This window comes from Streptomyces sp. NPDC005820 (assembly GCF_040630255.1).
Classification (GTDB): domain Bacteria; phylum Actinomycetota; class Actinomycetes; order Streptomycetales; family Streptomycetaceae; genus Streptomyces.
The window spans coordinates 169,607-266,459 of record NZ_JBEXXE010000009.1 but is presented as its reverse complement, the minus strand read 5'-3'; the positions used below and the strand labels follow the sequence as shown (position 1 = coordinate 266,459).

The 96,853-nt window shown below is 71.7% G+C and carries 79 protein-coding genes and 6 pseudogenes (1 of these 85 only partly in view); 33 read left to right on the top strand and 52 right to left on the bottom strand.

What is annotated here, in order from left to right:
• The 7 genes and pseudogenes from ABZ464_RS13960 to ABZ464_RS13930 form a co-directional block, all read right to left on the bottom strand.
• Positions 1-275 (bottom strand): annotated as a pseudogene (locus ABZ464_RS13960) (hypothetical protein); the annotation flags it as partial.
• A gap of 70 nt (positions 276-345) precedes the next feature.
• Positions 346-1,209 (bottom strand): hypothetical protein, encoded by an 864-nt coding sequence (locus ABZ464_RS13955; RefSeq protein ID WP_359275595.1) that lies wholly within the window; start codon positions 1,207-1,209, stop codon positions 346-348.
• Complete coding sequence (locus tag ABZ464_RS13950; RefSeq protein WP_359275593.1) at positions 1,206-1,772, bottom strand: sigma-70 family RNA polymerase sigma factor; 567 nt, start codon at positions 1,770-1,772, stop codon at positions 1,206-1,208. The genes ABZ464_RS13955 and ABZ464_RS13950 overlap by 4 nt, the downstream gene beginning before the upstream one ends.
• Complete coding sequence (locus ABZ464_RS13945) at positions 1,769-1,933, bottom strand: hypothetical protein (protein ID WP_359275590.1); 165 nt, start codon at positions 1,931-1,933, stop codon at positions 1,769-1,771. The genes ABZ464_RS13950 and ABZ464_RS13945 overlap by 4 nt, the downstream gene beginning before the upstream one ends.
• Positions 1,934-2,159: 226 nt before the next feature.
• Complete coding sequence (locus ABZ464_RS13940) at positions 2,160-3,515, bottom strand: aldehyde dehydrogenase family protein (RefSeq protein ID WP_359275588.1); 1,356 nt, start codon at positions 3,513-3,515, stop codon at positions 2,160-2,162.
• 111 nt (positions 3,516-3,626) lie between these two features.
• Positions 3,627-4,823, bottom strand: coding sequence for a sigma-70 family RNA polymerase sigma factor (locus ABZ464_RS13935; protein ID WP_359275585.1), 1,197 nt, complete (start codon positions 4,821-4,823; stop codon positions 3,627-3,629).
• Between the two features lie 9 nt (positions 4,824-4,832).
• On the bottom strand, positions 4,833-5,183 hold the full coding sequence (locus tag ABZ464_RS13930) for a YciI family protein (RefSeq protein ID WP_359275582.1): 351 nt from the start codon (positions 5,181-5,183) through the stop codon (positions 4,833-4,835).
• 121 nt (positions 5,184-5,304) lie between these two features.
• Here ABZ464_RS13930 and ABZ464_RS13925 point away from each other — a divergent pair, with 121 nt between their 5' ends.
• Positions 5,305-6,333, top strand: a complete 1,029-nt coding sequence (locus tag ABZ464_RS13925; RefSeq protein WP_359275579.1) for an acyl-CoA dehydrogenase family protein — start codon at positions 5,305-5,307, stop codon at positions 6,331-6,333.
• Positions 6,334-6,338: 5 nt separating this feature from the next.
• On the opposite strand, the gene ABZ464_RS13920 is transcribed toward ABZ464_RS13925, so the two are convergent.
• Complete coding sequence (locus ABZ464_RS13920) at positions 6,339-6,506, bottom strand: hypothetical protein (RefSeq protein WP_358996724.1); 168 nt, start codon at positions 6,504-6,506, stop codon at positions 6,339-6,341.
• Positions 6,507-6,728: 222 nt separating this feature from the next.
• Between ABZ464_RS13920 and ABZ464_RS13915 the strand changes: the two genes are divergently transcribed.
• The 3 genes from ABZ464_RS13915 to ABZ464_RS13905 all read left to right on the top strand — a co-directional run bounded on the left by ABZ464_RS13915 (position 6,729) and on the right by ABZ464_RS13905 (position 10,440).
• Positions 6,729-8,258: an SDR family oxidoreductase gene (locus tag ABZ464_RS13915; RefSeq protein ID WP_359275576.1), complete on the top strand. Its 1,530-nt coding sequence runs from the start codon at positions 6,729-6,731 to the stop codon at positions 8,256-8,258.
• A gap of 83 nt (positions 8,259-8,341) precedes the next feature.
• Positions 8,342-9,715: a deoxyribodipyrimidine photo-lyase gene (locus ABZ464_RS13910; protein WP_359275574.1), complete on the top strand. Its 1,374-nt coding sequence runs from the start codon at positions 8,342-8,344 to the stop codon at positions 9,713-9,715.
• A gap of 29 nt (positions 9,716-9,744) precedes the next feature.
• Positions 9,745-10,440 (top strand): type 1 glutamine amidotransferase domain-containing protein, encoded by a 696-nt coding sequence (locus tag ABZ464_RS13905; protein WP_359275571.1) that lies wholly within the window; start codon positions 9,745-9,747, stop codon positions 10,438-10,440.
• 27 nt (positions 10,441-10,467) lie between these two features.
• Here ABZ464_RS13905 and ABZ464_RS13900 read toward each other — a convergent pair whose 3' ends face one another.
• A complete protein-coding gene (locus ABZ464_RS13900; protein ID WP_359275568.1) occupies positions 10,468-11,436 on the bottom strand; it encodes a MerR family transcriptional regulator in 969 nt (322 codons plus the stop codon).
• A gap of 146 nt (positions 11,437-11,582) precedes the next feature.
• Between ABZ464_RS13900 and ABZ464_RS13895 the strand changes: the two genes are divergently transcribed.
• Together ABZ464_RS13895 and ABZ464_RS13890 are read left to right on the top strand one after the other, a co-directional pair.
• A complete protein-coding gene (locus tag ABZ464_RS13895; RefSeq protein WP_359275565.1) occupies positions 11,583-12,182 on the top strand; it encodes a sigma-70 family RNA polymerase sigma factor in 600 nt (199 codons plus the stop codon).
• A gap of 267 nt (positions 12,183-12,449) precedes the next feature.
• Entirely contained in the window at positions 12,450-12,893 is a 444-nt protein-coding gene (locus ABZ464_RS13890) for an SPW repeat protein (RefSeq protein WP_359275562.1), read from the top strand.
• A gap of 75 nt (positions 12,894-12,968) precedes the next feature.
• Here ABZ464_RS13890 and ABZ464_RS13885 read toward each other — a convergent pair whose 3' ends face one another.
• A complete protein-coding gene (locus tag ABZ464_RS13885; protein WP_359275619.1) occupies positions 12,969-13,736 on the bottom strand; it encodes a metalloregulator ArsR/SmtB family transcription factor in 768 nt (255 codons plus the stop codon).
• Positions 13,737-13,867: 131 nt separating this feature from the next.
• Positions 13,868-15,319 (bottom strand): hydrolase, encoded by a 1,452-nt coding sequence (locus ABZ464_RS13880; protein ID WP_359275559.1) that lies wholly within the window; start codon positions 15,317-15,319, stop codon positions 13,868-13,870.
• A 244-nt stretch (positions 15,320-15,563) separates the two neighbouring features.
• On the opposite strand from ABZ464_RS13880, the gene ABZ464_RS13875 reads away from it, so the two are divergent.
• Complete coding sequence (locus ABZ464_RS13875) at positions 15,564-15,827, top strand: GlsB/YeaQ/YmgE family stress response membrane protein (protein WP_359275557.1); 264 nt, start codon at positions 15,564-15,566, stop codon at positions 15,825-15,827.
• 79 nt (positions 15,828-15,906) lie between these two features.
• Here the strand turns inward: ABZ464_RS13875 and ABZ464_RS13870 are convergent, their stop codons facing one another.
• On the bottom strand, positions 15,907-16,866 hold the full coding sequence (locus ABZ464_RS13870) for an NAD-dependent epimerase/dehydratase family protein (RefSeq protein ID WP_359275554.1): 960 nt from the start codon (positions 16,864-16,866) through the stop codon (positions 15,907-15,909).
• A gap of 185 nt (positions 16,867-17,051) precedes the next feature.
• Here ABZ464_RS13870 and ABZ464_RS13865 point away from each other — a divergent pair, with 185 nt between their 5' ends.
• Complete coding sequence (locus ABZ464_RS13865) at positions 17,052-17,759, top strand: TetR/AcrR family transcriptional regulator (RefSeq protein WP_359275551.1); 708 nt, start codon at positions 17,052-17,054, stop codon at positions 17,757-17,759.
• A 401-nt stretch (positions 17,760-18,160) separates the two neighbouring features.
• On the opposite strand, the gene ABZ464_RS13860 is transcribed toward ABZ464_RS13865, so the two are convergent.
• Complete coding sequence (locus tag ABZ464_RS13860) at positions 18,161-18,952, bottom strand: GNAT family N-acetyltransferase (protein ID WP_359275548.1); 792 nt, start codon at positions 18,950-18,952, stop codon at positions 18,161-18,163.
• Between the two features lie 114 nt (positions 18,953-19,066).
• On the opposite strand from ABZ464_RS13860, the pseudogene ABZ464_RS13855 reads away from it, so the two are divergent.
• Positions 19,067-19,478: pseudogene (locus tag ABZ464_RS13855) on the top strand (nucleoside deaminase); the annotation flags it as partial.
• A gap of 242 nt (positions 19,479-19,720) precedes the next feature.
• Here ABZ464_RS13855 and ABZ464_RS13850 read toward each other — a convergent pair.
• Positions 19,721-20,431 carry a chaplin family protein gene (locus ABZ464_RS13850; protein WP_359275544.1) on the bottom strand — a complete coding sequence of 237 codons (711 nt, stop codon included), beginning with the start codon at positions 20,429-20,431 and terminating at the stop codon, positions 19,721-19,723.
• Between the two features lie 264 nt (positions 20,432-20,695).
• On the opposite strand from ABZ464_RS13850, the gene ABZ464_RS13845 reads away from it, so the two are divergent.
• The gene (locus ABZ464_RS13845; RefSeq protein WP_359275541.1) at positions 20,696-22,318 is read left to right on the top strand and encodes an alpha/beta hydrolase; all 1,623 of its coding nucleotides are present in this window, start codon (positions 20,696-20,698) and stop codon (positions 22,316-22,318) included.
• On the top strand, positions 22,319-23,788 hold the full coding sequence (locus ABZ464_RS13840; protein WP_359275538.1) for an FMN-binding glutamate synthase family protein: 1,470 nt from the start codon (positions 22,319-22,321) through the stop codon (positions 23,786-23,788). It abuts the gene before it with no gap.
• A gap of 43 nt (positions 23,789-23,831) precedes the next feature.
• On the opposite strand, the gene ABZ464_RS13835 is transcribed toward ABZ464_RS13840, so the two are convergent.
• A complete protein-coding gene (locus tag ABZ464_RS13835; RefSeq protein WP_359275535.1) occupies positions 23,832-24,602 on the bottom strand; it encodes an alpha/beta fold hydrolase in 771 nt (256 codons plus the stop codon).
• A gap of 198 nt (positions 24,603-24,800) precedes the next feature.
• Between ABZ464_RS13835 and ABZ464_RS13830 the strand changes: the two genes are divergently transcribed.
• A complete protein-coding gene (locus ABZ464_RS13830) occupies positions 24,801-25,895 on the top strand; it encodes a chemotaxis protein (RefSeq protein ID WP_359275533.1) in 1,095 nt (364 codons plus the stop codon).
• Between the two features lie 103 nt (positions 25,896-25,998).
• Complete coding sequence (locus tag ABZ464_RS13825) at positions 25,999-27,024, top strand: Gfo/Idh/MocA family oxidoreductase (protein WP_359275530.1); 1,026 nt, start codon at positions 25,999-26,001, stop codon at positions 27,022-27,024.
• 12 nt (positions 27,025-27,036) lie between these two features.
• On the opposite strand, the gene ABZ464_RS13820 is transcribed toward ABZ464_RS13825, so the two are convergent.
• The gene (locus ABZ464_RS13820; RefSeq protein ID WP_359275528.1) at positions 27,037-27,450 is read right to left on the bottom strand and encodes an SsgA family sporulation/cell division regulator; all 414 of its coding nucleotides are present in this window, start codon (positions 27,448-27,450) and stop codon (positions 27,037-27,039) included.
• 349 nt (positions 27,451-27,799) lie between these two features.
• Here ABZ464_RS13820 and ABZ464_RS13815 point away from each other — a divergent pair, with 349 nt between their 5' ends.
• A complete protein-coding gene (locus ABZ464_RS13815) occupies positions 27,800-29,179 on the top strand; it encodes a SpoIIE family protein phosphatase (RefSeq protein WP_359275526.1) in 1,380 nt (459 codons plus the stop codon).
• A gap of 70 nt (positions 29,180-29,249) precedes the next feature.
• Here ABZ464_RS13815 and ABZ464_RS13810 read toward each other — a convergent pair whose 3' ends face one another.
• A complete protein-coding gene (locus ABZ464_RS13810; RefSeq protein WP_359275524.1) occupies positions 29,250-30,758 on the bottom strand; it encodes a hypothetical protein in 1,509 nt (502 codons plus the stop codon).
• A gap of 231 nt (positions 30,759-30,989) precedes the next feature.
• Between ABZ464_RS13810 and ABZ464_RS13805 the strand changes: the two genes are divergently transcribed.
• Both ABZ464_RS13805 and ABZ464_RS13800 read left to right on the top strand, forming a co-directional pair.
• The gene (locus ABZ464_RS13805) at positions 30,990-32,123 is read left to right on the top strand and encodes an aminoglycoside phosphotransferase family protein (RefSeq protein WP_359275521.1); all 1,134 of its coding nucleotides are present in this window, start codon (positions 30,990-30,992) and stop codon (positions 32,121-32,123) included.
• 138 nt (positions 32,124-32,261) lie between these two features.
• Positions 32,262-34,211, top strand: a complete 1,950-nt coding sequence (locus ABZ464_RS13800; RefSeq protein ID WP_359275519.1) for a peptidoglycan recognition family protein — start codon at positions 32,262-32,264, stop codon at positions 34,209-34,211.
• A gap of 4 nt (positions 34,212-34,215) precedes the next feature.
• On the opposite strand, the gene ABZ464_RS13795 is transcribed toward ABZ464_RS13800, so the two are convergent.
• The 7 genes from ABZ464_RS13795 to ABZ464_RS13765 all read right to left on the bottom strand — a co-directional run bounded on the left by ABZ464_RS13795 (position 34,216) and on the right by ABZ464_RS13765 (position 40,190).
• Positions 34,216-34,713 (bottom strand): hypothetical protein, encoded by a 498-nt coding sequence (locus ABZ464_RS13795; RefSeq protein ID WP_351606116.1) that lies wholly within the window; start codon positions 34,711-34,713, stop codon positions 34,216-34,218.
• Between the two features lie 148 nt (positions 34,714-34,861).
• Positions 34,862-35,770: a universal stress protein gene (locus ABZ464_RS13790; protein WP_359275515.1), complete on the bottom strand. Its 909-nt coding sequence runs from the start codon at positions 35,768-35,770 to the stop codon at positions 34,862-34,864.
• 138 nt (positions 35,771-35,908) lie between these two features.
• A complete protein-coding gene (locus tag ABZ464_RS13785) occupies positions 35,909-36,151 on the bottom strand; it encodes a DUF397 domain-containing protein (protein ID WP_055637141.1) in 243 nt (80 codons plus the stop codon).
• A gap of 83 nt (positions 36,152-36,234) precedes the next feature.
• Positions 36,235-37,401: a thiolase domain-containing protein gene (locus tag ABZ464_RS13780; RefSeq protein ID WP_359275513.1), complete on the bottom strand. Its 1,167-nt coding sequence runs from the start codon at positions 37,399-37,401 to the stop codon at positions 36,235-36,237.
• A complete protein-coding gene (locus ABZ464_RS13775; RefSeq protein ID WP_359275510.1) occupies positions 37,398-38,441 on the bottom strand; it encodes a thiolase domain-containing protein in 1,044 nt (347 codons plus the stop codon). Before ABZ464_RS13775 ends, ABZ464_RS13780 begins: the two co-directional genes overlap by 4 nt.
• Positions 38,438-39,379: an OB-fold domain-containing protein gene (locus ABZ464_RS13770; RefSeq protein ID WP_359275508.1), complete on the bottom strand. Its 942-nt coding sequence runs from the start codon at positions 39,377-39,379 to the stop codon at positions 38,438-38,440. The genes ABZ464_RS13775 and ABZ464_RS13770 overlap by 4 nt, the downstream gene beginning before the upstream one ends.
• A gap of 10 nt (positions 39,380-39,389) precedes the next feature.
• Positions 39,390-40,190, bottom strand: a complete 801-nt coding sequence (locus ABZ464_RS13765) for a crotonase/enoyl-CoA hydratase family protein (protein ID WP_359275505.1) — start codon at positions 40,188-40,190, stop codon at positions 39,390-39,392.
• A gap of 177 nt (positions 40,191-40,367) precedes the next feature.
• Between ABZ464_RS13765 and ABZ464_RS13760 the strand changes: the two genes are divergently transcribed.
• The gene (locus tag ABZ464_RS13760; protein WP_359275502.1) at positions 40,368-41,972 is read left to right on the top strand and encodes an acyl-CoA synthetase; all 1,605 of its coding nucleotides are present in this window, start codon (positions 40,368-40,370) and stop codon (positions 41,970-41,972) included.
• Between the two features lie 14 nt (positions 41,973-41,986).
• Here the strand turns inward: ABZ464_RS13760 and ABZ464_RS13755 are convergent, their stop codons facing one another.
• On the bottom strand, positions 41,987-43,483 hold the full coding sequence (locus ABZ464_RS13755) for an acyl-CoA synthetase (RefSeq protein ID WP_359275499.1): 1,497 nt from the start codon (positions 43,481-43,483) through the stop codon (positions 41,987-41,989).
• A gap of 59 nt (positions 43,484-43,542) precedes the next feature.
• Positions 43,543-43,926, bottom strand: a complete 384-nt coding sequence (locus ABZ464_RS13750) for a hypothetical protein (RefSeq protein ID WP_359275496.1) — start codon at positions 43,924-43,926, stop codon at positions 43,543-43,545.
• Positions 43,927-44,029: 103 nt separating this feature from the next.
• Between ABZ464_RS13750 and ABZ464_RS13745 the strand changes: the two genes are divergently transcribed.
• Positions 44,030-44,485 (top strand): MarR family winged helix-turn-helix transcriptional regulator, encoded by a 456-nt coding sequence (locus ABZ464_RS13745; RefSeq protein ID WP_359275494.1) that lies wholly within the window; start codon positions 44,030-44,032, stop codon positions 44,483-44,485.
• On the opposite strand, the gene ABZ464_RS13740 is transcribed toward ABZ464_RS13745, so the two are convergent.
• The 6 genes from ABZ464_RS13740 to ABZ464_RS13715 all read right to left on the bottom strand — a co-directional run bounded on the left by ABZ464_RS13740 (position 44,452) and on the right by ABZ464_RS13715 (position 51,548).
• Positions 44,452-45,381 (bottom strand): hypothetical protein, encoded by a 930-nt coding sequence (locus tag ABZ464_RS13740; RefSeq protein ID WP_359275491.1) that lies wholly within the window; start codon positions 45,379-45,381, stop codon positions 44,452-44,454. The two genes, ABZ464_RS13745 and ABZ464_RS13740, sit on opposite strands and share 34 nt — an antisense overlap.
• 95 nt (positions 45,382-45,476) lie before the next feature.
• Entirely contained in the window at positions 45,477-46,124 is a 648-nt protein-coding gene (locus tag ABZ464_RS13735) for a response regulator transcription factor (protein WP_359275489.1), read from the bottom strand.
• On the bottom strand, positions 46,121-47,200 hold the full coding sequence (locus ABZ464_RS13730; RefSeq protein ID WP_359275486.1) for a histidine kinase: 1,080 nt from the start codon (positions 47,198-47,200) through the stop codon (positions 46,121-46,123). The genes ABZ464_RS13735 and ABZ464_RS13730 overlap by 4 nt, the downstream gene beginning before the upstream one ends.
• 37 nt (positions 47,201-47,237) lie before the next feature.
• The gene (locus ABZ464_RS13725) at positions 47,238-48,797 is read right to left on the bottom strand and encodes an acyl-CoA synthetase (RefSeq protein WP_359275484.1); all 1,560 of its coding nucleotides are present in this window, start codon (positions 48,795-48,797) and stop codon (positions 47,238-47,240) included.
• Positions 48,794-49,903 (bottom strand): nitronate monooxygenase family protein, encoded by a 1,110-nt coding sequence (locus ABZ464_RS13720; RefSeq protein ID WP_359275481.1) that lies wholly within the window; start codon positions 49,901-49,903, stop codon positions 48,794-48,796. The genes ABZ464_RS13725 and ABZ464_RS13720 overlap by 4 nt, the downstream gene beginning before the upstream one ends.
• A gap of 79 nt (positions 49,904-49,982) precedes the next feature.
• Positions 49,983-51,548, bottom strand: a complete 1,566-nt coding sequence (locus ABZ464_RS13715; RefSeq protein ID WP_359275478.1) for an NAD(P)/FAD-dependent oxidoreductase — start codon at positions 51,546-51,548, stop codon at positions 49,983-49,985.
• A 49-nt stretch (positions 51,549-51,597) separates the two neighbouring features.
• On the opposite strand from ABZ464_RS13715, the gene ABZ464_RS13710 reads away from it, so the two are divergent.
• Positions 51,598-52,431 carry an NUDIX domain-containing protein gene (locus tag ABZ464_RS13710; protein ID WP_359275476.1) on the top strand — a complete coding sequence of 278 codons (834 nt, stop codon included), beginning with the start codon at positions 51,598-51,600 and terminating at the stop codon, positions 52,429-52,431.
• Positions 52,432-52,704: 273 nt separating this feature from the next.
• On the opposite strand, the gene ABZ464_RS13705 is transcribed toward ABZ464_RS13710, so the two are convergent.
• From ABZ464_RS13705 to ABZ464_RS13660, 10 genes and pseudogenes are all read right to left on the bottom strand, one after another.
• Positions 52,705-55,011 carry a tetratricopeptide repeat protein gene (locus ABZ464_RS13705; RefSeq protein ID WP_359275473.1) on the bottom strand — a complete coding sequence of 769 codons (2,307 nt, stop codon included), beginning with the start codon at positions 55,009-55,011 and terminating at the stop codon, positions 52,705-52,707.
• A 56-nt stretch (positions 55,012-55,067) separates the two neighbouring features.
• A pseudogene (locus ABZ464_RS13700) lies at positions 55,068-55,625 on the bottom strand (oxygenase MpaB family protein); the annotation flags it as partial.
• 230 nt (positions 55,626-55,855) lie between these two features.
• Positions 55,856-56,536 (bottom strand): DsbA family oxidoreductase, encoded by a 681-nt coding sequence (locus ABZ464_RS13695; protein ID WP_359275471.1) that lies wholly within the window; start codon positions 56,534-56,536, stop codon positions 55,856-55,858.
• A complete protein-coding gene (locus ABZ464_RS13690) occupies positions 56,536-56,703 on the bottom strand; it encodes a hypothetical protein (RefSeq protein WP_359275468.1) in 168 nt (55 codons plus the stop codon). Before ABZ464_RS13690 ends, ABZ464_RS13695 begins: the two co-directional genes overlap by 1 nt.
• Positions 56,704-56,730: 27 nt before the next feature.
• Entirely contained in the window at positions 56,731-57,471 is a 741-nt protein-coding gene (locus ABZ464_RS13685) for an SDR family NAD(P)-dependent oxidoreductase (RefSeq protein WP_359275465.1), read from the bottom strand.
• 114 nt (positions 57,472-57,585) lie between these two features.
• Positions 57,586-59,901, bottom strand: a complete 2,316-nt coding sequence (locus ABZ464_RS13680) for a glycoside hydrolase family 3 N-terminal domain-containing protein (RefSeq protein ID WP_359275462.1) — start codon at positions 59,899-59,901, stop codon at positions 57,586-57,588.
• A 234-nt stretch (positions 59,902-60,135) separates the two neighbouring features.
• Positions 60,136-60,954 carry a carbohydrate ABC transporter permease gene (locus ABZ464_RS13675; RefSeq protein ID WP_359275459.1) on the bottom strand — a complete coding sequence of 273 codons (819 nt, stop codon included), beginning with the start codon at positions 60,952-60,954 and terminating at the stop codon, positions 60,136-60,138.
• Complete coding sequence (locus tag ABZ464_RS13670; protein ID WP_359275616.1) at positions 60,951-61,820, bottom strand: sugar ABC transporter permease; 870 nt, start codon at positions 61,818-61,820, stop codon at positions 60,951-60,953. The genes ABZ464_RS13675 and ABZ464_RS13670 overlap by 4 nt, the downstream gene beginning before the upstream one ends.
• An 84-nt stretch (positions 61,821-61,904) precedes the next feature.
• Positions 61,905-63,188 (bottom strand): extracellular solute-binding protein, encoded by a 1,284-nt coding sequence (locus ABZ464_RS13665; RefSeq protein WP_359275456.1) that lies wholly within the window; start codon positions 63,186-63,188, stop codon positions 61,905-61,907.
• Between the two features lie 273 nt (positions 63,189-63,461).
• Positions 63,462-64,520, bottom strand: coding sequence for a substrate-binding domain-containing protein (locus ABZ464_RS13660; protein ID WP_359275452.1), 1,059 nt, complete (start codon positions 64,518-64,520; stop codon positions 63,462-63,464).
• A gap of 226 nt (positions 64,521-64,746) precedes the next feature.
• Here ABZ464_RS13660 and ABZ464_RS13655 point away from each other — a divergent pair, with 226 nt between their 5' ends.
• Positions 64,747-67,014, top strand: coding sequence for a glycoside hydrolase N-terminal domain-containing protein (locus ABZ464_RS13655; protein ID WP_359275449.1), 2,268 nt, complete (start codon positions 64,747-64,749; stop codon positions 67,012-67,014).
• A 103-nt stretch (positions 67,015-67,117) separates the two neighbouring features.
• Here ABZ464_RS13655 and ABZ464_RS13650 read toward each other — a convergent pair.
• A pseudogene (locus ABZ464_RS13650) lies at positions 67,118-69,153 on the bottom strand (RICIN domain-containing protein); the annotation flags it as partial.
• A gap of 405 nt (positions 69,154-69,558) precedes the next feature.
• Positions 69,559-69,915 (bottom strand): annotated as a pseudogene (locus ABZ464_RS13645) (PaaI family thioesterase); the annotation flags it as partial.
• Positions 69,916-69,941: 26 nt separating this feature from the next.
• Here ABZ464_RS13645 and ABZ464_RS13640 point away from each other — a divergent pair.
• The 3 genes and pseudogenes from ABZ464_RS13640 to ABZ464_RS13630 all read left to right on the top strand — a co-directional run.
• Positions 69,942-70,253 (top strand): annotated as a pseudogene (locus ABZ464_RS13640) (helix-turn-helix domain-containing protein); the annotation flags it as partial.
• 118 nt (positions 70,254-70,371) lie between these two features.
• Entirely contained in the window at positions 70,372-71,514 is a 1,143-nt protein-coding gene (locus tag ABZ464_RS13635) for an NADP-dependent oxidoreductase (RefSeq protein ID WP_359275446.1), read from the top strand.
• 85 nt (positions 71,515-71,599) lie between these two features.
• Positions 71,600-72,280 carry a helix-turn-helix domain-containing protein gene (locus tag ABZ464_RS13630; RefSeq protein WP_359275443.1) on the top strand — a complete coding sequence of 227 codons (681 nt, stop codon included), beginning with the start codon at positions 71,600-71,602 and terminating at the stop codon, positions 72,278-72,280.
• A gap of 454 nt (positions 72,281-72,734) precedes the next feature.
• Here ABZ464_RS13630 and ABZ464_RS13625 read toward each other — a convergent pair whose 3' ends face one another.
• Positions 72,735-73,175, bottom strand: coding sequence for an Lrp/AsnC family transcriptional regulator (locus ABZ464_RS13625; RefSeq protein ID WP_359275441.1), 441 nt, complete (start codon positions 73,173-73,175; stop codon positions 72,735-72,737).
• An 80-nt stretch (positions 73,176-73,255) separates the two neighbouring features.
• Here ABZ464_RS13625 and ABZ464_RS13620 point away from each other — a divergent pair, with 80 nt between their 5' ends.
• From ABZ464_RS13620 to ABZ464_RS13590, 7 genes are all read left to right on the top strand, one after another.
• A complete protein-coding gene (locus tag ABZ464_RS13620; RefSeq protein ID WP_359275438.1) occupies positions 73,256-74,014 on the top strand; it encodes an AzlC family ABC transporter permease in 759 nt (252 codons plus the stop codon).
• The gene (locus ABZ464_RS13615) at positions 74,007-74,330 is read left to right on the top strand and encodes an AzlD domain-containing protein (protein ID WP_359275435.1); all 324 of its coding nucleotides are present in this window, start codon (positions 74,007-74,009) and stop codon (positions 74,328-74,330) included. Before ABZ464_RS13620 ends, ABZ464_RS13615 begins: the two co-directional genes overlap by 8 nt.
• Before the next feature lie 370 nt (positions 74,331-74,700).
• Positions 74,701-75,645 carry an SGNH/GDSL hydrolase family protein gene (locus ABZ464_RS13610; RefSeq protein WP_359275433.1) on the top strand — a complete coding sequence of 315 codons (945 nt, stop codon included), beginning with the start codon at positions 74,701-74,703 and terminating at the stop codon, positions 75,643-75,645.
• Positions 75,646-75,697: 52 nt separating this feature from the next.
• The gene (locus ABZ464_RS13605; RefSeq protein WP_359275430.1) at positions 75,698-76,240 is read left to right on the top strand and encodes a hypothetical protein; all 543 of its coding nucleotides are present in this window, start codon (positions 75,698-75,700) and stop codon (positions 76,238-76,240) included.
• Between the two features lie 25 nt (positions 76,241-76,265).
• Positions 76,266-78,734: an MMPL family transporter gene (locus tag ABZ464_RS13600; protein ID WP_359275427.1), complete on the top strand. Its 2,469-nt coding sequence runs from the start codon at positions 76,266-76,268 to the stop codon at positions 78,732-78,734.
• A 117-nt stretch (positions 78,735-78,851) separates the two neighbouring features.
• Complete coding sequence (locus ABZ464_RS13595) at positions 78,852-80,162, top strand: histidine kinase (RefSeq protein WP_359275424.1); 1,311 nt, start codon at positions 78,852-78,854, stop codon at positions 80,160-80,162.
• Positions 80,159-80,815 carry a response regulator transcription factor gene (locus tag ABZ464_RS13590; protein ID WP_359275422.1) on the top strand — a complete coding sequence of 219 codons (657 nt, stop codon included), beginning with the start codon at positions 80,159-80,161 and terminating at the stop codon, positions 80,813-80,815. Before ABZ464_RS13595 ends, ABZ464_RS13590 begins: the two co-directional genes overlap by 4 nt.
• A 327-nt stretch (positions 80,816-81,142) precedes the next feature.
• Here the strand turns inward: ABZ464_RS13590 and ABZ464_RS13585 are convergent, their stop codons facing one another.
• Both ABZ464_RS13585 and hisD read right to left on the bottom strand, forming a co-directional pair.
• Positions 81,143-82,555, bottom strand: a complete 1,413-nt coding sequence (locus ABZ464_RS13585; protein WP_359275420.1) for an aspartate ammonia-lyase — start codon at positions 82,553-82,555, stop codon at positions 81,143-81,145.
• A complete protein-coding gene (hisD, locus tag ABZ464_RS13580) occupies positions 82,552-83,865 on the bottom strand; it encodes a histidinol dehydrogenase (RefSeq protein WP_359275418.1) in 1,314 nt (437 codons plus the stop codon). Before hisD ends, ABZ464_RS13585 begins: the two co-directional genes overlap by 4 nt.
• A gap of 121 nt (positions 83,866-83,986) precedes the next feature.
• Between hisD and ABZ464_RS13575 the strand changes: the two genes are divergently transcribed.
• Positions 83,987-84,946 (top strand): LysR family transcriptional regulator, encoded by a 960-nt coding sequence (locus ABZ464_RS13575; RefSeq protein WP_359275415.1) that lies wholly within the window; start codon positions 83,987-83,989, stop codon positions 84,944-84,946.
• A 275-nt stretch (positions 84,947-85,221) separates the two neighbouring features.
• Positions 85,222-86,637, top strand: coding sequence for an amino acid permease (locus ABZ464_RS13570; protein WP_359275412.1), 1,416 nt, complete (start codon positions 85,222-85,224; stop codon positions 86,635-86,637).
• A 99-nt stretch (positions 86,638-86,736) separates the two neighbouring features.
• On the opposite strand, the gene ABZ464_RS13565 is transcribed toward ABZ464_RS13570, so the two are convergent.
• Positions 86,737-88,596, bottom strand: coding sequence for a ricin-type beta-trefoil lectin domain protein (locus ABZ464_RS13565; protein WP_359275409.1), 1,860 nt, complete (start codon positions 88,594-88,596; stop codon positions 86,737-86,739).
• A gap of 186 nt (positions 88,597-88,782) precedes the next feature.
• Complete coding sequence (locus ABZ464_RS13560; RefSeq protein ID WP_359275406.1) at positions 88,783-91,014, bottom strand: alpha-L-fucosidase; 2,232 nt, start codon at positions 91,012-91,014, stop codon at positions 88,783-88,785.
• A gap of 812 nt (positions 91,015-91,826) precedes the next feature.
• Here ABZ464_RS13560 and ABZ464_RS13555 point away from each other — a divergent pair.
• Positions 91,827-92,708 carry an amidohydrolase family protein gene (locus tag ABZ464_RS13555; protein ID WP_359275613.1) on the top strand — a complete coding sequence of 294 codons (882 nt, stop codon included), beginning with the start codon at positions 91,827-91,829 and terminating at the stop codon, positions 92,706-92,708.
• 273 nt (positions 92,709-92,981) lie between these two features.
• Here ABZ464_RS13555 and ABZ464_RS13550 read toward each other — a convergent pair whose 3' ends face one another.
• The 3 genes from ABZ464_RS13550 to ABZ464_RS13540 form a co-directional block, all read right to left on the bottom strand.
• The gene (locus ABZ464_RS13550) at positions 92,982-94,349 is read right to left on the bottom strand and encodes an L-serine ammonia-lyase (protein ID WP_359275404.1); all 1,368 of its coding nucleotides are present in this window, start codon (positions 94,347-94,349) and stop codon (positions 92,982-92,984) included.
• Positions 94,350-94,436: 87 nt separating this feature from the next.
• Entirely contained in the window at positions 94,437-95,651 is a 1,215-nt protein-coding gene (locus tag ABZ464_RS13545; protein ID WP_359275401.1) for a helix-turn-helix domain-containing protein, read from the bottom strand.
• 84 nt (positions 95,652-95,735) lie between these two features.
• Positions 95,736-96,853, bottom strand: partial view of a DegT/DnrJ/EryC1/StrS family aminotransferase gene (locus tag ABZ464_RS13540; protein ID WP_359275398.1) — the 3' portion only. 250 nt of this gene lie beyond the right edge of the window; the window shows 1,118 of its 1,368 coding nt (coding positions 251-1,368); its start codon lies beyond the right edge, outside the window; it ends in the stop codon at positions 95,736-95,738.

The following is a 96,853-nucleotide window of genomic DNA, read 5'->3' as shown; positions in this document are numbered from 1 at the left end:
CGGCCGGAAGCCCTCGTACTGGATGTACTTGGGCTTTCGGCCGGTGCGGCGAGAGGGCGTGCCGGGCGTCGCGACGGGGCAAACGTTGCCTGCCGCGGCACTAGCTCGACGGCCCGGCGCAGTACGGCGATCGAGCGGTCGCGGTCGCTCGGGGTGCCGTGGTGGAAGGCGGCGCTGCCGGTCAGCCGCATCGCGCCGAAGCCGACGCGGTGGACCGTGAGGTCGCCGATGGTCCAGGTGCCCGCGGCGTCCGCGGTGATCGCTGCGCTGCTCATCGGCGCAGTCTCGCACGCGCCGCGGGCGACGCCGGCACCTCGCACCTCCCCCCCTTCTCGTGACGTGCGGTCAGCAGGCCACGGTCTCCTCGCACTTGCGCAGCGCCTCCTGGACGTCCCGGCTCCAGTGCCGGGCGGTCCGGGGGGTGGCCGAGGAGACGGTGTGCACGGCCGACTCCCGGCGTTCGAGCAGCGGGCGGGACCGGGCGCACCGCCGTTCCCCGGCGGGCGGGGTGCCGTGGGCGACGGCCTCCTCCACGATGTCGGCGAGATCGCCGTCCGGGAGGGGCAGTTCCAGGTCCTCGTCGACGAAGCCGACCACGGCCGGCACGTACTCCACGAGGGCGCGCAGCGCCTTGGTCAGTCCCCGGCGGCCGCGCCGCAGCCCTCTGAGCACGTGCAGGGCCGTGGCGATCTCCACTTCGGTGGCCTCCCGGCTCAGGGTGGCGGGGGTGATCTCCGTGTGGCTGAGCCACCAGTCCGCCTCCTCGTCCTCGCCGTGCGAGCGGTGGTGGAGGTAGAGGCAGTAGGAGGAGATCGTGTCGCCGGCGCCGGCGCCGTACTGCCACCAGAAGCGGCCGCTGTCCTCGCAGCCGGCCAGATGGAGGAGGGCGCCGAGGACGCGCGCGCCGGAGGGCTCGGGCAGCGCGCTGCCGTGGAAGGCGCCGAGGCCGTTCAGGGCGCCGGTGCGGGTCAGCAGCGCCTCGCACAGGGCCCGCAGGTCCCGGGCCGCGGGATGGACCCTCGGGGGACGGCGGCCGGCCGCCTGCTGGGGGCGGGTCCGCGCCCCCGTCCCGTCGGCGGCCGGGGCCGCGACCCGGGCGGCGATCCGGGCCTCCGCGGCCTCGATGTCACAGCGGCGGTAGGGGGCCGTGGGCACGAGCCGCGCCCCGGCCAGCAGGGTGTCGATGTCGCTCACGGTGTCGAAGGTCATGAACGCTCCGCCTCCTCCTCGGCGCACGATGTGTAGATCTCCCGCAGTCGGTGCCGGGCGTAGCGCTCGATGGAGCGCACCCCGGCCTCGGTGATGCCTAGCTCGTGCGCCACCTCGGCGGTGTCGTAGCCCTCGCAGTAGCGCAGCCGGATGACGTCCTGCTGGCGCTCGGGCAGGGCGGAGATCGCGTGGAACAGCCGCAGGTTCTGCTCGATGACCTCGAAGGCGTCCTCGGCGCCCTGCAGGGTCACCGTCTCGAAGACCGCGGTGTCCATGAGGGTGGCGCGCCGGCCCCGGGCCCGGGCGTGGTCGACGACGCGGTTCTTCATGACCCGCCAGGCGTATGCGGCGGGGTTCTCGGCGCGCAGTATCTGCGGCCACTCCCGGGCGAGTTGGACGAACGCCTCGTCGACGGCCTCCTCGGCGTCCGCCCGGCAGCGCAGACAGCGCTCGGCCTCGCGGACGTAGCGCGGGCGGTGCATCTGGTGGAAGGCGCTGAAGTCCAGCGGCAGTTTCTCCGGCGCCCGGGGGTTTCCGGCGGGGCGCAGCTCCTCCTGGGTCACCGATCGCCTCCCGGGAGTCGGTGGTCCATCTCCCGGACGCCGACCCGTACGAGGGCGGCGACGACCCGGCGCGCGAGCGTGACGGCTCCGGGTCCGAAGACCCGGAGGGCGAGCAGGGACAACGCCACGTCCCGGGCGAGCTGTGCGAACTGGTCGTTCACGGACCGTTCGGTCCTTCCGCTGGGTGTGCGGGGCTCAGGAGCCCCGGAAGGCGACGGTTACACCTTCTGCCCCCACGGCGTTCGGGAGGAGCGTTTCGTGCATGCCGGATTCGAAAGTCCGGTGGAATTGGCCGCTTCGGACTACGGACCGTGTCATTCCGGGCTATCCCGGTACCGTTGCTGTCTCGCTGACGCCTGCTTCTGTCCTGTTTCCTTCCGGCGGGGTTCAGCCCAGCGGCTTGTCCAGGACCGCCTTGCGATGGCTGAAGGTCTCGATGGAGTAGCGGCCGTGGTAGCTGCCCATGCCGCTCTCCCCCACACCGCCGAACGGCAGGTCGGAGACGGTGAGATGGGCGAGGGGCAGACCGAACCCGAGGCCGCCGGAGGAGGTTTCGGCGGCGATGCGGGACCGTGTGGTGTCCGACTCGGAGAAGACGTACAGGGCGAGGGGCTTGTCGCGGTCGTTGATGAACCCGATCGCCTCGTCGAGCCCGGCGACGGTCACGATCGGCAGGACGGGCCCGAAGATCTCCTCGGCCATGACGGGCGACGCGGGGTCGACGTCGGCGAGAACGGTCGGCGCGATGTACTTGTCCGTACGGTCGTGACGGCCGCCGGTCACGGTCCGCCCGGAGTCAAGCAGGGCGGTGAGCCGGTCGAAGTGGCGTTCGTTGACGATCCGGCCGTACTCGGGCGAGGTCTGCGGGTCGGCGCCGTAGAGCGTCTCGACGGCGCGGGCCAGCAGGGGTTCGAGGGCGGCGGCGGTCCGCGGGTCGGTGAGGACGTAGTCGGGGGCGACACAGGTCTGGCCTGCGTTGAGGAACTTGCCGCGGGCCAGCCGGTCGGCGACGACGGCGAGATCGGCGTCGCGGTCGACGAACGCCGGTGACTTGCCGCCGAGTTCGAGGGTGACCGGGGTGAGGTGCTCGGCGGCGGCGCGCAGCACGATCCGGCCGACGGTGCCGTTGCCGGTGTAGAAGACGTGGTCGAAGCGCTCGGCGAGCAGCGCCGTGGTCTCGGGGACCCCGCCCTCGACGACGGCGACCGCCTCGGTGTCGAGGTGGGCGGGCAGCAGCCGGGCCAGGACGGCGGAGGTGGCGGGGGCGAGCTCGCTGGGCTTGACGACGACCGCGTTGCCGGCGGCGAGGGCGCCGACCAGCGGGGCCAGCAGCAGCTGGGCGGGGTAGTTCCAGGGCGCGATGACGAGGACGACGCCGAGCGGGTCGTACTGCGTCCAGGCGCGCGCGTCGGCGCCGAGGTGGGCCGGGACCGGGGCGGACTCGGGGGTGAGCCAGGCCTCCAGGTGGTCGAGGGTGTGGTCGATCTCGCGGATCGTGAAGTCGATCTCGGTGCGGTGGGCCTCGGTGGCGCTCTTGCCCAGGTCGGCGTGGAGGGCGGCGGCGAGGTCGGCGCCCTTCTCGGTGAGCAGCTCGCGCAGCCGGCGCAGCTGGTCCGTGCGCCAGTCGAGGGGCTTGGTGCGGCCGGTGCGGAAGGCGGCGCGCAGCCGGGCCACGACGTCGGCGGGCCGCTCGGGGGCGGCGAGGGGGCCGGTGGGCTGCTCGGGGGTGACGGCGGTGATCACGGTGCCTCGCTGGAGTGCGCGGGCCTTGCGGCCCTGGGTTCGGAGGGCGAGCGGTCAGCTCGATGTATATGCCAACCTTTCATGGACCAAAATACATTCCCCGGGCAACCACTATGTTCCGCGCAGGGTGTGCAGGCGCTTCTCCAGGTAGGCGCGCTCGGCCGGGTTCTCGGCGAGCGCGAGGGCGGACGCGTAGGCCTGTGCCGCCTCGGCGCGGCGGTCGAGGCGCCGCAGCAGGTCGGCCCGGACGGCGTGGAACACGTGGTAGTCGTCGAGGTCGAGCGCGTCCAGCAGGTCGAGGGCGGGCCTCGGGCCGTCGGTCTCGGCGACCGCCACCGCCCGGTTGAGAGCCACCACCGGACTCGGAGCGACGGCCGTCAGCTGGTCGTAGAGCCGCAGGATCTGCCCCCAGTCGGTGGCCCCGGCGCTCGGGGCGTCGCTGTGGACGGCCTGGACGGCGGCCTGGATCTGGTACGGCCCCGGCCGGTCGCGGCGCAGACAGCGGCGGACGAGGTCCTGCCCCTCGGCGATCAGCGCCCGGTCCCAGCGCGCGCGGTCCTGCTCCGGCAGCGGTACGAGCGTGCCGTCCGCGTCCTGCCGGGCGTCCCGGCGGGACTCGACGAGCAGCATCAGCGCGAGCAGCCCGGTGACCTCGGGCTCGTCCGGCATCAGCTCGCCGAGGAGGCGGCCGAGGCGCAGAGCCTCCGCGCACAGGCCGGGATCACCCTCGTACCCCTGGTTGAAGATCAGGTAGACGACGGCGAGCACACCGTGCAGCCGGTCGGGGAGGTCGGCGTCGCGGGGCACCCGGTACGGAATGCGGGCGTCGCGGATCTTCGCCTTGGCGCGGACCAGACGCTGGGCCATCGTGGGTTCGGGGACGAGGAACGCGCGGGCGATCTGGGCGGTGGTGAGACCGCCGAGGAGCCGCAGGGTGAGGGCGACACGCGCCTGCGGGGCGAGCGCGGGGTGACAGCAGGTGAAGATCAGGCGGAGCCGGTCGTCGCGCACGGGGCCCTCCTCCACGGGCGGGTCGGAGGCGTGCAGCCGGGCCGCCTCGGCGTGCCGGGCGTCCCTCGTCGCCTCGCGGCGCAGCCGGTCGACGGCCCGGTTGCGGGCGGTGGTGATGATCCATCCGGCCGGGCTGGGCGGCGGGCCGGTCTCCGGCCAGCTCCGCAGGGCCGTGGTGAAGGCATCCTGGACCGCCTCCTCGGCGAGGTCGATGTCACCGAGCCGGCGGACCAGGACGGCGACGGCCCGGCCGTACTCCGCGCGGAACACGGCCTCGACGTCGACGGGGTCACCCATGGTGCGGCCTCAGTGCTGGTCCGCGAACGGCCGCACCTCGATGGGGAGGGTGATGGCCAGGGCGGCCTTCCGGCCCCACTCCAGGGCCTCGTCCAGGTCGGCGGCGCGGATCAGGCACAGACCGCCGAGGTACTCCTTGCCCTCGGCGTACGGCCCGTCGGTGATGAGCACGTCACCGTCCTTCGGCCGCAGCACGGTGGCCGTCTCGGGACCGTGCAGACCACCGGCGAAGACCCAGGCCCCGGCGGCGCGCAGCTCGTCGTTGTACGCCTCCACCCGGCGCATGATCTCGGCCAGTTCCTCGGGCGGCGGCGGTGTCCCGCCGGCCGGCTGGACCACGCTGAGCAGGTAGTGCTTCATGACGTCCTCCTTGGCGTCGTGCCGTTCTCTCTCGGCTTTCGTGCCGTTCTCTCACCTCCTACACGAACGGCAGTCCCCCGGATCGACACCTCTGACCCCGACACGGGAAAGAATCTTGTCCATGACCGCACCGCACCCCCTCGTCACCCGTGCCCGCCGCCTCGCCGACGACCTCCTCGCGCCGCACGCCGAAGAGGTCGACCAGGGCGAGGTGCCGGTGGGCCATCTGACGGAGATCGGACGCTCGGGCCTGCTGGGGCTCAACGCGCCGAGGGAGTACGGCGGTGCCGAGGCGCCCGGCGCGGTGGTGCGGGAGACGGCGGAGATCCTGGCCGGGGCCTGCTGCTCGACCTGGTTCGTGCAGACGCAGCACCACACCCCGGTGCTGACCCTGGCGAAGAGCGAGCGCCCGGTCCGCGAGCGCCTGCTCGGCCGGCTGGCGACCGGCGAACTGCTCTCCGGGGTGGCCTACGCCCATCTGCGGGCCCACCCCCGCATCCCCGTCCGGGCCACGCGCGTGCGGGGCGGCTGGCGCTTCGACGGGAAGGTCCCCTGGTACACGGGCTGGGGCCTGAACGACGTGATGCTCCTCGCCGGAGTCACGGACGCCGACGAGGCCCTCTTCGCGTTCACGGAGGCCCGCGACCAGCCGGGACTGCGCGCCTCTCCCCCGCTCCGCCTGGCCGCCCTCACCGCGGCCCGCACGGTGTCCCTGGACCTGGACGGCCTTTGGCTCCCGGACGAGGCGGTCGCCCTGCGCACCCCGCACAAGACCTGGTCGGCGACCGACCGCCTCAAGACGGTCAACGCCAACCCGGCGGTCTTCGGCATCACGGAGGCGGCGCTGCACCTGTCGGACGACGGGACGGCCGCCCATCTGCGCCCCCGCCTCGCCGAGGTGCGCGCCCGGGCCTACGCGCTCATCGACGGGGCACGGCCCCACGAGCACCTCGAGGACCGCCTCGCCCTGCGGGCCCAGGCCTACGCCCTGATGCAGACGGCGACGACGGCGGCCGTGGTGACGGGAGGAGGCCGCGCGATGCTGCTGACGAACAGGGCCCAACGCCTGGCGAGGGAGGCCCTGTTCCTCCTGGTCCAAGGCCAGACGACGGAATCACGCCGCTCACATCTCGACGCCCTGGCCTGCTAGGGCGGTCATTCCTCGTCGTGCGCCGGGACGACGACGAGGAAGGCGTCGGACCGCAGATCCATCACGACGGTCGCGGGGCGGCCCTCGGCGCGGAGCCGCGCCGCGCACTCCTCGGCCGGCCAGGAGCCGCGGGGCGCTCCCGCGGGAAAGCGTTCCAGCACCGTCGCACGCATAGCGGCAGACACCTCCGACTCCGGGCCCGTTACCGGCCGACCACGCTGCGTCTGCCCCGGATCCCGGCAGGCATGTTCACGCCGATGACACACGGCTCCGGCAGTGCACCACGAGCGTGTGCGCATCCGGGACGGTGTTCCGCGGGGAAGCGGTGGGCAGGGGGAAGCGGTAGGCAGGAGGAGCGATCACCAGGGGGGCATGACGCGAAGGACCGAGGACTCATGACGGCAGACGACCTCGGCGCCGGGCCCCTGTGTCTGGTGACCGGAGCCACGGGGTACATCGGCGGGCGGCTCGTCCCGGAGCTGCTGGCGGCGGGCCTGCGGGTGCGCTGCCTCGCCCGCTCACCGGAACGGCTGCGCGACCATCCGTGGGCGCGCCGGGTGGAGGTGGTCCGCGGGGACGTCACGGACGCGGAGTCGGTAGCGGCGGCGATGCGGGGGGTCGACGTCGCGTACTACCTGGTGCACGCCCTGGGCACCGGACACGACTTCGAGGAGACGGACCGGCGGGCCGCGCGGATCTTCGCCGGGTCCGCGCACGCCACGGGCGTCCGCCGGCTCGTCTATCTGGGCGGACTCACCCCGTACGGCGTCCCGGAGGAGCGGCTGTCGCCGCATCTGCGCTCGCGAGCCGAGGTCGGCCGCATCCTGCTCGGCTCCGGCGTGCCCACGGCCGTGCTGCGGGCGGCGGTGGTCATCGGCTCGGGGTCGGCCTCCTTCGAGATGCTGCGCTATCTGACCGAGCGGCTGCCGGTGATGGTCACCCCCAGCTGGGTCCGCACCCGCATCCAGCCGGTCGCCGTACGGGACGTGCTGCGCGCGCTGGTCGGCGCCGCGCGGATGCCGTCCGAGGTCAGTCGGGCGTTCGACATCGGCGGCCCCGACATCCTGACGTACCGCGACATGATGGTCCGTTACGCCGCCGTCGCGGGGCTGCCGCACCGGCTGATCCTGCCCGTGCCGATGCTCTCCCCCGGGCTGTCCAGCCACTGGGTCGGGCTGGTCACACCGGTGCCGGCCTCGATCGCCCGGCCGCTCACCGAGTCGCTGCGGCACGAGGTGGTGTGCCGCGAGCACGACATCGCCCGGTACGTGCCCGATCCGCCCGGTCATCCGGTCGGCTTCGACGAGGCGCTGCGGCTCGCCCTGAGACGGGTGCGCGAGGCCCGGGTGACCACCCGCTGGTCGTCGGCCTCGCTGCCGGGGGCGCCCAGCGACCCGCTGCCCACCGACCCCGACTGGGCCGGCGGAAGCCTCTACTGCGACCACCGCGAGCTGGACGTGGACGCCCCGCGGGCCTCGCTGTGGCGGGTGATCGAGGGCATCGGCGGCGACAACGGCTGGTACTCCTTCCCGCTCGCCTGGGCGGTCCGGGGGTGGCTGGACCGGCTCGCGGGCGGGGTGGGGCTGCGCCGGGGACGCCGGGACGCCGCCCGGCTCCGGGTGGGCGACTCGCTGGACTTCTGGCGGGTCGAGGAGATCGAACCGGGCCGTCTGCTGCGGCTGCGGGCGGAGATGCGGCTGCCGGGTCTGGCGTGGCTGGAGATGTACGCGGAGACGGACGGCTCCGGGCGCACCCGGTTCCGCCAGCGCGCCCTGTTCCATCCGCGCGGGCTGCTCGGCCACGCCTACTGGTGGAGCGTGTCGCCCTTCCACGCGGTGGTGTTCGGCGGCATGGCCCGCAACATCGCGCGGGCGGCCCTGGCGGACGCGGCGGCGCGGTCGGCCGAGCGGACGCCCACCGGCTGACGGCGTGCGCATCCGCCGGGCCCCGCCGGGCGGAAGCACCTGACAGTGCGGTCCCCTCGTCACCTCGCCCCGGAGTCTGTCCCATGAATGTCTCGGTCGTCCTGTTCACCTCCGACCTGCGGCTGCACGACCACCCTCCGCTGCGCGCGGCCCTCGACGGATCGCGCGAGGTGGTCCCGCTGTTCGTGCGCGACCGGGCGGTGGACGCCGCGGGGTTCGCCGCGCCCAACCGGCTGGCGTTCCTCGCCGACTGCCTGCGCGATCTGGACGCGGGGCTGCGGCAGCGGGGCGGCCGGCTGGTGCTGCGGTCCGGGGACCTGGTGGAGGAGGTGTGCCGGGTGGCCGCCGAGGCGGAGGCCGACGAGGTCCATCTGGCGGCGGACGGGAGCGCGTACGCCCGGCGCCGTGAGGGGCGGCTGCGGCGCGCCCTGGAGGCGGAGGGCGTGCGGCTGCATGTGCACGGCACGGTGACGACCGTGGTGGACCCCGGTGTACTGGCACCGGGCTCCTCGGACCACTTCGCGGTCTTCACGCCGTACTTCGGACACTGGTCGCGGCAGCGGCTGCGGGACGTGCTCGGCGCGCCGCGGGTGGTACGGGTGCCGGCGGGCGTGGGCTCGGCGGAACTGCCGGACCGCAAGGGCCTGTCCGGTCTGTCGCCGGCTCTGGCCGAGGGCGGCGAGACGGAGGGCCGCGCACGGCTGACCGCCTGGCTGCGCTCGGGCGTCGCGGCGTACGAGGACCGGCACGACGACCTGGCCGGCGACGCGACCTCCCGGCTCTCGCCGCATCTGCACTTCGGCACCCTCTCCCCCGTCGAGCTCGTGCACCGGGCGCGCGCCGCGGGCGGTCCTGGCGCCGAGGCGTTCGTACGGCAGGTCGCCTGGCGCGACTTCCACCGCCAGGTGCTGGCCGCGCGGCCGGGGGCGGCGGTCGCGGACTACCGCACCAAGCACGACCGCTGGCGTACGGAGCGCACGGCCGGCGAGGACGTCGAGGCGTGGCGGGATGGCCGTACCGGCTATCCGGTGGTGGACGCGGCGATGCGGCAGCTGCGGCACGAGGGCTGGATGCACAACCGGGGGCGTCTGCTGACGGCGAGTTTCCTCACGAAGACGCTGTACGTCGACTGGCGGATCGGCGCCCGGCACTTCCTGGACCTCCTGGTCGACGGGGACGTGGCGAACAACCAGCTCAACTGGCAGTGGATGGCCGGAACCGGCACCGACTCCCGGCCCAACCGGGTCCTCAACCCGGTCACCCAGGCGAAGCGCTACGACCCCGACGGAGCGTACGTGCGGCGCTGGGTGCCCGAGCTGGCGGATCTGGAGGGTGCGGCGGTGCACGAACCGTGGCGGCTGCGGGGTCTTGACCGGGCGGCGTTCGACTACCCCGAGCCGATCGTGGGCCTGACCGACGGGCTGGCCCGCTTCAGGCGAGCGCGCGGCCGCGACTGATCCGACCACCGGACGGGCGGCGCGTGCCCATGGCCACGATCCTGTTCGTGATGACCGGCAGCGACCGCTGGACGCTCGCCGACGGCACCCCCCACCCGACCGGTTTCTGGGCGGAGGAGGCCGTCGCCCCGTACGAGGTCTTCCGTGCGGCGGGCCACGAGGTGGTGGTCGCCACGCCGGGCGGTGTGGTGCCGCCGGTGGACAAGGGCAGCCTGGCCGCGGAGGCCAACGGCGGGCAGGAGGCGGCCGACCGGATCGCCGCGGCGCTCGCCGGGATGGCCGAGCTGGGGAGGCCCGTGCGGCTGGAGGACGTGGACCTCGCCGAGTACGCGGCGGTGTTCTACCCGGGCGGGCACGGCCCGATGGAGGACCTGGCCGTCGATCCCGTCTCGGGCCGGGTGCTGATCGCGGCGCTGGACTCCGGCAGGCCGCTCGGTGTCGTCTGCCACGGTCCGGCCGCGCTGCCGGCGGCGGTGCGGGAGGACGGCTCCAACGCCTTCACGGGCTACGAGGTGGCCGCCTTCACCAACGCCGAGGAGCGGCAGGCCGGCTTCGCCGAGCGGGCGAAGTGGCTGCTGCAGGACCGGCTCACCGAGGCGGGCGTGGAGGTGCGGGTGGGCGAGCCGTGGGCGCCGCATGTGGTCGTCGACCGCAACCTGGTGACGGGCCGGAACCCGGCCTCGTCCGCCCCGCTCGCGCAGGAACTGCTGAAGCGGCTCGGCTGAGAGCCCCTCTGAGGGCCGCGGGTCGTCTCAGCCGGCGTCGTGGACGGCCGCCAGTGTCTCCAGTGCGTCGCCCAGGGCCGTCGGCCGGGGCAGGCCGGGGGCGGGGCGGCCGGCCCAGCCGGGGCCGCCGAGCACCACGGACGGTGTGCGGCGGGCCCCGCGTACGCCCCAGCGGGTGGCCGCGACATGCCGGGCGAGGGCCAGGCTGGCGGTGGAGCGGGCCTGGGCCCACAGGACGACGGCCACCGGACCGAGCCGCTGGACGGCCGCGGACAGCGCCTCGGCGGGCACGGCTGCGCCGAACATCCGGGTGGGCACGTCGAGCCGGCTGAGTCCGGCGTTGAGCGCCTCCAGCGGCAGGGTGTGCTGTTCCCCCGGTACGCACGCGAGGAGCACCGGGCCCGGCCCGCCCGTGACGTCCCCCGGCGCGGCGGGGCGGGTGGCGCGGCGCAGGGCCGTGGAGACATGCCAGGACAGCAGATGCTCGACCTCGACGTACCGGTCCCCGGACGAGGCCCACTTGCGTCCCACGGCGTGCAGGGTCGGCACCATCACCTCCTGCCAGGCGGCGGTCAGTCCGTGCCGTTCGACGGCCTGGGTCAGCTGTTCGGCGACGGCCGGCGCGTCGAGTCGTACGGCGGCGCGGGCCAGGCCCCGGCACTCCTGGCGGACGTCACCGCCCAGCGGGAGCCCGCCGGTCTCCCGGGGCCGTTCCCGCACCCCGCCGGCCGGCCGCACCGGGGGCGCACCGGCGCCCTCCTTCGCGGCGCGGGCGGCCTCGGCGGGCGGCACCCCGGCCGAGGTGAGCCGGCACATCGCCTCCAGCACGGCCACGTCGTCCGGGCGCCAGCGGCGGTGCCGGCCGTCTCCCCGCACGGCGGGACCGATGCCGTAGCGACGGTCCCAGGAGCGCAGGGTGGTGGGCGCCACGCCCAGGCGGCGGGCCAGGGCGCCGGTGGTCAGGCCGGTGTCGTCGGAGGCGGTGGACTCGCTCATGTGCCGACTTTACGGCCGATACGACGCAGAAACGACGCGTGTTGAGAGGGACCGCGTACCGCTCGGACGATGACCTCACGGGGCCAGGCCCCGCAGACGCCCGCACCGGCCCGGGGACGGGTCGCCCGATGTGAGGAGCCGTCGTCATGTGTCCGCAACCGACCCTCGCCGTTCCGTCCGCGCGCGCGGACGGCCCGGAGCCGCTCGCCGACGAGGAGATCGCCCGTGGTCTGATGGCGGGCGACGAGGCCTGTCTGGCCGCGGCCTACCGTCGCTGGTCCGCGCTGGTGCACGCACTGGCCTGGCGGTCGCTCGGGGACGCGCGGGAGGCCGAGGACGTCAGCCAGCAGGTGTTCCTGGGTGTGTGGCGCGGCCGTGCGGGCTACCGGCCCGAGCGCGGCACCCTCGGGGGCTGGATCGTGGGCATCACCCGCCGCAGGATCGCCGACAGCCTGGCGGCCCGGACCCGTCGGCTCCGACTCGTCGCCGCGGCCGGCGCCCAGCTCGCCCTCGGCGACCCGGACCGGGACCGGCCCGAGGGCGCGCTCGACCGGGTGCTGGTGCGCGGTGAACTCGCCCGGCTCCCGGCACCGCAGCAGCGGGTGCTCAGGCTGACGTTCTACGAGGACCTCACCCAGACCCAGATCGCGGAGCGCACCGGCTGGCCGCTCGGCACGGTCAAGAGTCATGCGCGGCGCGGCATGCAGCGGCTGAGGGTCCGTCTGGAGCCCCTGGGCGAGGGCTGACACCCCAACCCGCGCCGGGAACCGAACCTCTTTTCGACGCATAAACGCTGCACTCGGTGTTGCCGTCGCTCTCCGCTTCCAGGGCGCCGCCGTGCATCCGGATCCCGCGCGCCCTCGGGAGGTGTCGGTGCTCCCGGGGGACGGCCCCGCGATCCCCGGCTCCGACCTCTACACATAAAGACGGAATAAGCGCAGAATGTCTGTGCGCGGCGCTTACCGCACACCGCACCAGACGCGGTCAGGCCTGCCAGTCGAAGGAGACGAGTGATGGCCAACGTCTCGCCAGACAGAAGTGACATATCAACCCACCCCGACGTATCCGAGATGCGGGCACGCTACGACGCCGTGCTCGGCGACGGCCGTGACGTCGCGTTCGTGGACGGACCGGTGTTCCTGCTCGGTCTGTACTGCGCGGTGTCGCCGTGGGTGCTCCACTACACCACCAGCCAGCCCGACCTCATGACCCACAACCTGGTCGTGGGCATCGCGATCGGTCTGCTGGGCCTCGGATTCACCGCCGCTCCGGCCCGGATGTACGGCCTGAGCTGGGCCATGTGCGCGCTCGGCATATGGATGATCATCGCGCCGTGGGTCGTCGGGAGCAGCCCGGACGCCGGCGTCGTGGTCAACAACATCATCATCGGCGCCCTGGCCGTACTCCTGGGGATGATGTGCGCCTTCACGGCGGCGAGGAGCGCCCCGCGGGCGTAGCCCTGCCCCCCGAACGAGAAAGGCGGCCCGGCCCGGCCCGCGCAGGCGGACCGGGCCGGGCCGGGTCGTGTCCGCTCAGGCCCCCGGGACCGACCAGGGCTCCTGGGGCAGCGGACTGCCCGTCTCCAGCAGCGACTTGAGGTTGGACAGCACCGCGGGCCAGCCGCCCGAGACGTCGGAGAGCTCGCCCTCGTCGTTGAGGTCCTCATGGGTCACGGTCAGGCGGACGATGTCGGCGTGCGGCCGGATGTCGAAGGTGACCCGGGAGTGCCGGTCCGGGCGGTCCGCCTCGTCCGGCGCGGCCCAGGTGGTGACCAGCCGGGTCGGGCGCTCGCTCTCGACGACGGCGCCGACGACGTCGGCGATGCCGGAGCCGTCGATGCGCACGTGTTCCCAACGGGAGCCCGGCCGCCAGTCGGAGACGTTGCGGTGTCCCCAGTACACGGCGGTGAGGTCGGCGTCGGTGAGGGCGTCCCAGACCTTCTCGGGCGTACTGGCGATGTAGGTGACGTAGACGAAGGTCGGCTTGTCGGTCATGGCTTCCTCGGCTCGTCGCTTGAGGTCGGAGAGCACGCGCAACCGCGGGCGCTCGAACTTGTCGATCCACCGCTCCTGGATCTCGTGGAGCGGGACCGGGTTGAGGTAGTGCAGCTTCTCCCGCCCCCTGCGCACCGTCGCGACCAGGTTGGCGGCCTCCAGCACGCCGAGGTGCTGGGTCACCGACTGCCGGGTCATCTCGACCCCCGCGCACAGCTCGCCCAGCGTCTGACCGTTGTGCGCGTGCAGCCGGTCCAGCAGCCGTCTGCGCGTGTCGTCGGCCAGCGCCTTGAAGACCATGTCCATGGCCGGGTCGCCGCCCGGCTCGTCTCCCGATCGCACACCCCACGTTATGCAGTCAATTACCTGCATGTCAACCGGCGGGCATGCCGAAGGCCGGGGCCGACTGTGCGGGCCCCGGCCTTCGTCCGTGCGGGTCAGCTCACGTTGAGCGCCGTGTCGTCGATGACGAACGACGTCTGGAGCGTGGAGCCCTCGGTGCCGGTGAACTTGAGGGTGACGGTCTGCCCGGCATAGCTCGCCAGGCTGAAGCTGCGCTGGGTGTAACCGCTGGCGGCGTTGAGGTTGGAGTAGGTCGCCAGCGTGCTCAGGACCGTACCGGAGCTGTTGAGCACCTGGACCTTCAGCGTGTCGTACGCCGTGCTGGTGGTGGTCTCCGCAGTGTCGATGTGGAGATAGAAGCTGAGGGCGGCCGTGGTGCAGCCGGACGGGATGGTCACCGACTGGGAGAGCGTGTCGGTGGTGGCGGAGCCGTAGCCGTCGAGCCAGGCGTAGTACGAGCCCGTACGCGCCGACTGACTGGAGGAGTTGGTGATGACCCCGCTGGTCGCGCTCCAGGTACTGGCACCGGACTCGAAGCCGTTGTTGCCGAGGAGCTGGGCGGCGGTGCAGGTGCCGGAGCCGCCGCCGTCGTCACCGCCGCCGCTGCTGCTCCCGCCGGCGAGCCACTCGGTGGCGTTCAGGGCGAGGGCCGCGTTGGTGGCGCCGGAGTCGTTCCAGCCGTCGTAGAGGGTGTTGCCGGACTGGCCGGTGCCGTCGTCGATGGGCGAGCTGTCGCCCCAGAAGGCGACCCGGCCGCTGCCGAAGGTACTGGTGGCGAAGAAGGCGCCCGTGTTCCCGGAGTAACCGCTGCGGTAGAGCAGGCCCTTGACGCTGGAGTTGTCGGCGGGCTTGAGGGTGGCGGTGGTGCCGGAGGCGATCAGGCTCGTGGTGACGGTGCCGAAGGAGCCGTGCAGCACCGGGTCGGTGGAGTCGCTGATGGCGGCCGGGTAGCCGGAGCTGATGCTGAGCGAGTCGACCGAGAAGCCGAACGGGTCGGTCGAGTCGACGCTGTTGTTCGTCATCAGGTCGTTGAGGATCTCGACCGCGTCCTCGCCGTCGTTGTTGCGGTCGGCGCCGGTATGGTCGGAGATCATGAACAGACCGCCGCCGTTCTTCACGAAGTTCATGATCGCCGTCTTCTCGGCGGTGGTGAACAGCGTGTTGGGCTCCGGCAGGACCAGCGTGTCGAAGTTCGACAGGTCGGTGGTGGACGAGCCGCCGTAGGTGAGGGCGCCGGTGGCGGTCTTGAGGCTGTAGTCGCCGGTCTTCTGGAGCGCGACGCCCCAGGACGACAGCGCTCCGGTCCAGTCCGTCTCCGAGGACGGGGAGGAGTCCTGGGAGAGCGGGTCGGGCTTGCTGGTGGAGATGATCCAGTCCGCGTTGCCTGCCTCCTCGGCGTGGCCGTCGTCGAAGAGGATCCGGTGCGGCGTGGCCGCGTGGGCGGGGGTGGCGGTGGCGGTGACCTGGAGCGCGGCTCCGGTGACGAGCAGGCCGAGGCCGGCCAGGAGCGTGGTGACCTTGCGGGGGTGTCTCTGTGATCCGGGCATCCGGCGAACCTCCGTGAGGGGGTGGGGAGAGGGCGGGTGCGGCGGCCGATCTGCGCGCGTAGACCTCGCAAGGAAGGGTTCTACACGCGTGGACTCATTGAAAGGTACATGGCATGACACCCCTGTGAACATCAAGCGCGGGCAATAACGTGCGCAAAAACGTCAGCAGCGGGACCGGAACCGACTGCCCCACCTCTGAGCGGGCACAAGCTAAGCGACGGGCTCTCACCAAGGAGGGGCGGAGATGGAGATCGACGGCATCATCAGTGCCATCTTCATCGGCATCATCATCGGCGTGCTCGGACGCCTCGTCGTTCCGGGCCGCCAGCGCATCGGGATGCTGTGGACGATCGCGGTCGGCATCGTGGCCGCGCTGATCGGGTCGGCCCTCGCCTCGGCACTGGGCGTGGCCGACACCAAGGGGGTCGACTGGATCGAGTGGCTCATCCAGATCGGCCTCGCGGCGTTCGGGGTGACGGCGCTGGACCGGGCCAAGACACGCCGGTGAGCGCACGGGCCGGGGTGAGCGGGGACCCGCACCCCCCGTGCGGGTCCCCGCTCACCCCGGCCCCGGCCCCGGCCATCCCTCACCGCCCGCCGAGCAGCCCCTCGTACCACTTCAGCGTCGCGGCCACCGTCTCCTCCAGCGGCGTCGGCGTGACCCCGAAGGCCTGCTCGAAGGCCGAGGAGTCCATGATCTGGGGCTCGGTGTGCTGGTACCACATCTCGGCGTACTCGGCCATGAACTGCTCGTCGAACGGGCCGTAGGGGCGGGGCTCCTCGACGACCAGGACGTTCAGCGGGCCGCCGAGGCGTCGCTCGATCATCGCGTGGACGGCGCGCGTGCTGACGGCCGGCGCGGTCGGCAGATGCCAGACCCGTCCGTCGCCCTCCGGGTGTTCGCCGAGGGTGGCCAGGCCCGTCGCCACGTCCAGGATGCTCGTGTAGCTGTGCGGCAGGTCGATGTCGCCGATGCCGAGCACCTCGCCGCCGGTCAGCGCGGCCGGGAAGACCGCTCCGCCGAGGGTGGAGTTGAGCACGCCGGGGCCGATGAAGTCGGCGGAGCGGCCGAGCACCACCCGGGCCCGCCCCTCGCGGTGCGCGTCGAGGTACTTCTCGTCCAGCCGGGCCCGCATCCGGCCCTTGCGGGTCGTCGCCCGCCACGGGGACTCCTCGGTCATCACCGCTCCCCCGGTCTCGCCGTACGGGTAGAGCGTGTCGAGGACGACGAGCCGTGCGCCGGACGCCTCGACGGCGCCGAGGACGGCGTCCTGGATACGGGGCATCGCCTCGACCTGGAGGTGATAGCCGACGTTGACGCAGTGGTACACGACCCCGGCACCGGTCACGGCCGCCCGCGCGCCCTCCGGGGTGCTGACGTCGGCGGCGCACCGCTCGACCCCCTCGATCGCGGGACCCTCGCCCTTGCGGTCCACGAGGCGGACGGCGTGCCCCCGGCGGACGAGTTCCCGGGCGATCGCGGTACCGGCCGGGCCGGAGCCGAGGACGGTGTGCAGGGTGGGGTTCTCGCTGGTGACGGCAGACATGGCGGTCCTCCCGCTGGTTTCCCGGCCATCCGTTCTGATGGCCAGTCGCAACAGTTAGAGACTGTAACTCTTGCGATGATGACTAGCAATCGTGGGAGGTCCGGGTCTTCGTTAGGGTGTGTCACCAGGAACCCGGACGGGACACGGATGCCGTGGTGACAGCCGTGGAGGAGAGAGGAGCGCCGGTGGCCGGCAGTGCGCAGAGCCCGAGGGCGCGGTACCGCGAGCAGACGCGGGCCGAGATCAAGGACATCGCGCTCAGGCAGCTCGCCGAGGGCGGGACGGGGGCCGTGGCGCTGACCCGGATCGCGAAGGAGGTCGGCCTGTCGGGCCCGGCGCTCTACCGGTACTTCGACAGCCGGGACGCGCTGCTGACGGATCTGATCCGGGACGCGTACGCCGACCTCGCGGGGGCCGTCGCGGCGGCGGCCGGGGGGCTGCCCGAGGGGACCGCGCCCCGGGCCCGGCTCCATGCGCTCGCGACGGCCTCCCGGAGCTGGGCCGTGGCCGAGCCCCATCGCTATCTGTTGATCCAGGGCACTCCGGTGCCCGGCTACACGGCTCCCGCGGACACGCTGGACAGCGCCCGGGCGGTGCTGGGGCCGTTCCTGCGGGCGTTCGCGGAGGGGGAGCCGTCGGCCTCGGTGCGGCCGGTGGTGGCCCAGATGACGGAGTGGGCGGCGAAGGACCCGGCGGTCGCCACGTGGGCCCGCGCACAGGTGCCCGTCGGCGCGGAGGGCGTCGCCCTGGCCGGCGCCGTGCTCGCCTGGACCCACATGCACGGCGCTACGGGGCTCGAGGTGTCCGGCCAGTTCGAGGGCATGGGGCACGACGGGGCCACCCTGCTCACGTCCCAGCTCGATCTGCTGGCGGACGGCTTCGGGCTGAGCTGAGCCGGCTGGGGCTGCCTCGTGAGCAGGGTTTACGGCGTGACCGGGGGCTAGGCCCTGCCTGTGGGCTTCGGCGCGGCTTGGGCTTCGGCGTGGCTTGGCTTCAGCTGGCTGGGCTTCAGCTGGCTGGAGGCTACGGCTGGCTGGAGGCTACGGCGTGCGCCCGGGGGCTACGGCGTGCGCCCGGGGGCTGCCGCGTGCCCGGGGACTACGGCACTCCCGGGGGCTCGGGGCGCCCGGGGGCTCGGGGCGCCCGGGGGCTCGGGGTGCCCGGGGGCTCGGGGCGCCCGGGGGCTCGGGGCGCCCAGGGGCTCGGGGCGCCCAGGGGCTCGGGGCGCCCGGGGGCTCGGGGGCTCGAGGTGCCCGGGGCGCCCGGGGGCTCGGGGGCTCGAGGTGCCCGGGGACTACGACACTCCCGCGGACGGGGTGTAGAGGTACGGCGTGGTGGTGGTCAGTGCGGCGAAGCCGAGGCGTTCGAGGATGGGCCGGCTCTGGTCGGAGGCGTCGACCTGGAGATAACGGTAGCCGCGGTCGGCGGCGATGCGCGCGCGGTGGGCGATCAGGGCGCGGTAGATGCCGCGGCCGCGCCACTCCGGGGTGGTGCCGCCGCCCCACAGGCCGGCGAACCGGGTGCCGGGGATGAGTTCCATGCGCGCCGAGCTCACGGGTTCGTCACCGGCGAGGGCGACCAGGGCGACGATCGTGTCCGGGGCGGCGGTCAGCCGGGCGAGCACGAGGTCCCGCAGGAAGGAGCCGTCGTGGCCGAATGCCTTCTCGTTGGCCGCGACCATCAGCTCGACGCCCGCCGCGTCGGTCACCGGCACGATCCGCACGCCCTGCGGCGGTGCCGCGTCGACGAGCTGGTCGCCCGTCTCGCCGATCATCAGCGTCTCCTCGGGTTCGGCGGTGAACCCGGCGGCCGAGAGCCGTCGCCCCAGATCGGCGGGGCGGTCGTGGCCGTAGTGCTTCCACTCGAACTCCGCCCCGAGTCCCGCGAAGTAGGCGACCTGCGCGGCGATCGCGGCATCCGCGTCCAGGGCGCCCAGGTCCGACCAGAGGACGCCGTGCCAGCCGCCCTCGCCGCCGACGTGGCGGACCACGCCCCCGGTCCGTTCGACCCGGGCGTCGGAGCTCTCCGGTCGGGCGCCTTCGCGCATGTCCCGGTCGTACAGGGCGAGTACCGCGGCATGATCCATACGTCCCACTCCAGCATCCCGATGCCGCGCCCCACAACGGAATTACCGGTGGCGGCTCGTGGCGTACCGCCTAGTCTGTGCGGCGCCGAAGATTGTTTCCGCTCGAGGGGGAGGGGGGACGAGCCGTTCGGGTCGGTGCTGGTCGGTGCTGGTCGGCGGGGACGGCACGGTGCTCGCCGAGGACCACAACCGGGTGGCGGGCGGCGACCGCACCCGGCACCCCGAGTTCGAGCCGGCCCGCTGGTCGGCCGCCCGGCTGACACCCGAGGAGCGGGCGGCGGCCACGGTCCACACCTCCGGCGAGCACTGCCCGATGTGCGCGGCCGCCCACGCCTGGGTCGGCCTCGGCCGGATCGTGTACGTCGCCTCGTCCGCGCAGCTCGTCGCCCGGCTGGAGGAGTGGGGAGCGGCGGCGCCCCCGGTACGGCCCCTGCCGGTGCACGAGGTGGCCCCCGACGTGAGGGGGGAGGGCCCGGTCCCGGAACCGGCCGACGAGGTACGCGCACTGCACCGACGCTTCCACGCCGACCGAGCCGGACTGCCGACACCTGACCGGCACTGGGCCCGACGACGCCTTCCGTACGGCGGCTGGGCCCGGCGACACGATCCCGTCCCGTGGCTCAGCCCGGCAAACCCCCCGGGGCCCCCTCCGGCAGCGCCTTCGCGGGCGGTGGGTGCGGGCGCCGCAGGTCCCCGTGTGGCGGGGGCCTGCGGATCGGGTCGGCGGAGGTTCAGAAGGCTCGGCCCCTTGCGGTCAGGCCGCTTCGGTCAGCCCTGCGTGCCCGGGCGGAAGCGGCGGTAGAGGACCGCGCCGGCCAGGACCAGGGCCGCGCTGCCGGCCAGGGCGGGTACCGTCGCGTCGGCGCCCGTGTGGGCGAGCGAGGACACGGTCCGCTCGGATGCCGGGGTCTGGGGCGCCCGGGCGTGCGGGACGGTCTTCGTGCCCGGGGCGGGGCGCTGCGGCTCGGGCTCGGGGGCCGACGGCTGGCGCGTGGGCGGCACGGGCGTGCTCGGACGGCCGGGCTGCGCCGGGTGGTGGGGCTTGTCGACCGGGCCGTTCACCGACTGGTTGCCGAACACCGGATTCAGGAGCCCGACGACGTCCACGCTGTTCCCGCTGGCGTTCAGAGGCAGGTCGACCGGCGCCTGCAGACCGTTGCCGGAGACGGCTCCGGGCGAACCGGCCGTCGTGCTCGTCGCCCCCGCCCCGGACGCCGGCGCGTGCTGCGGCGCGGCGCCCTTGTTCGCGCAGCTGTTGCCGAACGCGGGGTTCAGCAAGCCCACCACGTCCACGGTGTTGCCGCAGAGGTTGACCGGGAGGTGCACCGGCAACTGCACCCCGTTGCCGGAGGCCACGCCGGGCGAGCCGGCCGCGGTACCGGCGGCGGAGGAGTCGGCGAACGCCGGCATCGTCACGGCGGCCATCGCGCCGGAGGCTGCTGCTACGGCGAGCACACCGTTTCGGGTAGCCCGTCTCATGGGTCCCTGCCTTCCATACATGCCATACAGGTCGCGGGCACTCGCCCGCACCAGGTAAAACGCGGGCGAACCGAACGAGTTATGCCCAATCCGTCATTCACCCCATCGGGCGCCCCCGGTCGAACGGCCTCACGCCCCGCGAAACGGTCGCCGCGCGGCCCCGCGGCGGCCCGCAGCCCGTCCGGAGGCGAGGCCTGCGGAGGCCGCCTATCGTGATCCGGGACGCCGTTCCCGGTCCGCTGCGCGGCGTCCCTGGAGGCATTGATGCTGGCCAAGCTGTCGACGCGGCGCCGCCGCGCCCTCGCCACGGGCGCCGCGCTCACCCTGCTGGGGACGGGACTGCCGACGGCCGCCACCGCGGCGGCCGCGGACGACCGTTCCGGCCTCGACCGGTTCTACGACCAGAAGATCTCCTGGTCGGCCTGCGACCTCGATGGCGTGCCCGAGGACCTCCAGTGCGGCAAGGTGACCGTGCCGCTCGACTACGCGCACCCCGGGGCGGGCGCCCTCGACCTGGCGCTCGCCCGCTACCGGGCCACCGGCGACAAGCGGGGCTCGGTGCTGCTGAACTTCGGCGGCCCCGGGGGCGCGGGCGTTCCCGGACTCGCGTACGGCGGCAAGGACTTCATGGAGCTCACCGACGGCTACGACGTGGTGACCTTCGACCCCCGTGGTGTCGGCCGCTCCTCCCCGGTCAGCTGCGGGGACACCGAGGAGGACGAGGGGCTGGGCGCCCTGGGGGACGACACCGCGCTCGACGATCCCCGGGCGCTGCTGACGACGCTGAAGCGGACCGCCGCCGCCTGCGAAGAGCACTCCGGTCCCGTGCTGACCCACATCGGCACGGTCGACTCGGCGCGGGACATGGACGTCATACGCCAGGCGCTGGGCGACCGGAAGCTCAACTATCTGGGCTTCTCCTACGGCACCCGGCTGGGCGCCGTCTACGCGGCCCGGTTCCCGGGCAAGGTCGGCCGGGTGGTCCTCGACGGCGTCGACACCCTCACCGAGCCGCTCACCGAGCAGGGGCTCGCGGGCGCCCGGGGCCAGCAGGTGGCGCTGGAGGACTTCGTCGACTGGTGTGTGAGGGACATCGCCTGCCCGTTCGGCACGGACGCGCGGACGGCCCGCGAGGAGGTGGTCCGCACGGTCCGCTCCCTCGACGAGGATCCGGTGCCGACGGACTACGGCGACGACTTCACCGGACAGGACCTGGTGGCCGCCCTCGGCCAGGGCCTGTACAGCAAGGAGCTGTGGCCCTCGCTGGAACGCGCGCTCGCCCGGCTCGTCGAGGACGGCGACACCTCCGGCGTGATGGCCTTCGCCACCGGCGGCCTCAACTTCCTGCCCCGCGCCACCGACGACCTCGCCCGCCCCACCCGCGCCCCGACCGCCGCCCCCTCCCCCAGCCCGCTCGTCGACGCCGAGGACGTCCCGCTCGACAACCTCCCGGCCGCGCTGATGGCGATCAACTGCGCCGACGACCCCGACCGCCCCACCGCCGAGCGGATCACCGCGGACCTCCGGCGGCTGCGGGCCGACTACGACAAGGCGTCACCGGTGTTCGGCCGGTACCGCCTGTCCGAGGTCCTGCTCTGCTACGGCCGGCCCCGGGGCACCGACTTCGTCCGCGAGAAGGTGAAGGACCTCGACACGCCGAAGATGCTCCTGGTCGGCACCCGCGGGGACCCGGCGACGCCGTACCGCTGGACCGTGGAGACGGCGGAGCGGCTCGGCGACTCGGCCGTGGTGCTCGACAACAGGGGCGAGGGCCACACGGGCTACGGCTCGTCCAAGTGTGTGCACCGCAAGATCGACGACTTCCTGCTGTACGGCTCCCTGCCCCGCACCGGCAGCTCCTGCCTGCCGGACGAGGACGGCGGCTGAGTGCGCCGGTTCGCGCCGTGGCTGCTCGTCGTCCTCTGCGCGGCCGGGGCCCTGACCGAGTCGGTCGCGGTGTCCGCCCGGTGGTGGTGGGCGGCCGGCCCGCTGCTCGCCCTGGCCCTCCTCGGTGCCCGGGACATATCGCAGCGCCGGCGCGCGCTGCTGCGCAACCATCCCCTGGTGGGCAGGCTGGGATACCCGGTGCGCGAACCCGCGCCCCCGGCCCCCGTCCCGCACGGTGAGCACGAGTTCTTCGCGCCCTCGGCGGGCCCGGTCCCACCGCCCGAGGAGGAGCCGAGGGTGCGCGTGGGCGGGCCCGACTGCAGGCTGCCGTACGACATGGCCCTGCTGAACGTGTCGGCGCTGAGCTTCGGGGCGCTGTCCTCCCGCGCGGTCCTCGCGCTCGGCCGGGGTGCTGCGCTGGGCCGTTTCGCGCAGGACACCGGGGAGGGCGGGCTGTCGGACCACCATCTGCGCGGCGGCGGGGACCTGGTCTGGGAGATCGGCTCGGGCTACTTCGGGTGCCGTACCCCCGACGGGGGGTTCGAGGAGCGGGAGTTCGCGGACCGGGCGGCGCTGCCCGAGGTGAAGTGCGTGTCGCTGAAGCTGTCGCAGGGCGCGGCTCCGGGCGGCGGCGGGGTGCTGCCGGGGGCCAAGGTGAGCGCGGAGATCGCGCGGGAGCGGGGCGTGGCGGAGGGCCGGGCGGTCGTCTCGCCGCCGTGTCACCGCGTGTTCTCGACGCCGCGAGAACTGGTGCTGTTCCTGGCCCGGATGCGGGAGCTGGCGGGCGGCAAGCCGACCGGGTTCAAGCTGTGCGTGCGGTCGCGGCGGCAGGTCCTCGCGGTGTGCAAGGCCATGCTCGCGGAAGGCGTCGCGCCGGACTTCGTCGTGGTGGACGGGTCCGAGGGCGGGACGGGCGCCGGGCCCGGGCCGCCGGGGTTCGCGGACCGGCCGGGGATGCCGCTCACGGAGGGGCTGATCACCGTGCACAACGCGCTCGTCGGCACCGGTCTCAGGGACCGGGTCCGGATCGGGGCGAGCGGCGGGATCGCCACCGGCGCGGACATCGTCCGACGGCTCGCCCAGGGCGCCGACTACACCAACGCGGCGCGCGCGATGATGACCGCCGTCGGCTGTGTCGGCGCGGGCCGCTGCCCCACCGGCGCCTGCCCGGTCGGCGTCGCCACCCAGGACCCGTGGCGGGTGTGGGCCCTGCACGTCGGCGACAAGGCGCGGCGGGTCCGGCACTACCAGCGGGCGACGGTCCGCAGCGCCGTCCGGATCATGGCGGCGCTGGGGGTGCCCGAGCCGGACGGGCTCAACCCGGGGCATCTGCTGCGCCGTACGGACGCGACGACGGTCCGTTCCTACGCCGAGCTGTACGAGTGGCTGGAGCCGGGCGCCCTCGCCGCCGGAGCGCCCGCCGGCTGGGCGGCGGACTGGGCGGCGGCGGACCCGGACATCTTCGACTGACGCCCGCCGGCCCGCACGCCCGGCCGGGACATGGCACAGGGGCTCAGCTCACGAACGCGTCGATCGCCGCCGTCAGCTCGGCCGGCTTCTCCACGGGGAGTTCATGGCCGGCGTCCAGGATGCGGACCGTGGCGTCCGGGTACGCCTTCGCCATCCTGAGCATCTGCTGCACGGGCAGCTGGATGTCGTAATACCCGTGGATCATGAGGGTGGGGGCCTGGATCTCCCCGACCCGGTCCAGGACGTCGAAGGCCCGCATGGCGCCGTACAGCGTCATGACGACCTCGCGCGGGGTGCCGGCCGAGGATCTGACGTACTCGCGGATCTCCTCCCGGGGGTGGCCGGGCGCGAACGCGCGCTGGATGTTGGCGGCCACGAACAGCTTGAACGGGACCAGGGTGGAGGCGCCCATCAGCAGGCCCCGGCCCCGGCTGTACGTCATCCTGGCGATGGAGTTCACCAGGACCATGCGCTCCACCCGGCCGGGGTGGGAGAGCGCGACGGTCTGCGAGATCATCCCGCCCATCGAGTGGCCGACCAGGACGCACCGCTCGATCCCGAGGTGGTCGAGGAGGGCGATGAGGTCGTTCGCCAGCTCGGCCACTGTCTTCACCCCGGCCCCGCCGCTCTCGCCGTGCCCGCGCAGGTCGAACCGGACGACGCGCCGCTTCTGCGCGAAGTGGGCGACCTGGTGGTCCCAGCGGTGCCGGTTCGCCGTCCAGCCGTGCACGAAGACCAGGGGCGTGTCGCCGCCGTCTCGCGGTCCCTCGTCGTCGTACGTCAGCGGTGCGCCGTCGACTTCGAGCTGCGGCATGGGTGCCTCCTGCGGTACGTGCCGGTTACTGACGCGTACGGTAACCGTCGGCCGGGCCCGTCGTCACCGTCGTACGCCGAGGAAATCAGGGACTTTCCCGCGCACCCGCCGCGGCCCCGCCCAACGGGACGGCCCGCCGACCGCTTTACGCGTGTTACCCCGAATGCCCCATAGGTGAATCGGTCCTATGGTGCTCATATGGAGCACGCACTCAGCCCCGCGACCCTCTCCGAACTGCGCCGCCCGCGCCCCTATCCCGCGGTCTCCGTGCTGACCCCGACGCACCGCCGGGAACCGGACAACGCCCAGGACCGGGTCCGGCTGCGCAATGTCGTGGCCGACGCGAAGAAACAGCTGGAATCCGACCCGGGGGTCACCCGTGAGCGGCGCGCGGACGTCGCCGACCAGCTCGACCGCGCCCTGGCCGAGGTCGACCTGACGTACACCGAGGACGGGCTGGTGATCTTCGCCGCGCCCGGTGAGCACCAGGTGTGGTCGCTGGGCCGCCCGGTGCCGGAGCGGGTCGTGCTCTCGGACACCTTCCTCACCCGCAACCTGGTCTCCGCGCAGGCCGCCGAGCGGCCGTACTGGGTGCTGTCGGTCTCCGCCGACCGGGTCACCCTGTGGACCGGCGGGCCGGACCGGGTCGCGGAGGAGCACCTCGGCGGCTTCCCGATGGCCCGTCGGCAGGAGAACTTCGACGCCGAGCGCCGGGAGCAGATCGGCGACACCCCGAGCACCTTCCGCGACGAGGACACCCGCCACTTCCTGCGCGACGCCGACACCGCGATGAACCGGCTGCTGCGGCTGGCCCCGCGGCCGTTGTACGTCACCGGTGAGCAGGCGGCCCTCTCGGCCCTCGACGAGCTCGGCACGGTCACCCGCGCCGCGGTGCACGTCCCGTACGGCGGGCTGTCGCACGGCACCCCGGAATCGGTGTGGCAGGCGGTGCGGCCGATGGTCGCCGCCGAGGCCCGCCGCAGCGTGGACACGGTCAGCCGCGCGCTCGAATCGGCCCTCGGCCGCAAGGAGTTCGCGGCCGGTGTCGACGAGGTCTGGCAGAACGCCCGGGAGGCCCGGATCCGGCTGCTGGCCGTCGAGGAGAACTACCGGGTGACCGTGCGCGACGACGGCGACCATCTGATCCCGGCCCTGAGCGGCGACCTCGACGCCCGCGAGGACATCGTGGACGAGATCGTCGAGCAGTGCCTGGAGACCGGCGCCGACGTGCGCTTCGTACCGGACGGCACACTGGGCGACGCGTCGGGAATCGCAGGCGTCCTGCGCTACTGAGAGCACCACCGTCGCGACGTCCCCGACATCCCCCTCCCCTCCCGCCACGCCTCCCACCCCCCGTACGCTACGAGATGATCGTCGGCGGAGAGGGAGAGCGTGCGTGGGTGATCTGCTGGGTGTGGCGGTGTTGGGGGCCGGGCACATGGGGGCGGACCACGTACGGCGCCTCGACCGCGTGGTGAGCGGGGCCAGGGTCGTCGCCGTGGCCGATCTCGACCTGGCGCGGGCCAAGGACGCCGTCGCCGGGATCGACGGGGTCGTCGTCCACACCGAGACGGAGGCCGCGCTGGACGCCCCCGGGGTGGCGGCGGTGCTGATCGCCTCGCCCGGTCCCGCGCACGAGGAGGCCCTGCGCGCGGCGCTCGCCCGGGGGCTTCCGGTGCTGTGCGAGAAGCCGATGGTGCCGGACTCGGCGGGGGCCCTGCGGATCGTCGAGGCGGAGGCCCGGCTCGGCCGGCGGCTCACCCAGGTCGGGTTCATGCGCCGCCACGACGCCGGGTACCGGCGGCTCAAGGCGCTCCTGGACGGCGGGCGGCTGGGGCGGCCCCTGATGCTGCACTGCGTGCACCGCAACGTCTCCTCGCCGCCGGACTTCACCAGCGCGATGCTGATCGACAGTTCGGTGTCGCACGAGATCGACGCGGCCCGCTGGCTGCTCGGCCAGGAGCTGACGGCGGTCTCCGTACTGCGGCCCCGCCCCTCCTCCGGCGCTCCGCAGGGGCTGCTCGACCCGCAGTTCGTGGTGTTCGAGACAGACGGGGGCGTCCTGGTGGACGTGGAGGTCTTCGTCAACTGCGGCTTCGGGTACCAGGTGCGCTGCGAGGCCGTGTGCGAGGCGGGCAGCGCGCGCATCGGCGACGACCACGGGATGCTGGTGACCGCGCGCGGCGACGCGGCGACCGAGGTGCCGCAGGACTATCTGGTCCGCTTCGAGGCGGCCTACGACCGCGAGGTGCAGGCCTGGGTCGACGCCGCCCGGCGGGGGCGGGTCACCGGTCCGACCGCCTGGGACGGCTACGCGGCCTCCGCCGTCGCGGAGGCCGGGGTCCGGGCACTGGAGAGCGGCGAGCGCGTCACGATCCCCCTCGCCGCACGCCCGGAGCTGTACGCCGGGCAGGACGGCTGAGACCGTCCGGCCTCAGACATTGCCGAGCAGGGCCTGCAGCCCCTCGTCGACGGCGGCCCCGACGTCCTCCCCTCCGGCCGGGACCACGGCGTAGCTGCGCAGCAGGAAGCGGCGCAGGGCGAAGGTGTCGAACTGGAGCAGGGCCATGCCGAACGGCGAGTGCAGCTCCACCACCGTCCGGCTCGGGCCGCAGGGCCAGATGTGCACGTCGCCGGTGCCGGCGGGGCCGCACAGGCCCTCCTCCAGCAGGGTGCGCCCGAAGGTCCAGGACGCGGCCTCCTCGGCGAGGGAGATCTCCGCCGGGAAGTCGAGGTGCACGGCGAACGGGTCGTGGGCGGCGTAGCGGAGCGTCGCGGCGACGGGCAGTTCCTTGTCCTCGGCGGTGATCAGGCGCGCGCGGACGGGCTGTTCGAGGGTGATGTCCATGCTTGTAGGACCCCGCAGGCGCCCCTCGCATTACGCGAAAGCGGGTGCTACTTGATGTGATCTGCGTCACTGCGCCGTTTGCCTGAACACAAGACCGCCGAACAGGCGACCGACGGTCTTCCCGTACCCCCCTTCGGTCCCACAAGTCACGTACGCCACCTACGACTTGGCCCCCTTCCCGGCGTACGATCAGCACCCCCGTGAGCCCGCCTCGGGGACGGAGGCATATGCCAGAGACACCACCGAATCGTGTGTTGCCAAATCCCTTACACGGCGTCGCGGGCTGTGCAACAGTCGTAACGGCCCTTCCGTCCCCGTTCGTCGTACCGTCCCCGCATCGGAGTGCGTCATGCCGTCCCATCTGTCTGCGGACCATCCCGCCGCCCAGCCGCCGGGACGCGGCTCGGTCGACGCGCTGATCTCGCAGACGCGACGGCTCAAGGTCGACGTCGACGCCGTACGACGGGACGCCCGGGACATCGACACCGGGGACCCGCAGGGCCGCTGGCAGCGCGCCCTGTACGACCTGGCGCTGCACCAGCTCGAGGACCTCGACGCCCACCTGGCCCAGCTCCGGGACGGCCCGCCGCCCGCACCCGCCGCCCCCCGGGACTCCCTGCTCAGCCGGGTCGGCAGCGCGGAGTGGAACCTGCTGGCGGACGACGCCCTCTGGTCCGCGGAGCTCTACGGCATCCTCGGCCGCGACCCGGCCACCCCCGCGCTCACCCTCGACGAACTGCCCTCCCTCGTCCTCGACGAGGACCGGCCGAAGCTCACCACCATGGTCACGGACTGTCTGGTGGACGCCCGGCCCATCGACGGCGAGTTCCGCGTCGTACGGCCGGACGGCGGGGTGCGGACCGTGCACATGATGGGTGAGCCCGTGCTCGACGCCGACGGCGGCACCACCTCGATGTGGGCCGTGCTGCGGGACGTCAGCGCGCTGCGCCGCAGCCAGGGCGAGGTGCGCGAGACCCATGACTCGCTGCAACGCCACCGGCAGCGCGCACAGAGCGAGCGCCGGCTCGCGGTCGAGCTGCAGGAGGCCGTGCTCCCGCCCGGACCCGGCGCCCTGCGGCTCCCGCACGGGGGCACCGCCACCCTCGACCTCGCCGTCGGCCGGCTGCCCGCCGCGACCGGCTCGCTCCTCGGCGGGCACTGGTACGACGCCCTCGAACTCCCCGACGGCCAGACGCTGCTGAGCATCGGTGACCTCACCGGCCACGGCCCGACCGTCGCCGCGGACACGGCGATGCTGCTGGGCGCTCTGCGCGGCATGGGCATGGCCGGCACCGGACCCGCCCAACTGATGACCTGGCTCAACCAGTTACTCGACGCCACCGTCCAGCCGGTCCTGGCCGGCGCCGTGTGCTGCCGCTACCGGCCCGACACCCGCACCCTCACCTGGGCGCAGGCCGGACACCCCACCCCGCTGCTGTTCCGCGACGGGACGGGATGCCGGCTCGACACACCCGAGGGTGTCCTTCTGGGCGCCACCACGGGCGCCACCTATGGGCAGGCCGAAGCGACCCTCGAGACGGGCGACCTGCTCCTGCTGCACACCGCCGGACTGGTACCCGGCGACGGAACGCCCCGACTGCTCGACCTCGCCCCCCGCTTCCACGAGGCCGGCACCGCACAGGACTGCCTGCGGACGGTCATGGAGGAGTTCGGCGAGACCGGGCGCGACGACGACGCCTGTGTGCTCGTCGCCCGGGTCACCCGGTGATCAACCGGTCATCAACATGGACGGTTAACTGTCCGCCCGGTCGGCTGTCTTCGCCCGACCGGCAACGCACTCATGCCTGGGCGGTGTTGCCGCCCCGCCCTCCCCTCGGCCTCGGCAGCGCCTGCCTGATCTGCTCACGCAGCTCGCTGATGCTCGGGTAGCCGGCGTACTCCGCGGTGAGCCGGTACATCTCGCGCAGCCGGTCCCAGGTGCGGCGGGAGGAGTTCGAGCCCATCGACATCAGGGCCAGCCGGGCGTAGCGGTCCGCCTGTTCCGGGTCGTCCGCGATGAAGCAGGCCGAGGCCATGGACAGATGGTCGAAGATCTTCGACCGCTCCCGTCCGTCGACCCGGAGCGCCAGGGCCTTCTCCGCGTAGTACTGGGCGTGGACGGCCGCCTGCGGCTCGAACTCGGCCAGGGTGCGGTAGGCCAGGGCCTGCATGCCGTACAGATCCTCGTCCTTGAAGGTCTGCATCCAGGACGGCGGTTCCGCATCGGCCCGGTCGGAGACGAAGAGGTCCTCCGCCTGGCCCAGGGTGCGGCGCATGGCCTGGCCCTTGCCCATCGACGCCTGCGCCCAGGCCTCGATGGTGTGGAACATCGCCCGGGTACGGGGCAGCACCTGGCTGCCGGAGCCGGACTGCGCCAGTTTCATCAGGTCCAGGGCCTCGTCGGGCCGGCCGAGATGGACCATCTGACGGGCCGCGCGGGAGAGCGCCTCCCCCGCCCGGGGCCGGTCGCCGCCCTCCCGTGCGGCATGGGCGGCGATGACGAAGTACTTCTGGGCGGTGGGTTCGAGGCCGACGTCGTGCGACATCCAGCCGGCGAGGACGGCGAGGTTGGCGGCGACGCCCCACAGGCGCCGCTGGAGATGGACAGGATGGTGGTAGGCGAGCATGCCGCCCACTTCGTTGAGCTGTCCCACGACGGCCTTGCGTTGCAGCCCGCCCCCGCGGGCCGCGTCCCAGGCTCGGAACACCTCGACCGAGCGCTCCAGTTCCTCGATCTCCTCCGTCCCGATGGGGGCGGCCTCATAACGGTCGAACCCAGCGGGGTCGGCATGCGGGAGGAGGGGGTTGTCGAGGACGGGAGCGTCGGCGGAGAGGGTGGGGTCGGTGTGCAGCCAGTCGTACATGGCGTTGCTGAGTGCTGTCGCTGATCCCGCGGCGAGCGCGGCACCCGCGCCCACCAAGCCGCGTCGGTTGAGCATGAGGTCCATTCCCGTGAATTCGGTGAGGACCGCGGCAGTCCGTTCGGGCGCCCACGGCAAGCCGTCGGGATGCTCTGCGCTCCCGCCGCCCGGCCGTTTCCCCGTACGCCCGTGCCGGACCAGACCGAGGTCCTCGATGGTCACGACACGGCCGAGACGCTCGGTGAACAGGGCCGCCAGCACCCGCGGCACCGGATCGCGCGGGATCTCTCCCGTGTCGATCCACCGCCGCACCCGGGAGGTGTCGGTCGACAGCTGGGGGTGGCCCATGGCCGCCGCCTGCCGGTTGACCAGCCTCGCGAGTTCACCCTTGGACCAGCCGGCCAGGCCGAACAGGTCCGCAAGGCGGGTGTTGGGTTGTCCGCTCACGTAAGCCCCCAGGTTCTCGGCTGAGTTGACAGTAGCCCGGTGAAAGTTGCCGGGCGACTATTCGCCAGGGTTCGCCAGGGTCCGCCAGATGGTGTGCCACTGGGCGACGGGTGTCAGGTAGGAACGCGCCACCCCGACCCGGTCACCGAGGGACATTCCCCAGGGTGCACCCGGGTGGTCGGTCGGGGCAGCGCTTTGACTCGCAGGCACACGAAGGGATCTGTTCCGCCCATGTACGCAGCATCGTCCTCCGTGTCCGCACCGCCCCGGTCGCTGCACCCCCGCCCGGGCGGTGGCGGCCCCTATCTCGCCCCCCAGCGCACGGCGGCCCCCGTGCTCGGCGGTGTCCGCCGTCCCGCGGGGCTCGGCGCCCAGCCGGTCAGCGGCAGGCTCGACCTGTCCGGCCCGCAGGGTGCGCAGCTGCGCACCGCGATCGCCTCGGTGCACCGGATCTGTCCGGAGTTCGCCCCGGTGCAGGTGCTGCGCCGCAGTGGACGCTCGGTGCTGCTGGTCGGCACGACCGGACGCAGCACGGCCGTGGCGAAGTGTTTACTGGACCACTCGCCGGTCTGGGCCGAGCGGATCCGGCACGAAATAGCGGCGTACCGCACGTTCGTCCGGCAGCGCCCCCCGGTGCGGGTGCCGAGACTGATCGCGGCGGACCCGGACAACTGCACCCTGGTGATCGAGCGGATGCCGGGGCGGGTGGCGGCCCTCCAGCGGCATCCGGCCGAGACCCCGCCTCGGGCGGACATCAGGGCGGCGCTCGGCGCGATCTGCCGGCTGAACGCCTGGCGGCCGCCGGCGGGCACCTTCGACGCGCCGCTGGACTACGCGGCCAGGATCTCCCGCTACCACGAGCTCGGTCTGCTCACCGACCGGGACCTGGGCGACCTGCAGAAACTGCTGCACGGCATCGCGGCCTCCGCGGGCCGGCAGGGCATGGGCCAGTTCTGCCACGGCGACGCCCTCCTGTCGAACATCCTCGTCTCACCGGCCGGTCCAGTGCTGGTGGACTGGGAGCACGCGGGGTGGTACCTGCCGGGCTACGACCTGGCGACGCTGTGGTCGGTCCTCGGTGACGCGCCGGTGGCGCGCCGTCAGATCAGCCAGATCGCCCAGTCGGCGGGACCGGCCTCCCGGGACGCCTTCCTGGTGAACCTGATGCTGGTGCTGACCCGGGAGATCCGCACCTACGAGACGGCCGTGCAGCGTTCGATGCACGACTCGGCCCCGACGGCCCCCGGGGTGGCCCACCCGGGTGCCGCGCCGTCCGGCGAGGAACAGCGGCTGCTGCTGCGCCGGCTGCACGACGACTGCCAGCTGGCCCGCCGGGCCGTGCGCGCGGCGGTCGGCACTCGCTGAGGGGACGAAGGGCCGTGCTGCGCCGGAACGGCGGCGCAGCACGGCCCTTCGTGCGTCTCCATCAGTGCGTCGCTACCACGGCAAATGCCCTTTATATGGTCATTATTGACGGGTTATCGGCAGACCGAGGAGGCCACTTTGCCAGGACCCGTCACCCACCCCCGACCACCCGTCCCGGTCCGAAGAGCCGCCGGGGCCATCGCCTCGGCGGCTCTGCTGCTGCCGCTGCTCGGCGCGGCGCCGTCGGCCGCCGAGGCCGAGGCGCCCGGTCTGCAGCGGGCCTTCGCCACGGCCGCCGCCCGATATCACGTCCCGCAGAGCGTGCTGCTGGGCGTCTCCTACCTCCAGTCCCGCTGGGACACCCACGCCGGGGCGCCGAGTGTGACCGGCGGCTACGGCCCGATGCACCTCACGGACGCCCGTGCCGCCCTGGCCGGCACCCCGCACCACAGCGAGGCCACGGAGGACGCCCGGGGCGACTCCGCCCGCCGGGCCCGGCATCCGCAGGTGCGGGTGCCGTCCGGCGACGAGATCCCGGCCCGGCTGCGGACGCTCCCCCGGGCCGCGGAGCTGACCGGGCTGAGCGCGGCGAAGCTGCGCAAGGACCCGGCTGCCAACGTGGCGGGCGGCGCCGCGCTGCTCGCCGCCGCCCAGGAGTATCTGGGCGAGCCGCTGAGCGAGGACCCGTCGGACTGGTACGGCGCGGTGGCCCGGTTCTCGGGCGCGGACGACAGCGAGACCGCCGCCGCGTACGCGAACGACGTGTACGAGGTGATGCGCACCGGCGAGCGGCGGGTCACCGACTCCGGCGAACTGGTCGCGCTGACCGCGCAGCCGAACCTGGATCCACGGATCACCCAGCTGAACCGGGCCGGTCTGCGCCAGGGGTCGGCGGAGGGCACCGAGTGTCCGGCGTCGGTGTCCTGCGAGCGGATCCCGGCGCCGTACGAGGCGTTCGGCGCCGACGACTACGGCAACCACGACGAGGCCGACCGGCCCGCGTCCTCGCCCATCCGGTACATCGTCATCCATGACACCGAGGGCGGCTGGGAGGGGGTCATCAACCTGGTCCAGGACCCCACCTATGTGTCCTGGCACTACTCGCTGCGCTCCACCGACGGTCACATCGCCCAGCACGTACGGGTGAAGGACGTGGCCTGGCACGCGGGCAACTGGTACGTCAACGCGAACTCGATCGGCCTGGAGCACGAGGGCTTCCTCGCCCAGCCGGACTCCTGGTACACGGAGGCGATGTACAAGTCGTCGGCGCGGCTGGTGGCGTTCCTGGCGGCGCGGTACGGGGTCCCGCTGGACCGGCAGCACATCCTCGGCCATGACACCGTGCCCGGCCCGACCGCGGCGAACGTCGGCGGTATGCACACCGACCCGGGCCCGTACTGGGACTGGCGGCACTACTTCGAACTGCTGGGCAAGCCTCTGGAGGCCACGGCGCCCGCGGGCAGCCCGGTGGTGACGATCCGGCCGGACTACGCCACCAACCGGCCCGCGTACCTGGACTGCGGCGGCAAGGGCAAGGCGTGCGCGGCGCACGGCTCCAGCGCGGTGCGGCTGTACGCCGACCACGACGAGAAGGCGGCGCTGGTCACCGACCCCGGCCTGGGCACGCCGACCACCGGGGTGAACGACCTGTCCTCACGGGTCTCCACCGGTCAGCAGTTCGCGGTCGCGGGCACCTGGGGCGACTGGACGGCGATCTGGTACCTGGGCCGCAAGGCCTGGTTCAGGAACCCGCAGTCCAGGCCGGCGGCGGTGCCCTCGCACGGGGTGCTGATCACGCCCAGGGCGGGCCTGGACAGCGTCCCGGTGTACGGGCGCGCCTACCCCGAGGCCTCGGCCTACCCGGCGGGGGTCCCGGTGCAGCCGGTCTCCGCACTGCCGTACACCCTGCCGAAGGGCCAGCGGTACGTGGCCGGGGACAGGGTGCCGGGCGAGTATCTCTACGCGGGCGCCTTCGACCCCAGCACGCATCGGGTGGTCGAGGGCAAGGAGCAGTACTACGAGATCCAGTACGGCCACCGGGTGGCGTTCGTCCGCGCGGCGGACGTGACGGTCGTCCCGGCGTCCTGAGGCCTCAGCCCTGCTGGAACAGCTCCGCCGGGAGAGGCTTCAGCAGGGCGTACAGGTCGTCGGTGATGGGGCGGTCCCAGGCGGCGATGGTCACCAGGACGTTGTCGCTGCGGTCGAACTGGACGCAGGAGATCCGGCCCTCGGAGAGCTTCAGCCGGCGCACGATGAGGAGGTTGTCGCCCTGCATCACCGGCATGTCCTCGGTACCGACGACGGTCACCTCCTCGTCGTTCTCCAGGGCGAGCAGCAGCTGGGCCACCTCGAAGGGGATCTCGCCCTCGGCGACCTCACGGGCCGGGGAGCCCTCGGGGAGGTTCCCGATGATCATCGCGGGGCCGCGGCCGCCGAACAGGTCGTAGCGCAGGAAGACGCCCTGGCAGCTGCCGTCGGGGGCGGGCAGCAGGCCGGCGCCGAGGTTGCCGGGCCAGTCGCCCGGGTCCATGGCCAGCACGTCGAAATCGGGGCCGGCGGGGGTGGCGCTGCGGCGGCGGAGGAACGACATGCCGCCATCGTACGGCCCCGGGAGGATCGGTCGTGTGTCGAGTGCGGGTGGTTCGTGGTCGATCGCGCAGTTCCCCGCGCCCCTGAGGTCGGACAGCGTCCCGTTGGTTATCGATTCGCGATCTTCTTGTGGCGTTCCGCGCGGGTGGTCAGTCCTCGGCCGGGGCCGGTGGCACCACGGCGATCGGGCTCGCCGCGTGCATCAGGACGGCGTGGGTGACGGAGCCGAGCATGCGGGTGGGGGCGAGCAGGCGACGGCGGTGGCGGCCGACGACGACCAGCGTGGCGTCCACGGAGGCGGCGACGAGGAGTCCGGCCGCGTCGCCGGGGGTGGGGACGGCGTCCACGCGGACGCCCGGGTGCCGCTCGCGGTGCGGGGCGAGGAAGCCGGCGATGAGGGTGCGGGTCTCGTGCTCGATGGCGTCCTGGTCGTAGACCGTGAGGGGCAGGTCGCCGGGGGCGAGCCAGCTCTGGATCGGCCACGGGTAGGCGGCGAGCACATGCAGCCGTGCGTCGCGCAGGGCCGCCTCGCCGAAGGCGAAGTCGAGCGCGGCGTCGTCGGGGCTGTCCGTCTTGAGGCCGACGACCACCCGGGGGCCGGGCTCGACGGGCAGGGTGATGTCGACCGTGCGGTCCGGCCGGGGCACGATCACGACGGGGCATTCGGCGTCCCGGGCCGCGGTCAGCCCGTTGGAGCCGAGCAGCAGACTGGCGAAGCCGCCGCGGCCGCGGGAGCCGAGCACCAGCAGCCCGGCCTCGGCGCCGAGTGCGGGCAGCAGGGCGCCGGGGGCGCCGTCGAGGCCGGCGTACTCCGCCTCCGGCACCCCGGACGCGCCGCTCCCCGCCAGGCGGACCCGGGCGTCGGCGAGGACCGGGTCGCCCTCCGGGGGCGGCGGCACCGGGACCGGGGCGCCGTGCGGCGCCCAGGCGGAGTGGTGCCGTACATGCGCCACGCGCAGGGGCGCCGCTCGGCGGCGGGCGGCGTCGGCGGCCCAGTCGAGGGCGCGCAGGCTGTCGTCGGAACCGTCGACCGCCGCGACGACCGGCAGGGTGCTCATGGTCCTCACCTCCGGGACACGACCTTCGTCCTGCTGGGGCCAGCCTGGCTCAGCCGGGGCCCCGGGAGGACGTACGGGGTCGCGTGTCCGGAAATACGAGGGGAACACCCCCCGAATCGCCGCGCGGCGGGACCTGCCCTACGTCAGGTCGAACTCCCCCTCCCGGGCGCCCGAGACGAACGCGCCCCACTCCGCCGGCGTGAAGATCAGGGAGGGACTCTCGGGGCGTTCGCTGTTGCGCATCGCGATGAATCCCTCGACGAAGGCGATCTGGACATCCCCCCGCCCCCGGCTGCTGGACTGCCACTCGGCGTTGCTGAGGTCCAGCTCAGGCTTGTCCCAGCCCATGAGCGGCTGCTGCTGGATGGTGCTCTCGGCCACGTCCGTGCTCCTCCCGGTTCGTCGTCCGCGGGCCAGCCTAGCGATCGGTTCCGGGTGCCGACAGAGCACGTGAACGGTGCCTTTCAGGACTCGGGGGGCCGGGCTCCCACGAGCCACATGGAGAAGAACTGCGAACCGCCGCCGTAGGCGTGTCCGAGCACCTTGCGGGCCCGCTCCAACTGGTGTTCCCCGGCCTGTCCGCGCACCTGGAGGGCGGCCTCCGCGAAGCGGATCATGCCGGAGGCGCCGATCGGGTTGGTGGACAGGACCCCGCCCGACATGTTGACGGGCAGGTCCCCGTCGAGCTCGGTGACCCCCGACTCGGTGAGTTTCCAGCCCTCGCCCTCGGCGGCGAAGCCGAGGTTCTCCAGCCACATGGGCTCGTACCAGGAGAACGGCACGTACATCTCGACGGCGTCGATGTCCCGGCGCGGGTCGCCGATGCCGGCCTGGCGGTAGACGTCGGCCGCGCAGTCCTTGCCGGCCTGCGGGGAGACGGCGTCCTTGCCCGCGAAGAGGGTCGGTTCGCTGCGCATCGCGCCGCCCAGCATCCAGGCGGGCGGCCGGGGCGAACGGGCCGCGCCCGCGCGGTCGGTGAGGACCATCGCGCACGCGCCGTCGGAGGAGGGGCAGGTCTCGGAGTAGCGGATCGGGTCCCACAGCATCGGCGAGGCCTGGACCTTCTCCAGGGTGATGTCGTGCTCGTGCAGATGCGCGTACGGGTTCTTCAGCGCGTTGCGCCGGTCCTTGTACGCCACCAGCGAGCCGACGGTGTCGGGCGCGCCGCTGCGCCGCATGTACGCGCGGACGTGCGGGGCGAAGAAGCCGCCGGCCCCGGCCAGCAGGGGCTGCTGGAAGGGGATCGGCAGGGACAGCCCCCACATGGCGTTGGACTCGGACTGCTTTTCGAAGGCGAGGGTGAGGACGGTCCCGTGGACGCGGGCGGCCACGAGGTTGGCCGCGACCAGCGCCGTCGAGCCGCCGACGCTGCCCGCGGTGTGCACCCGCAGCATGGGTTTGCCCACCGCGCCGAGCGCGTCGGCGAGGTACAGCTCGGGCATCATCACGCCCTCGAAGAAGTCGGGCGCCTTGCCGATGACCACGGCGTCGACGTCCGCCCAGGTCAGCTCGGCGTCCTCGAGGGCGCGCCGGGCGGCCTCGCGGACCAGTCCGGCGATCGAGACGTCCCGGCGGGCCGCCACGTGCTTGGTCTGGCCGATGCCGACGACGGCCACGGGTTCCTTGCTCATCGCGGATCCCCTTCGAGTACGGCGACCAGGTTCTGTTGCAGACACGGGCCGGAGGTGGCGTGGGCGAGGGCCCGGTCGGACTCGCCCCGGTGGATGCGGGCGGCGGCCTCGCCGATGCGGAGGAGGCCGGCGGCCATGATCGGGTTGGCGGCGAGGGCGCCCCCGGACGGGTTGACGCGGACGTCGTCGCCGAGCCGGAGCGCCTTGCGCAGGACGACCTCCTGGGAGGTGAAGGGCGCGTGCAGTTCGGCGGTGTCGACGGGCCGTTCGAAGGCGCCCGCCTTCTCGGCGGCCAGCCGGGTGGAGGGCGAGTCGGTCAGGTCGCGCACGCCGAGCGCGTGGGCCTCGATGCGGTGGTCGATGCCGCGGATCCAGGCGGGGCGTTCGCACAGCTCACGGGCGCGTTCGCCGGCGGCGAGGACCACGGCGGCGGCGCCGTCGCCGATCGGCGGGCAGTCGCCGGTGCGCAGGGGCCGTACCAGGTAGTCGCCGTGCGGGACGGGACCGCGCAGCTGGGCGTGCGGGTTGTCGGTGGCGCGGCTGCGGGCGGCGATGCCCGCGAGGGCGGGCTCGTCGGTGTCGCCCGCGTCGATCAGCGCCTGGGCCTGGAGGGCGGCGAGGGCGACGGAGTCGGGCCACAGGGGGGCGAGGTAGTAGGGGTCGAGCTGCCGGGTGAGGACGTCGCGCACCGACCCGGGCGAGGACTTGCCGTAGGAGTACACCAGTGCGGTGTCGGCGTCCCCGGTCAGCAGCTTCGTCCACGCCTCGTACAGCGCCCAGGCGCCGTCCATCTCCACATGGGACTCGGAGATCGGCGGCCAGGCGCCGACGCCGTCGAGGGCGAGGGTGAAGGAGAAGGCGCGGCCTGCGAGGTAGTCGCTGGAGCCGGAGCAGGTGAAGCCGATGTCGGCGGTCTTCAGTCCGGTCCGCTCCAGCACCTCGTGCAGGACCGGCATGAGCATCTCCACCTCGGAGTGCTCGGCGGTGCTGCGCAGGGTGTCGCTCTGTCCGAAGGCTACGACGGCGATGTCCCGGGTCACAGCAGCTCCTTGTACGTCTCGTAGTCCGCGTCGGGTTCGCCGGTCGGCCGGTAGTGGTCCGGGTAGCGGCCGCCGTCCGTCCACACCGGTTCGACCCTGAGGCCCATCCGCACCTGGTCGTACGGGATTCCGCCGATGCGTCCGTGCAGCGCGAGGTCGGCTCCGTCGAGGGCGATGTGGGCGTAGACGTAGGGGACGTCGATGTCGAGGTTCCTGGCCTTGATGTTGACGATGCAGAAGGTGGTGACCGTGCCGGCCGGACCGACCTCGACCTGCTCGGCGGTGGCCACCCCGCAGGTGGGGCAGGCGCCGCGCGGTGGGACGTACACCTTGCGGCAGGAGGGACAGCGCTCGCCGACGGTGCGCCGGCCCGAGAGGGCGGCGATGTAGGCGGACTGGGCGCGGCCGGGCGAGTAGGTGTAGTCGAGCCGGGCGTGGGCGACGATCCCGGCGACCTTGTCCTCGAACTCGCCGTCGCTGCCGCCCGGTGGGACCGGCTCACCGTCGTACGGTTCGAAGCAGGCGATGTCGGTGATGGCGCCGGTGCGCTCCTCGGCCCAGCGGATCCGCACCCGCATTCCGGTGCGGACGGCGTCGGGGCCGGGGGCGTCGAGGGCGTGCAGCAGGGCGGTGTCGGCGCCGTCGAGCCTGACCAGGACCCAGGCGAAGGGGGTGGCGAGGGGCTGCCCCCGGCGGGGTTCGTGGTTCCAGGCCCAGGTGGTGACCGTACCGGTGGGCGCGACCTCGAGGAGGTCCCGGAGCTCCTCGGCTGTGACGGGGTCGTACTCGACGGGCGGGACGAGGGTGCGCCCGTCGGCGGTGGCGACCCCGAGGACGACGCGCTCCCGCAGCCCGGTCAGAAAGGCGCTCTGCACGGGTCCCAGGGACCGGGTGAAGGGAAACTCGACGACGAGGGGGGCTTTGAGGACTTCGGGCACGGGGGGCTCCTCAGGCGCGCTTGTAGACGGGCGGTCGCTTCTCCGCGAAGGCGCGGGCGCCTTCCTTGGCGTCGGCGGTGTCGAACACGGGCCAGCCACGCTTGAGTTCGGCGGCGAGCCCGTCGGTCTCCGTCAGGTCGGCGGACTCGTACACCGACGCCTTCACGGCCTCCACGGCCAACGGCCCGCAGGTGTTGATCAGTTCGGCGATCTCCAGGGCCTTGTCGAGGGCCGTGCCGTCGGGAACCACATGGCCGATCAGGCCGATGTCCGCCGCCTCCCGCGCGGTGTACGGCCGCCCGGTGAGCAGCATCTCCAGGGCGTGGGTGCGGGGGATCTGCCGCTGGAGGCGGACCGTGGAGCCGCCGATCGGGAACAGGCCGCGCTTCACCTCGAAGAGGCCGAAGGTGGCGGATTCCCCGGCGACGCGGATGTCGGTGCCCTGGAGCATCTCGGTGCCGCCCGCCACGCAGTACCCCTCGACGGCGGCGATCACGGGCTTGCGCGGCCGGTGGTGGCGCAGCATGGCCTTCCAGTGCAGGTCGGGGTCGGCCTTGAGCCGGTCGCGGTGCCGCTCGCCCTCCATGCCCTTGCCGGCCAGGGCCTTGAGGTCCATGCCGGCGCAGAAGCTGCCGCCCGCCCCGGTGAGGACGATCGAGCGGACCGCGTCGTCCTCGTCGGCCTCGAGCCAGCCGTCGTACAGACCGACGAGCATGCCGATCGAGAGCGCGTTCCTGGCCTCCGGCCGGTTGAGCGTGAGCACGAGTGTGGCGCCTTCGCGCCGCACGGTGAGGTGTTCGGTTCCGCTCATCGCACATCTCCCCTCGGAAAGAACGAGAACAGGTTGCAGTAGGCGGGAAGGCACTTCAAGAGTTTTCTGACACTCAGTCAGATTTCTTGGTGAGGACCCTTCCCAGTTGCCGCGCCCTTTGCTCTGATGACCGGCGAACCGTTGCAGGAGCCGGGGCGCCCAGGGTCAGGAGGAGCGGTGGAGTACAACCTTGCCGACCTGTTCGAGTCGGTCGTCGACGTGGCGGCGGACCGTGAGGCGCTCGTGTACGTCGACCATCCGGGCACCGGCGCCGAGCGCCGGCTGACCTACGCGGAACTGGACGCGGCGGGCAACCGGATCGGCCACCACCTCCTGGACAGCGGGATCCGCCCGGGTGAACACGTCGGCCTGCATCTGTACAACGGCGTCGAGTATCTTCAGACGGTGCTGGGCTGCCTCAAGGCCCGGCTCGTGCCGGTCAACGTCAACTACCGGTACGTGGAAGAGGAGCTGGTCTATCTCTACCGGGACGCCGATCTGGTCGGACTGGTCTTCGACGCGGAGTTCACGGACCGGGTGGCGGCCGCGCTGCCGCAGGCCCCGGCGCTGCGGCACCTGGTGTGCGTCGGCCCGGCGGGCGAGGGCATCACCGCGTTCGCGGACGCCGAGGCGGCCGGCTCGCCGGAGCGCGGCTTCCCGGACCGCTCGGGCGACGACCAGTTCATCATCTACACCGGCGGTACCACGGGCATGCCCAAGGGGGTGATGTGGCGTCAGGAGGACCTGTTCTTCTCGGGGCTGGGCGGCGGGGCGCCGACCGGGGAGCCGGTGAAGAAGCCGGAGGAGCTGGCCGAGCGGGTCGCGGCGGGCGGTTCGGGGATCACCTTCTTCCCCACTCCCCCGCTGATGCACGGCACGTCCACCCTCACCGCCTTCATCGGCTTCAACTTCGGCCAACGGGTGGTGCTGCACCGCAAGTTCGTGCCCGAGGAGGTGCTGCGGACCATCGCCAAGGAGCGGGTCAACGCCGTCGCCCTGGTCGGCGACGCGATGCTGCGGCCGCTGATCGACGCGTTGGAGGGGCCGATGAAGGGTACCGACTGCTCCTCGGTGTTCAGTGTCTCCTCCTCCGGGGCGATCATGTCGGACACGGTCCGCGGGCAGTTCCGGGCGCTGCTGCCGAACGCGATGCTGCTGAACAACTTCGGGTCCTCCGAGTCCGGCTTCAACGGCACCGCGACGGAGGACTCCGGCCCCGAGCGCGGCTTCCGGATCCGGGTCAACTCCCGTACCCAGGTGGTCGATCCGGTGACACACGAGCCGATCGCCCCCGGCGAGGTCGGCCGGGTCGCCCAGCACGGTCACGTCCCGCTCGGCTACTACAACGACCCGGCGAAGACCGCCGAGACGTTCTTCGAGAAGGACGGCGAACGCTGGGTGCTGCTGGGCGACATGGCCACCGTCGACGAGAACGGAGTGGTCGTCGTCCTGGGCCGTGGCTCCCAGTGCATCAACACCGGCGGCGAGAAGGTGTACCCCGAGGAGGTCGAGCAGGCGCTGAAGTCCCATCCGGACGTGTACGACGCCCTGGTGGCCGGGGTGCCGGACTCGACCTGGGGCAACCATGTGGCGGCGGTGGTGCAGGTGCGCACCGGGGCGCCGCACCCGTCCCTGGAGGAGATCCAGACCCACTGCCGGGCCCGTCTCGCGGGCTACAAGATCCCCCGCCAACTGGTGATCGCCGAGACGATCCGACGCTCACCGAGCGGCAAGGCGGACTACCGGTGGGCACGGGAGGTGGCGGTGGCGGACAGCCACTGACGAACGCCCGGGCGTCACGCGCCGAAGCGGTCCCGCAGGTCCCGCTTGAGGATCTTCCCGCTGGCGTTGCGCGGCAGTTCGTCCACGAAGAGGACCCGCTTCGGGGCCTTGAACGGGGCGAGCTTCTCCCGGGCGTGCGCGACGAGTTCGTCCTCCGTGACCTCGCCGCGCGCGACGACCACGGCGGTGACCGCCTCGATCCACTTCTCGTCGGGCAGGCCGATCACCGCGACCTCGGCGACCGCCTCGTGGGTGTAGAGGGCGTCCTCGACCTGGCGGGAGGCGACCAGGACGCCGCCGGAGTTGATGACGTCCTTCACCCGGTCGACGATCGTGAAGTAGCCGTCGGTGTCGCGGACGGCGAGGTCCCCGGAGTGGAACCAGCCGCCCCGGAAGGCCTCGGTGGTCTCCTCGGGCTTCTCCCAGTAGCCCTCGCACAGCTGCGGGGAGCGGTAGACGATCTCGCCGGGCGTGCCGTCGGGGACCTCGTCGCCGTTCTCGTCGACGACGCGGGCGTCCACGAACAGGACCGTGCGCCCGCAGGAGTCCATGCGGCCCTTGTGCTCGTCCGGGGCGAGGACGGTGGCGAGCGGGCCGATCTCGCTCTGTCCGAAGCAGTTGTAGAAGCCGAGCTTCGGCAGGCGTTCCCGCAGCCGTTCCAGGACGGGCACCGGCATGATCGACGCCCCGTAGTAGGCCTTGCGCAGCCCGCCGAGGTCACGGGTGGCGAAGTCGGGGCGGCCCGCCAGCCCGATCCAGACGGTGGGCGGGGCGAAGAGGCTGTCGACGCGGTCCGCCTCGATCAGGTCGAAGAGCTGCTCGCCGTCGGGTGCGTCGAGGACGAGGTTGGTGGCGCCGACCGCGAGGTACGGCATCAGGAACACATGCATCTGCGCGGAGTGGTACAGCGGCAGGGAGTGCGCGGGACGGTCGCCGGCGCTGAGGTCGAGAGCGGTGATCGCGCTGAGGTACTCGTGCACCAGCGCCCGGTGGGTCATCATCGCGCCTTTGGGCAGGGCTGTCGTGCCGGAGGTGTACAGCAGCTGGACCAGGTCGTCGGTGCGCGGCTCGGGGCCGTCGTACGGCTCGGCACCGGCCAGGCGGGCGAGGAGCGAGCCGTCGGCGTCGCGCAGCGGCAGCGTCCGTACGCCCTGCGGAAGTCGGTCCCCGAGGGCGGGGTCGGCGAGGACGAGGGCGCTGCCCGACTGCTCGACGATGTACGCGAGGTCGTCGCCGGTGAGGTTCTGGTTCACCGGGACGTGGACCAGACCGGCGCGGGCGCAGGCGAGGAAGGCGACGAGGTAGGCGTCGGAGTTGTGGCCGTAGGCGCCGACCCGGTCGCCCCGTTCGACTCCTTCGCCGAGCAGGACGGACGCGGCGCGCGAGACGGCGTCGTCGAGCTCCTGGTAGGTCCAGGTGCGGTCGCGGTACTCGACCGCGACGCGTGCCGGGGTGCGGTGGGCGCTGCGCCGCAGCACCCCGTCGACCGTGCTGCCGTGTCCGGGCGTCATGGCACATGATCCTCGACTGGCCGCAGGGGCAGGTCAAGTCGGGCCCCGCCCGGGCGCTCTCAGGCGACCGCGCCCGCGACTCCGCTGCGGCCGTCGGGGACTCCGGTGACGCTGACGAGGGTCTGCGCCCGGACGTCCTCGCCGAGCACGGCGGCCACCGCGTCGGTGGTGGCGCCGATGAGCCGCGGGATCGCGTCCGGGACCCCGGGCACATGGTAGGCGGCCTCGCGCATGCTGAGCGTGACCGACGGCGCGATCTTGTCGGTGGGCAGTCCGCCGATGCCCCGGCGGTGGGGCGGGATGCCGATGACGTCGACGCCGACGAGGCTGCGGAACCGCTCGCCGTAGACCGAGCCGACGGCGTCGGCCAGCGCGCCGATCAGCTTCGGTTCCACCGTCCCGTCGAGGGCGGTCTCGCTGATGTGCACGGTGTAGTGCGGCACGGGGGATCTCCGTTCGCGCGGGTGCGTAGGATCCGATTCGGCTTGCCGAACAAAATAGCTTTGATCTCAAAGGCAATACCCAGCGTAATGCGAGGAGTGCCCGATGTCCATGCCCGGCGGCGTCGACGCGACCGTCCGAGAGCTGCTGCTGCTCATGCCGCGCCTGGTGGGCCGGGCGAAGCGGATCCCGGTGCCGGAGGCGCTGCGGTCCTTCGACCTCGCGCCGCGCCATCTGTCGCTGCTGGCGTGTCTGCTGTTCGACGGGCCGATGACGGTCAATGAACTCGCCGCCCGGCTGGAGGTCGCCCCGACCACCGTGAGCCTGCTGATCGGCGACCTCAGCCGGAAGGGGATCCTGGAGCGGCGCGAGGACGAACGGGACCGCCGCCGCCGGATCGTCGCCCTCGCCGCCGACCACGAACCGGCGATCTCGGCGTGGCTGGCGCCGGGGGCGGCGGCGTGGCGCAGGGCGCTCGCACCGCTCACCCCGGATCAGCGGCGGTTGTTCGTCGACACGTTGCTCGCCTACGAGGCGGAGGTCGCCGCGGAGCGGGACTGAGCCCCGCGCCGCGGGGAGACATGGGCCAGGGCGACGAGCGTGGCCGCCGCCGCGGCCAGGAGTCCGGCCACCAGAGTCACGCCCATGGCGGCGGACGGGTGCAGGGGTGCGCGTCCGTCGTAGGCCGTGACGGTGATCGCGGCGAACGCGGCGGCGAACCCGAGGGCCGCCACGCCCGTCACGGCGCCCGCCGCACGGTCGCCGAGCCGGCCCGCCTCGCACAGGATCGCGAGCACGGCGAGGAGCTGCAGTCCGTGCAGGCCGACGGCGTGGGCCAGTTTGGCGCTGCCCGCGGCTCCGAAGAGGATCTCGTACGGGACGTGTCCCGTGTCGTCGAACACCTGCTCGCCGATGGCGGCCATCTTCTGCCCGATGGCCCCGGCCGCCAGGACACCGGCCAGTCCCACGAGGACCGCGACCCGGGACGCCGGGCGGCCCTCGAACCGTACGAGCGCGGCCACGCACAGCACCACCACCCCGAGGACGAGCAGCAGGACGAGCGTGCCGATCGCGCTCCAGACGGCGGCGTCGGTGTCGGTGGCCTGGTTGAAGTGGGACGCGGTGCCGCGCCAGCGCTGCGCGGTGATCAGCACGGCTTCCGCCACCGAGGTGAGGACGACCAGTCCCGCCCCGGCCCGGATCCACCAGCGGGCGGCCAGCTGGCGCAGGATCCAGACCACGGCCCAGGCCATCAGCCCGAAGGACACCCCGAACACCACCGGCTTGCGCCAGGACACCGGCCCCCACCAGGGCGCGAAGTCGACGAGCGCCACCGCGCCGTGCACGGCGCCGGACGCCGCCATCGCCGTACCGCACCACCACAGCAGCCGCTGGTAGCGGTCGACGGGCCGCACCGCCCGCCACACCTCGTTCGCGTATCCGCCCGGCACGTTCATGCCCGCCCCCGTCGTCTCCCCGTCCGCATGCCGACGGTAGGACGGTGTCCGGCCCGGGGCGTCCCCCCGCCGGGGTACCCCCACGGGGGTACGCCTCACACGAGGCCGGAGCGGTGGGCGATGGCCACGGCACCGGCCCGGTCGCGGGCCCCGATCTTGTGCAGGATGCGTTTGACGTGGGTCTTCACCGTCGACTCGGCGATGCCCAGCCGGTCGGCGAGTTCGGCGTTGGTCAGCCCGTCGGCGATCAGGCGCAGGATCTCCGTCTCGCGGGAGGTGAGCTGCCGCAGCCGGGCGTCGTCCGGTGGGCCGCCGCGCCGGGTGACGAGCCGGTCCACGAGGGGCCGGGTGACCAGCGGGTCCAGCAGGGTGTGCCCGGCGGCGACGGTACGGACGGCGTCCACGAGCCGTTCCGGCGCGGCGCGTTTGAGCAGGAAGCCGTGCGCTCCCGCGCGCAGTGCCCGCCACACGTACTCGTCGTCGGGGAACGTCGTCAGCACGAGGACGCGGGTCGGGAGTCCGGCGTCCACGATGCGTGCGGTGGCCTCGATGCCGTCGTGGCCGGGCATACGGACGTCCATCAGGACGAGGTCCGGCGCCAGTTCACGGCACAGCTGCACCGCCCGTACGCCGTCGCCCGCCTCGCCTACGACCTCGATGCCGGCGGCTTCGAGCACGACCGCGACGCCGGTGCGCAGCAGGGGGTCGTCGTCGGCGAGCAGCACCCGCAGGGTGGGGTTCACGGCAGCGGCACTCCGACGCTCAGGGTGAACCCGCCGCCGGCGCCCGGCCCGTGCTCGACGTGTCCGCCGAGGGCGGCGGCGCGCTCGCCGATGCCGCGCAGGCCGCGACCGGGACGGTAGTGCGGGGCGGGCCCCTCGCCCTCGTCGGCGATCCGTACGACCAGGGTGTCCGCCCGGCGGCCGACGGTCACCTCGGCGGTGCGGGCGCGTCCGTGCCGCAGCGCGTTGGTGAGGGCCTCCTGCACGATGCGGTGGACCGACGTCCGCAGCTGTGGGGGCAGTTCACGGGCCTCGGGCGCGATGTCCAGCCGGACCTGCATGCCCGCGTCGGCCAGGGGCCGCACCAGCCGGGCGAGGCCGAGGGGGTCGTCCAGGTCGTCGGGATCGTCCTCGGCGCGCAGGACGCCGAGCAGCCGGTCGAGTTCGGTGAGGGCGTCCCGGCCGGTGCGCTCGACGCCGGCCAGCAGCTCACGGGTGCGGTCGGGCCGGGTGTCGAGCACCACCCGGGCGGCGCCCGCCTGGACCAGCATGGCGTTCACGGAGTGCCCGACGACGTCGTGCAGTTCGCGGGCGATCCGCACCCGTTCGGCGAGCACGTCCTCCCGGCGCCGGTCCGCCCTGCGCTCCTCCGCGTCCCGGTTACGGCGCGCGGTGCCGTAACCGGCCGCCCACACCAGCAGCCAGACGAAGACGACGGCGACCGGCACCGAGGCCGGCCGGTCCTCGGGCGCGAACCAGGCCAGCACACCGGGCAGGACGAGCAGGGCGCCGAGCCGGGCCCTGGCCGGGGTGGCGTACAGGCCGACGTAGTACACGCCGATGAGGTTCGCCACCGGCGTCAGCGGGCCCGGTCCCACCCACAGGGCCTCCGCGGCGAGCCCGGCCGTACCGACCGCGTAGGCCGTCAGCGGCAGTCTGCGGTGCACCGCGAGGCCGCCGGCGATCACGAGGGCGAGCGCCAGGGCCGCCCACAGGGGCCCCTCGTCCTCCGGGCGCGGACCGAGCCGTACGGCCGTCATCGCCGCGAACACGACGACGGCCGGCCCGAACTCGCCCGGCCCCTGCGGAAGTCGCACGGCCCACTCCCCCGTCGTCCCTGACAGGGTCTCAGTATCACACCGGCCGGGTGCGTCCCTCCCAGTACGGCTCCCTCAGCCGCCGCTTGTACAGCTTGCCGTTCGGGTCGCGGGGCATCTCGGTGATGAAGTCGATGGACTTGGGGCGCTTGTAGCCGGCGAGGCGGTCGGCGCAGTGGGCCAGGAGGGCGGCGGCGAGGTCGGGACCGGGTTCCTGGCCGGGGGCCGGTTCGACGACCGCCTTGACCTCCTCGCCCCAGTCGTCGTGCGGGATGCCGAAGGCGGCGGCGTCGGCGACGGCGGGGTGGGCGAGCAGCGCGGACTCGATCTCGGCGGGGTAGATGTTGACGCCGCCGGAGATGATCAGGTCGATCTTGCGGTCGCGGAGGAAGAGGTAGCCCTCCTCGTCGAGGACGCCCAGGTCGCCTACGGTGAAGAAGTCGCCGATGCGGTTCTTCCGGGTCTTCGCCTCGTCCTTGTGGTAGGCGAAGCCTCCGGTGGTCATCTTCATGTAGACCGTGCCGAGTTCACCCGGCGGGAGCCGGTTGCCGTCGTCGTCGAAGATCGCCAGCTCGCTGATGGGCCAGGCCTTGCCGACCGTGCCGGGCTTCTTCAGCCAGTCCTCGGCGGTGGCGAAGGCGCCGCCGCCCTCGCTGGCCGCGTAGTACTCCTCGACGCACTCGCCCCACCAGTCGATCATCGCCCGCTTGACGTGGTCCGGGCAGGGCGCGGCGCCGTGGATGGCGTGCCGCATGGACGAGACGTCGTACGCCTGCCGGGTGGCCTCGGGGAGGGCGAGGAGCCGGTGGAACTGGGTGGGGACCATGTGGGTGTGCGTGCAGCCGTGGGTGTCGATCAGCCGCAGCATCTCCTCGGGGGTCCACTTGTCCATGAGGACCAGGCCATGGCCGATGTGCAGCGAGGAGCCCGCGAACTGCAGGACCGCCGTGTGGTACAGCGGCGAGCAGACCAGATGCACGTTGTCGTCGAAGGGGCGGACGCCGAAGAAGCCGAGGAAGCCGCCCAGATACGCCTCCTCGGGGAGTTTCCCGGGCAGCGGGCGCCGGATGCCACGCGGGCGGCCCGTCGTACCGGAGGTGTAGTTCATGACCCAGCCGAGCGTGCGGCCGGTGGGGGCCGACTCCGGTTGTCCGTCGAGGAGTTCGGCGTACGGCCGGAAGCCCTCGGCCGCTCCGACGCCGTACCGGTGGCTGGTGGGCAGGCCGGCCTCGTCGGCGGCGCGGCGGGACTCGTCGGCGAAGCGCTCGTGGGCGATGAGGACCTTGGCACCGGAGTCGGCGACGATCCACGCGATCTCGGGCCCGACCAGGTGGTGGTTGACGGGGACGAGGTAGAAGCCGGCCTGGGTGGCGGCGAGGTAGGCGGTGAAGAACTCGGCGGAGTTGGGGAGGACCACGGCGAAGGCGTCGCCGCGTTCCATGCCGGCCGCGCGCAGTCCGTGCACCAGCCGGTTCGCGGCGGCGTGCAGCCGTCCGGCGGTCCACTCCTCGCCGTCCGGCGCGATCAGGGCCGTACGGTCGGGATCGGCGCTCGCCTGGGCCCAGAAGCCCGCGGGGGGTGTGCCGGTGCTCGTCACTGTCCACTCCTTCCGGCGATGCGGTTGACGCGGTCCACGGCCTGCTCGAAGCCGCGGGTGAGCTCGTCGAAGACCGCCTGCACCGGGCGGACCTCGTTCATCCGGCCGACGATCTGCCCGACGGGCGTGCCGAGCAGCGGGTCGACCTCGTACTTCTGGATGCGGGAGACCGCCTCGGCGACGAGCAGTCCCTGGAGGGGCATGGGGAGGGTGCCGGGGCCGTGCGGGTCGTCCCAGGCGTCGGTCCACTCGGTGCGCAGCTGGCGGGCGGGTTTGCCGGTGAGGGCGCGGGAGCGGACCGTGTCGCCGGAGCCGGCCGCGAGGAGTTTGCGGGTGAGGGCGGGCGAGTGCAGGTCGGCCTCGGCGGTGGTCAGCCAGAGGGAGCCGAGCCAGACGCCCTGGGCGCCGAGCGCGAGGGCGGCGGCGATCTGGCGTCCGCTGCCGATGCCTCCAGCGGCGAGGACGGGCAGCGGGTCGACGGCGTCCACGATCTCCGGGGTGAGGATCATGGAGGCGATGTCCCCGGTGTGTCCGCCGGCCTCGTAGCCCTGGGCGACGACGATGTCGATGCCCGCCTCCTGATGCTTGCGGGCGTGCCGGGCGCTCCCGGCGAGCGCGGCGACCAGCACGTTCTGCTCGTGGGCGCGGGTGACGACGTCGGCGGGCGGGGAGCCGAGGGCGTTGGCGAGCAGCCGGATCGGGTAGTCGAAGGCGACGTCGAGCTGGCTGCGGGCGACCTGCTCCATCCAGCCGGTGATCCGCCAGCCGGACGCCTCGCCCTCGGCCAGCTCGGGGACGCCGTACTTGGCGAGGGCGTCCCGGACGAACTGCCGGTGGCTCTCGGGGATCATCGCCTCGACGTCGGCCTCCGTGACACCCTCCACCTTCTTGGCGGGCATGACGACGTCGAGCCCGTACGGCCGTCCGTCGACGTGCGCCTCGATCCAGTCCAGGTCGCGTTTGAGGTCGTCGGGGGCGGTGTAGCGGACCGCGCCGAGCACGCCGAAGCCGCCCGCGCGGCTGATGGCCGCGGCGACGGCGGGGAACGGCGTGAAGCCGAAGACGGCGTGCTCGACTCCCAGGTGATTGCTCAGCTCCGTCTGCATGGGCGCAGGATGCCGCAGCGGACCGGCCGACGGAAGAGCTTTTCTGATAGACCGTCAGATTTATGGGTGGCGGCGGGCTTTACCGGTCGGCCTCCAGGACCGCCATCGCCGCGTTGTGCCCCGGCACTCCGCTCACCCCTCCCCCACGGACCGCGCCCGCGCCGCACAGCAGGACGTTGGCGTGCGGGGTCTCCACGCCCCAGCGGCCGGTGCCCTCGTCCGCGTACGGCCAGGACAGGTCGCGATGGAAGATGTTGCCGCCGGGCAGCCCGAGGTCGCGTTCCAGGTCGAGCGGGGTCTTCGCCTCGATGCAGGGGCGCCCGTCGGCGTCCGGGGCAAGACAGTCGGCGAGCGGTTCGGCGAGGTGGGCGTCGAGCTGGGCGAGGGTGGCCTTGAGGAGTTCCTCGCGCACGGCGTCGTTGTCGCGGGCGAACAGCCGGGCCGGGGTGTGCAGGCCGAACAGGGTCAGGGTCTGGTAGCCCTGTGCGACCAGATCGGGGCCGAGGATCGACGGGTCGGTCAGGGAGTGGCAGTAGATCTCGGACGGCGGGGCGGTGGGCAGCTCCCCGGCGGCGGCCTCGGCGTGGGCGGTGGCGAGCTGCTCGTACCCCTCGGCGATGTGGAAGGTTCCGGCGAACGCCTCGCGCGGGTCGACGGAGCCGTCCCGTAGCCGGGGCAGCCGCTTGAGCAGCATGTTCACCTTGAGCTGGGCACCCTCGGCGGGGGCGGGCGGCGTGTCGCCGGTGAGCGCGGCGAGGGCCTGCGGGGAGGCGCCCACCAGGACGTGCCGGGCGGTGGTGACGCCCTCGCCGTCGGCGGTGCGCCAGGTGACCTCGGCGCTACGGCCGTCGGTGGCGATACGGACGGCCTCGTGACCGGTGGCGATGACAGCGCCCGCGTCGCGTGCGGCGGCGGCCAGGGCGTCGGTGAGGGCGCCCATGCCGCCGACGGGCACGTCCCAGGCTCCGGTGCCGCCGCCGATGACGTGGTAGAGGAAGCAGCGGTTCTGCTTGAGGGAAGGGTCGTGGGCGTCGGCGAAGGTGCCGATGAGGGCGTCGGTGAGGACCACGCCCCGTACGAGGTCGTCGGTGAAGTTCGCCTCCACGCCGACCCCGATCGGCTCCTCGAACAGCGTGCGCCAGGCCTCCTCGTCGTCGACGCGGCGGCGCAGCTCGTCCCGGGTGGGCAGGGGTTCGGTGAGCGTGGGGAAGACCCGCTGGGCGACCCGCCCGGTCATGCCGTAGAAGCGCTGCCAGGACGCGTACTCGCGCTCGCCGCCGGTCAGCCGCGCGAAGGCCTCCCGGGTGCGGTCCTCTCCGCCGCCCACGAGAAGTCCCGTGGGCCGTCCGCCGCGCTCGACGGGGGTGTACGAGGAGATGGTGCGCCCTTGGACGCGGAAGCGCAGGCCGAGGTCCTTCACGATCTTCTGCGGGAGCAGGCTGACCAGGTAGGAGTAGCGCGACAGCCGGGCGTCGACGCCGGTGAAGGGGCGGGTGGAGACGGCGGCGCCGCCGGTGTCGCCGAGCCGTTCCAGCACCAGCACGGACCGTCCGGCCCGGGCCAGGTAGGCGGCGGCGACCAGGCCGTTGTGTCCGCCGCCGACGACTACGGCGTCGTAGGTGTGGTGTCCCTCGTGAGCAGGCATGGTTCTTCGTAACACGATCTACGCCGGGTTGGATACGAGGGGGGATCCCATGGACACCGAGCCGAGCCAGACGGCCGCGCTCCTGGTCAACGAGCGGGGGCAGTACCTGCTGCATCTGCGGGACGCGTACAAGGCGATCTGGGATCCGGGCGCCTGGTCGCTGCCCGGCGGGGCGCGGGAGGGGGACGAGACGCCGGAGGAGGCGGTCGCGCGGGAGCTGATGGAGGAGACCGGACTGGTGATCGAGGGGATGACCCGGTTCACGGTCACCAACGACACCACGGTCTTCCTGGGCCGTTGGGACGGCGACCCGTCACGGATCCCGGTCGGCGAGGGCATCATGTTCGCCTTCTTCGACGCGGCGACGGTCCGGCATCTCGTGATGGCGCCGTGGGCGGCCGAGGTGCTGGCCCTGCATCGGGGCGACGGGAGCGTGCCGGTGCGGCGGGAGGCCCCGCACGTCGTGGGCGTCCATCTCTATCTGGAGCGGGACGGCAAGATCCTGCTGGGGCTGCGCCATCCGGACGCGGCCTTCGCGTCCCTGACCCACCATTTCCTGGCCGGGCACTGCGAACAGGAGTCGGCCGTGGCCTGTCTGGTGCGGGAGGCCAGGGAGGAGGCGGGGCTGGAGATCGACCCGGCGGACGTGGAGCTGGTGCACACCGTCCACATCGACAACGGCTTCCGCCGACGACCCCGGATCCAGCTCGTGTTCCGGGCCCACCACTGGGGCGGCGAACCGCGCCTGCTGGAACCGGACAAGTGCCTCGGCTGGGACTGGTGGCCCCTGGACGCACTCCCGGAGCCGATGGTCGACTACGCACGAGCGGCGATCGCCGGCATCCGGGCCGGCCGCCCGTACACGGAGCTGGGCTGGGAGTGAGCCGGGCGGGGGCGCGGCTGCCGTGAGGAGAGCCGGGCTGGGAGTGAGCCGGCGTGAGGCTCCTCCGCCGACGGGCGAGGCAGGCCGGCACTGAGCCGGGCATAAGGCTCGTCCGCCGACTTGAGAGCTGCGCTGGGAGTGAGCCGGGGGTGGGGCGTCGTCGCGGACTGGGAAGGCGGGCTCGCGACGAGCCGCGTGTGGGCCGTTGCCGTCAAGAGAAGCGGGCTCGCGCTGAGGCGGGACCAGGGCGTCGTCGTGAGGTGGTGTGTCCGCTCACGCGCCGCCCGGCGCCCGCCTCTCCCGGAGTGCCGCCACCCTGCGGTACAGGGCCACCGCGTCCCGGCCGCGGCCGAGGCGTTCCAGGCAGTGGGCCTCCTCGCCGCGGATCGCGAGGGTGTCGGGGTGGCCGGCGCCCAGGAGGCGCTCGCGGGTGGCGGCCACCCGGCGGTACTCCGTCAGGGCGTCGGCCCAGCGGCCCAGCCAGCCCAGGCAGACGGCCACCTCGCGCCGGCTGACCAGGGTGTCCGGGTGGTCGGCGCCGAGGACGCGCTCGCGGATCGCGCAGACGTCGCGGGACTCCGCTAGGGCCTCCTCCCAGTGGCCGAGGCGGCCCAGGTTGACGCCGAGGCCGTGCCGGGCGCGCAGGGTCTCGGGGTGGGCGTCGCCGTGCACCCGGGTGCGGTCGTCGACGAGGCCCCGGTAGAGCCGGAGCGCCTCGGTGCTGCGGCCGAGGCGGCCCAGGCTGATGCCGGTCTCGTAGCGGGCGGCGAGGGTGTCGGGGTGGTCGGGGCCGAGTGCTCGGGCGCGGGCGTCGGCGACCTCGCGGTAGGTCTGGAGCGCTTCCGCCCAGCGGCCCGACTGACCGAGCACATAGGCCACTTCGTAGCGGGTGAGGAGGGTGTCCGGGTGGTCCGCGCCCAGGACGCGGGCCCGCGCGGCGGCCACCTCGCACGCCATGCGGTACGACTCCTCCAGCCGGCCGAGCCTGCTCAGGTTGAAGGCGAGGTTGTGGCGGCAGCGCAGGGTGTCGGGGTGGTCGGGGCCCGCCGTGCGCTCCCGTGCGGCGAGGACCGAGGTGTAGAGCTGATGGGCGTCCAGGTGCCGGCCCAGCAGGCCGAGCGCGTAGGCCGTCTCCTGGCGGGTGGCGAGGGTGTCGGGATGGTCGGCGCCCAGGATCAGGGTGCGGGCGGCGGCCACCTGCTGGTATTCACGGACGGCGTCGGCGGCCCGGCCGGTGCGGCTGAGCGTGACGGCGACCTCGTAGCGGCTGGCGAGCGTGTCGGGATGGTCGGGGCCGAGCAGGTGGGCGCGTTCGGCGGCGACCGCGCGGTGCACCTCCCCGGCCTCGGTCCAGCGGCCGAGCCGGCCGAGGCTGAGACCGGCGGTGTGGCGCGCGGCGAGCACGGCGAGCGTGTGCGGGGACGGGGCGTCCGGCTCGGGCGGCGCCTGCACCGTGCCGAGGGCCGGGCGGGGGATCCACTCCCCGGTCAGGGCCGCTGCGGCGTCCGGGCGCGCCGGGAGCAGTGAGGCGCCGGTCGCCCGGTGGCCGGTGGTCATACCGCGGGTCCAGCCCGGCAGCGGCGCCCCCACGGGCGGCCCGGCGAGCTCGGGGCCGTTGGTCTCCGGCCCGGCGAGCTCCAGGCCGATGGTCTCCGGCCCGGCGCACTCGGGCCGCAGGGGGCCGAGGGGTTCGGCCGGGCGGGTGACGAGGGTGGGGACGTACGGCGGTGTGGTACGGCCCTCGGTGATCCTGCGGCCCAGCTCGCTCGCGTCGTGCGGGCGTTGTCCGGGCCGTTTGGCGAGCAGGTCGAGGATGATCCGGTCGAGGTAGTCGGGCAGGTCCCGGCGCTGTTCGCGGGCCGGCCGGGGCGGGGTGTCGCGGTGGCCGATCAGGATCGCCCAGGGGTCGCCGAGGTCGAACGGCGGTGCCCCGGTGGCGAGTTCGTACAGGACACAGCCCAGCGAGTACAGATCGCTGCGCCGGTCGACCTCGTCGCCGCCGATCTGTTCCGGGGACATGTAGTGCGGGGTGCCCAGGGCGATGCCGGTGCCGGTGAGTTTGGCGGTGACGCCGATGTCGTGGCCGAGGCGGGCGATGCCGAAGTCGCAGATCTTCACGGTGCCGTCGGTGAGGCGCACGATGTTCGCCGGTTTGAGGTCGCGGTGCACGATGCCCTGCCGGTGGGTGTAGGCGAGGGCGGCGGCGACCTGTTCGGCGATGTCCACGACGTCCGGGACGGGCAGGGGCCGGCGCTCGTTGTCGTCGAGCAGCCGGCACAGGTTGCGGCCGTCCAGGAGCTCCATGACGAGGAAGAGCACGCCCTCGGACTCGCCGAAGTCGTGGACGACGGTGATCCCGCGGTGCTGGAGCCCCGCGGCCACCCGGGCCTCACGGCGGAACCGCTCGCGCAGCACCCGTGAGAAGGCCGGATCGTGGTGCGGGCCGGGCGGCTTGAGGCACTTCACGGCGACCAGCCGGCCCAGCGACTCGTCGCGCGAGCGCCACACCTCCCCCATGCCGCCGCGCCCGATGAGTTCCAGCAGCCGGTAACGGCCCTGGATCAGCCTGCTCTCCGTCATGGTGAACCGCCGCCCCCGTACTGTCCGGCCCCGCCCGGCCCGTCCAGTATGGCGTCCTATAGCGGGACTTTGTACGGTGCAGGACGGGTCTGCGGGCCGAGTCTCGCCATGGCCCGCAGGATGTGTTTGGGCGGGAGCTGCCAGCGCAGACGTGCGGGGATGCAGCGCAACAGGGCACCCGTGGCGCGCAGTTCCCGGGTGACGGTGGCGGGTCGTGGCCCGGGTCTGCCGTACAACTCGTGGGCGTACGGCGGCAGAGAGGCGTACGCGAGATGCGCCACGCGCCGCCACAGCAGTGCGCGCGCCGGGACGAGCAGGGGGTGGGTGGGCGGGCTGCGCAGGAAGTCGTCCACGGCCATGGCGTCGGCTCCGGCGGCGAGTTCGGGCCGTACCTTCTCGAAGTAGGCGGCCATCTCCGCCCGGTCGGCGGGCACGTCGAGGGGATCGAGGCCCACCAGCCGGGCGCTGACCCGGTGTTCGCGGACGTACCGGTCGGCGGCGGCGTCGGTGAGGGGGTAGCCGGAGCGGCGCAGGACGTGCAGATAGGAGTCGATCTCGGCGCAGTGCACCCACAGCAGCAGCTCGGGTTCGTCGACCGGGTAGCGCTCGCCGGTGTGAACAGCCCCGGATCACCCGTCACTCCCGCACCTCGTCCTCCTGCGGCTACGTCCCACAGGGCATCCCCGACCACGACGTCACCCCTGGATCGTTCCCGGAACGCCGCCGGGCCATGCGTTCGAAGGCGGGTGCGCGATCCGCTGTTCTTTGGCGAAGCCTGGTCAGTACCGACCGCCGTACCGGGGTGCGCCGAACCGTCGGCGGCGAAACGGGGTGTCAACTGCTCTCACGCGCTCTTGGTGAACTTGCCCTTCCAGGCGATGTCGAGAGCTTGCAGGAACGCCTCGACCGGCTGTGCGCCGGACACCGCGTACTGACCGTCGAAGACGAAGAACGGGACTCCGGTGACGCCGAGTTGCCCGGCGTGCCGTATATCGGCGTCCACCTCGGCGTCGAACGCGCCGCGGTCCAAGGCATCGCGGGCGGCACTCGGGTCGAGGCCGATCTCAGCGGCCAGGCCGGCGAGGACATCGTGGTCGCCGACGTTGAGTCCGTCGGTGAAGTAGGCGCGGAAGAGCCGCTGGACCATGTCGTGCTGACGGTCCTGGCTCTCGGCGAAGTGGATCAGCCGGTGGGCTGCGCGGGTGTTGGTCGCGATGGCGGAGTCGAGCCGGAACTCCAGCCCGATCTGCGCCGCGCGGGCGGCGACCTGGGCATTCATCGCCTTGGCCTGCGCCTTGGGGAAACCGCGCTCCTTCGAAAGGAGTTCGTTGAGGTCGACGGCGTGGTCGGTCGGCAGATGCGGCATCAGCTGGAAGCTGCGGTAGCGGATCTCGACGTCGGAACCGTGCGGAGACTTCTCCAGGGCCTGCGCGAGCAGAGTGTCGCCGATGTAGCAGAACGGGCACATGATGTCGCTCCACACATCGACGACGAGCCGGCCGTCCGGGTGCTGGCTCGCGCTCATCAGGAGCACTCCCCGTCCACCGTGCAGACGCCGGGGGACTCGTCCGACACGATCGTCACGAGTGCGGGACGCACCCCGGCCGCCTCGATCCGGTCGCCTGGACCGGGTATGCGCCGGGCGCCCGTGTCATCCGCCTGCGCGGAGACGGTGCTTTGCGTTGATGTCATGTTCGGTATGCCTCTTTCCGAAGAGTGCTACGCGGCGGTCTGCGGGGTCAGCGTCTCGGGGTGGAACTGCTCGACGCGGTCCCGCTTCACATACATGTCCCAGTAGTGGGCGGCGAGTTCGTCCGGGTCGACGACCGGGAACCGGGCGCTGTCGGCCGCCTCGGCATCGACCTGGGCCGCGGCGGCCTCGCCCATCTCGCTGCCGGTGATCGAGGCCCCGATGGTGAGGGTGCCGGCGTAGACCCCCTTGTCGGCCAGTTCGGCGTTGAGGGAGTACAGGTAGTTGCGGGCGGCGGCCATCACCGGGCCCACACCGCTGAGGTGCGGGAACGGCTGCGCCGCCGAATAGCCGTGGGTCAGCAGGAAGGCGCCGTCGCCGCGCTCGGTCCACTCCGGCAGCACGGCCTGAACGACCTCGACCGGAGTGAGCAGCAGCAGCGGCAGCAGGCCCTCCAGTGTCGCCGCGTTCACCTGAGCCGCCGGGGTGAAGCCCTGGTCGCCACTGATCGGCCCGTATTCGACGACATCGATCCGGCCGAAGCGACCCCGGACCGCCTCGACGAGGGCGGACGCCTCCGTGGGCCTCGACAGGTCCGCGGAAAAAGCGGCCGCCTCGATGCCCTCGGCGGCGAGCTTCTCGACGAGGGCCTCCAGCCGCTCCTTGCGCCGGGCCACCAGGGCCACCCGGAACCCCTCCCGCCCGAAGCGACGGGCCACGGACACACCGAGACCGGTACCGGCGCCGAAGACGGCGATCACTTTGGACATGGAGCGCTCCTTGCCGGGAGATCTTGACCCATGGGTCAACTTGCGCTCTCGACAGTAGCATGCATTTTGACGGAGGCCTCAAGTTACTGTCGGGCGGGCCGCTCGCAGCCGAGGTCAGCCCGGGAGCACCGTGACGGGCGTGGTCATGGTGCGGGTGTGGTCGACGATGCGCTCGTCTCCTTGCAGGGTCGCTCGGACGGGGACGCCGGGGTCACCCGCCGACTGGGCGACGGTGAGTGCGAGGTCACCGGGCTCGACACGCCGGCGCAGGTCCCTCCCGGTGAAGCTGGTCATGTCCGCGTGCACCCGGAACTCGATGACACGGGTTTCACCGGCGGCGAGGTCGACGCGGGCGAACCCGATGAGCTGACGGACGGGGCGGGTCACCGAGGCGACCGGGTCGGTGAGGTAGAGCTGGGGGACGCAGGTGCCTGCCCGGTCGCCGGTGTTGGACACCCTCGCCCGTACCGTGATCGTCGCGTCGACGGGCACAGCGGCGCCGTCGACGGATACGGCGTCGATCTCGAAGGTCGTGTACGACAGGCCGTGCCCGAACGGAAAGGCGGGCGTGGGGTCGATGTTGCTCACGCCGTCGCTCTTGAGCGCCAGCGGAGGCGCGAGGTACGTGCCCGGCTGGCCCGCCTCGTCGCCCGGGATCTGGACGGGGAGGCGCCCGGAGGGGTTGATCCGCCCGGAGAGAACGCCGGCGACGGCCCCCGCGCCTTCCTCTCCGGGGAAGAAAGCCTGCAGGGCGGCGTCGGCTCGCCGTGCCTGTCGCCCGACCGCGTAAGGGCGGCCGGAGAGGACGACGAGGACGGCTCGGTCAGCCGCCTCGAGGACGGCGTCCACCAGTTCTTCCTGCACTCCCGGGAGCGTCAGTGCGCCGACGTCGCAGCCCTCGCCGGAGGTCCCCTCGCCGAACATGCCGGAGCGGTCACCGACGACGAGGACCGTCACGTCGGCCGCCGACGCCGCAGCGACCGCGGCGGCGATGCCACTGCGGTCGTCCCCGGTGACCGGGCAGCCGACCTCATGGCGTACGTCGGTGTCGGGGAACTCCCGCCGAAGGGCGTCGAGCACGGTGGGCGCGTCGATACCCAAGGAGGTGTCGGGGTGGTGGGGCAGGACGTGATTGGGGAACGAGTAGCAGCCGAACAGGCATCGGACGTCGTCGGCGACGGGGCCGATCACGGCGATGGAGCGTGCGCCGGCGAGTGGCAGCAGGTCGGAGTGGTTGTCGAGCAGGACGACGGACTCCTCGGCCAGTGCGCGGGCGACAGTGCGGTTGCGGGGCGAGTCGAAGTCCGCCGGGACGGTGTACCGCCCGGGGGTCCAGTCGGGGTCGAGCAGGCCGAGTTCGGCCTTCTGCGTCAGTACCCGCAGCACCGCCCGGTCGAGAAGGCCGGCAAGGACGCCGTCGTCCAGGAGCGCTTTGCCGTAGGCGGTGGTGTGCGGCAGTTCGACGTCGATCCCGGCCTGGAGAGCCGAGCGGGCCGCGTCGGGGACGTCGGCCGCGACGTGGTGCAGGGAGGCGAGGAACGCGATCGCCCAGTAGTCGGACACCACCGTGCCCTCGAAACCCCACGTGTCGCGCAGCAGCCCGGTCAGAAGCTCCTCGTTGGCGCCACAGGGCACTCCGTCGATGTCGTTGTACGCGTTCATCACCGAGCCGACGCGACCGTGCACCACCGCCTTCTCGAACGGGACGAGGATCAGGTCCGCGAGTTCGCGGGGACCGACGGCGGCGGGGGCGTGGTTGCGGGCGGCCCGGGAGGCGGAGTAGCCGGCGAAGTGCTTCAGCGTGGCGATGACACCGGCCGACTGCAGACCCTGCACGTAGGCCAGGCCGAGTTCCGAGACCAGGTACGGATCCTCGCCCAGGGTCTCCTCCACCCGGCCCCATCGGTAGTCCCGTACCACGTCCAGGACGGGGGCGAGGCCCTGGTGGACGCCGACAGCCGCCATGTCCGAGCCGATGGCCGCCGCCATGCGGTGGACGAGGCCGGGGTTCCAGGTGGCGGCCCATGCGAGCGGCGTGGGGTAGACCGTGGCCTGCCAGGCGTTGAGTCCCGTCAGACACTCCTCGTGGGCGATGGCCGGGATGCCGAAGCGGTTGGCCGCCGTCACCCGCTCCTGGAACTCCGCCAGGCGCGTGCGGCCCGCCTCGGGGTCGACCGGGGCCGTGCCGAACACCCGGGTCAGATGACCGAGACCGTCGACGATCGCTTCTTCGAAGGTCTCGGCGCCGCGGAAGGTGTCCTGCATCGGGGCCACGTCTGCGGACGCCTCGTGGCCGGGCCACGTACTGCCGAGTTGTGCGATCTTCTCGGCGTCGGTCATGGCGTCGAGGAGGGCCCGCGCGCGGACGGACGCCGGCAGGGCGGGATCGTTCCACGGCCCGGTTGTCGGGCGCTCGTCGCTGATCGTCAAGGTGGCATCCGTTTCTGTTGCGGGCGCGCGCGAGCCGCGCGGGTGATCGGGAGAAGTCGAAGAAGCCCTGCCGTCCAGGGCGGGAAGTCGGGCCCGGACACCGGTCCGGCGGTCGAGGGCAGGCGGACGCGCCGGACAGCGCCAAGGGGAGGTGGGTGATCGGCGCATGCCGGCGCCCGGGCCCCGCATCGGGTGGCGTCCCGCCTCGGCGGACCCGGCAGGACGCCCGTACCGTCATTTCCCGCCGGCGCCCATCAGGCCCGCGACCAGAGCGCGTCGGGCGAAGAGGTAGACGACGAGGATGGGGAAGGCGGACATCAGGACCGCGGCCAGCAGGGCCGGGACGTCGGCGCCGTACTCGGAGACGAAGTTGTACAGGCCCAGCGTCACCAGCTTGGTGTCGTTCGACTGGGTCATGATCAGCGGGAACAGGAAGCCGTTCCACGCCTGCAGGGCGGTGAACACAGCCGTGGTCGAGATGGCGGACTTCGACATCGGGACGACCAGTGTGAGAAGGGTGCGGGCCGGGCTCGCGCCGTCCAGGGCCATCGCCTCGTACAGTTCGCCGGAGATGTCCCGCATCCCGCCGCTGAGGACCAGCACGCTCACCGGCAGCGCGAACGCGGCGGTGGGCAGGATGATCCCCCACAGGGTGTCGTAGAAGCCGAGGTCGTTGACGATCAGGAACAGGGGGATGATCACTGCCTGGGAGGGGATCGCCAGACCCAGGAGAAACAGGCGGAACACACCCCTGCTGAGCCGGCCCCGGCCGCGTACGACGGCGTAGCTGACCGGGATCGCCAATGCGAGCACTATGGCGACGGTGGCCGCCGCCACGACGACGGTGTTCCAGATGTACTGCGGGAAGCCGCTGTCCAGGACCGTGCGGAAGTTCTCGAGTGTCACCGCGGACGGGATCGAGACCGGGCCCTTGTCGGTGTACGTCGTCTGCGGTTGCACCGCCGTGTTCACCAGCGCGTACAGCGGGACGCCGATGATCAGGAGCCAGACGAATGCGGCAACGCCGGCCGCGTAGTTGGGGCGCGTTCTCACAGCCCCTCCAGGGTGCTCGTCATCTTGTCGTAGCCGCTCAGCTTGGTGAGGAGGACCGAGGCAGCGGTGGCGAGCAGGAGCAGGAAGCTCGCGATGGCGCTGGCGTAGCCGTAGTCGTAGGTCCGGAAGGCGCTCTGGTACATCGAGAACGGCAGGATCGAGGTGTCGGTGCCGGGGCCGCCGTTGGTCAGCAGCAGGACGATGTCGAAGGCCGTGAGACCGCCGACGACCATGAAGATGCTCGAGGTGATCATCGTGTTGCGCAGTTGCGGCAGCGTGATGTGGAAGAACTGCCGCACCCTCCCCGCGCCGTCGATCGCGGCCGCCTGGTACAGCGTCTGCGGGACGGCTCGGGCGGCACCCTGGTAGAGCAGGCTGTGGAAGGGAACGAACTGCCAGCTGGTCACGAGGACCAGGCAGACGATCGCGCCTGTCTGTGTGCCGAGGGGGTTGGTGTCGCCCGGGAAGAGCCGGCCGAGTGTCGAGGGCAGGCCGAAGTTCGGGTCCAGCAGTTGGCGCCACATGATGGCCGTGGCCGCCGTGGACAGCAGCAGCGGCAGGAAGAAGATCGCGGACAGGACTGCGCGGTTGCGCTGGTAACCGGCCGACCACACGCCGAGCAGGATGCTGATCGGCGCCTGGACCGCGATGTTCCCGACCAGCAGGACCCCCGTCACCGCTGTGGACTGCCAGACCTGGCTGTCGCCGAAGAACCGCGACCAGTTCTCCGCGCCCGTGAACTGCGGGGTGCTCAGCCCGTCCCAGTGGGTGAAGGAGAGGTAGAGCACGCCCGCCATCGGCGCGATGGCGAAGACGACGAAGAACAGCAGCCCGGGCACCGCCCAGGCCACGCCGGGCCGCTCCAGGGTGGGCGGAGTGGCCCGGTCACGTACCCGGTGCCTGCGCAGGGGCCGCGAAGTCGTTGCGGAGACCACGTGGACTTGCCTTCCTTACTTCTTGATCGCCAGGACCGCGCCGACGAACTGCTCCGGCGAGCTCTGTCCGTTGAACAGCTTCTGGATCTCGGTCAGCAGCGGGGTACCGAGCGTGAGGCCGAGGGCCTGGTCCCAGGACTGGGTGAAGGCCGGAGCCTTCTCCACGAGGTCGTACTGGAACTTCGCGTACGCCGGGTCGGGCGCCTTGGCGAGCAGCTTCTCGGCATTGACGGTGACCGGCACCTCGCCCTTCTCTATCAGCCCCTGGACGTAGGCGTCGCTGTAGGCGGTCTTGAGGAACTCGGCCGCGGTGTCCTTGGCGGCGGCGGTGGTCACCGAGATGTAGTTGGTGGGGTTGCCGACGACGTTGCCGGTGTCGCCCTTGCCGCCCTCGACGCTCGGGAAGGGCACGTACCCCAGGTCGTTCTTCGCGAAGTCGGGGGCCTCGCTCTGCTGGGTCGCGTACTCCCACGAGCCCATCAGGACCATCGCCGCCTTGCCCTTGTTGAGCAGGGTCGAGGTACCGCCGGGGCCGTAGTTCACCGAACCGAAGTTCTTGCCGAAGGCGCCGCTGTCCACCAGTTCCTTGATCATCTGTGCGGTCCTGAGGACGGCCGGGTCCTTCCACTGCGACCAGTCGCCGTTCTGGATCCTCTCGAAGAGCACCGGACCCGCGAGACGGTCGACGAGGTACTCGACCCACATCAGCTCGGTCCAGGAGGAGCTGGCGCTGCCCGCGAGCGCGAACGGTGTGATGCCCTTCTTCTTGAACACCTTCACCAGGTCGGTCAGCTCGGCGTAGGTCTTGGGGGGCTCGACGCCGGCGTCGGCGAAGACCTTCTTGTTGTAGAAGAGGAACACGGGCTGCGTGCCACGGCACGGGATGCCGACCAGCTTGTCGTCGACCTTGCCGGCGGCCAGTGCGGAGGGCAGGAAATGCGTCCCCAGCATTCCGTCGAGCTCCACGAGCTTGCCCGCCTTGACGTAGTCGTCGAGGCTGCCGCCACCCCAGCTGAAGAACATCCCGGGCATCTTCGAGGAGCCCATCCCGGTACGGAGCTTGTCCTTGTAACCGTCCGAGGCGATCACGGTCAGGGTGACCTTGCCCTTGCCGGCGGAGTTGAAGGTGTCCACCGCCGCCTTCTGGACCGAGTTGGTCGGGTCCTGCAGCGTCCAGAAGTCCACGGTCCCCGTGGGCGAGGAGGTGGAACTGCCGGACGAGCCGCAGCCGGCCACGGTGACGCTCACCGTGGCAGCCGCCGTGGCACCGAGGAACCACCGTCGGGACACTCTGTTCATCGTTGAACACCTTTCGATTCGGCAGGATCCCCGTCGCGGGTGAGCTGCACCCGGCAGGCCGTCCCGGGCCCGTCCGCGCGGAGGGATGTGAGTCGATGGCCATGACCGTCAGGTGCTGTCGCGCAAGGGTTGCGTACCGTTGCTCCTGCGGTTGCTCTGGCGTCGGTCACGCTAAGCGGCGGGATTCGGCCACGGCAATATCGGAGGGGAATCAGTTCCGAAAGACTTTCGCGTCCGGAGGGCTCGGGAAATCGAGGGCTTGCGGAATGGGGTTCAGGCACGCCCGCGCTGGTCGGTTTCGGGCGGCGTTTCGGGCGGGGCAGTGGACATGCGCACGACCAGTTCGGTGGCGAATTCCCTGCGCCTCGTCGCGAGGGGCCTGCCCTCGGCCAGGTGCAGCAGGACGCGTGTGGCCTCCTGGCCGAGCTCCCGGAACGGCTGTCTCACGGCGCTGAGTGGGGGTGATGCCATCGCGGCCACCTGGGTGTCGTCGAACGACATGATCGAAAGCTCGCGCGGCACGGCGATGCCGAGCTGCCGGGCGGCCTCCAGCGCGCCGAGTGCCTGGGCGTCACTCGCGGCGAAGAGGGCCGTCGGCCTTTCGCTCCGGTCCAGTACCTGACGGGCCGCGCGCAGGGCCTCTCCGTGGTCGAAGTCGGTCGACCGGACGAGCGCGGGATCGTAGGGAATCCCTGCCTCGGCCAGGGCGGCCCGGTAGCCGTGCAGGCGCGCGGCCCCGGCCAGTGAACTCGAACGGCCGGCCAGCAAGCCGATCCGGCGGTGACCGAGGTCGATCAGGTGCTGGACGGCGGTCGTCGCGCCGTGCCAGTTCGTCACCCCGATGCTCGGGATGGCTGCGGACGGTGCGTTCAGGGGATCGAGGAGCACCACGGGCAGCCGCTGGTCCAGGATGCGGCGCTGGTCCCGCTCGGCGAGAGCGGAGATGACGATGACGACCCCCGCGGCGTCCAGCTCCACGGACCTCTGAAGCCACTGGGCTATCGGGCGCCGGCTCGTCGTACCGACGATCGTGTGGACGCCCGCCTCGGCCGCCGCCTCCACGATGCCCCGGACCACTTCCAGGGTGTAGGGGCCGGCCAGGTCCCGGAAGACGGCCAGGATCCGCCGCGGCCGGCGGGCGTCGCTCTCCCCTGCCCTGACATAGCCGCGTTCGACCAGCAGCGCCTCGATCCTGACCCGCGTCGCCTCGGACACGTCGCGCCGCCGGTGGACGACCTTCGAAACGGTCGCGAGCGAGACACCGGCCTCGTCGGCTATCGATGTCAGAAGCCCGTACTGGGCGTTCCGGCGCGACCTGGCTGGACCAGTCACTTCGGCGTGTACCTTCCTCTCGCGTCCGACGACCGTGCGCTGAGCGAAAGTACACGCCCATTCGATCAAGGAAGGCCGCGAAAAAGCCCCGAAATCCCCTTCCACCTGCGAAGACTCAACGACGCTCGCCTTTACGAAAGTCTTTCGCCAGGTGAGCGGCCACTCCTTGTAGGCTCCCCGCAGCCTGTTCGAGCCGCTCAGGCGCGTCACTTTCGGGAGGCCCGGAATGCCGGTGCACAGCATCCACGACACCCGACCCGCCGACCGCTGGGAGGACGCCTTCCTCTCCGGTAACGGCGAGGTCGGGGTCATGGTGTTCGGGCATCCCCACCGGGAGAGGATCGTTCACAATCACCACCGTTACGTCCTTCCCAACGAGTCCCTCGGAATGCGACCGCCGGCCGTCGCCGACCGCCTGGAGCACGTCCGCGATCTGCTCCTCGCCGGGGAACGGGAGCGGGCCCAGCGCGCGTTCTCCGACGGCAGGGCGCTGGCCTGGACCCAGCCGTTCCACCCAGGGCATGTGCTCCACCTGGACGCCCAGGCCGTGGAAGGCCCTGTGCGGGGCTACCGGCGGGTCACGGACTTCACCACCGGCGAGGTGAGTGTCACCTGGTCGGACGGGGAGCGGGACTGGGCGCGGCGTGCGTTCGTCTCACGGACCGATGCCGTCGCGGTCGTCGAGATCACCGGTCCCCGACTCGCCCTGTCCATACGGCTCTCCGGAGAGCTGCCCGGCAGACCTTCCGAAGTCACCCTCTCGACGTCCGCGCATGCCGCCGGGGACGCGGAGGCGTCGCTCGCCATCGTGGGGGTGTACCCGCCGGGGCCCGGTGCTGCGGGATTCGCAGGCGTGTCCCGGGTCGTGATCAGCGGCGGCCGGATCACGGTGGAGGGGGACGTGGCCCGTGTCGAGGGAGCGGCACGCGTCGTGGTGCTGACCCGGATGGACCGGTCAGCGCCCCTTCCCCGCGTCGAGGCGCTCCTCGCACACCTGGCCGAGCTGCCTGCCGACTACGACGCGTTGCTCGCCCGCCATGCGCCCGTCCACGGCGAGCTGTACAACCGTGCCGAACTCGACCTGGGCGTGCCCGCCGGCGACCGTGGCCTCCCCGTGGGCGAGCTGACCGCCCGCGCCGATGCCGAGTCGTTGGACGGCGCGCTGGTCGAGGCCCTGTTCCACTCCGGCCGCTACCTGCTGCTCAGCTCCAGCGGGGTGCTCCCGCCCAGGCTGACCGGACTGTGGCTCGGTGCATGGGGCGCCGCCTGGTCCGGCGACTACACCACCGACGCCAACATCAACCTCCAGATGGCCGGAGCGGTCCTCACCGGCATGCCCGAACTCATCAAGCCGTACGCCGCGCTGATCGGTGGGCAGATCGACGACTGGCGCACCAACGCCCGCACGGTCTACGGCACCCGCGGTCTCCTCGCCCCCAGCCGGACCGACGGAGAGCACGGGCTGCTGTTCCACCTCGACGACGACTGGCCCTGGGCGATGTGGGTGGCCGGCGCGGACTGGCTGCTGTTCCCGCTGTACGAGTACTGGCAGGCGACCGGTGACGAGGACTTCCTCTCCGACACGCTCGCCCCATGGCTCGTCGAAGCCGCCGTCTTCTTCGAGGACTTCCTCACCCGCGAGGACGCCGACGGGCGGGTCGTCCTCGTCCCGTCCTACTCGCCGGAGGTGGGCCCGAAGGACGTCCGGGGCGTGGCCGGGGTGAACGCCACCATGGATGTCGCCGCGGCCTGGCACGCACTGACCACCGCCGCCGAGGTCTGCGCGCACCTCGGCATCGAGCAGACCGCCGTCGGCCGATGGCGCGCGCTGGCGGAGCGGCTGCCGCCGTACCGCGTCGACGGGCGCGGAGCGATCGCCGAGTGGGCGTGGCCGGGACTGGAGATCGCCGACGACCACCGGCACATCAGCCACCTCTACCCGGTGTGGCCCCTGCACGACATCACCCCGGACGGGACCCCAGAGCTGGCCGTGGCCGCACGTGAGGCGCTGTTGCGCCGCGGCGACGAGAACATGTCCGCGCACGGCAGCCTGCACCGCGCCCTCGTCGCCGCGCGCCTGAAGGACGGCGAGACGGCCAGGACGAACGTCCTCAAGATCCTCGGTCGCGCCATGCTCTTCCGGTCGCTGATGACCTCGCACAACCCGAACCTGGAGATCTACAACGCGGACGCCGCACATTGCCTGCCCGCCGTCGTCGTGGAACTGCTGCTGGACTCCCGACCGGGGACCGTCGAACTGCTGCCGGCCCTCCCTCCGGAATGGCGAAGCGGCAGCCTGCGCGGCATCCGCACACGCGCCGGGCTGTGCGTCGACGAGTTGACCTGGGACATCGACAAGGGCGTCGCACGGACCGTCCTCACCTCCCCGCGTGCACGGGAAGTCGTCGTCATGTGCCGACGGGGCACCGATCAGCGGCACACGGTGCGTCTCCAGCCGGACACGCCGGCGACGGTGATCGTGTCACTGGCCTGACGCCGAACGGGAAAGCCGCTCACCGTGCGGTGCTGTCGCGGCGCCAACCGAACGTGGAACAGCGGGGCGCGCGGCCGCGCGCCCCGCTGGTGTGGGACTGGTTTCGGCTCCACCTCTGGGTGGCGTTGCCGAGAGCGGTCCACAGTTGCACCTTCGAGCCGTTGGCGGTCGCCCAGGCGGTGACGTCCATGGCCAGGCCGTTGGAGCGGTTGATGAACGATCCGTCCAGTCGGAACCACCACTTCTGGCTGGTCTTGCCGTTGCAGGTCCAGAGGATCAGCCTGGTGCCCGCGGTGGTGCCGTCGGCTTCCGCGGCGAGGCACTTGCCGGCGACGCGGAGTTCGCCGGCGGTGGTCCGGGTGATGGTCTGGTTCGCGTTCCCCGAGCAGTCCCAGATCTGGACCTGCACACCCGTCTGGCCGCCAGGCACGTCGAGGCAGCGGCCGGAGTTGGCGCCCTTGAGGGTGAAGGTTCCGGCAGTCGGAAGCGGATCCTCGACGAGCTGCCAGTCCTGCGAACCGTCCCCGGTCGACGTCCCCAGGGTGACGGAGCCGCCAGCGGTCGCGCCGGTCATGTACAGGCTGGTGTCGCGGACCGAGCGGAGCTTGTAGTAGCCGTCGGTGGAGGGGACCAGCGTCCACTGCTTGTCGGTGGCTCCGTCGTCGACCCACTGGGCCGGCTTCTGCCCGGCTGTCGCGCTGCCGGTCCAGATGGCGACCGCTCGACCGCCGGCCTTGTTGAGCACGTCCACGTTGCTGCCGTTGGGCGTCAGATGCCAGCGCTGTGTGTCGTCCGAGGAATTGCGGTTCGCCAGGACGAGGTCGGGGACGTCTCCTGTGAGGTTCGCGTCCTGGGTCTTCCCGCCGGCGGGGCTGAGGGCCTGACCGGTCAAGCGGTTGACGAGGGTGTTGTAGGTGCCCTGGGAGCGGCCGAGGTCGACCTCGGCGTAGCGCACGGGCCCCGTGCCCCCGCCGGAGAACCCGGCCTGGAGGATGAGAACGCGTCCCGTGCCCTCGACGTACTGGAGATTGCGGCTGTACCCGGAGGTGATCGGCGTCTGGTATTCCTTCCAGGAGCCACTGCTCAGACCGGACTCGTTGACCCAGACGCCGGCGCTGCCGGCCGCGTTGTAGACGATCCGTCCGTCCGGCATGGGCATGAGCACGGGGCTGCCGCCTGTCGCCGGCGCGCGCCCGCGGGCACGGGCAGCGACGTGATCGCGCCGTCGGTGCCCGCGTAGAGCCTCAGCGGGTCGTCCGCGATCCGGTACCGGACGTTGGCTCCGCCGCCCCAGTACTCGTGGGTCAGCAGCCATTTGCCGTCGGTGGTCGGCGCGATCGTCGTCATGCCGGGGCGGCCGCCGCCGATCTCCGTCTTGCCGTTGTTGTTCACGGTCGTACCCGGAACGTCGACGACCGGCCCGCTCCAGGAGGACGTACTCACGCCGTTCCAGGTCTTGTGCGCGAGGATCTGGCCGCCCGAGTCCGTCGCCGTGTCGTTGTCCGGGTCCAGGGTCGGTACCCCGATGCCGGAGTCGTAGCCGAGGTAGTCGTTCTCGTCGGAGTAGTAGGCGACGAGTCGGCCGCCCCGGGCCTCCAGATACGGCTCCCAGACCGGATCCTTCTGTGCGTCGGTGTTGGCGTTCGAGAGTACCGAGCCGGCCCAGCCCCCTGTGGCGATGATGTTCTGGAAGTTCCAGGTTGTGCCTTGATCCATGCTGGAGTACAGCGCGATCGCCACGTCCTTGCGGTCGCCGTCTCCAGTCGGCGTCCAGTTCGGGTCGGCGGCCTTCCGCTCCTGGTAGTAGTAGTCGTCCCCCGAGACGACGCTCGCGAGCAGCAGCTGGCCCGCGCTCAGGTTTCCGACGTTCTGAGGGAGGACGTAGAAATACGGGTTCGTCCAGTTGCTCGTGTACTTCGCGTACTGAGGATCGCTGGACATATGGGCGGGAGCCTTTACGTCCGACAGTTTCTGCCACGTCGTACCGTCGTCGTCGCTCTTGTAGACGGGCAGCGTCTGCCCCACCGGAGCGCCTTGGCTGTTCTCGAACCCGGCCACGATCCGACCGCCCGGCAACTGCGCCGACTTCGGGTAGAGAACGCAGGGCTTCTTGTTGCACGTGGACGGATTACCCGCCACGGGCTGTGGCCGTCGCAGCGACAAAAGCCTTCCGTACCGGTTTTTGCATTGTCACCTTTCCTCTGAGCTCATTACTAGCGGTCATGAGACGTGGAAAGACCATTCCACCGGCCGCGGGGCGACGGCTGAGAAAAACAAATTGCGGCTCAGTGACACCTGATCCGGCTGGAGACATTATTGGGACACGACGCCGCCATGTCACCGGTGTGTTTCCGAAAGTGTTTCGTGCGTTCAGTACCTGGCGCCGGCCTTCCGTCACCACAGCGCGATCGTCGCCGAAGGCGTGCGGTGCGCGGTGCGCGGTGCGCGAAGAAGGGGCATCACAGCGGCCGCAGGTCGCCATGCGCATCCATGCGGCACACCGGCGGACAACACGATCTGCGAGGTTCCGACCGCCCACGTCGGTCAGCGGGACGGGACCGGGAAGAGCATGCGGCTGCTGGTGGCGTGGGCGAGCAGCCGGTCGGCGGAGTCGCGGAGCTCTGCCTGGGCGAGGGCGGTGCGGCGGCCGCTGTTGAGGACCGTGCCGACGGCACGGACCCTTCCGGTGTCCACGGTGATCGGGCGCAGGAACTTCAGGGTCAGGTCGATCGACCTGCATCCGGTGCCCTGGGGCAGCACGGACTGCACAGCGCAGCCGGCCGCCGAGTCGATGAGTGAGGCGAAGACGCCGCCATGGACGGCGCCGATCGGGTTGCAGTGCTCCTCGCCCGGCACCAGTACGAGGACCGCCCGGCCGTGCTCGGCCTCCTCCAGGGTGAATCCCGGGGCGGCGCGAAGCCAGCCTCGACGACATCCGGCGGCACATCGGACTGTCCGAGGCCGTCCTGGCGGACAGGCTGCGCAAACTGGTCTCGGCCGGGATCCTGGAGACCGTCGCCTACCGCGAGCCGGGCAGTCGCACCCGGTACGAGTACCGGCTCACGCGCAAGGGCTGGGATCTGTGGCCCGTGATGATCGCCCTCAAGCGGTGGGGCGATCGGTACACGGCGGACCCTCAGGGCCCCCCTTTGGAGGCTCAGCACGCAGACTGCGGTGACTCCCTGACGCCTTTGGAGGCCCGTCTCCGCCCTGGCCCCTCGGCGCGGCCCCTCGACTGACAAGCCGGACACCGCTCACGAACCCGGAGCCGTCGACCCGCGCCTTCTGTCGCGTGCGGCGTTCCGCCTGGCGGAGCCCAGGTCAGCTCCCGTATGCGAACTGCCGCGCGTTCTCGTGATGCGTCCGGACCTGCCTCACCGTCTATCGCAACCACATATGTACGCCGTACATGTACGCTATACATATATAGTCGCCGGAGACCGAGCACCGAAGCTGCCCGGCACCGGCCATGGCCACACGGACAGGAGCAGCGGAGTGCAGGGATACGTCATGACGAGGTATGGGGACGCGGATGTCATGGAATTGCGGGAGGTGGCACGGCCCGTCCCGGGCCCCGGAGATCTCCTGATCCGTGTGCATGCGGCGGGATTGAACCCCGTGGACCACAAGATACGACAGGGCCAGTTGCGCTTGATCAACCGTTTGGCCCTGCCGAGTGTGGCCGGCTCCGAGCTGGCCGGCGTCGTGGAAGAGGTGGGTCACGGCGTCAAGGATTTCGCGGTCGGCGACAGGGTGATGGCCCGGGTCGACCCGAATCGTCTGGGGGCCTTCGCCACCTATGCAGCCGTCTCAGCCGATCTGGTGGCGCCGATGCCCGAGAAGCTCGACTTCGAGCAGGCCGCAGGACTGCCGCTGGCCGGTCTGACGGCACTGCAGGCGCTCCGTGACGAGATGGGCGTACGGCGGGGGCAGCGGATCTTCATCTCCGGCGGTGCGGGGGGTGTGGGGACGCTCGCCATCCAACTCGCCGTGTGGATGGGCGCGCACGTCACCACCACGGCCTCGCCCGCCGGCGAGGAGCTGGTGCGGTCACTGGGCGCGGAGAACGTCATCGACTACAGGACCACTCGCTTCAAGGACGTCCTGCATGACGTCGACGGCGTCTTCGACCTGGTCGGCGGGCAGGATCTCACGGACAGCTTCGGCATCGTCAAGCCCGGCACGAAGGTGGTGTCCGTCGGGGGCGTGCCCGAGCCCCTCACCGCCCGCAAGGACCTGGGCGCGGGCTTCGTCATCACCGCCATGTTCAGCGTGATGAGTGCGAAGCTGCGCCGTCAGGCCAAGGCCCACGACGTCGGCTACCGCTTCATGATGATGCGGGCCAGTGGAACCGACCTGCGTTTCCTCGCCAGGCTCGTCGACGAAGGGCACGTGCGGCCTGTCATGGACCGGTCCTTCCCGCTCGAGCGGATAGCGGACGCCTTCGCCTACATAGAGGCAGGCCGGGCCAAGGGGAAGGTCGTCGTACGGATGCCCTGAGTAGTGCCGCTCTCGTATCGCGTACGGTGGGTAGGCCCTGTCGCAACCAGGGCGTACGCGTGTCAGGAAGGAAGCGGAGACCGCCATGACCTCCCCCTCGAAGGGCCGCGGGCGTCGGGCCGGCCTGTCCCGTCCGGTCCTGGTGGCCGGCGCGACCGAGCTGGCCGATGCCGAGGGCCTGGAAGCCGTGACGATCCGACGTCTGGCCCAGCGGCACGGTGTCACGCCCATGGCCATCTACGCCCACTTCAACGACAAGGACGCCCTGCTCGACGCGCTGGGAGACACACTGCTCGGCGACGTGCAGCTCCCGGGCGGATCGCTGGACGAGGGTGGGCAGGATCTCGAAGAAGTTCTCACCGCGTTCGTGACCGTGCTGCGTGCCCACCCCGTGCTCGCTCCCTTGGCGGCTCGCCGCATCCTGGACTGCGAGGCCGGCTTGGACATCGTCGAGTGTGTGCTGGCCCGGCTCGGCGAAGCAGGCCACACTCCGGAGGGGGCCGGCGCGGGCAGCCAGTACCTGCTCACGGCGCTGGTCGCCCTGGTGGCCGGTGAACCCGGGCGCGGCGCAGGCACGGAGGACCAGCAGGTCCATGCCCAGGGGACACGCGAACGCCGGGCTCGCCTCCTGGCCCTGGACCCGGCGCGCCATCCACGCCTGATCGCCTCCGCCGACGCCCTTGCACAGTGCGCCGACCCCGAGGCGTACTACGCCGACGGAATCCGCCGCCTGGTCGCCAGCGTGCAGGTGAAGATCCCCAGCTGATCTGGGCAGCCTTTGCTGGTCGATTTGGTCGGCGGCTTCCCGCTGAAGCCAGTGTTCGGCCTGGATGCGGCACTCGGTGAGATGTACGCACGTCGTGCGCATGTGGTCGAGGGCACGAGAGTCGGTGGGGCCGGCGACAGTGTCGTAGGTGCCACCGGAGACCTGTGACCGCGACGAACGAGGGCGCGCCGCCTGCGTTACGTGGCCTGCAGCCGAATCACCGCCTGGGCGGCCCCCTCCGGCATCGGCGTCGCCGCCGGCCCCGTCGACTGCCGTCCTCGCCGTGGTCACCATGACCGTGGCCGTCTTCGTCGCCGGATCGCGCAGCCCCGACGGCAAGCTCGACATCCCCGGCCAGGTCCTGGCCGTCCTGGGCATCGCCGCCCTCGTCCACGCACTCATCGAAGGCGGACACGGCGGCTGCACCCGCCCCCGCATCCGGTCACCGTCATCGCTACCGGCTCGGCTTCACGGTCTTCATCGTGAAGTGCGAGGTGACGTTCTTGACTCGGGGGATGGTCATGACCCGCTGGCTGAGGAAGGTCTCGTACGCCGCGAGGTCGGCCACCGCCACACGTACGAAGTAGTCGGGCGTGCCGAACAGCCTCCGCAGTTCCAGAACCTCCTCGGCCTGCGTCAGCGCCTGCTCGAAGCGTTCCACCGTCTCCGCGTCCTGCGCCTCCAGACTCAGGTCGAGAAGCACCTCGAAGGACCGGCCCCGGGCCGCAGGGTCGATCACCGCCCGGTAGCCCCGGATGACCCCGTCGGCCTCGAGCCGCTGCACACGCCGCAGGCACGGGCCGGTGGTGAGCCCGACCCGCTGCGCCAGCTCCACGTTGGTCAGCCGGCCATCCCGCTCCAGCTCGGCAATGATTGCCCAGTCGATCGCATCCACATCCAATAGATTGCACCGACGGGGCCTGGATGGGCAATTTTTGCAACCACATGCCACGGGATTCACGGGACGATGGACACATGCGACAAGACGTGTCCCCCCGGACGACCGCCGCCCCCGAGCGGCCTTCGGGCCAGGCAACCCGGCGACAGCAGATCACCGCCGGGGTGCGCGACTCCTTCTCGGCCGGCCTCGGGATCTTTCCCCTCGGCATCGCGCTCGGCCTGCTCATACTCCAGGCCGGTCTGCCCTGGTGGCTGACGCCGGCCCTTTCCGTGTCCGCGTTCGCCGGCTCGCTGGAGCTGCTGCTGGTCGGCATGATGGCCACCGTCACCCCGCTCGCCGCGGTCGCCGTGACCGTGCTCGTGGTCAACTTCCGGCACATCTTCTACGCCTTCTCCTTCCCCCTGCACCTGGTCAAGCACCCGGTCGCGAAGGCGTACGCGGTCTACGCGATGATCGACGAGGCGTACGCCGTCAACGCCTCGCTGCCGGAAGCGGAGCGCTCGGCGCCCCGTCTGCTGGCCATGCAGATCGCCTGCGAGATCTACTGGGTCGGCGGCGGACTGGTCGGTGTGGCCCTCGGTGCGGCCCTGCCCGCGCCCATCAAGGGCCTGGAATTCGCCCTGTGCTCCTTGTTCACGGTGCTCACCCTGGACGCCTTCCGCTCCCGCCGGGAGATCCCCTCACTGCTGCTCGCGGGAGCCGCCGTGGCCCTGGCCCTCGCCCTGACCCCTGATCTGGCGATGTTCACCGCGCTGCTGCTGTTCGTCGGCCTGCTCCTGGTCCGCCACGCCCTCACCGCCCGTCGTTCAACCGGAGAGACCGCCGATGCCTAGCACCCCGTACCTGATCGCCGTGCTGGCGATCGTCTTCACCATCACACTCGCCCTGCGCGGCGTGCCGTTCGCGGTGCTCGGCAGGCTGCGCGGCTCGGCCGTCGTGCAGCGGCTGTCGGTGTGGATGCCGGTGGGCATCCTCGCCATCCTGGCCGTGACCGCCCTGCACGGCACGATCACCAAGGACGCGCACGGCGTCTGGTACGCCCTGCTCGCCACCATAGTCACCATCGCCGTCCACCTCTCCTTCGGCCGGCGCACCATCCTCAGCGTCGGCGTCGGCACCGGCGTCTACGTCCTGCTGATCAACATGTGAACCGCCGGCGAGGACCTTCCCGTCGGCCGGCGCACCGCCGCCGGGGCACGAACCCACTGCCCGGGCCGGTGGGCGAAGAACGCGGACTGCCCCTAGCGTCCGGCCGGGAACCTGCGGGCGCGTTCCGACCGCGCCTCCGCCCTCAGTCAACGGGGGCTTCGTACCCCGGTACTACGCGACGCAGCGGTATTCGGTCCCGTGGTGCCAAGGACAAACCCGGTTGCACGCCTAGTTTGACGGCAGGGTCGTACACGTCCTCGCCGACCCTGCCGGTCCCGCTCCCGGCGCAGTCCCAGCCCACGTTCATGTCCCCTGGGCGCCGGGTGTCCGCAAGGCAGTCGAGCCTCTGTGTCAATGACGGGAGAAACCCATGGGATCGTATGCACGTATGGGTCTGGCCGGGATCATGAGCTGTGGCGTTCTGCTCACCGCAGTCATCATCGGACGGCCGGACGGCGACAGCAGCGACGGCAGCCACAAGAAGGACGAGCGACCGCAGCCGGGCCCCTATGTCGCACTCGGCGACTCCTACACCTCCGGTCCGAAGATCGCCCAGCAGACCGGGAGGCCGGCCGGCTGCGACCGCTCCGACCACAACTACCCCTCCCTCGTGGCACGGCAACTCGGCATCAGGGCCGCCGACTTCCGCGACGTCAGCTGCAGCGGCGCCACGATCGCCAGCCTCACCGCGCCGCAGACCACCGCCAACGGTGTGAACCCCGCCCAGCTTTCGGCCCTTTCGGAGCAGACCCGGCTGGTCACCCTCGGAATGGGCGGCAACGACGTCGGCTTCGGCTCGACGGTCACGATGTGTGTCACGGCGGGGATGGTGTACCGGGCGACCGGCAGCGGCCGCGTCTTCTCCGACAAGGCACCCTGCAAGAAGGCCTACGTCGACGACGGCACGGACGAAGTGGCACGGAAGATACACGCCACCGGGCGGCGACTCTCCACAGCCCTCGACGAGATCCAGCGACGTGCGCCGAAGGCGCGGGTCTACGTCGTCGGATATCCGGCCATCGTTCCCGCCGAGGGAAAGGGCTGCGACGGCGACATCCCCCTCGCACCCGGCGACGCGACCTACCTGCACGACAAGGAGCGGCAACTCAACACCATGCTGCGCGAGCAGGCCGAGGCGGCCGGATCGACCTATGTCGACACCTATGCACCGTCGGTCGGCCACGACGCCTGCTCCCCCGGGAACACCCGCTGGATCGAGCCCCTCCGGCCCGGCAGCCCGGCCGCTGCCGTCCACCCGAACGCGCGCGGCGAGCAAGGAATGGCCGACGCCGTTCTGCGCGCGGTGGGCGGCTGACACCGTCGGCCGGGCTCGGTCACGGCAACCTGGGTCACGGTGACCTCGCACCATGTGGGTTGACATCCTTCTCCTGGCCGAAGGCACACCACCTCGCCACATCTACTCGATCACCGATGTCGGCCGTGAACTCCTGCACGACATGCCGGCCGAACTCCCCGAAGACACCGTCGACAACGCACGGGAGTTCATGGCGCGACTGGTGCACTTCGACTGGCTGACGCCCGAGGAACAGCTCCGGATCCTGGACGCCCGGGACAACGCGCTGGCCGGGGACCGGGAGAGAACCGCGGTACTGGCATCGGCACGGGCGGAGCACTGGAGCCGTTTGCCCCTTGAGCACGGGATCGACCGGATCGACTGGGAGAGGGCCTGGCTGGCGGACATCCGCGCCGAGGTCGAGGCGGTGCCGGCTTCGCGGAACCGCAGGTCCCCCGGGCCGCATCCCGCCGCAGGGGGAGCCGGAGGCCAAAAGCGTTCGTACCGCGGTACTAGGCGTCTTCGCGGGATTCCGTCCCGCAGGGGGCAGGGCGCGCCGAAATCCGCTCCTAGCTTGAGGTCACGGGTCGATCAGGCCCTCAGCTCACGCAAATGATCTCTTCTCCTGGTGGGAGTAATCCGTGGCCACCTTCCTCTATCGGCTCGGCCGGATGACATTCCGGCGACGACGCCTTGTCCTGATGTTGTGGATCGCCGTTCTGGCCGCTGTCGCTGGCGGTGCCATGAGCTCCACCGGCAAGACCACGGAGGGTCTGACTCTTCCGGGCACCCAGTCGCAGAAGGCGATCGACCTGCTGCAGAAGGAGTTCCCGCAGGCCTCGGCCGATGGCGCCGACGCACGGGTCGTCTTCGAGGCCCCCAGCGGGCAGAGGCTGACTTCCGGCGCCAACAGGAGCCGGATCGAGTCCCTGGTGGCGAAGCTGGAGAAGTCGCCGCAGGTGTCGAGCGTCACCGACCCCTTCGCCGACGGCCAGGTCAGCAAGTCCGGCACCATCGCCTACACCCAGGTGACGTACAAGGTCGCCCAGGCCGATGTCGGCGACGCCGCCCACAAAGTCCAGGCCGAGGTCGTCGACCAGGGCGAGAAGGCCGGCTTGAAGGTGAGCCTGGGCGGCAACGCCGTCGAGGACGCGGCTCAGAGCAAACTGGCCGAACTGCTCGGCCTCGCCGTCGCCGCCGTCGCCCTGGTGATCACCTTCGGCTCGCTGATCGCGGCCGGACTTCCCCTGCTCACCGCGATCCTCGGCGTGGCCACGGCCGTCCTCTCGATCACCTTGGCCACCCAGTTCGTCGACGTGGGCTCCAACGACACCACCTTGGCGCTGATGCTGGGCCTGGCCGTGGCCATCGACTACGCCCTGTTCATCGTCTCGCGCCACCGCCACGAGATCCGCGACGGCCACGACCCGGAGGAGGCCTGCGGGCGGGCCCTGGGCACCGCCGGCTCGGCGGTGGTCTTCGCGGGCCTGACCGTGATCGTCGCGCTGAGCGGCCTGAGCGTCATCGGCATCCAGTCGCTCACCTCCATGGGACTGGCCTCTGCCTTCGCCGTCGCCGTCGCCGTCGTCATCGCGCTGACCCTGCTGCCCGCCGTCCTCGGGTTCACCGGCCTGCGGATCATGAAGAACAGGTTGCTGACCCGCCGTATGAAGGCCCTGGAGCGGGGCGAGGGCGACGCGATGGGCGTGCGCTGGGCGACTTTCGTCACCCGCAACCCGGTCAAGGTTCTCGCCGTCTCCGTGGTCGGCCTGGCTCTGTTGGCCCTCCCCGCCATGTCGCTGCGCCTGGCCCTGCCCGACGACTCCATGAAGCCCCCGCACAGCACCCAGCGCGTCGCCTACGACACCCTCAGCAAAGGCTTCGGACCCGGCTTCAACGGCCCGCTGATCGTCGTCGTCGACGCACGCGACAGTGCCGACCCCAAGACCGCCGCCGCACAGGCCGGCACCGTTCTGGGCAAGCTCGACGACATCGCCACGGTGCGCCCCGCCGCCTTCAACCAGGGCGGCGATGTCGCCCTGATCGGCGTGGTCCCCGAAAGCGCGCCGACCAGCCAGGCGACCAAGGACCTGGTCACCGACATCCGTGACCGGAGCGCCGCCCTGCACAAGGACACCGGCGCGGACCTGATGGTCACCGGACTCACCGCCGTCAACATCGACGTCTCCGCCAAGCTCTCCCAGGCCCTCATCCCCTACCTGGCCATCGTGGTCGGCCTGGCGATGATCCTCCTGCTGCTGGTCTTCCGCTCGATCCTCATCCCGATCAAGGCCACCCTCGGCTTCCTCCTCAGCGTGTTCGCCACGCTCGGTCTCCTGGTCGCCGTCTTCCAATGGGGCTGGTTCAAGGGCCTCTTCGGCATCGACCAGACCGGCCCGCTCATCAGCATGCTGCCCATCCTGCTGATCGGCGTCGTCTTCGGACTCGCCATGGACTACGAGGTCTTCCTCGTCTCCCGCATGCGGGAGGAACACGTCCACGGCGCCGCCCCCACGAAGGCCGTCGTCGAGGGCTTCCGGCACAGCGCACGGGTGGTCACGGCCGCGGCGATCATCATGATCTCGGTGTTCGCCGGTTTCCTCCTCGACGACGCGGCACTGATCAAGTCCATCGGCCTGGGACTCGCCTCCGCCGTGTTCTTCGACGCCTTCGTCGTCCGGATGACCATCGTTCCGGCAGTACTGGCTCTGCTCGGCCGACGCGCCTGGGCCCTGCCCAAGTGGCTGGACCGGGTCATGCCCGACGTGGACGTCGAGGGCGAGAAGCTCCGCCGGGCGCTGGCCGCCGAGCGGACGAGCACCGCACCGGAGCCCGTGCTCGTGGGCGTGGCCGCCGGCCGGGCGAACGAGCAGAGTCACACCGCTCCGCCCTCTGTCACCCTCAACGGCTCCGGGCACGGCTCGGACGACTCGGACACGGCTGCGGTCACGTCGACGATCCCCCGGCATCACCGCGGCAGGATCCGAGTACTGTCCGGGATCAAGAAGCGCGGCCCGCGCAGCGGCGACATCGCCAATGGTGCCGGCACCACCGAACCGAAAGCCTCGATAGTCGGGAAGTTGCGGAACAAACTGCCCCGCAAGAACTGACCGGATCCAGCCGCAGACCCCTACGGGCCGGCCCGTCGGCCATCTCCCCAGCCCCGCCCGTCGGCCCGATCCCCCCGGGTCGGCGGGCGGCTCCCGCCACCGTGAAGGACCCGTCGCGTGACCGCACCGAGCGCCCCCGCTCCCGACCCTCGTCGAGACGAACGCCTGACCCTGGAGACCTTGACAGGCGATCCCGAACAGCGCGTGATCGTCTCGGTCATCTCCCGGCTGGCTTCGTGGGCGAGGGCCGACCGGGCCCACCCCCGGGTGAGACGCTGGGGCGTCCCGTTGATCTGCGCCGCGGGCGGCATCGACGCCTACTTCAATCCGTACAACATCGGCGATCCCACGCTGCCGCTCATCCTCGCCTTCTGCATCCCGCTGCTGTGGCGGGAGCGCCGGCCCATGCTGGTCTTCGCCCTCACCACCGCCGCCTCCATCGCGTCACTCCCCATGGGCGTGCTGACCGGTTCGGAACTCGCACGGATGGTGGCCCTGTTCAACGTCGGCCGCCACTGCGCCCCTCGCCAGGTGGCCGTCGCCATCTGCGTCACCACCGTGCAACTCGCCGCATGGGCGAACGTCTTCTGGACCGGCGAACAACTGGAGTACTTCACGCGTCCGGCGCCCGTGACCCTGATGGCGATGATCACCGCCGCGGGGTTCGCCGCCGTCGGCCTGCTCGTCCGGCTGGCCCACGCCTACACCGATGCCCTGAAGAAGCAACGCGACCAGCAGGCCCGCCTGGCGACCGCGCAGGAACGTGCCCGTGTGTCCCGAGAGATGCACGACATCCTCGGCCACACCCTCGCGGTCATCGTCGGCCTCGCCGACGGCGCCGCCGGACTCACCGAGACCAAACCCGAACGCGGCGCCCAGACGCTGCGCATCATCAGCACCAGCGGTCGCGACGCCCTGGCCGAACTGCGCCGCCTGCTCGCCGTCATCGGCGACGACAGCGACCACAGCGGCCATTCCCACGAGGCCCCGCTCGCGCCGCAGCCCGGTCTGGCCGACCTCGACGTGCTGCTGGAACGCGTCCGCGCCGCCGGCCCCGCCGTCACCCTGGACTGTCGAAGCAGCCTCACCGGCCTGGCCCCGGGCCTCCAGCTCTCCGTCTACCGCATCGTCCAGGAGGCACTGACCAACACCGTCAAGTACGCCGCTCCCCACACATCCGTCCGCGTGTCCATCTGCGACGGCCCCGGCACCGTACGAGTCACGGTCGAGGACACCGGCCCGCCCCGCTCCCGAACAGCAGGTCGTGCTCGCACCGGTGGGGGCCGAGGCCTGGTAGGCATGCGGGAGCGCGCCGCTCTGTACCAGGGCACCGTCACCGCGGGCCCCAACGCCCAGGGCGGCTGGACCGTCCACGCGTCCCTCGTCCCCACCCCACCGGCCAACTCCCCGGAGCAGCACCTCTCATGACCACCGTACTCATCGTCGACGACCAGGCCCTGCAACGCATGGGCTTCAGCATGCTCATGGAGCAGCACCCCGACATGACCGTCGTCGGCGAAGCCGCCAACGGCGGTGAAGCGGTCCGTATGACCGCCGAACTGCGTCCCGACGTCGTCCTGATGGACGTCCGCATGCCCGGCATGGACGGCATCGAGGCCACCCGCCGCATCGTCGAGTCGGGTGGCCGCTCCCGCATCCTGGTGCTCACCACCTTCGACCTCGACGAGTACGCCTACGACGCCCTGCGCGCCGGCGCCAGCGGCTTCCTGCTCAAGGACGCGCTGCCCGAGGAACTCGTCGCCGGAGTCCGCGCGGTGGCCGCGGGCGACGCCGTCATCTCACCGGGCCTGACCCGCAAACTCATCGACGCCTTCAGCGACCGCCTCCCCGGCCACACCCCCCGGCAACAGCGCCGGCTCGCCGACCTCACGCAGCGGGAGCGCGAGGTCCTCACCGCCATCGCCACCGGCTGGACCAACACCGAGATCGCCGAACGCCTCCACCTCGCCGAATCCACCGTCAAATCCCACATCAGCCGCATTCTCGCCAAGGTCGACGCCCGCGACCGCGTCCAGGCCGTGATCTTCGCCTACGACAGTGGACTCGTACGACCGGCGTGAACGACGCGTCCCCCGAGGAGGACCACCTCGACAGAGCCGGCAAGCCACTGCCGGAACCTCGTCAGGCCCCCGCGGTGCGTGTGCTGCGCGACGAGCCGGTGACGCAGGCTGCCCTGACCGCACCGGCCCGGCCCGGCCCGGCCCGGCCGAGGAGCGGGCGGTGGCCGCGCCCGCTCCTGCCAAACCGGCTGCCACCTCGCGGTCGATCTGTTCGGGCAGGAGATGTCCAACCATTCGCTCGCGCCGGGTCGGCCAGGGCCGGCTTTGCACCCCGCGCGCCGTGGTGCCGGCGTGCGGGACGTGGCGGGTGCCGGGTGCCGGTCGGGGCTACGGAAGGGCGCCGTGGGCCAGTCGGGCGGGGTGGAGGAGTTCGTCGATGGTGTGGTCGTCGAGCAGGCCGCGCTCGCGCACGATCCGGGTGACCGGCCTGCCGGTCGCCAGGGCTTCGGTGGCGACGTCGGTGGCGGCCTGGTAGCCGATGTGCGGGTTGAGGACGGTCACCGTGGCGATGCTGTTGTCCACGAGGCGGGCCAGGTGCGGGGTGTTGGCGGTGATGCCGTCGATACAGCGGTCGGAGAGCGCGGTGACGGCCTCGGTGAGGTGGCCGATGCTGCGGAACAGGCAGGAGGCGATGACCGGTTCGAAGGCGTTGAGCTGGAGCTGGCCGGCTTCGGCGGCCATGGTGATGGTGGTGTCGTTGCCGATGACGCTGAAGGCGACCTGGTTGACCAGTTCGGGGATGACGGGATTGACCTTGCCGGGCATGATGCTCGATCCGGCCTGCCGGGCGGGCAGGGTGATCTCGCCGAGTCCGGTGCGGGGGCCTGAGGACAGCAGTCTGAGGTCGTTGCAGATCTTGGAGAGCTTGACGGCGGCGCGTTTGACGGTGCCGGACAGCAGGACGAAGGCGCCGCAGTCCTGGGTGGCTTCCACCAGGTCGGGGGCGGTGGCCAGCGGGAGCCCGGTCAGGGCGATGAGGTGCTCGCGTACGGCTGTTGCGTAGTCGGGGTGGGCGTTGAGCCCGGTGCCGATGGCGGTAGCGCCGAGGTTGATCTCGTGGAGGTGGACGAGCGCCTCCCGCAGACGTGCGACGTCCTCCGCGACCATCACCCGGTAGGTGCCGAACTCCTGGCCCAGCGTCATCGGGACGGCGTCCTGGAGCTGCGTCCGGCCGACCTTGACGACGTCACTGAACTCGTGTGCCTTGCGGGCGAAGGCTTCCTCGAGGTGCTCCAGGGCGTCGATGAGGCGGTGGGCGGCCGTGATCGCCGCCAGTTTCAGGGCGGTGGGGTAGACGTCGTTGGTCGACTGACCGAGGTTCACGTGCTCGTTGGGGTGGATGACGGTGTACGTGCCGCACGGGTGGCCGAGATGTTCGAGGGCGACGTTGGCGATGACCTCGTTGGCGTTCATGTTCGTCGAGGTGCCGGCGCCGCCCTGCACGAGGCTCACGGGGAACTGGTCGTGGAACTCGCCCTCGACGAGGCGGTCGCAGGCGGCGGTGACGGCGGAGGCCGTGCGATGCGGGAGCAGTCCGAGGCCGGCGTTGCTGAGCGCTGCGGCCTTCTTCACCAGGGCGAGGGCGCGCACCAGGTCGGGTACGTCGCCGACGCGTTCGCCGGACAGGGGAAAGTTTTCCAGTGCGCGGAGAGTGTGGATGCCCCAGTACACCTGCTCGGGGACGTTTCGGTCCCCGAGCAGGTCGTGCTCTCGCCTCGTACGGGGAGCCGTGGTGGTCACGCGGTCCCGCCCTTCGGAGCCCAGTCGGGGCGGGTGCCCCGGGCGCGGGCGACGCGGGCGTCGCCGGAGCGGGCATGGCCTTCGAAGTTCTCCGCGCGAGCTGCCCGGCCGAGGAGTTCGCCGAGCTCGGCGGACGCGTCCAGGGTGGCGATCTCCTGGTAGGTGACCGTCTTGAGGTACTTGCCCACCCACAGTCCGCCGGTGTAGCGGGCGGCGAGCCGGGTCGGCAGGACGTGGTTGGTGCCGATCACCTTGTCGCCAAAGGACACGCAGGTGTTCTCGCCCAGGAAGAGCGCGCCGTAGCTGGTCATGGCCCGAAGGGCTTCGCGCGGGTCGCGGGTGAAGATCTGGACGTGCTCGCTCGCGAACTCGTCGGCGAGCGCGTACGCCTCGGTGAGGCTGTCGACGACGACGATCTCGCCGTGGTCGCGCCAGGCGGCGCCGGCGACCTCGCGGGTGGGCAGGTTCTGCAGCTGCCGGTCGACTTCGGCGAGCACGTCGTGGGCGAGGGTGTCGGAGGTGGTGATGAGGACGGCGGGCGAGTCCGGGCCGTGCTCGGCCTGGCTGAGCAGGTCGACCGCTGTGAGGAACGCGTCCGCGGTCTCGTCGGCGACGATGAGGACCTCGGTGGGGCCGGCGAACAGGTCGATGCCGACCTCCCCGAACAGCTGCCGCTTGGCCTCGGCGACGAAGGCGTTGCCAGGACCGACCAGCATGTCGGTCGGCTCGATCGTCTCCGTGCCGACGGCGAGCGCGGTGACTGCCTGCACCCCGCCGAGCAGGTAGATCTCATCCGCTCCGGCCAGGTGCATGGCGGCGATCGAGGCGTCCGGGAGGTTCCCGCCGGGGGCGGGAGTGCAGGCGGCGACCCGCTTCACCCCTGCGACCTTGGCCGTCGTGATGGTCATGTGCGCCGACGCCAGCAGCGGGTAGCGGCCACCGGGCACATAGGCGCCGACCGCGTCGACGGGCACGTTCCTCTGTCCCAGCAGCACCCCGGGTGTCACCTCCGCCTCGAAGTCGCGCAGGGACGCGCGCTGGAGCTCGGCGAAGCGCCGCACGTTCTCCTGGACCGTCCTGATGTCGGCGAGGGTCTGCTCCGGTACGCGGGCGATCGCAGCGTCGATGTCGTCCTGGCCCAGCCGGAACGAGGCGGGCGAGAACTGGTCGAACTTCTCCGAGTACTCGCGTACCGCCTCGTCCCCGCGGGCGCGGATGTCGGCGATCACGGCCTCGACCGTCGCGCGGACGGACTCGCTGGAGGGACCGACCACCGCGGATCCGGCGGACTGCTTGACGTACTTCTTCATTGACGGCTCCTGACAGGAAAGGACGCGAAACCGGCGTGGCCGGTGCCCTCCTGGCAGGCTAGGAATCGCCCTGGCTATAGCACAACCAACAGTCTTCTTGGCTTGGTGATAGCGTTTCCTTATGACGCTGATGCAGTTGCAGGCGTTCGTCGCAGCCGCAGCCAGGGGAACGTTCACCGCGGCGGCCGACGAACTCAAGATGAGCCAGCCCGCCATCTCCGACCTCATCCGCCGCCTCGAAGACGAACTCGGCACGAAACTCTTCCAACGCGGCCGCTCCCTGGTCCTCACCGCCGCCGGTGAGCAGCTGCTGCCCCACGCCGAGCAGGCCGTCGCCTCGGCCCGCCTCGGCGCCCAGGCCGTGCGCTCCCAGCTCGACCTCGCCGGGGGCACAGCCACTTTCGGGCTCCTGCGCAACGCGGACTACTACCTGCGCACCAACCTCGCCCAGCGCTTCCGCACCCGCTACCCGGACGTCCGTATCCGCCTGGTCGGGCAGAACAGCGCCGAGACTGCCCAGGCCGTCGCCTTCGGCACCCTCGAAGCCGGTCTCGTCACCCTCCCCGTCCCCGACGAGGACCTGGACATCGTGCCGCTGGCCCGCGATGAACTCCTCTACGTGACCGCCGACGCCGCCCGCGCGCACACCCCGCCCACCATCGACGACTTCTGCAGCGTGCCGCTGGTCCTGTACGACGCCCACTACGCCACCACCGATCCGGCCCGACGCCAGCTCAACGAGCGGGCCCAGCTCGCGGGCCAGCGCATCGAGCCGGTCATCGAGGTCGAATACCTCAGCAGCGCGCTCGCCCTGGTCAGCGAGGGCTTCGGCGACTCCGTGATGTGCCGGGCCGCCACCCTCTCCGACGCCATGCCCGCGAACCTCCGCACGGTCCCGTTCGCCGAGCCGCTCTACGACACCCTTGCCCTGGTCCGGCGGCGCGGCCAGATCCTGTCCCCCGCGACCCGGGAAATGGCCCGCATGGCCTGGGACTCGCTCGTCGAGCACCAGGCCGGTCCGCACGGCACAGCCGAGATCACTGCCTCCACCGGACAGTTGAGCCGCTTCTTCGCCGGATAGGCGACTGCCGTTCGGCCGCCGCCACCCACGGGGCCCCTGACGACGGGCCTCGGATACGGGCGAACCACCCCGCTCGGCATAGCGGAACGCTATGGACCTGCGAAGAAACTTGGCCGTTGTTCCACGGCCGGGGAGTTCCTACCGTGTTGCAGCACCGGAGGCGCCCGGGCCGTGGCCTCTCGCCCCGCACACAATGCCCGGCGAAGACGCTGGTTCGTGCTGCCCGCCCCCACACTCCTGCACCTCCCCCGCCGCCCACCCTTGAGGGACACACCATGACGCAGCCCCGAAGACCTTCTCCAGCCCAGAACGGACTCGCCACCGGCCTCAAGGGCCGCCAGGTCACCATGATCTCCATCGGCGGCGTCATCGGCGCCGGCCTGTTCGTGGGCTCGTCCAACGCGATCGCCGCCGCCGGCCCGGCCGTCCTGATCTCCTTCACGATTGCCGCCGCCCTGGTCGTACTGGTCATGCAGATGCTGGGCGAGATGGCCGCCGCCAACCCCGACACCGGCTCCTTCTCCACCTACGCCGACCGCGCCCTGGGCCGCTGGGCGGGCTTCTCCATCGGCTGGCTCTACTGGTGGTTCTACGTCCTGGTCATCCCCATCGAAGCCATCGCCGCCGGAAGCATCCTCGGCTCCCTGCTCTCTGTGCCCGCCTGGATCCCCTCCCTGGCCGTCATCGCCCTGCTCACGGCCAGCAACCTCCTCTCCGTCAAGAACTACGGGGAGTTCGAGTACTGGTTCGCCCTGCTCAAGGTCATCGCCATCGTCGGCTTCCTGATCCTGGGCTTCCTCGCCATCACCGGCGCCCTGCCCGGTTCCCACACCAGCGGCGTGTCCCGCCTGTGGGACCAGGGAGGATTCGCGCCCAAGGGCAGCTTCACGATCCTCGCCGGCCTGCTCACCGCCATGTTCGCCTTCCAGGGCAGCGAGATCGTCACCATCGCCGCCGCCGAGTCAGACGAACCGAAGAAGAACATCAAGAAGGCCATCCGCGCCATCGTCTGGCGCCTGGGCCTGTTCTACCTCGGCTCGATCTTCATCGTGGTCAGTCTCGTCCCCTGGAACGCCGACGACCTCGCCCACGGCTCCTACCAGGCGGCCCTGGACCGCATGGGCATTCCCGGCGCCTCCCGGATCATGGACGTGGTCGTGATCCTCGCCGTCTGCAGCTGCCTCAACTCCGCCATCTACACGGCATCCCGTATGGCGTTCTCCCTCGCACAGCGCAACGACGCACCCGCCGCGTTCGGCAGAGTCTCCACGACCGGCGTCCCCCGCACCGCCGTGGTCGCTTCCACCGCCGTCGGCATCGTCGCGGTGATCGCCAACTACGCCCTCCCCAGCGTCTTCACCTACCTCATCGCCTCCAGCGGCGCGATCGCCCTGATCACCTACCTGGTCATCGCCCTGACCCAATACGCCACCGGCCGCCGCGACGACAACGACTCCGACGTACGCATGTGGGCCTTCCCCTACCTGACCCTGGCCACCATCGCCTTCATCGTCGCCGTCCTCGTCCTCATGGCCCTCCTGCCCGAACACCGCCTCGAACTCGGCCTCTCCCTCGGCCTCACCGCCGTACTGGTCGCCATGGGCATCCAGCGCCAGCGCACTGCTGCCCGCACCCGTTCCGCCTCGCCCGCCGCACCCGGGACGGACAGGATCCCCACTTCCAGCTCCTGACCCGGCTCACGGCATCAAGGGCCACGGCTGTGATCAACAGCCGTGGCCCTCCGCCGGATTGACCTCCCCGGCCTCCTTCAGTCCCTCGCGTCGTTCGTCTCAGCCTCCGCTGGAGGCCGACCACTTCTGGTTGGAGGCGCCGGTGCAGCTCCACAGCTGGATCTTGGAGCCGTTCGCCGTGGCCGTGCCGGTCACGTCGAGGCAGAGGCCGGACAGGTCGTTGGTGACGCTGCCGTCCGCGTGGAAGGTCCACTTCTGGCTGGCGCCGCCGTTGCAGTCCCAGGTGATGACCTTGGTGCCGTCGGTGGTGCCGTTGCCGTTCGCGCCGAGGCACTTGCCGCCGACCTGGAGTTCACGGCTCGCCGAGTAGACGTACTGCTGGTCGGCGCTGCCCGGCACGCAGTCCCAGATGCGCTGCTGGACACCGTTGGCGGGGTTGCCGGTGTCGTCGAGGCACCGGTTCGAACCCTGGCCGACGATCTGGCCGGCGGCCGTCTGCGCGCCCCGGGTGAAGGTGACGGTGGCGTGCGAGGGCAGCGTGTAGGAGAACGATCCGGCGTTGTTCCAGGTGGTGGTGAAGGTGGTGGCGGAGGAGTTGTTGTTGTAGGCGACCAGCACTTCGCCGCCGTCGGGGTTCTTGTAGGCCTGGGCCCAGATGCCGCCGCCGTCGGTGTAGCCGATGCGGGTCGCGCCGGGGACGACGAACTTCGAGAACTGACCGAGCTGGTAGTAGTTGTCGGTGTAGGTGGCCTTGCCGGTGGCCTGGTCGACGGTGACCAGGCCGGTGCAGTTGGTGCAGCCGACGCCCATCTTCGGGCCGCCGTCGGTGTCGAGCGCCAGGTTCCACAGCAGGGCGCCGTTGGCCCAGTTGAAGGTGGATTCCAGGGCGAGTTGAGCGGCGTTCATGGGGGCGATGCCGGGTCCGGTGGAGCATTCGCTCTCGTAGATCCGCTTGTCCGGGTAGGAGTTGTGGATGGTGGTCATCTTGCCGAGGTCGTTCTGGTAGCAGTGCCACGCGGTGCCGTACATCGCGTTGCGGGCCGCCTGGTTGCCCATCAGCGTGTTGGCGTAGTTGGTGTCCACGTGGTCGGCGTCCCCGCCGAGAATCTTGGTGTCGGCGAATCCGGCCTGCTGGAGTGCCGGGGCGAGGTTGTCGGCGATGAAGGTCGCCTCGTTGCTCGCGGACCACAGCATCGCCGAGTACGTGGACGGTGAGATCGTCGGCTCGTTCTGCGGGGTGACGCCCCAGACGTCGACGCCCTTGGCCTTGTACTCCTGGAGGAACTTCACGTAGTACTGCGCCAGCGGGCCGTACATGTCCGAGCGCAGGGTGCCGTTGCCCTGGCCGAGCATCGTGTTGGTGGTCTTCATCCAGGCCGGCGGGCTCCAGTTGTTGGCGAAGAGCTTCATCGACGGGTTGAGCGCCTGGGCCTGCTTGATGATCGGGACGACGTAGGCGTCGTCGTGCGCGGTGGAGAAGTTCGCCAGACTCGGGTCGGCCACGCCGCCGTTGTCGTCGTAGGAGTAGGTGCCGGGGCTGCCGGCCGGTGTGGCCGTGTAGTCGGAGGAGCCCATCGGTGTCCGCATGAGGGACAGTCCGATGCCGGAGCCGCGGGTGAACAGATCGCGCATCACCCGGTCGCGGGTGGTGGCGCTGAGCTTGTTCTGCAGGAGGTACGCCGAGGTGTCGGTGAAGGCGGCGCCGAAGCCGTCGATGGTCTGGAACGACTGTGTGGCGTCCACCGTCAGGTTCACACTGCCCGAGGACACCGGCCCCAGGGCGATGCCCGGCTGCGGGGTGAGGGCCTGGCTCAGGTCGGACGTCGTCAGGGTCACGCCGATCGTGGCGCTCGCGGCCTGCGCGGGCGGCGCGGCGAGGACCGACACCCCGCCCGTGACGGCCAGCGTCAGCGCGGTGAGCTGCGCGCCGAGTCGGCGGGACGGTTGTCTCTTGTTCATGGAGATATCCCTGTTCACTTGTGGTCGGTTCTGCCTTCGGCGCGGGCCGGTCCGGAACGGCTCTGTAAAGCGGTCGGTCGGCGCCACCCCGGCCGCGGCACGGCGCACGGCCCGCTGCGGCGAGGGGTCCTGCCTGTTCGCATGGCCCGGTGCGGGCGAGGGTTGGCCACCGCACCGGGCCATGGGTCACACGGTGCTGATGGTCCACTGCATGTTGGTGCTGTTGCCCCACTCCCACAGCTTGGCGACAGCGCCCTCGGAGACGTTGCCGCCGCCGTCCAGGAGCTTGCCGGTGGTGCGGTTGACGATGTTGTACTGGCCGTCGCCGCGGTGCGTGATCTTCCACTGCTGGTTGGTGTGACCGTTCCAGGCCAGTTGTTTGCAGGTGGCGCCGTTGCTGGTGGCGCCCCAGCTGTCGGCGACCATGCCGTTGGCCCGGTTGACCAGCTTGTAGTAGCCGTTGCCGACCTCGACCGCCTGCCACTGGAGGTTGGCGCTGTCGAACCAGTGCCACTGCTTGAGGGCGGATCCGTCGGCGACGTTGCCGCCACTGTCCAGGGCCAGCCCGTCGGTGTAGTTGATGATCTTGAGGTAGGTCGAGGGGTTGAACTGCACCTTCAACGAGGTGATCTTGTCGTTCTGGCCGGTGACCCGCAGGTCGGCGTTGTCGGCGGTGAAGGTCCACTGGGTGCCGGTGAAGTTGTCGCCGGAGTAGGCGACGATCTGCTGCCCCGGGGCGAGCCTCAGCGAGGAGATGCTGAGCGCGGGCATCCCGTGCAGGTCCAGCTGGTCGGCGGTGTAGTCGCCCAGGCCGAGCGTGGCGGAGGTACCGCTGTAGTTGACGTCCGTGAAGACCAGGGCGCCGTCGACCGGCCGCAGCGTGGGGATCCGGCCGGAGAAGGTCAGCTTCAGTACGTACATGGGCGCGGAGTACGGCGCCGATGACGGCAGGGTCACCTTGAGCCCGGACGCGTCCTGGGTGCGGTTCGGGAGGTCGATGTAGGTACCGGCCGTGCTGTCCAGCAGCTTCACCGAGGTCAGCGACCCCAGGTTGATGCGACCGGAACTGAGCGTCTTGACGGTCAGCGAGCTGCCGGGGTAGCCGAGCACCGTGGCGTACAGGACGGTGTTCGCCTTGTTCCGGGTGAAGCGGATGTCCTGCGCGGTGCCGGCGCTCGGGTTCATGAAGGTGCCGCCGCCCATCTTCGTCGGCCCCTCCCCGTACGCGGTCCAGGCACGGGTCGAGTACACCGACTCACCGAAGCGCTTCAGGTAGTCGCCGATGCCCAGCAGGACGTCGCGCTGGCCCTGGGGGATGGTGCCGTCGGCCTTCGGCGCGATGTTGAGCAGGACCGTGCCGTTCTTGCTGACCCGGTCGATCATGGCGTGCAGCAGCAACTGGGACGTGTAGTAGCCGATGCCCTCGGTGTAGCACCAACTGCTGCTGGAGACGCTGTCGTCGGTCAGCCAGTAGGGGGATGTGATGTCGGCCGGGCCGCCACGCTCATAGTCGAAGACCTCGCCGTGGCCGTTGAAGGCGTCCTTGTAGGTGGCGACGACCTCGCGGCCCCAGGAGTTGGCCTGGTTGTAGTAGTAGGAGAGGAAGTTCAGCAGCTGGGTCTCGGCGATCTCGTCCAGGTGGACGTCCTGGTAGATGATGTCCGGCTCGGCCAGGTCGATGACCTCCTTGAGCTTGTCGTACCAGAGCTGCTCCTCCGTGGTCTTGTCCAGCTGTCCGTAGAGCTTCTTGAGGCTGGGGTCGGACTGCGCCGGTGCGGCCTGGAAGTAGCCGAGGTAGTTGTAGGCGTGGTGCATCGACACCAGCAGCTTGAGGTTCTTCGCGCGGACGGCGTCGGTGAAGAGCCGCAGCAGGTTGAGCTGGGGGCCCTTGGCGACCGAGTTCCACTCGTTGACCTGGCTGTCCCACATCGAGTAACCGTCGTGGTGCTCGGCGACCGGCCCGGCGAACTTCGCGCCGGCGTCCACGAACAGCTGCACCCAGTCGTCGGGGTCGAAGTTGCCGCCGGCCGACTTCAGCCTGGGCTTGAACTGGGTGAAGTTGCCGGCCTTGTCGTTCGCCCCGTTGATGAAGTTGTGGTACGGCCACGCGGACGTGGTGCCGTAGGTGGCGACATGGTGCTTGTTGACCCCGCTGTTTTCGAAGTACATGTTGCGCGGGTACCACTCGCTGTCGAAGGCGGGGACGCTGAAGACACCCCAGTGGAAGTAGATGCCGAACTTGGCGTCCTGGAACCACTCGGGAGCCGCCGGGTGCTGGTTCACCGAGCCCCAGGTGGGCGTGTAGGTGGACGGTGCCGCGACGGCGCGGCCGGAACCGAAGACGCCTCCCGCGACCGCGGCCGCCGCGACGGCCGTGGTACCGGCCAGAAACTGGCGTCTGTTGATCGCTCTCGACATGGCTGGACCTCCGAGGCAACTGATGTGCCGTATGACTGACGGGGACATCGCGGGAGCGGCGCTCCGGCGTGGGTGACCGGCACACCAGGCGGGGTGCTGGGGGTGCGAGCGGGGAGGGGAGGGAGGGGAGAGTTGCGCGTCGAGGGGACGAGGTGATGCGCGGCCGCCCCGCGTGCACGCAGGACCGTCACCGACCCGGTACCGGACTCAGCATGGAGTCGCCCTACTGAGCCCGTGATTGCTGGGATGTTTCCTGAGCTGCGAGGACGTTACGGTGACATGACCGGAGCTGACAAGGGCCCTTTCGACACGATTTCTGCGCCATGAGAACCCAAGCGTGGACAGGAGGAGCGCGAAACTGCCTCGCAGACGGCCGAACAGCCCTCCTGAACTCCACTTTTGCGTCAATCACCGGAGGAAGCTCCACTGTTGGCGGCAGTCAACAGTTCCGCAACGTCACCCCCAAGTACCGCACCCGCGCTCCCATGACGGGGCGGCCAGGCGCACCTCGACGCCTTCGGCGAGTCGGATCAAACCTGACCCAACCGCCACTGTGGGACACGGATCAAACACAGGGATCCCACCAATACATCCCAGCAATGAATTGTCACCCCGGCCCGCTGGTGACTAAAGTCGCCGCAGCACCAGACCTCCGATGACTCCACAGTCGCTTCGACGCAGCGCGTCTCGTGAGCGTCTCCGGTACCCGCTGCGTCTTCAGGAGTGCTGCCATGTCGTTCACCGAGCGCTCGTCAGCCCGCGTCGCCGCCCCCACCGGCCTCCCCCACGGCTACGACGACCCGGCGCGGCCCGTGTCCGACCGCGCGTACTCCGGCCTCGTCGACGCCCACCACCATGTGTGGAATCCCGACCGGCGGCCGCAACCCTGGCTGGACGAACCGGCGCACGGGCCGATCCGGCGCTCCTTCGGCATCGAGGACCTGCGGACGACCGCGACCCGGACGATCGCGGGCCGACGCCTGGAGCAGACCGTGGTCGTCCAGTGCGTGGCGTCCCAGCCCGAGACACGCGAGCTGTTGGCCCTGGCCGAGCGGGACCCCCTGATCGGTGGCGTCGTCGGCTGGGTGGACCTGACCTCGCTCGCCATCAGGGACATCCTCGACACACTGCGCTCGGGACCGGGCGGCTCCTATCTGCGCGCCGTGCGCCACGTCGTCCAGGGCGAGCCGGACTCCGCCTGGCTGCAACGGCCCGTCGTGGAGTCGGGGCTGCGCACCGTACGCGACGAGGGGCTCGGCTACGACGTGCTGATCGGCGCCCACCAACTGCCCCAGGCCATCAGGCTCGCCGAGCGCGTCCCCGGTCTGCCGCTGGTCCTCGACCACGCGGGCAAACCACCGATCACCGAAGGCGACCTGACCGACTGGGAACGCCAGATCCGCCTGCTGGCCGGCCATGAGCAGGTCCGGTGCAAGGTGTCGGGGCTGCTCACCGAGGCCGACCCCGAGACGTGGGACAGCGTGGACGTCCGGCCCGTGTGGGACGTCCTGCTCTCCGCCTTCGGCCCGAAGCGGCTCATGTTCGGCTCCGACTGGCCGGTCTGCGGCCTCGCCGGCGGCTGGAACGCCTGGGCGGCCACCGTCGAGGAGTTGCTGCACGACTGCTCCGGGACGGAGACCCGGGCCATCCTCGCCGGTACGGCGACCGAGTGCTACCGGCTGCGGCCCCGATGACCGGCGCCGCACGGTGGGGGCATCGGCTGGAAGCGACGCGGGGCGACGGCACGTACGCCAGCGGTCTCCGGGCGAGCGTGCTGCCGGGGAACTTCGGCGGCGCCGTGGAACTGCACCAGCCCGACTCGGCCGCCCTGCCCGTCTCCGGCGAGCAACTGACCCAGGGGGAAGGGTATTTGCACGCCATGCGGGAGGCACGGTGGCGACCTGGAGCAGCTCAGCGCGCACGACGCCGCGCCCGGCCGGGCCGCGGCACCGCTCCGTGACCCGGGATCAGCATTCGATGACGTTGACGGCGAGACCGCCGCGGGATGTCTCCTTGTATTTGATCTTCATGTCGGCGCCGGTCTGTTTCATGGTCCTGATGGCTTTGTCGAGGGAGACATGATGCCGGCCGTCGCCGCGCAGGGCCATGCGTGCGGCGGTGACGGCTTTCACGGCGGCCATGCCGTTGCGTTCGATGCAGGGGATCTGGACGAGGCCGCCGACGGGGTCGCAGGTGAGGCCGAGGTTGTGCTCGATGCCGATCTCGGCGGCGTTCTCGACTTGTTCGGGGCTGCCGCCGAGGGCTTCGGCGAACGCTCCGGCGGCCATGGAGCAGGCGGAGCCGACCTCCCCCTGGCAGCCGACTTCAGCGCCGGAGATGGAGGCGTTCTCCTTGAAGAGGATGCCGATCGCGCCTGCGGTGAGCAGGAAGCGGACGACGCCGTCGTCGTCGGAGCCAGGGATGAGGTCACGGTAGTGGTGCAGTACGGCGGGAATGATGCCGGCGGCCCCGTTGGTCGGTGCGGTCACCACCCGATGGCCGGAGGCGTTCTCCTCGTTGACGGCCATGGCGTAGAGGGTGACCCACTCCATCGCGTGCCGCTGCGGATCGCCCTGGGCGCGCAGGAGTCGGGCGGAGGGGGCGGCGCGGCGCCGGACCTTCAGCCCACCGGGCAGGATTCCCTCGCGTGACAGACCGGCTTCCACGCACTCGCGCATCACGGTCCAGATTTTCAGCAGCCCGTCGCGTATCTCCTGTTCGCCACGCCACGCCTGCTCGTTCTCCAGCATCAGGCCGGAGATGGAAAGGCCGGTCTCGCGGCAGCGTCGCAGCAGCTCGTCGCCCGTGGCGAAGGGGTACGTGAGCTGGGTGGTGTCGGGCTTGATCCGGTCGCTTCCGATGGCCTCCTCATCGACGACGAACCCTCCGCCGACCGAGTAGTACGTCTTCTTCGACAGGGTCCGGCCGTCCGCGGTGTGGGCGGTGAGAGTCATGCCGTTGGGGTGATGGGGCAGGGCACGGCGCCGGTGCAGTACCAGGTGGGCGTCGGGGTCGAAGGGGACCGGATGGGTGCCCGACACATGGAGCCGGCGGGTGCGGGTGATGCGTTCGACGTCGAGGGCGGCCGCGTCGACGTCGACGGACTCGGGCAGGTGCCCTTCCAGGCCGAGCATGACGGCGTTCGGGGTGCCGTGGCCGTGGCCGGTCGCGCCGAGCGATCCGAACAGCTCCGCGCGCAGGCCGGCCGTGTCGGCGAGGACGCCATCGGTGGTCAGGTGCTGGGCGAACATGCGGGCCGCGCGCATCGGCCCGACGGTGTGGGAGGAGGAGGGGCCGATGCCGACGGAGAAGAGGTCGAAGACACTGATGGCCACGGAAGACCCTCCTTGTCTGTCTCAGGGGATGCGGGCGCGCATCCGGTGCGGGTGGACGGCGGTGGTCCGGGCCGGCGGGGGCCGCGGTCAGATGCGGGGGCGGCGCATCCAGCGGGCGGTCTTGATCGCCATGTGGAGTTCCAGGCGGGTCGGGCCGTCGAGGGGGTCGGTGCCGATGGCGTCCTTGATGCGGCCGAGCCGGTAGTAGAGGCTGGTGCGGTGCAGATGGAGGTGCTTGGCGACCTGGTTGACGCTGGCACTGTCGTAGTAGACCTCCAGGGTGTGGAGGAGTTCGCCGGTGGCGTCGGCGGCGTACAGCCGGTCGTAGAGCGCGGACTGCTGGACGGCCTCCCGGCGCAGGTTCTGCGCGAGGAACCGGTACGGCCCGATGCCGTCCCAGTCGGCCAGAGGGCCGAGCGTGGGGTCGACGGCTGCCGCCTGCGCGGCGGCGACGGCCTGCTGGTAGGCGTCGGGGAGGCGGTCGACGGTCTTGAGAGGGCCGCTGACGCCGATGAACACCGGGTGCGGTGTATCGGTCGGAACCGCCGTGCTGCGGACGGCGGCGGCAAGGTCGTGGTGCAGCTGGAGCGGAGTGTCGGCGCCGTGGCTGGAGCGGGCGAGGACGGTGGTGTGGGTGTCCTGCACGGACGTGGCCAGTACATGGCTGTGGGCGGCCAGGGTCTGGTGCAGGGCCACGCGCAGCTGTGCGGTCTCGGTGTCGCTGCGGCGGGCCGGGTCCCGGCCGGGGATGGGCAGGCACACCAGGGCGTGCACGGTGTCCAGTGCGTACAGCGCCGGCCACGACGCGAGTTCCTCACATGCGGCCTGGTCGGCCCGGCAGGCGTGCCGGAAGACGGCTTCGCGGTGGCGGCGCTCCTCCAGCTGCGGGTTGGCCTTGTCGTACTGCAGGGCGGCCAGGGTGTCGATCTGTTCGCCGAGCAGAGTGAGCCGGTCGAGGAGGAGGGGGATGGACCAGTCGTCCTCGGAGTGCAGGATCCACAGGGTGCCCGTCTTCACTCCGTGGTGCAGGAGGGGGACACAGAGACGGGCGCGCATGCCCAGGTCCGGGTTGGGCGGTACTTCCACGGGCCGGGTGGCGGTGGCGACGCCGTGTCGGTCCTGCCAGGCGCGGACGTCGTCGGGGACGGCGCGGGTCAGCAGAGAGCGGATGCGCGCGTCGTCGGCGCGGCCCTGCTGCACGCTGTAGGTCACCAGGCGGCCGCTGAGGTCGTCGACGGATACGCCTTTGCCGAGAGCGGCGGCGATCTCGTCGACGAGGCCCTGGATGTCGCTGCTGTTCATGCCGCGCTGTCCCTTGGGTCGTGGAGTGCTGAGGAGGGGTAGGGGCGCGTGGAGCGTCGGGCGGGTGAGGCCCCGGTGCTCAGGCTAGGGCCGCGCCGGGCGGACCGCGTTCAGCTGCACGGGTTGGGGGTCGGCCCAGATGCCCGGTCCGAGGAGCGCGCGCAGTTCTGCCGCTCCGTGCGTGCTCGCGGGGCCGGTGTTGGTGAGGGAGTGGTGGATGACGGCGGCGACGTGGGGCATGAGCGCGGCGTCGGCTCCCCGGCGCACGATCTCCTGGGTACCCAGCCTGATGCCCTGCGCGGGCGTGTCGGGCGTCTGCCGGGGCAGCCGGCACGTGCCGGCATGGATGCCGTGGGCGGCCAGGCGGGCGACCGCGTGACCCCCTCCGCCCAGCGCGGTGGCGTCGACGACGATCTGGTGGGTGCGGGTGTAGCCGCGGTCGGCTCCGAGGAGGGCGTAGCCGTGACCGGCCAGCTGATCCGCCAGGTGCTGGGCCGCGGTGATGGTCGGTGCGGCCCAGGACGGCTCCTGCGCGACGGCCTCGGCCGCGGCGATGGCGAGCGGGCCGAGCCGGGCGGGGTCGTAGTTGGAGCTGAGGACGGGGTAGGCGGCGTGGGAGATGGCCTCGGCCAGCTGTGGGTCGTTGGTGACGGCGGCGCCGCCGGCGGGCCCGGCGAAGGTCTTGTAGGTGGAGAAGGTGACGATGTGGGCGCCCTCCGCGAGCGGTTCCTGGACGTGTCCGGCGGCGATGAGTCCGGCCGTGTGAGAGGCGTCGTGTATCAGGAGCGCGCCGGTGCGGTCGGCGGCCTCGCGCAGCACACCGAGCCGGTGGGGAAACAGCGTGACGCTACCGCCCACCAGGATCAGCCTGGGCCGGTGGGCGGTCAGGAATCCGTCCAGCAGGCGCGCGTCGACGTCCAGGTCGGTGCTGCTGTACGGCAGGTGGGCCACGTTCAGGCCGCGCACCCCGGCGGTGGCGTGGGCGTGATGGCTGGCGTGGCCCCCGGCCTCCGGGGAGAGCACGGCGATGGTGTCTCCGGGCTGGGTGAAGGCACTGTAGAGGGCGAGGTTGGCCATGGTCGCGGTGAGGAAACGGACCTCGGCGTAGGCGGCGCGCATGGCACGGGCGACCTGAGTGGTGGCGATGACTTCCAGGGCTTCGATCTCCTGGACGCCGGTCTGGAGTTTCCCTCCGGGCCAGC

Excerpts from the sequence above, each read along its gene's own strand:
- ABZ464_RS13955 (WP_359275595.1), bottom strand. The coding sequence starts at position 1,209 with ATGACCTTCGACACCGTGAGCGACATCGACACCCTGCTGGCCGGGGCG.
- ABZ464_RS13935 (WP_359275585.1), bottom strand. The coding sequence starts at position 4,823 with ATGGGTGACCCCGTCGACGTCGAGGCCGTGTTCCGCGCGGAGTACGGC.
- ABZ464_RS13930 (WP_359275582.1), bottom strand. The coding sequence starts at position 5,183 with ATGAAGCACTACCTGCTCAGCGTGGTCCAGCCGGCCGGCGGGACACCG.
- ABZ464_RS13925 (WP_359275579.1), top strand. The coding sequence starts at position 5,305 with ATGACCGCACCGCACCCCCTCGTCACCCGTGCCCGCCGCCTCGCCGAC.
- ABZ464_RS13920 (WP_358996724.1), bottom strand. The coding sequence starts at position 6,506 with ATGCGTGCGACGGTGCTGGAACGCTTTCCCGCGGGAGCGCCCCGCGGC.
- ABZ464_RS13915 (WP_359275576.1), top strand. The coding sequence starts at position 6,729 with ATGACGGCAGACGACCTCGGCGCCGGGCCCCTGTGTCTGGTGACCGGA.
- ABZ464_RS13910 (WP_359275574.1), top strand. The coding sequence starts at position 8,342 with ATGAATGTCTCGGTCGTCCTGTTCACCTCCGACCTGCGGCTGCACGAC.
- ABZ464_RS13905 (WP_359275571.1), top strand. The coding sequence starts at position 9,745 with ATGGCCACGATCCTGTTCGTGATGACCGGCAGCGACCGCTGGACGCTC.
- ABZ464_RS13900 (WP_359275568.1), bottom strand. The coding sequence starts at position 11,436 with ATGAGCGAGTCCACCGCCTCCGACGACACCGGCCTGACCACCGGCGCC.
- ABZ464_RS13895 (WP_359275565.1), top strand. The coding sequence starts at position 11,583 with ATGTGTCCGCAACCGACCCTCGCCGTTCCGTCCGCGCGCGCGGACGGC.
- ABZ464_RS13890 (WP_359275562.1), top strand. The coding sequence starts at position 12,450 with ATGGCCAACGTCTCGCCAGACAGAAGTGACATATCAACCCACCCCGAC.
- ABZ464_RS13885 (WP_359275619.1), bottom strand. The coding sequence starts at position 13,736 with ATGGACATGGTCTTCAAGGCGCTGGCCGACGACACGCGCAGACGGCTG.
- ABZ464_RS13880 (WP_359275559.1), bottom strand. The coding sequence starts at position 15,319 with ATGCCCGGATCACAGAGACACCCCCGCAAGGTCACCACGCTCCTGGCC.
- ABZ464_RS13875 (WP_359275557.1), top strand. The coding sequence starts at position 15,564 with ATGGAGATCGACGGCATCATCAGTGCCATCTTCATCGGCATCATCATC.
- ABZ464_RS13870 (WP_359275554.1), bottom strand. The coding sequence starts at position 16,866 with ATGTCTGCCGTCACCAGCGAGAACCCCACCCTGCACACCGTCCTCGGC.
- ABZ464_RS13860 (WP_359275548.1), bottom strand. The coding sequence starts at position 18,952 with ATGGATCATGCCGCGGTACTCGCCCTGTACGACCGGGACATGCGCGAA.
- ABZ464_RS13850 (WP_359275544.1), bottom strand. The coding sequence starts at position 20,431 with ATGAGACGGGCTACCCGAAACGGTGTGCTCGCCGTAGCAGCAGCCTCC.
- ABZ464_RS13845 (WP_359275541.1), top strand. The coding sequence starts at position 20,696 with ATGCTGGCCAAGCTGTCGACGCGGCGCCGCCGCGCCCTCGCCACGGGC.
- ABZ464_RS13835 (WP_359275535.1), bottom strand. The coding sequence starts at position 24,602 with ATGCCGCAGCTCGAAGTCGACGGCGCACCGCTGACGTACGACGACGAG.
- ABZ464_RS13830 (WP_359275533.1), top strand. The coding sequence starts at position 24,801 with ATGGAGCACGCACTCAGCCCCGCGACCCTCTCCGAACTGCGCCGCCCG.
- ABZ464_RS13820 (WP_359275528.1), bottom strand. The coding sequence starts at position 27,450 with ATGGACATCACCCTCGAACAGCCCGTCCGCGCGCGCCTGATCACCGCC.
- ABZ464_RS13815 (WP_359275526.1), top strand. The coding sequence starts at position 27,800 with ATGCCGTCCCATCTGTCTGCGGACCATCCCGCCGCCCAGCCGCCGGGA.
- ABZ464_RS13805 (WP_359275521.1), top strand. The coding sequence starts at position 30,990 with ATGTACGCAGCATCGTCCTCCGTGTCCGCACCGCCCCGGTCGCTGCAC.
- ABZ464_RS13795 (WP_351606116.1), bottom strand. The coding sequence starts at position 34,713 with ATGTCGTTCCTCCGCCGCCGCAGCGCCACCCCCGCCGGCCCCGATTTC.
- ABZ464_RS13790 (WP_359275515.1), bottom strand. The coding sequence starts at position 35,770 with ATGAGCACCCTGCCGGTCGTCGCGGCGGTCGACGGTTCCGACGACAGC.
- ABZ464_RS13780 (WP_359275513.1), bottom strand. The coding sequence starts at position 37,401 with ATGAGCAAGGAACCCGTGGCCGTCGTCGGCATCGGCCAGACCAAGCAC.
- ABZ464_RS13765 (WP_359275505.1), bottom strand. The coding sequence starts at position 40,190 with ATGAGCGGAACCGAACACCTCACCGTGCGGCGCGAAGGCGCCACACTC.
- ABZ464_RS13755 (WP_359275499.1), bottom strand. The coding sequence starts at position 43,483 with ATGACGCCCGGACACGGCAGCACGGTCGACGGGGTGCTGCGGCGCAGC.
- ABZ464_RS13745 (WP_359275494.1), top strand. The coding sequence starts at position 44,030 with ATGTCCATGCCCGGCGGCGTCGACGCGACCGTCCGAGAGCTGCTGCTG.
- ABZ464_RS13740 (WP_359275491.1), bottom strand. The coding sequence starts at position 45,381 with ATGAACGTGCCGGGCGGATACGCGAACGAGGTGTGGCGGGCGGTGCGG.
- ABZ464_RS13720 (WP_359275481.1), bottom strand. The coding sequence starts at position 49,903 with ATGCAGACGGAGCTGAGCAATCACCTGGGAGTCGAGCACGCCGTCTTC.
- ABZ464_RS13715 (WP_359275478.1), bottom strand. The coding sequence starts at position 51,548 with ATGCCTGCTCACGAGGGACACCACACCTACGACGCCGTAGTCGTCGGC.
- ABZ464_RS13710 (WP_359275476.1), top strand. The coding sequence starts at position 51,598 with ATGGACACCGAGCCGAGCCAGACGGCCGCGCTCCTGGTCAACGAGCGG.
- ABZ464_RS13705 (WP_359275473.1), bottom strand. The coding sequence starts at position 55,011 with ATGACGGAGAGCAGGCTGATCCAGGGCCGTTACCGGCTGCTGGAACTC.
- ABZ464_RS13695 (WP_359275471.1), bottom strand. The coding sequence starts at position 56,536 with ATGAGCGCGAGCCAGCACCCGGACGGCCGGCTCGTCGTCGATGTGTGG.
- ABZ464_RS13690 (WP_359275468.1), bottom strand. The coding sequence starts at position 56,703 with ATGACATCAACGCAAAGCACCGTCTCCGCGCAGGCGGATGACACGGGC.
- ABZ464_RS13685 (WP_359275465.1), bottom strand. The coding sequence starts at position 57,471 with ATGTCCAAAGTGATCGCCGTCTTCGGCGCCGGTACCGGTCTCGGTGTG.
- ABZ464_RS13665 (WP_359275456.1), bottom strand. The coding sequence starts at position 63,188 with ATGAACAGAGTGTCCCGACGGTGGTTCCTCGGTGCCACGGCGGCTGCC.
- ABZ464_RS13655 (WP_359275449.1), top strand. The coding sequence starts at position 64,747 with ATGCCGGTGCACAGCATCCACGACACCCGACCCGCCGACCGCTGGGAG.
- ABZ464_RS13635 (WP_359275446.1), top strand. The coding sequence starts at position 70,372 with ATGCGTCCGGACCTGCCTCACCGTCTATCGCAACCACATATGTACGCC.
- ABZ464_RS13630 (WP_359275443.1), top strand. The coding sequence starts at position 71,600 with ATGACCTCCCCCTCGAAGGGCCGCGGGCGTCGGGCCGGCCTGTCCCGT.
- ABZ464_RS13620 (WP_359275438.1), top strand. The coding sequence starts at position 73,256 with ATGCGACAAGACGTGTCCCCCCGGACGACCGCCGCCCCCGAGCGGCCT.
- ABZ464_RS13615 (WP_359275435.1), top strand. The coding sequence starts at position 74,007 with ATGCCTAGCACCCCGTACCTGATCGCCGTGCTGGCGATCGTCTTCACC.
- ABZ464_RS13610 (WP_359275433.1), top strand. The coding sequence starts at position 74,701 with ATGGGATCGTATGCACGTATGGGTCTGGCCGGGATCATGAGCTGTGGC.
- ABZ464_RS13605 (WP_359275430.1), top strand. The coding sequence starts at position 75,698 with ATGTGGGTTGACATCCTTCTCCTGGCCGAAGGCACACCACCTCGCCAC.
- ABZ464_RS13590 (WP_359275422.1), top strand. The coding sequence starts at position 80,159 with ATGACCACCGTACTCATCGTCGACGACCAGGCCCTGCAACGCATGGGC.
- hisD (WP_359275418.1), bottom strand. The coding sequence starts at position 83,865 with ATGAAGAAGTACGTCAAGCAGTCCGCCGGATCCGCGGTGGTCGGTCCC.
- ABZ464_RS13575 (WP_359275415.1), top strand. The coding sequence starts at position 83,987 with ATGACGCTGATGCAGTTGCAGGCGTTCGTCGCAGCCGCAGCCAGGGGA.
- ABZ464_RS13570 (WP_359275412.1), top strand. The coding sequence starts at position 85,222 with ATGACGCAGCCCCGAAGACCTTCTCCAGCCCAGAACGGACTCGCCACC.
- ABZ464_RS13565 (WP_359275409.1), bottom strand. The coding sequence starts at position 88,596 with ATGAACAAGAGACAACCGTCCCGCCGACTCGGCGCGCAGCTCACCGCG.
- ABZ464_RS13560 (WP_359275406.1), bottom strand. The coding sequence starts at position 91,014 with ATGTCGAGAGCGATCAACAGACGCCAGTTTCTGGCCGGTACCACGGCC.
- ABZ464_RS13545 (WP_359275401.1), bottom strand. The coding sequence starts at position 95,651 with ATGAACAGCAGCGACATCCAGGGCCTCGTCGACGAGATCGCCGCCGCT.